This window comes from Alteromonas sp. 4NH20-0104 (assembly GCF_057547795.1).
In genome coordinates, this window is sequence record NZ_BAAJLP010000022.1 from 1 (window position 1) to 91,134 (window position 91,134).

The 91,134-nt window shown below is 48.6% G+C and carries 73 protein-coding genes, 1 tRNA gene, 1 other RNA gene, 3 pseudogenes and 2 riboswitches; of the genes and pseudogenes, 56 read left to right on the plus strand and 22 right to left on the minus strand.

The genetic code is table 11. The annotated features are described in order from the left end of the window. Positions 1-31 precede the first annotated feature (31 nt). Positions 32-2,914, minus strand: a complete 2,883-nt coding sequence (locus tag AC27IB_RS15485; protein WP_487122025.1) for a M16 family metallopeptidase — start codon at positions 2,912-2,914, stop codon at positions 32-34. Between the two features lie 202 nt (positions 2,915-3,116). Here AC27IB_RS15485 and phhA point away from each other — a divergent pair, with 202 nt between their 5' ends. The 6 genes from phhA (at position 3,117) to maiA (ending at position 9,749) form a co-directional block, all read left to right on the plus strand. Next, a complete protein-coding gene (gene phhA / locus AC27IB_RS15490) occupies positions 3,117-3,914 on the plus strand; it encodes a phenylalanine 4-monooxygenase (RefSeq protein ID WP_296051382.1) in 798 nt (265 codons plus the stop codon). A gap of 142 nt (positions 3,915-4,056) precedes the next feature. Further along, positions 4,057-5,613 carry a transcriptional regulator TyrR gene (tyrR, locus tag AC27IB_RS15495; protein ID WP_296051384.1) on the plus strand — a complete coding sequence of 519 codons (1,557 nt, stop codon included), beginning with the start codon at positions 4,057-4,059 and terminating at the stop codon, positions 5,611-5,613. Between the two features lie 203 nt (positions 5,614-5,816). Then, complete coding sequence (gene hppD, locus AC27IB_RS15500; RefSeq protein WP_296051387.1) at positions 5,817-6,908, plus strand: 4-hydroxyphenylpyruvate dioxygenase; 1,092 nt, start codon at positions 5,817-5,819, stop codon at positions 6,906-6,908. Further along, entirely contained in the window at positions 6,901-8,031 is a 1,131-nt protein-coding gene (locus tag AC27IB_RS15505; protein ID WP_487122102.1) for a homogentisate 1,2-dioxygenase, read from the plus strand. The genes hppD and AC27IB_RS15505 overlap by 8 nt, the downstream gene beginning before the upstream one ends. A gap of 12 nt (positions 8,032-8,043) precedes the next feature. Beyond that, on the plus strand, positions 8,044-9,054 hold the full coding sequence (locus AC27IB_RS15510) for a fumarylacetoacetate hydrolase family protein (protein WP_487122028.1): 1,011 nt from the start codon (positions 8,044-8,046) through the stop codon (positions 9,052-9,054). 41 nt (positions 9,055-9,095) lie between these two features. Further along, positions 9,096-9,749, plus strand: a complete 654-nt coding sequence (maiA, locus tag AC27IB_RS15515; protein ID WP_296051392.1) for a maleylacetoacetate isomerase — start codon at positions 9,096-9,098, stop codon at positions 9,747-9,749. 24 nt (positions 9,750-9,773) lie between these two features. On the opposite strand, the gene AC27IB_RS15520 is transcribed toward maiA, so the two are convergent. Further along, the gene (locus AC27IB_RS15520) at positions 9,774-10,241 is read right to left on the minus strand and encodes an Lrp/AsnC family transcriptional regulator (RefSeq protein ID WP_296051395.1); all 468 of its coding nucleotides are present in this window, start codon (positions 10,239-10,241) and stop codon (positions 9,774-9,776) included. 202 nt (positions 10,242-10,443) lie between these two features. Here AC27IB_RS15520 and AC27IB_RS15525 point away from each other — a divergent pair, with 202 nt between their 5' ends. After that, a complete protein-coding gene (locus AC27IB_RS15525; protein WP_487122031.1) occupies positions 10,444-11,502 on the plus strand; it encodes a Glu/Leu/Phe/Val dehydrogenase dimerization domain-containing protein in 1,059 nt (352 codons plus the stop codon). 80 nt (positions 11,503-11,582) lie between these two features. Then, positions 11,583-11,679, plus strand: an RNA gene (gene ffs, locus AC27IB_RS15530) — signal recognition particle sRNA small type. Positions 11,680-11,698: 19 nt separating this feature from the next. Here the strand turns inward: ffs and AC27IB_RS15535 are convergent. Next, positions 11,699-11,971 carry a late competence development ComFB family protein gene (locus AC27IB_RS15535; RefSeq protein ID WP_487122033.1) on the minus strand — a complete coding sequence of 91 codons (273 nt, stop codon included), beginning with the start codon at positions 11,969-11,971 and terminating at the stop codon, positions 11,699-11,701. A 581-nt stretch (positions 11,972-12,552) separates the two neighbouring features. Between AC27IB_RS15535 and AC27IB_RS15540 the strand changes: the two genes are divergently transcribed. The 11 genes from AC27IB_RS15540 (at position 12,553) to AC27IB_RS15590 (ending at position 29,110) form a co-directional block, all read left to right on the plus strand. After that, a complete protein-coding gene (locus AC27IB_RS15540) occupies positions 12,553-15,546 on the plus strand; it encodes a TonB-dependent receptor (RefSeq protein ID WP_487122035.1) in 2,994 nt (997 codons plus the stop codon). Positions 15,547-15,961: 415 nt separating this feature from the next. Then, a complete protein-coding gene (locus AC27IB_RS15545) occupies positions 15,962-18,850 on the plus strand; it encodes a TonB-dependent receptor plug domain-containing protein (RefSeq protein ID WP_487122037.1) in 2,889 nt (962 codons plus the stop codon). Positions 18,851-18,997: 147 nt separating this feature from the next. After that, positions 18,998-20,572 (plus strand): tetratricopeptide repeat-containing sulfotransferase family protein, encoded by a 1,575-nt coding sequence (locus AC27IB_RS15550; RefSeq protein WP_487122039.1) that lies wholly within the window; start codon positions 18,998-19,000, stop codon positions 20,570-20,572. A 17-nt stretch (positions 20,573-20,589) separates the two neighbouring features. After that, positions 20,590-22,173, plus strand: a complete 1,584-nt coding sequence (locus AC27IB_RS15555) for a tetratricopeptide repeat-containing sulfotransferase family protein (protein WP_487122041.1) — start codon at positions 20,590-20,592, stop codon at positions 22,171-22,173. Positions 22,174-22,305: 132 nt separating this feature from the next. After that, complete coding sequence (locus tag AC27IB_RS15560; RefSeq protein ID WP_487122043.1) at positions 22,306-23,292, plus strand: class I SAM-dependent methyltransferase; 987 nt, start codon at positions 22,306-22,308, stop codon at positions 23,290-23,292. Between the two features lie 868 nt (positions 23,293-24,160). Further along, positions 24,161-24,925, plus strand: a complete 765-nt coding sequence (locus tag AC27IB_RS15565; RefSeq protein WP_487122045.1) for a DUF3450 domain-containing protein — start codon at positions 24,161-24,163, stop codon at positions 24,923-24,925. Positions 24,926-24,931: 6 nt separating this feature from the next. Beyond that, positions 24,932-26,290, plus strand: coding sequence for a MotA/TolQ/ExbB proton channel family protein (locus AC27IB_RS15570; protein WP_487122047.1), 1,359 nt, complete (start codon positions 24,932-24,934; stop codon positions 26,288-26,290). 1 nt (position 26,291) lies between these two features. Beyond that, positions 26,292-26,816: a MotA/TolQ/ExbB proton channel family protein gene (locus AC27IB_RS15575; RefSeq protein WP_105934498.1), complete on the plus strand. Its 525-nt coding sequence runs from the start codon at positions 26,292-26,294 to the stop codon at positions 26,814-26,816. A gap of 11 nt (positions 26,817-26,827) precedes the next feature. Then, positions 26,828-27,226: an ExbD/TolR family protein gene (locus tag AC27IB_RS15580; RefSeq protein ID WP_296052855.1), complete on the plus strand. Its 399-nt coding sequence runs from the start codon at positions 26,828-26,830 to the stop codon at positions 27,224-27,226. 1 nt (position 27,227) lies between these two features. Continuing rightward, entirely contained in the window at positions 27,228-27,839 is a 612-nt protein-coding gene (locus tag AC27IB_RS15585; RefSeq protein ID WP_296052853.1) for an energy transducer TonB, read from the plus strand. Positions 27,840-27,841: 2 nt separating this feature from the next. After that, a complete protein-coding gene (locus tag AC27IB_RS15590; protein ID WP_296052850.1) occupies positions 27,842-29,110 on the plus strand; it encodes a tetratricopeptide repeat protein in 1,269 nt (422 codons plus the stop codon). Positions 29,111-29,166: 56 nt separating this feature from the next. On the opposite strand, the gene AC27IB_RS15595 is transcribed toward AC27IB_RS15590, so the two are convergent. Together AC27IB_RS15595 and AC27IB_RS15600 are read right to left on the minus strand one after the other, a co-directional pair. After that, positions 29,167-31,278 carry a GNAT family N-acetyltransferase gene (locus AC27IB_RS15595; RefSeq protein ID WP_487122050.1) on the minus strand — a complete coding sequence of 704 codons (2,112 nt, stop codon included), beginning with the start codon at positions 31,276-31,278 and terminating at the stop codon, positions 29,167-29,169. 83 nt (positions 31,279-31,361) lie between these two features. Then, a complete protein-coding gene (locus tag AC27IB_RS15600) occupies positions 31,362-33,125 on the minus strand; it encodes a helix-turn-helix domain-containing protein (RefSeq protein WP_296052845.1) in 1,764 nt (587 codons plus the stop codon). 150 nt (positions 33,126-33,275) lie between these two features. After that, positions 33,276-33,356, plus strand: a riboswitch (cyclic di-GMP riboswitch). Positions 33,357-33,402: 46 nt separating this feature from the next. Between AC27IB_RS15600 and AC27IB_RS15605 the strand changes: the two genes are divergently transcribed. The 8 genes from AC27IB_RS15605 (at position 33,403) to rimI (ending at position 39,233) form a co-directional block, all read left to right on the plus strand. Next, positions 33,403-34,077 (plus strand): hypothetical protein, encoded by a 675-nt coding sequence (locus AC27IB_RS15605; protein ID WP_296052843.1) that lies wholly within the window; start codon positions 33,403-33,405, stop codon positions 34,075-34,077. A gap of 145 nt (positions 34,078-34,222) precedes the next feature. Beyond that, positions 34,223-34,323, plus strand: a riboswitch (TPP riboswitch). Positions 34,324-34,379: 56 nt separating this feature from the next. After that, complete coding sequence (locus tag AC27IB_RS15610) at positions 34,380-36,443, plus strand: TonB-dependent receptor (RefSeq protein ID WP_296052841.1); 2,064 nt, start codon at positions 34,380-34,382, stop codon at positions 36,441-36,443. An 11-nt stretch (positions 36,444-36,454) separates the two neighbouring features. Beyond that, on the plus strand, positions 36,455-36,709 hold the full coding sequence (locus AC27IB_RS15615; protein ID WP_296052839.1) for a hypothetical protein: 255 nt from the start codon (positions 36,455-36,457) through the stop codon (positions 36,707-36,709). Between the two features lie 6 nt (positions 36,710-36,715). Next, entirely contained in the window at positions 36,716-37,327 is a 612-nt protein-coding gene (gene pnuC, locus AC27IB_RS15620; RefSeq protein WP_296052838.1) for a nicotinamide riboside transporter PnuC, read from the plus strand. Continuing rightward, a complete protein-coding gene (locus AC27IB_RS15625; protein ID WP_487122054.1) occupies positions 37,297-38,079 on the plus strand; it encodes a phosphotransferase in 783 nt (260 codons plus the stop codon). The genes pnuC and AC27IB_RS15625 overlap by 31 nt, the downstream gene beginning before the upstream one ends. A 106-nt stretch (positions 38,080-38,185) precedes the next feature. After that, a tRNA-Trp gene (locus tag AC27IB_RS15630) sits at positions 38,186-38,262 on the plus strand. A 66-nt stretch (positions 38,263-38,328) separates the two neighbouring features. Beyond that, positions 38,329-38,769, plus strand: coding sequence for a hypothetical protein (locus tag AC27IB_RS15635; RefSeq protein WP_487122056.1), 441 nt, complete (start codon positions 38,329-38,331; stop codon positions 38,767-38,769). Continuing rightward, positions 38,742-39,233 (plus strand): ribosomal protein S18-alanine N-acetyltransferase, encoded by a 492-nt coding sequence (gene rimI, locus AC27IB_RS15640; protein ID WP_296049580.1) that lies wholly within the window; start codon positions 38,742-38,744, stop codon positions 39,231-39,233. The genes AC27IB_RS15635 and rimI overlap by 28 nt, the downstream gene beginning before the upstream one ends. Positions 39,234-39,245: 12 nt before the next feature. On the opposite strand, the gene AC27IB_RS15645 is transcribed toward rimI, so the two are convergent. After that, on the minus strand, positions 39,246-40,586 hold the full coding sequence (locus AC27IB_RS15645) for an OmpP1/FadL family transporter (protein WP_487122058.1): 1,341 nt from the start codon (positions 40,584-40,586) through the stop codon (positions 39,246-39,248). Between the two features lie 262 nt (positions 40,587-40,848). Here AC27IB_RS15645 and AC27IB_RS15650 point away from each other — a divergent pair, with 262 nt between their 5' ends. The 10 genes from AC27IB_RS15650 to lysS all read left to right on the plus strand — a co-directional run bounded on the left by AC27IB_RS15650 (position 40,849) and on the right by lysS (position 54,194). Next, a complete protein-coding gene (locus AC27IB_RS15650; protein ID WP_487122060.1) occupies positions 40,849-41,880 on the plus strand; it encodes an AraC family transcriptional regulator in 1,032 nt (343 codons plus the stop codon). 227 nt (positions 41,881-42,107) lie between these two features. Next, on the plus strand, positions 42,108-43,460 hold the full coding sequence (locus tag AC27IB_RS15655; protein WP_296049587.1) for an MFS transporter: 1,353 nt from the start codon (positions 42,108-42,110) through the stop codon (positions 43,458-43,460). A gap of 12 nt (positions 43,461-43,472) precedes the next feature. After that, the gene (locus AC27IB_RS15660; RefSeq protein ID WP_487122062.1) at positions 43,473-44,870 is read left to right on the plus strand and encodes an aldehyde dehydrogenase; all 1,398 of its coding nucleotides are present in this window, start codon (positions 43,473-43,475) and stop codon (positions 44,868-44,870) included. A gap of 75 nt (positions 44,871-44,945) precedes the next feature. After that, a complete protein-coding gene (locus AC27IB_RS15665) occupies positions 44,946-45,785 on the plus strand; it encodes a p-hydroxycinnamoyl CoA hydratase/lyase (protein WP_296049591.1) in 840 nt (279 codons plus the stop codon). Positions 45,786-45,796: 11 nt separating this feature from the next. Next, the gene (locus AC27IB_RS15670) at positions 45,797-47,278 is read left to right on the plus strand and encodes an AMP-binding protein (protein WP_487122064.1); all 1,482 of its coding nucleotides are present in this window, start codon (positions 45,797-45,799) and stop codon (positions 47,276-47,278) included. Positions 47,279-47,469: 191 nt separating this feature from the next. Beyond that, complete coding sequence (prfC, locus tag AC27IB_RS15675; RefSeq protein WP_296049595.1) at positions 47,470-49,053, plus strand: peptide chain release factor 3; 1,584 nt, start codon at positions 47,470-47,472, stop codon at positions 49,051-49,053. A gap of 8 nt (positions 49,054-49,061) precedes the next feature. Next, positions 49,062-50,795 (plus strand): arginine--tRNA ligase, encoded by a 1,734-nt coding sequence (gene argS, locus AC27IB_RS15680; protein ID WP_487122066.1) that lies wholly within the window; start codon positions 49,062-49,064, stop codon positions 50,793-50,795. Between the two features lie 47 nt (positions 50,796-50,842). Beyond that, on the plus strand, positions 50,843-51,415 hold the full coding sequence (locus tag AC27IB_RS15685) for an NADPH-dependent FMN reductase (protein ID WP_296049600.1): 573 nt from the start codon (positions 50,843-50,845) through the stop codon (positions 51,413-51,415). Between the two features lie 101 nt (positions 51,416-51,516). Continuing rightward, positions 51,517-52,615, plus strand: a protein-coding gene (gene prfB, locus AC27IB_RS15690) for a peptide chain release factor 2 (protein ID WP_296049601.1) whose coding sequence is annotated in 2 segments (ribosomal slippage) — positions 51,517-51,591 and positions 51,593-52,615 — 1,098 coding nt in all. Because the reading frame shifts where the segments join, the coding sequence is not laid out codon by codon here. A 25-nt stretch (positions 52,616-52,640) separates the two neighbouring features. Beyond that, positions 52,641-54,194, plus strand: a complete 1,554-nt coding sequence (gene lysS / locus AC27IB_RS15695) for a lysine--tRNA ligase (protein ID WP_296049602.1) — start codon at positions 52,641-52,643, stop codon at positions 54,192-54,194. A 3-nt stretch (positions 54,195-54,197) separates the two neighbouring features. On the opposite strand, the gene AC27IB_RS15700 is transcribed toward lysS, so the two are convergent. From AC27IB_RS15700 to AC27IB_RS15710, 3 genes are read right to left on the minus strand one after another with little or no spacing between them, the layout of a single operon-like run. Beyond that, the gene (locus AC27IB_RS15700; protein WP_487122069.1) at positions 54,198-55,091 is read right to left on the minus strand and encodes a ketopantoate reductase family protein; all 894 of its coding nucleotides are present in this window, start codon (positions 55,089-55,091) and stop codon (positions 54,198-54,200) included. Position 55,092: 1 nt separating this feature from the next. Continuing rightward, positions 55,093-55,788 carry a TIGR01621 family pseudouridine synthase gene (locus AC27IB_RS15705; protein WP_487122071.1) on the minus strand — a complete coding sequence of 232 codons (696 nt, stop codon included), beginning with the start codon at positions 55,786-55,788 and terminating at the stop codon, positions 55,093-55,095. Further along, positions 55,788-56,357, minus strand: a complete 570-nt coding sequence (locus tag AC27IB_RS15710) for an Hpt domain-containing protein (RefSeq protein WP_296049609.1) — start codon at positions 56,355-56,357, stop codon at positions 55,788-55,790. The genes AC27IB_RS15705 and AC27IB_RS15710 overlap by 1 nt, the downstream gene beginning before the upstream one ends. Before the next feature lie 154 nt (positions 56,358-56,511). On the opposite strand from AC27IB_RS15710, the gene AC27IB_RS15715 reads away from it, so the two are divergent. From AC27IB_RS15715 to AC27IB_RS15730, 4 genes are all read left to right on the plus strand, one after another. Further along, positions 56,512-59,340, plus strand: coding sequence for a M16 family metallopeptidase (locus AC27IB_RS15715; protein WP_487122073.1), 2,829 nt, complete (start codon positions 56,512-56,514; stop codon positions 59,338-59,340). Between the two features lie 144 nt (positions 59,341-59,484). After that, positions 59,485-61,092, plus strand: coding sequence for a glutamate--cysteine ligase (gshA, locus tag AC27IB_RS15720; RefSeq protein ID WP_487122075.1), 1,608 nt, complete (start codon positions 59,485-59,487; stop codon positions 61,090-61,092). Positions 61,093-61,157: 65 nt separating this feature from the next. Next, positions 61,158-61,796: a transglycosylase SLT domain-containing protein gene (locus AC27IB_RS15725; protein ID WP_296049619.1), complete on the plus strand. Its 639-nt coding sequence runs from the start codon at positions 61,158-61,160 to the stop codon at positions 61,794-61,796. A gap of 322 nt (positions 61,797-62,118) precedes the next feature. After that, positions 62,119-62,235 (plus strand): DUF3149 domain-containing protein, encoded by a 117-nt coding sequence (locus AC27IB_RS15730; RefSeq protein ID WP_487122104.1) that lies wholly within the window; start codon positions 62,119-62,121, stop codon positions 62,233-62,235. 33 nt (positions 62,236-62,268) lie between these two features. On the opposite strand, the gene smrB is transcribed toward AC27IB_RS15730, so the two are convergent. Beyond that, on the minus strand, positions 62,269-62,844 hold the full coding sequence (smrB, locus tag AC27IB_RS15735) for an endonuclease SmrB (RefSeq protein WP_296053605.1): 576 nt from the start codon (positions 62,842-62,844) through the stop codon (positions 62,269-62,271). 113 nt (positions 62,845-62,957) lie between these two features. Between smrB and prmB the strand changes: the two genes are divergently transcribed. The 5 genes from prmB to AC27IB_RS15760 all read left to right on the plus strand — a co-directional run bounded on the left by prmB (position 62,958) and on the right by AC27IB_RS15760 (position 68,227). Then, a complete protein-coding gene (gene prmB / locus AC27IB_RS15740) occupies positions 62,958-63,893 on the plus strand; it encodes a 50S ribosomal protein L3 N(5)-glutamine methyltransferase (RefSeq protein ID WP_296053607.1) in 936 nt (311 codons plus the stop codon). Between the two features lie 4 nt (positions 63,894-63,897). Next, a complete protein-coding gene (aroC, locus tag AC27IB_RS15745; protein ID WP_296053609.1) occupies positions 63,898-64,998 on the plus strand; it encodes a chorismate synthase in 1,101 nt (366 codons plus the stop codon). A gap of 24 nt (positions 64,999-65,022) precedes the next feature. Further along, a complete protein-coding gene (locus AC27IB_RS15750) occupies positions 65,023-66,201 on the plus strand; it encodes an MFS transporter (protein ID WP_296053611.1) in 1,179 nt (392 codons plus the stop codon). 128 nt (positions 66,202-66,329) lie between these two features. Next, positions 66,330-67,418 carry a hypothetical protein gene (locus AC27IB_RS15755; protein WP_487122079.1) on the plus strand — a complete coding sequence of 363 codons (1,089 nt, stop codon included), beginning with the start codon at positions 66,330-66,332 and terminating at the stop codon, positions 67,416-67,418. Between the two features lie 41 nt (positions 67,419-67,459). Then, entirely contained in the window at positions 67,460-68,227 is a 768-nt protein-coding gene (locus AC27IB_RS15760; protein ID WP_296049742.1) for a transposase, read from the plus strand. 11 nt (positions 68,228-68,238) lie between these two features. Here AC27IB_RS15760 and AC27IB_RS15765 read toward each other — a convergent pair whose 3' ends face one another. The 4 genes from AC27IB_RS15765 to AC27IB_RS15780 form a co-directional block, all read right to left on the minus strand. Next, positions 68,239-69,750: a SpoVR family protein gene (locus AC27IB_RS15765; protein WP_296049745.1), complete on the minus strand. Its 1,512-nt coding sequence runs from the start codon at positions 69,748-69,750 to the stop codon at positions 68,239-68,241. Next, positions 69,750-71,033: a YeaH/YhbH family protein gene (locus AC27IB_RS15770; RefSeq protein ID WP_296049747.1), complete on the minus strand. Its 1,284-nt coding sequence runs from the start codon at positions 71,031-71,033 to the stop codon at positions 69,750-69,752. The genes AC27IB_RS15765 and AC27IB_RS15770 overlap by 1 nt, the downstream gene beginning before the upstream one ends. A gap of 26 nt (positions 71,034-71,059) precedes the next feature. Further along, entirely contained in the window at positions 71,060-72,982 is a 1,923-nt protein-coding gene (locus AC27IB_RS15775; protein ID WP_296049749.1) for a PrkA family serine protein kinase, read from the minus strand. Positions 72,983-73,217: 235 nt separating this feature from the next. Further along, positions 73,218-73,802: a Fe-Mn family superoxide dismutase gene (locus tag AC27IB_RS15780; protein ID WP_296049751.1), complete on the minus strand. Its 585-nt coding sequence runs from the start codon at positions 73,800-73,802 to the stop codon at positions 73,218-73,220. 455 nt (positions 73,803-74,257) lie between these two features. On the opposite strand from AC27IB_RS15780, the gene AC27IB_RS15785 reads away from it, so the two are divergent. From AC27IB_RS15785 to AC27IB_RS15805, 5 genes are all read left to right on the plus strand, one after another. Continuing rightward, complete coding sequence (locus AC27IB_RS15785) at positions 74,258-74,605, plus strand: Grx4 family monothiol glutaredoxin (RefSeq protein ID WP_296049754.1); 348 nt, start codon at positions 74,258-74,260, stop codon at positions 74,603-74,605. A gap of 334 nt (positions 74,606-74,939) precedes the next feature. Then, positions 74,940-77,591: a TonB-dependent receptor plug domain-containing protein gene (locus AC27IB_RS15790; RefSeq protein ID WP_487122083.1), complete on the plus strand. Its 2,652-nt coding sequence runs from the start codon at positions 74,940-74,942 to the stop codon at positions 77,589-77,591. An 88-nt stretch (positions 77,592-77,679) separates the two neighbouring features. Continuing rightward, on the plus strand, positions 77,680-78,222 hold the full coding sequence (locus tag AC27IB_RS15795; RefSeq protein WP_296049760.1) for an RNA polymerase sigma factor: 543 nt from the start codon (positions 77,680-77,682) through the stop codon (positions 78,220-78,222). Between the two features lie 13 nt (positions 78,223-78,235). Next, positions 78,236-79,270: a FecR domain-containing protein gene (locus tag AC27IB_RS15800; RefSeq protein ID WP_296049763.1), complete on the plus strand. Its 1,035-nt coding sequence runs from the start codon at positions 78,236-78,238 to the stop codon at positions 79,268-79,270. Positions 79,271-79,438: 168 nt separating this feature from the next. Next, the gene (locus AC27IB_RS15805; RefSeq protein WP_487122085.1) at positions 79,439-82,234 is read left to right on the plus strand and encodes a TonB-dependent receptor domain-containing protein; all 2,796 of its coding nucleotides are present in this window, start codon (positions 79,439-79,441) and stop codon (positions 82,232-82,234) included. 24 nt (positions 82,235-82,258) lie between these two features. Here AC27IB_RS15805 and AC27IB_RS15810 read toward each other — a convergent pair whose 3' ends face one another. Beyond that, complete coding sequence (locus tag AC27IB_RS15810) at positions 82,259-82,453, minus strand: (2Fe-2S)-binding protein (protein ID WP_105936733.1); 195 nt, start codon at positions 82,451-82,453, stop codon at positions 82,259-82,261. Positions 82,454-82,709: 256 nt separating this feature from the next. Here AC27IB_RS15810 and AC27IB_RS15815 point away from each other — a divergent pair, with 256 nt between their 5' ends. Continuing rightward, positions 82,710-83,315, plus strand: coding sequence for a peroxiredoxin (locus tag AC27IB_RS15815; protein WP_296049770.1), 606 nt, complete (start codon positions 82,710-82,712; stop codon positions 83,313-83,315). 103 nt (positions 83,316-83,418) lie between these two features. On the opposite strand, the gene rnt is transcribed toward AC27IB_RS15815, so the two are convergent. Next, a complete protein-coding gene (gene rnt, locus AC27IB_RS15820; RefSeq protein WP_487122088.1) occupies positions 83,419-84,060 on the minus strand; it encodes a ribonuclease T in 642 nt (213 codons plus the stop codon). A 206-nt stretch (positions 84,061-84,266) separates the two neighbouring features. Between rnt and AC27IB_RS15825 the strand changes: the two genes are divergently transcribed. After that, complete coding sequence (locus AC27IB_RS15825) at positions 84,267-85,148, plus strand: flagellar protein MotY (RefSeq protein ID WP_487122090.1); 882 nt, start codon at positions 84,267-84,269, stop codon at positions 85,146-85,148. A 60-nt stretch (positions 85,149-85,208) separates the two neighbouring features. Here the strand turns inward: AC27IB_RS15825 and glpQ are convergent, their stop codons facing one another. Together glpQ and gloA are read right to left on the minus strand one after the other, a co-directional pair. After that, positions 85,209-86,210, minus strand: a complete 1,002-nt coding sequence (gene glpQ / locus AC27IB_RS15830; RefSeq protein WP_487122092.1) for a glycerophosphodiester phosphodiesterase — start codon at positions 86,208-86,210, stop codon at positions 85,209-85,211. Between the two features lie 6 nt (positions 86,211-86,216). Then, on the minus strand, positions 86,217-86,600 hold the full coding sequence (gene gloA / locus AC27IB_RS15835; RefSeq protein WP_487122094.1) for a lactoylglutathione lyase: 384 nt from the start codon (positions 86,598-86,600) through the stop codon (positions 86,217-86,219). Between the two features lie 249 nt (positions 86,601-86,849). Between gloA and AC27IB_RS15840 the strand changes: the two genes are divergently transcribed. Both AC27IB_RS15840 and AC27IB_RS15845 read left to right on the plus strand, forming a co-directional pair. Further along, positions 86,850-87,011 carry a hypothetical protein gene (locus tag AC27IB_RS15840; RefSeq protein ID WP_487122096.1) on the plus strand — a complete coding sequence of 54 codons (162 nt, stop codon included), beginning with the start codon at positions 86,850-86,852 and terminating at the stop codon, positions 87,009-87,011. Then, a complete protein-coding gene (locus tag AC27IB_RS15845; protein ID WP_487122098.1) occupies positions 87,008-88,126 on the plus strand; it encodes an RNA polymerase sigma factor in 1,119 nt (372 codons plus the stop codon). Before AC27IB_RS15840 ends, AC27IB_RS15845 begins: the two co-directional genes overlap by 4 nt. Before the next feature lie 15 nt (positions 88,127-88,141). Here the strand turns inward: AC27IB_RS15845 and AC27IB_RS15850 are convergent, their stop codons facing one another. The 3 genes and pseudogenes from AC27IB_RS15850 to AC27IB_RS15860 form a co-directional block, all read right to left on the minus strand. Continuing rightward, entirely contained in the window at positions 88,142-89,125 is a 984-nt protein-coding gene (locus AC27IB_RS15850) for an aromatic ring-hydroxylating oxygenase subunit alpha (protein WP_296049787.1), read from the minus strand. A 206-nt stretch (positions 89,126-89,331) separates the two neighbouring features. Next, positions 89,332-89,415 (minus strand): annotated as a pseudogene (locus AC27IB_RS15855) (endonuclease III); the annotation flags it as partial. A gap of 219 nt (positions 89,416-89,634) precedes the next feature. After that, a complete protein-coding gene (locus AC27IB_RS15860) occupies positions 89,635-90,231 on the minus strand; it encodes a chromate transporter (protein WP_487122100.1) in 597 nt (198 codons plus the stop codon). A 441-nt stretch (positions 90,232-90,672) separates the two neighbouring features. On the opposite strand from AC27IB_RS15860, the pseudogene AC27IB_RS15865 reads away from it, so the two are divergent. Further along, positions 90,673-90,771 (plus strand): annotated as a pseudogene (locus AC27IB_RS15865) (helix-turn-helix transcriptional regulator); the annotation flags it as partial. 65 nt (positions 90,772-90,836) lie between these two features. On the opposite strand, the pseudogene AC27IB_RS15870 reads toward AC27IB_RS15865, so the two are convergent. Beyond that, a pseudogene (locus tag AC27IB_RS15870) lies at positions 90,837-91,134 on the minus strand (hypothetical protein); the annotation flags it as partial.

Below are 91,134 nucleotides of genomic sequence, written 5' to 3' on the forward strand. Positions count from 1 at the left end.
TTTATTTTTTGTTGTTTTGGTTTCGAACCTTTTAGGTTGGGTTGATAGGATTCCCGTAAATATCCAGTACAACCGGCTCGCCGTAGCCAAGCGCTTTAATGCGCTCCAGTTGCGTAGCGGCATCACCTACCACCAGATAAATCATTTGTTGTTCATTTAGGTGTTGCTTAATCACCTGATGGATATCTTCCAATGTAGCGTTCTGCACAAATGCCTGTTGGTGAGCAATGTAATTGTCTGATAATCCCAGTGTGCTGATCTCTTCCAGCATATTAAGCTGACTACCCAACGTTTCAAAGCGTCTGGAGTTAGCCTTAATTACCATGTTTTTAGCGGTTGCCAAATCTTCTTCGCTGTAAGTGGGCTGGTACTGGCCAATTAGCTCTCTGAAGATCTCCAAAGATTCCAGGGTCACATTGGTTCTTACCTGGGAAGCGGCAATAAAGGGCACCTGGTACTGCGCTGCGGGCAAATAAGAATAGGCGCCATAGGTGTAGCCTTTCTGGATCCGCAGGGTTTGGCCTAACCGGGCACTCATGCCGCCACCGAGGCGCTCATTGGCAAAATCAATTGCAAAGAAATCGGCATTTGAAGCAGGTAAAACCGGTTTCCCAACATAAATAACGGATTGTTTGGCATCGGGTACATCCACAAAATACACCACGGGTTTTTCTACCGGCGTTACCGTGGGTTGTTCGGGCAGTGTCATTGCCTCGCCCTGCCAGCCTTTAATGGGAGCGGCTGCCATTACGGCTTCTTCCGGGCTTAGTGCACCAACTACATGCAAGGTGGCTTGCCTGGGCGACATGACTTTTTCGTAATACGCCTTAACATCAGCCAGGGTAATGTTTTCCACACTGGCCTGAGTTCCGCCCATCGGCTGGCCGGCAACATGATCTTCACCATACAGAAGATGCGCAAACACATTGCTGGCAATACGTGCTGCATTGCCTTCGTCACGCTTAATGCGGGTTAAGCTGGCGGATTTAAGACGTGCAAACTCATTTTCGTCCCACCGGGGCGACAGTAACATTTCGCCTGCCAGTGCCATCAGCGCCGGGTAGTGTTTGGCCAGCACGCGACCAGATAGCTGAATACTCTCCCGATCTGCAGACACCGAAAGTTGTGCACCTAACTGGCCAATCGCCTGCTCCAGTTCCTGGGGTGTTTTACTGGCGGTCCCTTCGTTGAGAAGCTGTGCCATTAGCGCCGCGGTGCCCGCTTTACCTTTTGGATCGAGCCATTGTCCACCCTCTACAGTGAGGGAGAAGTTAACGACGGGCAGTTCGTTACTGGTAATGCCAATCAGGTCTACACCGTTATCGAGTGACTGATGCCAGATATCGGGCGTAGTGAGGGTGGGTAACTCTGATAGCGGTGGTTCTGAACGGTCGTGAACCGTAAGAGTTTTGGTAAACTCGACCGGCTTTTCTTCAAACTCTGGCTCGCTGCCAGCCACAATGGCTTCTTCTTCTACCGGGGCTTTGGTTGAACCGCTTAATACCAGTTCGGGCTGATCCTTGGGTACAAACGAAGCCACTATTGCGGGTTGGTTATACACATACTGATTAAATACCCGCATGATGTCTTCACGACTGACTGCCTGAATATTGGCAATATCCTGTTCGATAAAGTCCGGTGAACCGGCGTATTCATTGTAGATCCCCAGTTGCAGGGCTTTATCCAGAATACTCTCAATATTGTAATAAAAGGCCGTTTCCTGCTCGGCTTTGATGCGTTGTAGCTGTGCGTCGGTAAAGCCATTTTCAGCAAACTCATCCAGCGCAGTGCGGATACCGGCATAAACGTTGTCGAGTGGCACATCGGCATTCGCCTGAACGTTAATGGCAAAACTACCGGCAACTTCATTGGTATCTGACCAGGCGTTCGGGCGAGGCGCCAGTTTCAGCTCTTCTACCAGTGTTTTATATAACACTGCATTTTTGCCGTCACTTAATAAGCGGCCCAGTGCATCCAGTGCATAAGCGTCTTTGGTATATTGCGCCACCGTCGGGTAAGTCAGGCGTAACAGAGGCAATTTGGCAAAATTGTCCAGATGATAAAGTTTTTTGTCGGCCTCCAGGCTAACCGGTTGCGGCGCAAGGGCAGGGCTTGGCTCGCCGGATTTAATTTCACCAAACCATTTAGCCACTTTTTCCTTTGTCTCAGTAATATTTATGTCACCGGCAATTACCAGCGTGGCATTGGCCGGCATGTAAAACTGGTTATAAAACTCCCTGACATCGTTCAGTGTAGCGGCCTGTAAGTCTTCTAAATCGCCAATTACGGTCCAGTTATAGGGGTGATCTGCAGGATACAGGGCTTTTCTCACAACATGGCCCATGTGGCCATAAGGGCGATTATCCACCCGTTGTCGTTTTTCGTTTTTTACCACCTGTTTTTCCCGCTCCAGGGTACCCTGATCAACGGTATTGATCATGTATCCCAGTCGGTCGGAGTCGATCCATAATAATTTATCAAAGGCGTCTTTGGGGACCACTTCATAATAAATGGTACCATCGCTCCAGGTGCCGCCGTTACGGGTCCCACCAAGCTCGGGGATCATTTTACGGTTTGCCCCTTTAGGCACGTTTTCTGAATCGTTAAATGACATGTGTTCAAAAAAGTGAGCAAAGCCGGTACGGCCTGGCTTTTCACGGTTCGACCCTACATGAACCACAGTGGCCATGGCCACAATCGGATCGGATTTATCTACGTGCAAAACAACCGTCAGGCCGTTGTCCAGCTCATAACTCTCATAGTCCACACTCAGCGAGGCAGAGTCATTGTTGACAGACTGAGTGGCAGCTTGTTCAGGGGCGGTAACGGTTTGCTGGGTAGTTACAGAATTGTCGCTACAACCCAGTACGCCCATGATGCTCATGGCCAGTAAAGTGGTTTTTATCTTTATCATGGTTTTTTTATTTTTTCCGTCGTTAAAGTTACGCCAGCATAAACAACCTGTTGGGACGTTTCAAATGCCTTTGTTGGCGCGCTATTAACGGTGAATTGTAAAATTAATGTTACATAACGGTGGCGTGTATCCTCATCCTAAAGGTTTAGTGTGACGATTAAAGGGGTAAACTTGGCCTGTCTTTAATAACCATATTTGGTCTATGTCTAAACAATCAAAATATAATTCAAAAAAACCAGACATTAACGGAATCATTCAATGGAGTGATGAGGAAAATGCCATTTGGAGCGAGCTGTATCATCAACAGATGGCACTGCTGCCCGGACGGGCCTGCAGCGAGTACTTTGAAGGGCTGGACCTGCTGGGTCTTTCACCCCGGGCGATTCCCCAGTTGCCGGATATCGACAAGGTTCTGCAAGCCACTACCGGGTGGCAGACCGCTGCCGTGCCAGCATTAATCAGCTTTGGAGAGTTTTTTGAACTGCTGGCCAATAAACGCTTTCCGGTGGCAACGTTTATTCGCAGCCGGGAAGAGTTTCATTATTTGCAGGAGCCCGATATCTTTCACGAAGTCATGGGCCATTGCCCGCTGCTCACTAATCCATCCTTTGCCGCTTTTACCGAAACCTACGGTAAACTCGGCCTTAACGCCAGCAAAGAGGAAAGGGTGTTTCTGGCTCGCTTGTACTGGTTTACCGTTGAGTTTGGCCTGGTTAAGGAAAACGGGGAATTAAGAATTGTCGGCGGCGGTATTTTAAGTTCACCTAAAGAAACCTGCTATGCACTGGAAAGCGATGTGGCTGTTCGCCATCCACTGCAGGTTCTTGATGCCTTAAGAACGCCTTATCGCATTGATATTTTGCAGCCCCTTTATTACGTACTGGACAATTTCAGCCAATTAATGGAAATCTCGAAAATGGACATGATGCCAATGGTGCATCAGGCCCGGCAAATGGGTTTATTTGAACCGCTATTCACGCCTAAACAGCGCGCAGGTTAAACGCCTGGGTGACTGCCAGTTCTTTTGTTTTGCGCTATTTGTTGAGGAATTGAACAATTAGCGCAGCTTTCGCGTATTAGACTTTAAAAGTAATGATATTGTGATATCTTGTAAAATATAGTTTACAGTTATTGAGTGTTCAATGCGTTTAGAAATCAGCTGTCAGGACCGTCTTGGTATTACCCAGGATGTGTTGGATATTTTGGTCACCCATAACATCGATCTGAGAGGTATCGAGATTGATGAAGGCGGCAAAATATTCCTTAATTTCCCAAATATAAAATTTGAAGATTTTCAGCATTTAATGCCAAAAATACGGCGTATCGAGGGCATCGAAGACGTTAAAACCACTTTGTTTATGCCTGGTGAGCGGGAACGTAACCAGCTCTCTGCCATCGTGCAGACCTTACCCGACCCTGTTTTCTCAATCGATAACAAAGGCAAATTGTTGTTGTGTAACGATGCCGTATCCAGCGGGCTGGAAATGGATGTAGCCGAATTGCTGAACACAGAAATCAGTGAATACGTGAAAGGCTTCAACTTTAGCCGGTGGCTGGAAGGGAAATCGCCCGGCCATAAAAGCACCAAGGTGAAGTTTATTCAGCAGGATTTTGTTGCCGATATTCTGCCGATTACCGTGCCTGATGCCTCAGATACCACCATCCTGGCCGGCGCAGTCGTCATGCTAAAATCCGAAGTCCGTCTGGGCCAACAAATAAACGTATTCCATCAGCATGGCACCGATAGCTTCGATAAACTGGTCACGCAGTCTCCGGTAATGCAGCAAACGATCAGCGAAGCCAAACGAATTGCCGACCTTGATGCCCCTATACTGATATTTGGTGAAACGGGCACCGGCAAAGAAATGCTGGCCAAAGCCTGTCATCAGAGTAGTCGCCGGGCCGATAAAGCCTTTCTGGCACTCAACTGCGGTGCCTTACCAGACAATGTCGCTGAAACAGAGCTGTTTGGTTACGCTGCCGGGACTTTTAATCAGACCGAAGGCAAAGCCGGTTTGTTGGAACTGGCCGCAGGCGGCACTTTGTTACTGGATGAAATTGCTGACATGTCTGTGCACCTGCAGGCTAAATTGTTGCGGGTGCTCGAAGACGGTGAGTTTCGTCGGGTAGGGGATGTTAATCCGGTGGCCGTGGACGTCCGGTTTATTTGTACAACCTGCCAGGACCTCGGCCAGCTGGTGGACGAAGGTAAGTTTCGTAAAGAATTGTATTACCGGCTTAACGTGCTGGGGCTGGTAGTGCCGGCGCTGCGTGAACGCCGCTCCGACATTGTTCCCTTATCAGAATCCTTCATTTTACAGCACAGCGCTAAGCTTGGTCGCCGCCCTGCTAAACTGAGCAAGTCATGTGTGGAGTTTCTGCAGCAATATCCGTGGCCGGGCAATGTCCGTCAGTTGCAAAATGCTTTATTCAGAGCGTTATCATTACTCGATGGTAATGAAATCACCAAAGAAGACATTCAGCTTCCCAGCTGCACGCCGAGCATGACCTACGTGGATGAAAACTTCGAAGGAACGCTCGATGAAGAGGTTAAGAAGTTTGAGCGGGATTTGCTGCGCAAGCTTTATCCTTCCTACCCAAGTACCCGCCAACTGGCGAAAAAACTGGGCTTAAGTCACACCGCCATTGCTAACAAGCTACGCGAATATGGCATAAACAAAGCCACTGTAAAGCTTTAGTTACATATTTTTCGCATCATGACGGGCTGCCTGAGGCGGCCCGTCTGCGTTTCTGCCTGCAGAAATCTTCTTCCTACCTAGCGTCATGTTTTATTTACAAAAAGTGTAAACGCCACCGCTTTAGTGTTGGTCTGGCATAGCTATCCGCAAGACCGTTTCTCTGATTATATATGTTGCATAATTGTTAAATGGAGAGAGTGAACATGGCGAATAGCAAAAATTATAATCCTTTAGGTACCGACGGCTTTGAGTTTGTTGAATACACGGCAGCCGATGAAGAAGGTATCGAGGCGCTTAAACACTTATTCAGCTCGTTAGGCTTTGCTGAAGTTGCTGAACATAAATCAAAACGCGTTTGGCTTTATCGCCAGGGCGACATCAATTTTATTGTGAATGCGGAGCCGGCCTCACAGGCTGAAGAATTCGCCCGCTTACGCGGCCCCAGTGTGTGTGGTATGGCATTTCGCGTAAAGGATGCCAAGGCGGCTATTGAGCATGCCAGGCAGCATGGCGGCAAACAGTTTCACGGTAACCTGGGGCCCATGGAGTTAAACATTCCGGCTATTTACGGTATTGGTGAAAGTACCCTGTATTTTGTTGATTTATACGGTAAGCAAAGTATTTATGATGTCGACTTCCGGTTTTACGCAGACTGGCAGGAACGGATGGCCAGCGCCGGTGCCGGCCTCCAGTTGGTGGATCACCTGACCCACAACGTAAAACGCGGCAATATGGCTGTATGGGCGGAGTTTTACGAGAACATTGGTAACTTCCGCGAAATTCGCTACTTCGATATTGAAGGCAAGCTTACCGGCCTGGTCAGTAAAGCCATGACCTCGCCGTGCGGCAAAATTCGTATTCCGATCAATGAGTCGGTTGACGACCATTCGCAAATTGAAGAATTTATCAAAGCGTACAACGGCGAAGGGATCCAACATATTGCACTGGCAACCGATGATATCTACCAAACCGTCTCTGACCTGAAAAGCCGCGGCCTGGCGTTTATGGATACGCCTGATACTTACTATGAAGCAGTTAATGACAGAGTCAAAGGGCACGGCGAGTCCATTGAGCAATTAAAAGAGTTGAAAATCCTGATTGATGGCGCGCCGGAAAAAGATGGCATTCTGCTGCAAATATTCACCGATACCGTTATAGGCCCGGTCTTTTTTGAAATTATTCAGCGCAAAGGCAACGAAGGCTTTGGCGAAGGTAACTTTAAAGCGCTGTTTGAAAGTATCGAACAAGACCAAATCCGCCGTGGCGTGCTGAATGTTGAGGACGGCAATGCGTAACCCGGCGCGTTTTCCGCTTAAAGAAGGCCTGCATTCACGGCAGGCCCATGCTGACTTACCCGAACAGGCACTGTACGAACGGGAAGTGGGCCGGGAAGGTTTCTTTGGCCCGGCATCGCATATCCATCATAAGCATCCGCCTACCGGTTGGGTTGAGTGGGAAGGCGATCTGCGCCCCAGGGCCATGGATCTTAATCAGCTCAACGAGTTGGCGCTGGCGCGCTCACCGTTCTGTTCACCGGTGATCCTGCACAATGCCCATTGCCAGTACCGTTTCTGGCACTGTGAGGCACCCATGACCGAATTGGCACGTAACGCCGATGGCGATGACTTGCTGTTTGTGCATCGCGGCCAGGGGGAGCTGTTTTGTGATTACGGCCACATGCCGGTGAGCGAGGGCGATTATATCGTGATACCGCGTTCAACAATGTGGCGGCTAACGCCGCAAACCCCAATGCAGTTGCTGATGATTGAAGCCACTGACGACAGCTATCAGCTGCCTGAAAAAGGCATGGTAGGGCAGCACGCGGTATTCGATCCGGCGATGCTGGAATACCCGCGGATTAATGAAACGTTTCTGGCCCAGCAGGATGAAAATACCTGGAGGGTAGATGTTAAACGCCATCAGCGCTTATCGCGCATTACTTACCCGTTTAATCCTCTCGACGCGCAGGGGTGGCACGGTGATTTAACTGTGATGAAAATTAACTGGCGCGATATCCGCCCGTTAATGAGTCATCGCTATCATTTACCACCTTCAGCGCACACAACTTTCGTGGCAAAACGCTTTGTGATTTGTACTTTTGTACCACGCCCTATTGAGAGCGATCCGGGCGCACTTAAGGTGCCGTTTTACCACAGTAATGATGATTTCGATGAGGTGCTTTTTTACCATGCGGGCGATTTTTTCAGTCGCGACAACATTGAGGCGGGTATGGTGACTTTTCATCCGGCTGGCTTCACCCACGGTCCGCACCCTAAGGCATTTGCCGCCGGTCAGGCGCATGCTAAAACCTTTACCGACGAAGTGGCAGTAATGCTGGATACCCGTGATGCGCTGCAGGTGACTGCCGCCGCTCAAGCGGTGGAAAACCCCGAGTATGTATATAGCTGGCGGGGCTAAGAGGAGAATAAAATGAAACTAGCAACCTATAAAAACGATTCCCGGGACGGGCAGTTGATGCTGGTCAGCCGGGATTTAACCCTCACGTGCAGCGCGGCACCGGTTGCACAAACCATGCAGCAGTTACTCGATAACTGGGATGCCCTGGCCGAGCCGCTCAATGCGCGTTATCAGGCTTTATGTAAGGGCGAACTGCTGGGCGAAAAATTTGATCCACAGAAGTGTCATTCACCGCTGCCCAGAGCCTATCACTGGGCTGATGGCAGTGCGTATGTTAATCACGTCGAACTTGTCAGACGGGCCCGGGGGGCCGAAGTGCCTGAAAGTTTCTGGCATGATCCTCTGATGTATCAGGGCGGCAGCGACGACTTTATTGGCCCCTACGACGATATTAACGTGCCGGATGAAAGCATGGGCATTGATTTTGAGGCTGAAATAGCAGTGGTCACTTCGGATGTGCCGATGGGCACGGATGATGAGCACGCCGGCAGTTTCATAAAACTGCTGATGCTGGTTAATGATGTCTCGCTAAGGGGCCTTATTCCGGGCGAACTGGCCAAAGGCTTTGGGTTTTATCAGTCAAAACCATCCAGCAGCTTTGCACCGGTAGCGGTAACGCCTGACGAGTTGGGCGATAGCTGGTTTGACAACAAGGTGCATCTGCCTCTGCTAACGAAGTATAACAACGAGTTGTTTGGTAAACCCAATGCGGGCGTTGATATGACCTTTAACTTTAGTGAGCTGGTTGCTCATGCCGCGCGCACCCGCAACCTCGGCGCGGGCACCATCATTGGCTCCGGCACGGTTTCCAATAAACAGGGCACCGATCATGGTTCGGCCATTGTGCATGGCGGTGTGGGTTATTCCTGTATTGCGGAAGTCAGAATGATAGAAACCATCCGTGATGGTCAGCCTTCGACAGCCTTTATGAGTCACGGTGACAAGGTAAGAATCGAAATGACAGATGTTGCCGGCGTGAGTATTTTTGGTGCCATAGAACAGCGCGTAAATATTGAAAAATGAGTTATGCTTAGACTAACAACAACGACAATAAGGTTGCGCAAATGAGCTTAAAACTTTATGGCTACTGGCGTTCGTCGGCAACTTACCGGGTCCGCATTGCTTTAAATTTGAAGGGACTGGAATACGAGTATGTCCCGGTCCATCTGGTAATGGAGGGCGGGCAGCAACATCAGGAAGGGTATGACCGGCTTAACCCGGCGCACCTGGTCCCCACATTTGTTGATGACGATGAGGATATTATTCTCAACCAATCGCTGAGCATTATTGAATATCTCGATGAGCGTTATCGAGAGCCATGCCCTTTATTGCCAGCTCACGCGGTTGAAAAAGCCAGAGTCCGAGCGCTGGCGCAGGATATCGCCTGTGATATTCAGCCTCTGGCGAATCTGCGGGTACTCAATAAATTGCAGGATGACTGTGGTTTATCAACTGAACAATCGGCCGACTGGGCCAAACAGTGGATCACCCGTGGGCTGACCGCCATTGAAAGACGTTTGCAAACTCAGGCCGGCCGATATTGTTTCGACTTTGATGTGACCCTGGCAGATGTCTGTCTTATTCCTCAGGTCTTTAACGGCAAGCGGTTTAATGTGGATATGGCTCAGTTTCCTTTGATCAGCAAAATTTATGATCAGTGCTTATCGCTGGAGGCGTTTCAAAAGGCGCAGCCGGAAAATCAGCCGGATGCCCCTTAAATGAAGGTCAGTGAAGCGTCTGCTTCACTGATTTTTAATAGGTAACGAAGTCGTATTTTTCACCTGCTTCAAGGCAAATGTTGAACTCAGATGATCAACGCAGGGCAGGTGAGTCAATTTGGTTTTCAGTAAATATTCGTATTCTTCAATACTCTCTACAATCACTTTCAGCAAGTAATCTTTTTCACCACTGGTGGTGTGGCATTCAACAATTTCTTCAATCGACTGCACGGCATTTTCGAAGTCGGTCAGCGAGTCGCCATCATGATTTTTGAGTGACACATAAATGAACACTGATACGCCTAAGTTGAGCTTTTTACCATTCAGTAACGTGACTTTGCGAAGAATGATGTCTTCAGCTTCGAGGCGCTTTACGCGTCGCCAGCAGGGCGTGTGAGACAGCCCCACCTGCTGACTCAGATCAGCCATGGAAATCGTCGCGTTTTGTTGTAAAACCCGCAGAATTTCGCGGTCAAATTTATCCAGTTTCATCGAGGGTGCCTGCGCCGGAAGTGATTCCGGTAATTATGATAGTTATTGTGCTTACATTATAATACTAGGATAACCATCCTAGAAAGCGGTGCAGTAAAAAAAAGCCCTTGCGGGGTGTAAATTTAATGCCCTAAAGACGCAACGCTTGTCCTCACCCGGCTGCGCTACTATACACTTTTACACTTAAGGAACTGTGAAGATAATGTCTGTGTTTGAACATTCAGAATTTGATGCCCATGAGCATGTTGCGTTTTACTCGGATCCGGTAACCGGATTGAAAGCGATTATTGCAATTCACAATACCAATCTCGGGCCATCGCTGGGCGGGTGTCGGATGTGGCCTTATCTGAACAGCAGTGAAGCGCTCACTGATGTGTTGCGTTTATCAAAAGGCATGACCTACAAAGCCGCTATGGCGAATCTGCAACAAGGCGGCGGCAAAGCTGTGATTATCGGCGATCCGCGCAAAGATAAGAGCGCAGCCTTTATGCAATCCATGGGACGGTTTGTAGATAGTTTGAGTGGTCAGTACATTACAGCAGAAGATTCGGGGATCACCGTTGATGATCTGAAAGCAGTGGCTAGTCAGACTCGTCATGTGGCCGGTACCTCTGCGCAATATAATGCATTAGGTGAAACGCCTACCGGCAATCCCGCACCGTCGACGGCTTACGGTGTATTTGTCGGACTCAGACAAACGGTAAAACACGTGCTTGGCAGTGACCTGAAAGGCGTTAAAGTGGCTATTCAGGGCATGGGGCATGTGGGCTATCGGCTGGCTAAACAGTTACATGCGGAAGGGGCCGAGCTTTACGTTGCGGATATTTTCCCGGAAGGACTGGAACGGGCGCAGAAAGAACTCGGTGCCACGGTCGTCGCGCCAGAAGAAATATTAACCCTGCCGGTAGATGTGCTCGCTCCCTGTGCCATGGGGTCATCAATTAACGATGAGTCCGTGCCGGATATTCGCGCCAGAATCATTGCCGGAGCAGCCAATAATCAGCTAGCCCGGGAAGAACTGGGGACGGTTTTACATAAGAAAGGCATTTGCTACGCTCCCGATTATGTTATCAATGCCGGTGGGATTATTGATATTTATCATCAAAAGCAGGCCGATAGCTCAGACCAGGCGCTGCGGGAGCATCTGGGCAGGATAGGCGACACTCTGACGGAAGTGTATAAGCGTGCAGAGGCCGAAAATGCGCCTACCAATTTGGTGGCTAACCGTATTGCGGAAGAACGATTTGCAAAGCGGGGTTGAACTTTAGCTAACAAGTCGTCATAATGCGCCGCGCTCGTGACTTGTAACAAAAGCACGGCGCGCAAGTTTCTATGGTGGGCTTTTGGTCCTCCCGCAATGATACTCTGTGAACCCGGTCAGGCCTGGAAGGGAGCAGCCGCAGCAGACGACTCATGTGCCGGGATGTGGCTGGAAGCCTGCCACCCAATATCCTGTTTTATTCCTGGCGTGTTTTTGGCTGATCCAAAAATTTAATTGCCTTGTCGATAGCATATTCCACATTCATTTCCATTTGCTGACGTTCGCTCTGTGGCAGGTAAAAAGCCATATCTACTTCGTAGCGAATATAGCGCGGTGGCACCTGGTTTAAAGCCAGGCAACACAAGTCGGCGAGATAATCGACAGACTTATTTTGATCTAACCCCAGTCGCGCTATGCGTTCTAACACCAGATGTTCATAGTAATTATGGATATCGTCATCTAATTTCACTGCATTTTCCTATTTTCAACAACCTAACAGTATTCAGTTATAGCCATTATGCCTGAGTTGTCGAGCCGGTTTATGACAAAAAGCAGATTTTGACGGCGAATGAGTAGAGGGGACACCTGGTTCCGTGAATCACCCTTTGGGTAAAATGTAGCACTCACCGACACCGTGAACCTCATCAGAAAATCGTTTTACCGTATTTTATTTTGGTTAAAAAATAGTCAGTTTTACAAAAGTTTCATCATACAATTGAGATATTTGCTGTATTGCGATTAATGACTTGTTTGTGAGGGTAAATAGCATGAGTTTGTTTCCCTGCCTGATCATTCTGTTGTCAGCGTAAAATAGAAACTCCCGCAATGTAACAAAACTGTAAAGTTGTGGAATAAATATAATACAAATTATACTTTTTGATGGTTTGTTGCTCAGATTCTGCGCCTTCAGAACCCCCGCAAAATTGTCTGCACCTTGGTTTGCTGCTTAGTATGACTTCGGGAAAATTCCCAATCTAATGTCATAAGTCGTTATAAAAGCGACAGATCTTCCAACCGCTTTGATAAGCCGGTTGGTCCAGGGAGATAGAAATGTTCAATATGAAGAAAAGCATAGCTGCAGTAGCAGTGGCGGCATCACTCGGCATGGGCGCCAACGCTTATGCAGGGAACAATGATGGTGGTATCGTGGTAAGTGTTAGCGATGGCAGTGAATCACCACTTTCTAACGTATCCATCGTTATTCGCAACACCAACACCGGCTTTCGTCGCTCGGTAACGACCGACAGTGATGGCAACCTCCGAGTGGGTCTGTTACCCGTTGGTACTTATGAAGTGGTCGCTGAAAAAGACGGCTACGATACTGTATCGCTCGGTGAAGTAACGGTTAAGATTGGTCAGAACACGAATGTTAATTTTACACTTTACCCGGACAACGTTGAAACGATCTCGGTAACCGGTTCAGCCATCGCCAGTATCGATTTTACCTCTACAGAATCCGCGCTTAACATCAGCGCCGTTGAGCTTGACCGCTTGCCAGTGCCACGGAGCGTAACCTCTGTAGCCCTGTTGGCACCGGGTACCACTCAGGGTGATAACCGCTTCGGTGGTGTGTCTTTCGGTGGTTCATCGGTAGCAGAAAACCAGGTATATATTAACGGTCTTAACGTTACTAACTTCCGTAACGGTCTGGGATTCAGTAATCCTCCGTACGAATTTTACGACCAGTTCCAGGTTAAGACCGGTGGCTACTCGGCCGAATTTGGTCGCTCGACTGGTGGTGTGATCAACGCCGTAGTTAAATCAGGTACTAATGAATTCCACGCCGGTGCGAGTGCTTACGTAGTGCCTTCTGACCTGCGTGAACAAGCGCCATCCGTCTTTGAGGAAGATGGTTCTTACTACACCTATCGTGACAACGATAAAAGCAGCACCATTAATTACAACGTCTGGGCGTCTGGTGCGCTGATTGAAGATACGTTGTTTTTCTACGCGCTGTATAACCCACGTGATGTTGAATCACGCAGCGACCGTACGTTATCAGACGGTAACCTGAATGAAAGCAGCGATGACAATGCGTTCTGGGGTGTGAAGCTTGACTGGAACATCACCGATAATCATCGCCTGGAATTACTGACTTTCTCGGATGACTCAGAAAACGTTACCGATATTTACAACGTGCCTGAAGAAGGGGAGAGAACACAGATTGGTTCTTCAACTTCATACAGTGGTGGTACCAACTGGTCATTGAAATACATTGGTTACCTGACAGACGATATCACGATGTCTGCCATGTACGGTGAGAATAAATACGACCTGACCACAGCGACTAACTCTTCAGCGGATTGTGCACTCGCTCTGGATTACCGTTATTACTATGGCTTTGCCACAGACATTCCGGGTACCGGTGTGGTAAGTAATGGTTGTGCAACAACCAGCAACTACTTCCTGGAAGAAGGCGAGGATACCCGTGAAGCTATGCGTCTCGACTTCGACTGGGCAGTAAGCGATGATCATTTACTGCGTTTTGGTATGGATAACGAAACCAACACGTCTTTCAGTAACCAGTTTTATTCTGGTCCTACAGGTGCTTACTACTTAGTTTACGGTGGTTTTGACGGTGAGACGGTTAACAATGTTGTGCTGGATGCTAATACCGATTATGTGATGGCCCGTACCCGTACCGTTGGTGGTAACTTTGAAACAGAAGCGTCTGCTTTCTACATTGAAGATACCTGGACGGTCACTGATGAGATTACGCTGACCTTAGGTTTACGTAACGAACAGTTCGATAACAAAAACGCATCGGGTGAAACCTTTGCGAAAATCGATAACATGTGGGCACCTCGTTTAGGTTTTGCCTGGGATATCGGCGGTGTAGGCGAGCATAAAGTGTTTGCCAGTGTCGGTCGTTACTTCCTGCCTGTGGCAAATAATACCAACGTTCGTCTGGCTGGTAACGAAGCCGACCAGCGTAACTACTATGAGTTTACCGGTTGGGAAGAGTTTAGCTATAACGGCGGCACTTACTACACCCCAGGACTGGGCGATCAAATCGGTAGTACCCGCGTAACTTCGACCGGCGAAGTACCTGATACCCGTTCAATCGTTTCGAATAATCTTGACGCCATGTACCAGGACGAAATCATCATTGGTTACCAGGGCATGATTAACGAAGACTGGAGATGGGGTATCAAGGGTACGCAGCGTCAGTTAAACGGTGCTATTGACGATATGATCATCGACCATGCTATCGCCGAACGTTTTGGTTGTGGCGATGGCTATCACCCGAACCAGTACGTACTGGGTAACCCGGGTGAAAGCATGGAAGTGTACACCGATACCGACTGTGACGGCAGTGTGGATGACTGGGCAACCTTCACCGCAGAAGAACTGGTTTATCCTGAAGCGGAACGGACTTACTACGCTGTTGACCTGAACATCGCTAAAGCGTGGGATGGTGTGTGGAGCCTGGATGCAACTTACACCTGGTCACACAGCTATGGTAACTCTGAAGGTCTGGTTAAATCAGATAATGGTCAGGGCGATGCGGGTCTGACTACCGATTTCGACTTCCCTGAATTGATGGACGGTGCCTATGGTAACCTGCCAAATGATCGTCGTCATATGCTTAAGGTGTTTGGATCTTACTCTATTACCGAAGAGCTGACAGTGGGTGTGAACTACTCTCTGCAATCTGGCCGCCCGGTTAACGCCTTTGGTGTTGCTCACCCTGGTCCGGATGGTGAAGTGGATTACGGCTATACGTATTATCTGTCTACCGACAGTGGTGCCTTGAATGATGATGGTTCTATCATTTACGACTATGAACAGGTAACTCGCGGTTCACAAGGTCGTACGCCATGGGTTTCCCGTGTCGACGTCAACCTGGCATACACCACAGAGATTGCCGGATTGGATACGCGTTTCAAAATCGACGTATTTAATTTGCTCGACGCAGATAATGTGACTCGTATAAACGAAGTTGCCGAAAGTGCTCAGGGTCAGGCGAGCCCGCGCTATGGTCTGGCGCAGGCATTCCAAACCCCTCGTTACGTACAAATTAGTGCTAACGTTACTTTCTAATAAAAACCAAGCCCCTGATTTATCAGGGGCTTTTTGTTTATGTTGAAGCTATTCGAAATCACCGTTTGTGATCACGTTTAGCAGCAAAAAGCAAACAACTGTTTAAAATTAGCGTAATTAAAAGCATAAGATATTGTGAATATTTATTAACACTATGTAAGGATTTGTTTACGATAAGAATTATTTATTAGCAAACTGGCGGAACTTTTTGGAATAGAAGTTCACCGCCTAGTTGATTCTTCCTGCGCTATCTGGTTATTATCGCCTGAGACGCGTTGCGTTTGTCGATAAAAATCGGCAAGTCGTCTGCTTTTTTAAAGTAGCGTAGCGTCTGTAAAAAGGTGCCGCGTCTATTAAAAAAAGTCGTTATCAAGCGACAACCATAAAAGTAAATAGTGGTCCAGGGAGACAATTAATGTTTACAAATACTAAACTGGCTAAGTCAGTGAAGCTGGCTTGCGCCTTCGGTTTGGCCTCGTCGGCCGTAATCGTACCTAACGCAGTTTTAGCGCAGGAAGCCGATGAAGCCGAAGCTAAAGCAGTAGAGAAAATCTCAGTTACCGGTTCTCGTATTCGCAGAGCCGACCTCGAATCAGCCAGCCCGGTTACCGTAATCAGCAGAGAAGAACTTGAATTAACAGGTCTTACTGACGTAGGTGACTTTATCCAGAGCTTACCTTCAATGTCTGGTTCACCAATCGGTACTACTACCAACAACGGTGGTAACGGTTCCGTTCAAATCAACTTACGTGGTTTAGGCGCAGTTCGTACTCTGACGCTGGTAAACGGTAAGCGTGTAGTTGACGGCGGTGACTATCAGGCGATTCCTTCTGCCATGATTGAGCGTGTTGAAATCCTGAAAGATGGTTCATCAGCGGTATATGGTGCCGACGCGGTAGCGGGTGTTGTAAACATCATTACCCGTAAAGATTTCGAAGGTGTTGACGTAACGCTGCAAACTGCAGACTGGTTCGACACTGACGGCGCTGGTCAGGATTCTCTGTCTTTATTATTTGGTCAGACCTTCGACAAAGGTAACTTCGTATTCGGGATCGAACGTGTAGATCAGGACGAAGCTTTCCAGGCTGATACGCCTTGGGACTTCATGCAGAACTCTTACTACATCTATCCTGCAGGCTGTGAATCTCAGGTAACTGCAGCTTATGACGGTACACCAGAAGGTGGTTGTTATCCGGTAGGTTCTTCGCGTATTCCTGAATCTCGCCTGCCTTTCTACAGCCAGGGTACTTTCCTGATTGGCGATCCGGCTTCTTCACCTAACGAAGTAGGTTTAATGACGCCGCATGACGGCCGTACTTATAACTACGCGCCGGTTAACTACATTCAAACGCCATTTAAGCGTACTAACATCTTTGCTGAAGCAAACTATGAAGTAAGCGACTCAGTTCAGTTTAAAGCTGAGTTCCGCGCTAACCAACGTACTTCTGCACAGCAATTAGCGCCACTGCCATTCACTGGCGGTGACCCAATGTACGAAGGATTCTATGACGATCCAGCTACCGGTAACACCGTTGCGTTCACTGGTGTTTCTCAGGATAACTATTACCTGAGAAGAGCTGTTGATGCGTACAACACGGCAAACGGTACTTCTTTAGCCTACGAGCCAGTGGTTAACCCACGTCGTCGTATGATTGAAACCAATCGTCGTTTTGAGCAAGACATCACTCAGTATCAATGGAATGCAGAGCTGACAGGTGAGCTGGATAACGATATGTACTGGGAAGTGTATATCGGTGAAGGTCACAGAGCCAACGTAAGCCGTGACTTCGGTCAGTTTGCGGGTTCACGCCTGTTTAATGCCCTTGGCCCATCAGCTGACTTAGATGGCGACGGCATTCCTGAGTGTTACGCCGATGTCAATAATCCTGGTACCTTAATCCAGGGCTGTGTGCCATTAAACCTGTTTGGTGGTGGTGCAGTTGATGCCGCTGGTAACCCAACCGTTACTACTCTGACGCAGGACATGCTGGATTACGTATCTCTGGATACAGTTGATACTATCACTCAGAAACAGCGCCTTGCCGGTGCTAACTTATCTGGCGTAGCGTTTGACCTGCCAGGCGGTGAGCTGGGTTGGTCTGTGGGTTGGGCTTACTGGAGACAGAGCCTCGACAGCATCCTTGATTCAGCGAAAACTATCGGTGCAGTCACCGGTAACGTTGGTGCAAGCACCACAGGTTCACTGGTAAACAACTCTGCATTTGGTGAGATTTACGCACCTCTGTTTGACAACGGTGAACAAACTCTGAGCATGACTGTTGGTCTGCGCTACGATGACTGGGACGCGTTTGATTCTGGTACTACCTACCAGGTTGGTCTTGAAGGTACTGTAGTTGAAAACTTAAAACTGCGTGCTACCTACGGTACGGTATTCCGTGCACCAACTATCAGCGACTTGTTCGGTGGTGTGGTTGATTCATTCCCACAATATGTTGACCCTTGTATTCCTGCTGCTGGTGAGCCTCTGCCTCCAGGTTGTGCCCAGGTTGGTGTTCAGTTAGATACTCAGGTTAACGCGAAAGTTGGTGGTAACCCTGACATCAAGCCAGAAGAAGGTAATACCTTTACTGCTGGTATCGTTTACTCTCCATCAATCGGCGAACATGACCTGACGTTCATCGCTGACTACTGGAAAGTTGAACTGGAAGACGGTATCACTTCACTGGGTGTAAACCGTATTCTGAGCGATTGTTATGAGAACCAAAACGACGCAGCTTGTGCGCTGATTACCCGTAACCCTGATTACTCAATCAACAACATTGTTGATACGCAACTTAACCTGGCAGAATTCACTGCTGAAGGTGTTGACGTAGAAGTACGCTGGGCCTACGAATCAGACCTGGGTCAGTTAAATGCCGCCGTTATCTATACGCACCTGTTAGAGCGTACTTCACAGCAAACAGCTGAAAGTGAAGTTGTTGATTTCGCAGGTATGTTTGTTGGCTCTAGCTTCCCACAAGACAAAGCTAACGTACAACTGCGCTGGACTAAAGACGACCTGTCTGTTGCGTTACTGGGTGAGTACATTGGTGAGTTAGATAACGATAACTCTCCGTTTGCTGCGTACTTCCCTGAAGGTTACATGCAGAAAATCGACTCTCAGTTCTACACTGACGTAACTGTGAACTACGCCTTTGAGTCTGTTCGCATTACTGCTGGTGTAAGCAACCTGACTGACGAAGCTCCTCCATACATTGATGGTGGTTTCAACGCTTCAACCGATCCTTCTACTTACAGAATGTTCGGTCGTGGTTACTTCTTAAGACTGAACTGGTCTTACTAAGAGAACTTTTACTTACTGCGAGGTAAGTAATTAAGAAAAGCCAGTGACTTTGCTCACTGGCTTTTTTATTTTCTGGTGTTTGCTTCTTCTTCTAATAATGATTAGATAGACCTAACGAAATAAATAACGATAAAAAGTAGTGTGCGTGTGGTGAATGTAAATATCGAACAGCTTAGTCAAATAGCCCGACTGGCCATCCAACAACAGGACTGGGCCCGGGTTAGTGAGTCGGCAACAGCCATCTTAAAGCAGCAGCCTGATAATGCTGAAGGGTTATTCCTGGCGGGTGTGGTAGAGCGGGTCTCGAATAGACCGGCGACTGCGTTGCAGTATTTCAAGGCCGCATTGGAGCAGGATGACAGTCGCTATGATGCGGCGATTGAACTGGCAAACCAGTATTCTGTAGCGCGGCGCAATGGCGAAGCCGCCAGCTTATTGAGTCAGTATCAGGATAAACTGGCAAATAGTTCCGTTTACTCTGATTTAGCCGGGACTATTTATACCGACATCGGTATGGCCGAAGAAGCCTACCCGCTTTTCCAGCAAGCCGTGAGTTTGCAGCCAAAAGTTGATCTATTCCAGGCGAACCTTGCATCATGCGGCGTTTTTCTTGGCAAAATTGCCGAAGCCAAAGCTATCTATCAGGGGTTGTTACAGCGTTTTCCAAACCATCAGCGCAATCATTATCAGTTAGCCCGATTGGAAAAGGCGAAGGACGAATCGCACTTATCTCAGATGCTTGATGTGCTGGAAAAAACGAATAATCCACCAGACAGAAACATCTTTATTTATTTCGCTATAGCGAAAGAATATGAAGATCTTGGCCGTTGGGCTGAGGCGTTTGAGTACTACAAAAAGGGCGGCGATGCGGTTTGCTCTGTCGCCCGCTATGATGTTAACGAAGACATCGGGTTAATCGATACGATTATTCGCTGTTGTAATAAAGAATGGCTGGACGAACCCGTAAGTGCTGCTGAGAATCAGAGTGAACCGGTATTTATAGTCGGTTTGCCAAGAACCGGTACCACACTGTGTGAACGGATTATTTCCAGCCATTCCCAGGTCGAATCACTGGGTGAAACGTTATTCTTTCAAATGATCCTGCGCCGTGAAAGTGGTGTGCAAAGTATGCAGCCAATTTCCAATGAAATGATCGAAGCGCTGGTTACAAAAGATCCAACGGCTCTTGCCAATGGCTACATGGAGCAGGTGGCCTATCGCCTGCACGATAACGCTTATTTTATTGATAAATTGCCTTTTAACATTCTTTATCTGGGCTTTTTTGCCAAAGCCTTTCCGCAAGGCAAAATAGTGTATTTGCATCGAAACCCCATGGATGCCTGCTTTGCCATGTATAAGCAAATTTTTACCTGGGCTTATAAATTTTCTTATTCGCTGGAAGATTTGGCCACGTATTATGTGGCCTTCGACCGGTTAATGACTCACTGGAAAACGGTATTGGGCGATCGGATTGTCGAAGTGAAATACGAAGATTTGGTTGACGATACTGAAGGCCAAACCCGGCAATTGCTGGCCAGCCTGGACATGCCTTTTGAACAGGCCTGTGTTGATTTTGACCAGAACGATGCACCAAGTGCAACGGCAAGTTCGGTGCAAATCAGAGAAAAAGCACATAAAAATTCGGTGGATAAATGGCGTCGTTTCGAGCAGCAACTGACACCATTAAAAGACCGTCTGGAAAATGCCGGCATTAACGTTTAGCCCGTTACCTTATTATTATGACTCAGCAATCCTTACATGAATTCAGCCAGTATGCGCGGATGCTCATCGGGCAGAAAAACTGGCAGGGCGCCGCCAGTATCGCCGGCCAGATGCAACAGCAGTTCAGCGAATCGGCGGAAGGCTTCTTTATTGGCGGTATGGTGGCCAAAAACACCCGGCGACTCACAGCGGCCATTCAACAGTTTACAACGGCGCTGGAAAAAGACGAGGCTCGCCATGATGCAGCCATTGAACTGGCAGAACTGTATACTTCACAAAGCCGCTTTAGTGACGCCCTCAAATTGCTGGATAAATACCAGGCCAAGCTGACTGACAGTTCTTATTACTTGCTGCTGGCAGCCAAAGTATTTACCTGGCTGGGGTTACATGAAAGAGCCTGGCAGGCATTAAACCAGGCCAATAAGGTGCAACCCGAAACCGACTCGATATTGGCCCGGCTTGCTGAATGCGCGGTATTGTTGGGCCGGATTGACGTAGCAGAGCCTATTTATCAACGGTTAATTAAAAAGTACCCTCATTTCCAGAAGCACCATTATGACTATTCAAAACTGAAGCGCGCTGAAAACGACGAGCACGTTAAGCAGATGAGGCAGATGTTGCAGCAAAACGGACAGCCACCGCAAAATAATATCTACCTTTATTATGCCCTCGGTAAAGAGCTCGAGGACTTACAGCAATGGCAGGAAGCTTTTAGTTATTATGAACAAGCTGGCAGCGCCATTTTAAGTAATGCGAAGTACACCGTTGATAATGACATTAACCCCATTGATGACGTTATCAGGCTGTGTAATCGGGAATGGGTGAACAGTGCCGTGCCAGCAACTAAATCTGCCAGCGATAATCACGCTACGCCAGTGTTTATTGTTGGATTGCCCAGAACGGGAACCACCCTGATAGAGCGTGTGCTGGCTTCCCACGCAGAGATAGAATCGGCCGATGAGACGTTCTTTTTTCCCACTGCCATAAACCATGAAGCCGGTATTGAGCGATTTAATGAAATTGATAGCGCTTTGATCACCCGGGCAGCAGACAGCGACCTGCATTCAGTAGCTCAACGTTATCTTGAAATGGTTAAATACCGGTTATCAGGCAAATCGCATTTTATCGATAAGTATCCGTTTAACTTTTTATTGTTGGGATTTATTGCCAAAGCATTCCCCAATGCCAAACTGATATATTTGCACCGCCAGCCGCTGGATGCTTGCTTCGCTATGTTCAAGCAGTCCTATTTCAAATTTTCTTATTCACTGGACGACTTGGGAAAATATTATGCTGCGCATGACAGACTAAGAAAGCACTGGTTTGAAATACTCGGCGATCGGTTGATTGAAGTGTCGTATGAGGAATTCGTTACCTCACCAGAATCGTCCACCCGCCAATTGCTCGACCGCTTGGGAATGAATTTTGATCCCGCGTGTCTGGAGTTTTATAACAATCCTGCTGCCAGTGCGACGGCCAGTACCTTACAGGTAAGGGAAAAAGTTCACACCCGCTCGGTTGGCAAGTGGCAGCATTTTGCTAACGAATTGGCACCATTGGCAAGTTTTTTAGAACAAAAAGGAATATTATCAATTAGTTGAATTTCATCGCTGGCAGATTGTTTTCTGTGCTGGCTCCTGCCTAGTATTGTGGCTTGCCTGAATAAAGGTAAACCAGAATACCTGCAATGGAACTGAAAACCAGAAAAGTAAAACAATAAAAAGGTACAGCGAATGACTAGACTTACTGAGTCCTCCAGGGAAAACACTGACGACTGGGATAAGTACTGGAGTGGAGTAGGGGGCGTAGGTGCTTTCTCTGATGGTGGCGTTAGTCACCCGGCTATCACCGCTTACTGGCAACACTTTTTTCGCAAACTTCCCGGCCGTCCTGCTAAAGAGGCTCTCCATATTATCGATATCGCTGGCGGTAACGGGGCGCTTATAGAAACCGCTGGTCAGGTTTATTCAGAAGAACAACTGGCGATAACCTCGCTTGATTTGTCTCCCGCCGCTATTCAACAACTCACTGCCCGGTTTCCACATGTTACCGGGTTGGTTGCTGATGCCAACGCCATTCCTGTTCAGGATAACAGTACCGACCTTGTTGTCAGTCAGTTCGGTATTGAATATGCGGGTATAACTGCTATCGATGAAGCCATAAGGGTGGTCAACCCTACCGGCAACATCGCTTTAATTATGCACTGCGACAATGGCGTCATTTTTCACGAAAGCAAGGCCAATCTGACCGTAATAAGAAGCATTCTGGATGCGGATATTTTACCGATGGCTAAACAGTTTTTTGCCGCCCGTGCTGAACTGCACAGGGGCGGAGACAAGCAGAGACAGGTTTATCAGGCTCAGGCGCAGCAATTCGGTGTGGCGTTGAGCGTTCTTGAGAACATCATGTCTGAATTTGGTACCGGCGCAGCCGGAGGGTTTGTATATAAACTGTATAATGATTTGGCTAATGTGCATGAAGAGTTCGGTCAGTATTCGTTAAAAGAAGTGCTCGACTGGATATCGAATGTGGCAATCGAACTGGGAGCTTATCAGGGCCGGATGATGGCAATGCTTGATGCAGCCCTGGCTGAGGACGAGTTTGACGAGGTCATTGAAAAATTCAGGCGCAGTACTTTCACTCTTAGTGTCGCTGATAAACTTTACAGTCCTGGCAATCCACAGCCACTGGCATGGGTTATTTCTGCTAGCGGTCAGTAGTGTACCTTTAGCTCGCGCTATGGTTTGCAGGCGGATAACTTTTGCTGCGCTACGCCTGCGAATAACGATAAGTCGTACTCACTAAAAACAGAGATAAACAGCATCCCCAACGGCATCAAGCTGTGTAACGATAAATACAGATGTGAATGGAAATCAATAAATGAAGGTATCCGGGCCTGCCGGCCAGAGATACGACCAGCGCATCAGAGCATTTTCATTGTCGGCGTTTGAATAAACATTGCGCCGTGTAGTAGCACCACTAGAACGATTTCACTGTTAGTGTTTCGCTTTTCACACGCCATCACCTCGATCATCTAAGCCTAAAGTATTGTAAAGATACAACGTAAGTATGCTTAGAATAAGATGTTCGGGTTGAACGATGTTTATCAAATTGCTAAATAATGATGCAGCAATAATAATGATAAGACAGGAATAATGTCGTTCAGGACGCAACACAGGGCGTTTTTAATGCCAAATTCAGTTGGTTAACAGATCATGGTAAGTATTGTCAGCAATCCGCCACAGAGGTATCTGGTCGGACTTTGTCGTCAGTATTTAATAATCGATTAACTGTTGTTGTGAAATTTTTGTAATTTATTTACACTTTCGAAAGTTTTATAACATATGTTGAGCAGCAGATTTGTTTAATCACTGAGCAAACGCAACGCGATATCAAGGGTGTAAAGAGCTTGTTACTTGACTCCCTTATTGATCTCGTGTGACTATAAGACGTTCGTAGTATTGGTGTCAGTCTGGCAAATACTACCTTCCTAAATATAGATAAATTTTATACGCCCCTTGCGAAGCAGTATTTTTATTACAAGTCGCAAGGATTCAAATAAGAAAATGGTTGGGAACTATGTCCAAAATGAGCAAGAGAACTCTTATTGCTTCTACTATGATGGGTGCATTCGCACTGACTGGTAGCGCAGTCGTCTCTGCAACGAATCTGAGCGATCTTCACAGCGAAGAAGCGAAGATTCACGCGGCTGCAGCGAAATCTCAAGAAAAGATCAACGCGCTTTTCGAACAGTCACAAGAACTGTTAGTAGAATACCGTGGTGTTGTTGATGAAACTGAAAACCTGAAGATCTACAACGATTACCTGGCAAGCTTAGTCGCTGACCAGCAGCGTGGTATTGATTCTCTACAGAAACAGATCGACAGCATCGAAGATACCAAACAAGGTATCGTTCCTCTGATGTTCCGTATGATCGACAGCCTCGAGAAATTCATCGAGCTGGACGTTCCAATTCGTCTTGAAGAGCGTAAAGAGCGTATCGAAAGATTACGTGACCTGATGGCTAACTCGAATGTAACCGTTTCCGAGCAGTTCCGTCAGGTGCTTGATGCATACCTAATCGAAACTGAATACGGCACGCGTATCGCGTCTTACCAGGGAACTCTGGATGACAACGGCACGGCTGTGACTGTTGACTTCTTTAACCTTGGCCGTACTGCAATGCTTGCTCTGTCTTTGGACCAAAAGCATGCTTGGGTTTGGAACAATGACACCCGTTCTTGGGAAGCACTTGGTGACGAGTACCTGGGCTCTGTAAACGAAGCTGTGAAAATGGCTAACGGTTTGGTCCCAGCAGAACTTATCAAACTTCCAATTAAAGCAGCGGAGTAAGCGTTAATGAAACCAGTATTTAAATCTCTACTCGCCGCTGCGACGGTAGCGGTTATGTCTTCAACTGCGGTAGCTCAGGAGCCGGCATCTCTGCAAGACCTGCTGAACTCTGTAAAATCTAACCGCGCGTCTGAAGCAAAAATCAACGCACAGCGTGAAGCAGAATTCCAATCTGCCCGTGCTGATAAGCAAGCCTTACTGCGTAAAGCTCAGTCTGAATTAAAAGCTGAAGAAGACCGTGGTAATCGTCTGCAACAGCAATTTTCTGACAACGAAGTAACGTTGAACGATAAAGCTGCTGAACTGGAACAGGCTACCGGTACTTTAGGTGAGATGTTTGGTGTGGTACGTCAGGCATCTTCTGAAGCCTACGGCCGTATCGCAACGTCAATCGTAAGTGCTCAGTATCCTGGCCGTGACGACTTCCTGGCTCGCATGTCTGAAGAATCTAAAGGTCTTCCTAACATTGACGAACTGGAAGAACTGTGGATTTCACTGCAAACTGAAATGACTGAACAGGGTTCAGTAGTTAAATTTACTACTGACGTAATTAACCTGGACGGTGGTACTAACTCTCAGGAAGTTCTGCGTGTTGGTACATTTAACCTGGTAGGTGACGAAGGTTACCTGACTTACGACGACGAGAACGACATCGTTCAGCCTCTTGGTCGTCAACCAGACGGTTATCTGGTTTCTGCAGCGAAAGATGCACGTGAAGCTAGCTCTGGTTTCGTTCCTTTTTATGCTGACCCTTCACGTGGCCAAATCTTAGGTCTGTTGAAGCAAAAAGCAACTATGTCTGAGCGTTATCACGCGGGTGGCGTAGTAGGTTACGTAATCACTGGTATGCTGGCTATTGGCCTGTTAATCGGTCTGTACAAACTGATCACCCTGACTCTGGTTGGTGGTAAGATTCGTTCACAGCTGAAAAATCCTTCTGCTCCTTCAGAGAAAAACCCACTGGGTCGTATCCTGAAAGTGTATAGCGATAACAAAAATGTTGACGCTGAAAACCTTGAACTGAAACTTGACGAAGCCATTTTGCGTGAACTGCCAAGCATTGATTCAGGTATCAACGTAATCAAAATCTTTGCGGCAATCGCACCGTTACTGGGTCTGTTAGGTACAGTACTGGGTATGATCGCTACCTTCCAAACCATCACTCTGTTCGGTACTGGTGACCCACGTATGATGGCAGGAAGTATCTCTATGGCACTTGTAACTACCGCTCAAGGTATTATTGCAGCACTGCCATTAATCCTGACGCACAGCATCGTTGCCTCTAAGAGCAAGCAGATCGTTCATATCCTGGACGAGCAGACTGCAGGCATCATTGCTGCTCACGCAGAGTCGGAGAAAGCATAATATGGTTTACCTGATTGGATTATGGGAATCGGTCAGGGACTTTATCGCTACCGGCGGTGACGTGTTATACGCTGTTGCTGCCGCGCTCTTTCTCATGTGGGTATTAATGATTGAGCGCTACTGGTATTTGACGTCAGTGTTTCCAAAAATGAAGAAGCAAATCATTCAGGATTGGAACGCTCGTGCAGATACTAAGTCATGGTATGCGCATAGAATCCGTGAAGCGTGGATCTCCGAGGCTTCAGATAACCTGAACGCCAGAATGCTTATCATTCGAACCTTGGTAGCTATGTGTCCGTTAATCGGTCTGCTGGGTACTGTAACTGGGATGATCAGCGTGTTTGAGACTATGGCAACGCAAGGAACGAGTAACGCACGTCTTATGGCGGGTGGTATCTCGATGGCAACTATCCCGACAATGGCGGGTATGGTCGCGGCGCTGTCAGGGCTGTTTATCAGTACTCGTCTCGAAGCGAAGGTTAAGATTGCGCGGGAAAAGCTAGTTGATAGCTTGCCGTATCATTAGAGAGAGAGATTATGGCTCGAAAAGTCAGAACCGAAGAGGAAGATGCAGCGATTGATATGACGCCCATGCTGGACATCGTATTCATCATGCTGATCTTCTTTATCGTGACAACGGTTTTCGTTAAGGAAGCCGGTATAGAAGTTAACAAGCCCGATGCGAGCCGAGCGTTCTTACATAAAAATGCTAACATTTTCATTGCGATCACCGAAGATGGCAATGTTTGGTTAGATAAACGCGAGGTGTCTGTTGACAGCGTCAGGGCAAACTTAGAGCGATTACTTACGGAGCAACCAACTGATTACGTGTTTATACAGGCTGATATTAAGGCTAAACACGGGGTGGTTGTTGAAGTTATGGACCAGGTCAAAGCCGCAGGCATTGACCGTATTGCAGTAGCTGCGAGGAACTAGTATGGGTAGAATTATCGCCTCTATTGTTATCGGTGCAGCCGTCGCTTTTGGTCTGTTCGTAATAATGGCTAAACTTATTGAGAACTCAGCGCGTCCGGTTGATGAAATTCCGGATGCACCGGTTATCGATATCGTTATGCAGCCGCCAGAAGAGGATACGCAAACACGGACTCGTGTTCCGCCACCTCCTCCTCCTCCGCCACAACAGCCGCCAAAAATGGAGCCTGTTGAGCCGGAAGAAGCTGAACCGGATGCTGACGGATTCAGCCTGGATATTCCAGGTGTTGATACCGGTGGTGTTGGTGTAAACATTGGTGGTGTTGGTGCGATGCAGAGTGATGGTGATGCTACACCTATCGTTCGTATCGATCCTAAATACCCGCCGCAGGCTGCACGTGATGGTAAAGAAGGTTGGGTTAAACTCCAGTTTACTATCATGGAAGATGGCTCGGTTGACGATATCGATGTAATCGATGCGGATCCGAAGCGTATCTTTGACCGTGAAGCCCGTCGTGCTCTGGCGAAGTGGAAATACAAGCCTAAGATCGTAGACGGTAAGCCTGTTCAGCAACCAAATATGTTTGTACAACTAGACTTTAAACTGGAGCAATAATCATGTTGAAATCCACAATGTTTAAAAAGTCACTGGTAGTAGCGGCATTCACTTTAAGCTCAGCTATTGCGTTGCCAGCCGCAGCGCAAAGCTCAGCCCCTGTGGTGTGCCCGGGCTACGAGAAAGGTACAACCAATCTGGTTGGTGAGCGTGTAGGTAAAAAAGTACAAAAAGCTTTCGAGGCTTATAACGAAGATTTGATTGATGAAGCAATTACAATCCTGTCTGAGATAGAAGCAAAGGAAGACTTTGACGAAGCTTATGTTAACCGTTTCCTCGGTAACATCATGGCCACTAAAGACGGCATGGGGCCAAAAGCCCTGGCCCTTCTGGTGTCCTCAGTTGAAACTAAGGTGTTAAACGACCTTGAGCATTCACAAACGCTCAAACTGGTTGCTGACCTTAGTCTGCAGGAAAAGGAATACGAACAGGCGGTTAAGTACTATCAGGCTTATTTAGACTTTACGTGTAAAGAAGATCCTGAAGTGTACACCCGTATGGCGAACGCTTTTTACGAGCTGAAGCAATACGACAAGCTGATCGATCCGGCTAACAAAGCTATCGCATTGTATGAAGAGCCAAACAAGAACCCATATGTACTGAAGTTATCTTCTTACTATGAGCGTAAGATGTACAAAGAGACCGTTGGCGTCGCGGAAGACATCGTTAATACGTTCCCAGAAGAAGGGAAGTGGTGGGTTCAGTTAGGCCAGTTTTATCTGATGATCGAAGACTATAAAAAGTCACTATCGACATTAGAAATTGCCTACAGCCAAGGGTTTTTAGAAAAACCAAACCTGATAAAAATGTTGTCTCAATTGTATGCAACAAACAATATGCCTTATCGTTCAGCCAAAGTGCTGGCGGAGAATATTGCGAATGGCAAAATTGAGAAAACAGCAGAGAATCTGGCGTCTGTAGCGAACAGCTATCACCAGGCAATGGAATATGAAACTGCTGCACAGTATTATCAGCAAGCGGCTGAGATGTCGTCTGATCCAGAATTTTACCGTAAGCAGGGCGTACTGCTGCTGGTTGCAGAGAACTACAAAGGTGCAATTACTGCCCTTTCAAAAGCTCTGGAACGTGGCGTGGAAGACCCGGGCAAAGTTCACTTTAGTTTAATGGAAGCTAACTTCTATGCCGGAGACTTCAAGCAAGCCTACGAGCATATTAAAGAAGCTAAGAAGGACAAGACATTACGTAGAAATGCGAATGCCTGGGAACCTTACATTAAGCAAAAAGCGAAGAACCGCGGTATAAATATCTAATTGAAAAAGCGCCTTAACGGCGCTTTTTTTATCCCTGATATCTTTCAATAACCCCGCTAGTAAGCTTCCAGTAAACGGCTCAGGTGCTTCGTCACCCATGCTTCCGTTTCACGTTTACCACTTAATTTATAACGCCGGGCTAATGCATCCGTTGCGTTAACTTCAGAAATAAAGTCTGTGACTACCGCTATGCTCTCTGCGTTCATGTGACTAGTGGTTTGGGTCTTAACAAACCAAGCAACACTGCCTCGGGCATGCTGAAGGCTTCGGCTGCCATTTACCACTTGGTGCAGGATGTTCACAGAACAGGTCTTGATTTTATCATTGAGGTTAAAGGCGGTGTCAGCACTGCCACAACCAAAGGTATCCGCAGCCGGGTGAAGTAATAACTCCTGACTAAATCGCTGTGTTATCAATGCCTGTTCAACACCAATGCGCTCACTCAGAGGTAATACCATTAGTAAACTGTATTCACCGCTCGAAGCGTCTCGTTTTAAACCAGGTTTGGCTGGCAGAAACCGGTTAGTTTGCCAAAAGCGGGTTAACTCGGGTGTCGCACCGTATGATGTGGTCAGGGCATCAATGCCAGCCTGCCGGGCCTGCTCTGCCAGTAGATGGATTAGCCTGCTGGCCACGCCCTGGCGTCTGTATCGGGGGAGGACTGCAATGCGATTAATTCGCAAGAAAGTGGCAGTTGCGATACTGGCTGAAGCAAGTAATACACTTAAGCCTTGTGCTGACATGTGGCCATTGACCCGTCGGGCGCCGCTGGCTATTCCAGTGGCTACGTCCTGCAACAGCGCGCCGCCTTCCTGTTGATAATTGATTACGCCGACGACTTCTTTATCTGCCATGGCCAACAGGGTATTGTTGGTTGGTGCGTCGTAAAGTCGAACCAACTCATCTGCGGTGGTCTGATAATGAGCCTGCATAAGCAGTGGTAATAACTGACGGCCCGTTGCGTCATGATATTGCTGTTTAACCAGTGGCTGATAATGGCTGACTTGATTGATTGGTTCGTTGCCCTTTTCAGCGGCTGCCGGTCGGGCGTCTTCAAGGCACAGTGCTTGATACCAGAATCGTTCCACGGGGTCGCCTTCATACCAACGAATAGGGCTGAGCAATTCGTGGTGTTCAATATCCGGGCGATGCTGACGTAGCCAGGGTATAAAACGGGTAATAAAGCCTCTTCCTGAGCCCTCATAACCTCTCATGGTTGAACTGAGCAATACAGAGCCCGCCTGACTGCAAAGCGCGGTAAGTTGTGGAACAGGAATGCTGGCCGCTTCATCAATCAGCAGGACGTCAGTATCATCTAAAGTCGTCAGCGCGGGATGGTCCAGCGGCAGCCACTGACAGGACGTATCCTGATAAACCATTCTGTGCCGGTCGGTGCGGATGGCTTTGGGGCAGGTTAATAATAATCCCGCAAACACCTGACTAACCGATTCAGCATACCGGCTGGTAAGCATGACAGACTTATTCTGGATGGCCAGACAGTGCCCGGCAATCATACCAAGTAAGGTCGACTTGCCTCTGCCCCGGTCAGCAGTCAGCAAGGCATTGTGGACGGGTTTATCCGCGGTAAGGCGCGTAAACAGTGTCTGTTGCTCCGTAGTCTTAAATGGGAGCGTCGTTTCTGGTCTTGCACTGGCAAGCCTGATTTGGGGTAAAATTAGGGGGTGGTGTTCCCGCGCTATGGCCACGCTCGGATCAGTTTTGAACTGCTCAATCATGGCAGTGCGAAGAACACTGCACTGAAGTTGTTCTCCATAGCTTAAATAATGGCTGGTACTGACTTCCTGATAAGCAGGCCAATGGGCAAAGTCAGGGCAGCACAGTACCAGTAATCCGCCTTGGGTGACCGTGCCGGCAACAGCCAGAATGGCATTGGGACGAAAAGCTTCAAAACTATCAACCACCGCCAGGGCGTACTCAGTGCCGAGTATGGTGCGATAGGCCCCCATACCCCGGGACGTATTTTCAGGAAATAGCGTTTTTCCCAGCAGCAGCGTATCGTCGTGGCACAGACTGAACAGGTGCTTTACTACGTTTTTACAATACTGAGCGGTGCCACTGACTACCAGCAACTGTCGGTGAGCAAGCTGAGTATGCTGATGGGAAGCACGCCATTCAGATAGCGCGGCTAACGTCTTGTCGGTGGGCATGAAAACATGAGTGATTAAATAAAAACGCTATTGTACCTGTTTGACGCCGGCTGACCAATGGCGCCACAACCACTAGCGCCGGATTACCACTTTGCGAGAACGTCTTTGGCCTCAGTTAACTGCTGCTCTGTAAGGGCAGCGGCCAGCTGTTCATTGTGAATGTCTGTGTGGTTAAAGCATAAGCTGTTAAATGCCAGTTCATGACAGCAACGGATCCGCTGGTTAAGCTTAGCATCGGGCTCCTGACACAAACGCCATAACGTCTGATTCACTTTACTGGTGAACCCCCATCTGACCAGCAAAAGCGATGAAGCGCCATACAGGCAAAGGTTATGCTCGGCCGCCAGACCCGACTGGAATTCGTCAAACCCCGAGGCCTTTTGCCATTGTTCGAAAAACAGCGACGCATCGAGATGTTCGGTATGAAATATTAATAACAGTGCCAGCGGGCCAAACAGAATGAGTTGGGCGACCAGGGCTTTATCGTCGTTGCTGTATTCAGCTGCATATAAGCGCTCAAACAAGGCGTTACTTAACAGCATGGCATCTATCAATCGCTCGATATTCGGATGAACGCTTTGTACTGTCAGGTATTGCTGGGCGGCAAATAAAACGGCGAGATTTCTGACATTGTTAACGCCCAGGTTACGACCGATAGCCTGTTCAAGGGACTGCGGTACTGAACCGTATAAGGCTTTGCTGGCTTTGCCGATAATATGTGCCAGAAATACCGGATCCGGTTCTATTAATGTTACCAGCCGGCTAACTGTAAGCTGCTCATCCGTTAGATTTACAATATGACTGATGGTTTCCGGCAGCGGAGGGAGGTTTTCGGTCACTTCAATGAGTGCCTGGTTTCCGCGCTGAAAACGTAACCGACTGCCCACCTGGCGTAACTGACCGGGACTGATTCCGGTGAATTCTTTGAAACTGCGATCGAATGAGCGGCGGTCGGAAAAGCCGAGCCGTTCGGCCAGCACATCAACCTTTTCACCGCTTAGCAGGCCGTTTATGCTGCGTTCGTGAATATGCGATTTTAGCAGGGCGCTGAAAGACAGCTTCTCCTGTTTGAGTTTGCGTCGAAACACCGACTCAGACATGCCCAACAGTTCACCAACCGCTTCAGAGCGAATTCTGGCCGGGGTATCAAACTGTTTAAACGCATCGACTAAATCCTGTTTAAATCCGCCTTCACCGGCAGGTTGCAAGTTTTTAACCAGTACCAGTTGCAGTTTCGGGCTGTAAAAAAAAGACGGGGTGGATAACCACTGAGCATCGAAGGTAACCTGCAATGCAGGTTGCTGATCGCTGTAACGAGCCTGGCTGACTGACTCTAAAAACCACACCGGATGGTTGTGCACCAGTGCAATGTGATCGAAATCGAAATTTCGGCCGGCAAGGTGGCGGAACAACGCTAATAAGAACGCAATAACAAAAGGTTCCATTTCGGGCAGTATCCCGGCTTTAAGGGTCAGAGTTACCCGGGTGTCGGTTTTACTGATTTGGATCTGTTCAGAGGCTTCAAATAAAGGGGTGTCAAAGGTATGCAATGCATCCAGTGCGGCGTTTATATCGCGGGCCATCGACAAAAAACAATGGAAGGTGCCCATTTTGTTAAAATCGAGATAGCCCAGTAAAGATTGCCCAATCCGTTCTGGTGAATCGGTTTTACACAGAAGCGCGAGTTTGTCGCTTAGGGCTGAAACCGGGTATTCACCGCTTTCAATATCGCCGAGGGCAGAGAGTGCTGTAGCTTCTTCTTCTGTGGTCAGTGCTTTATCCCGGCGCAGTGATAATAACGCCCGCGTAACGGCTGACCAAAACGTTCCTGTGTAGGTAACAGACATAACAGTTATTGTATCCCTTTCAATTCTTTCACCATAATAACGACTTTTGCCCGGCTGTTAAGTCGGCTCGGACAAAATTGTCCTATAGTTCGATAAAATGTGTCCTATTTTGATTTTTCTGCTGCGTTACCATTAATCCCGAAGTTTGATGATGCACAAAGCCAAACTTGTTGTGAAGCAAGGACGGAAAGCCACGGGCCTTTGAGTTCCAAAGGTGGCCGGGTTACTCAGAGTCAGTACAGTTTTTACGTATTGATTAGTAGTTAAGGATTAAAACATGAAGTTGGCCAGAAAATTATGTTCAGTAATCGTCGCCTGCGGTATGGCAGCCTCTGCCAACGCTGGTGTTATCAATTACGATGTGGACTTTGATGCGGCAACCTTTGAAGGGATGAGCCGTCAGAACAACGTCGACAGTGATTATTTCGTACAAAACAATGGGGCGATTCGAATCTATTCAGATTCCTGGTTTGCTATTGATTTGGAAGATACGTTCGGCATTGATTCAGTTAATCTGGACGACTCGCTGACAAACTATACGCTGGATTTCAAATTCCGGTTGTTCCAGCGCAGAGGTGATGGTGGTCTAGACCGAGGTGAGCCAACGTCACTACCTGAAATCGGCGGTTTGTTCTTTGCTGATTTCTCCGGTGGTCAGACTGATGCGGTTTCCAGCCAGTCGTTTAATCTGATTGGTACACAGAACTGGGGTCTGGATGACTTTTCTTACACCAACGATCGCTGGCAGCGTTTCTCGATCGATCTGGATAACTACCTGAGTGGTAGCTTTACCCACATCGTGCTGGTTAACGACTGTGATAATGAGTGTGGCAACACGCAAGTACGTTTTAGAGATATGACGTTGTCTGAGGTTAGCGCGCCAACCGCTTTGTCGCTGGCAGTACTCGGACTCGGCATAACAGGCTGGCGTCGTCACCGCCGGTCTGTATAAAGCTCTTTATCCGGGAGCAATTAAGTAACGCCCACCACGTCACGGTGGGCGTTCTTATTTCTGCTGCTAAATACCTTGCTGCAACAATCAGTTAAACAGTTGCAAATCTTTTAAGTCTTGGTAGACTCCATCGCGCATTAACAATGCATTCGCCAAGGGGTGCCGGAAACGGCTGAGATCCACCGCGTGGGAACCCTTAAACCTGATCCGGATAATACCGGCGTAGGGATGGTTACAATCAAGCCTGATCACCTGCCGTTAAAAGCCGGATCTTTTGGACATCATTGCACAAGAGATCCAGTATGAGTTTACCTAAAGCATTATTTTCTTTATCTCTATTGAGTTTATCCGCCAGCGCCTTAGCCGCTGAGCAAAGTGACATCGAAAAAGTTACCGTATACGGTGATTTTCATCAGCGAGCGCTCGCTCAGCTGAGCGCCAGTGCCTCCATTATTGATAATGCACGTATTCAAAGCCGCCAGGCTGTGCACATTGAAGACTTACTGCGCATTGCGCCTAACGTCAATTTTTCCACCGGAGCCTCACGTGGCCGCTTCGTGCAAATTCGAGGCATTGGTGAGCGCAGTCAGTATGCCGAGCCAATCAATCCGTCCGTCAGTATTATGGTTGATGATTTTGACTTTACCGGACTTGGCGCTGCGGCATTGTTATTTGACACCCAGCAAGTTGAAATCTTCCGAGGCCCCCAGGCCACGGTATTCGGCACCGGTGCACTGGCTGGTGCCGTGTTAATTAAATCGACCCCGGCCGATGACCACAATGCTGATTATGTGCAGTTTACTGCCGCCACTAAGAGCAGCTATGGTGTGGAAGCCGGCAAGAGCGTTGCCGTGTCTGATAACCTGGCCATTCGCGGCGCGTTGGTGCACAACCAGAGCGACGGCTTTGTGCGCAATACCTTCCTGAACCGCGACGATACCAACAATATTGACGAAAGTGCTATTCGGTTAGCGGCGAGCTACGACTACAGCGATGAAGTATCGTTAACCGTTAATTATCGCTGGTACGATATCGACAATGGCTTTGATGCTTTTTCACTGGATAACACCCGGGAAACATTGTCTGACGAGCCCGGTTTCGACCGTCAGCAAACTCATGCTATCAGTGCCAATTTACTTACCAGACTGGAAGGCGGCGACCTGCACTTTATAGTCACTCACGCCAGCCATAATATTGGTTATGCGTATGACGAAGACTGGACCTATGATGGTTTTCATCCGTGGGGTTACACTTCTTTCGATGCTTATTACCGCGATGTAGAGACTAACACCGTGGAGTTACGCTTCGTCAGCGGCGATCAATGGCGTTTGTTTAACGACACGACCTCCTGGGTTGTCGGCACGCGGGTTAAGAATAATAAGGAAGATTTACTTCGTCAGTACACTTATGCCGATGGCGATTTTGTCAGTCAGTATCAGCCCATTACTCAGGCTGTTTACGGTCAGCTGGAAAGCCAGTTAACCAATGACTTATTGCTGACCTTTGCTTTACGTGCGGAAAATTACGATTTCTCTTATGGTGACAATGCCGGTCTTAATGGTGATCACGACTCGACCATGCTAGGCGGCAAGCTGGCACTGAGTTACCAGCTTGGCCAGCAGCTTGTTTATGCCAGTATCTCGCGAGGGTATAAAGGGGCGGGGATTAACCCCGACCAGAACGTGACTATCGACAACCGTTTTTATGACGAAGAGTACAACTGGAACTACGAAATTGGCATGAAAGGCCGGCTGACCGACCAGTTAACGTCCCGGGTAGCCGTGTTTGTAATGAAACGGCAAGACACGCAGGTCAGTGATTATGAACTGCAATACCGGGATGACGGCTCTGCAGAGTTTATTGATATTATCAGTAACGCCGATTTAGGTACTAACCAGGGCGTTGAGGTAGAGCTTAGCTACCAGGCAACTGACAACTGGAGCGTGAGTTTCTCGGGGGGATATCTGGATGCCTATTTTGAAGATTATACCCGCGCTGACGGGACCACTGTGACAGAACAGCAGCAGGCTCAGGCACCTGATTTCACCGCCAATTTACTCAGCCAACTGGATTTCAACGAGTCACTGCGCTGGAATGTTGAAGTGGATTTTGCCGATCGTTATCGCTTTTCTGATGGTCATGATGTGACCGCACCTTCGCGCACCTTAGTGCATACCCAGCTAAGCTGGCGAATGGAGAACTGGGAAACACAGCTGTGGATCAACAACGCGTTTGATGAAACCTACTATACCCGCGGATTTGGCGGATTCAGTAACGATCCCCGCGATTTTTACGAATTTGACGAGCCGTACTTTCAATTAGGTAATGGTCGTCAAACCGGTGTCACGGTTCGGTATCAGTTTTAGGAGAGCAGACTATGCAAGTGATGGTTGAGTTATCGCTGTACCCATTGGTGAATGAGTACCTGACGCCGATAAAAGCTTTTATCGCACGTCTTAACAGTTACCAAAACCTGACAGTGACCACCTGTTCTACCAGCACCCAGGTGCAGGGAGATTACACTGAGGTCCTGCAAATTCTGGGCGTTGAAATGCAGCGAACCCATGAAGAAGTGGGTCAGGCCGTGTTTGTGGCTAAATTTCTGAACTTTGATGCCATGAGCAGTAAGTAGGACCGTATGGAGCAGACCGTTTCTCAATTAGTTGAACAAATTGCTGCGACGTCTCTGGCGGAATGGCTGGCCGTTGTGCTGGCCATTGCCTATGTGCTGCTTGCTGCTCGCCAGAGTGCCTGGTGTTGGTTGGCAGCCCTCACCAGTACGGCCATTTATACCTGGTTGTTCTGGCAGGTGGCGCTGCCATTTCAGTCGGCGCTTAACCTGTTTTATATGGTGATGGCAGTATATGGCTACTGGCAATGGCATCATAAACCCGGCGAAGAGAGGTCAGTTCAATCCTGGCCTGTGAGCTGGCATGTGCTAGCGGTGTTCGGTTTAACGGCGGTGGCAGTGGGACTAGGCAAGCTAGCGGCTACTCAGTTTAACAGCGAATACCTATGGCTTGATGCGGCGATAAATGTGTTTAGTGTGGCGACTACCTTTATGGTGGCTCACAAAATATTGCAGAACTGGATCTATTGGTTTGTGATTAATACAGCCGCTGTGTTCCTGTACTGGCAAAGTGGATTAATTCTGTCTGCCGGCCTGTTTTTAGGGTATGTTGGCTTTTCGGTTTATGGGTATAACCAATGGAAACAGGAATGGTCAGACAGGTATCTGACAAACAGCTAAGCGACTTTATTGCCAGTCAGTGTGGATCGTCGCAACTCACTTACGAGCCGGTTCGCCAGGGATTAGCCAATAGCGTATACCGCGTCAGTAGTCACTCGCAAAGTTGGGCGGTAAAGTTGTTAGGGCCGGCCACCTTTAGTGCGGTTAATTACACCGTGGTGAATAAAATCCAACAGCAACTGGCCGTTTGCGGGCTGGCTCCGGTAGTTACCGCCTATAATCCCGACCTGCGCATTTGGATTGAGGAGTGGGTAGATACTCCTAAACAACAATCCACTGATACAGAACAGCTGGCGCAAGTGCTGGCCACGATACACCACAGCGATATTAGCGCGCCAACGTTAGCGCTGTTACCTTGCTGGCAACATTATCTGGAGCAATTGCCTGGCAGGGCAGGACGCGCCTTTTCGGTGGAAAGGGATAAGTTGGTGCCGGTGATCTCTCAGTTCAGTCATTATCAGGACTTTTGTTTTTGTCACAACGATTTATCGTTTGCACACCTGGTTGGGGCATCACGCAGTAAGGTTGTTGACTGGGAATATGCCGCAACCGGTAACCGGTATTTTGATATGGCCGCCTGCGTCCTCATAAACGAACTCAGTCCTCAGCAACGAAGCCAGTTGTGTCATGTGTATGCGCAACAAACAGGCAAGTCAGTGAGCAGGGTTGAAGAGGGGGTTGAAGCCTTCTTACCGGTAGTCGATTTCACTAACCGCTTATGGACTGCGGCGGCGGCCCGAAATCCGGCTTAATATTTCGCCGTTGCGATTAATATTTGTGCGCTTAAACGCGAATTTAGCCATTTATTGTAAAAACACTTTACCTTTGATCCGGCATACGTATAATTCACAGCGCGCTAGGGGTGTAGTTCGAATTGGTAGAACAGCGGTCTCCAAAACCGATGGTTGGGGGTTCGAGTCCCTCCACCCCTGCCACTTTCCTCTTTGTTCTGATAGACTCCTGATACGCTTCTCACTCACACAGAAAGACCATAAACACTCATGGCATTCGCGTTAACTGATTATCAAATTGCTGCATTACAAGAGATGCAAATTCCCGTTTGGCAGTTGCAAAGCGAGCTGGCAAAACAGCCTGCGGATACGCCGGTGGCCGAAGCAAAGGTAAACTCAGAACCTGTGTCACAGGATACGGCGCGCTCTCATTTACAGCGCATGAAAGACAGTGTGTCGGGCAAACCTGCGGCCACGCAACCGGCCGATGTACCACCACCACTGCAGGACGTTACAGCGCAGCAAGCCCCACAATTTTTCGCCGATCTGAAAGTTGCCCTGCAAGGATTGGACATAGCGAAGGTACCGCCGGTAAAAATAGGCGCGCCTGTTGCCGCATCTACGACCGCAATCACGTTGCCGGTAGCGCCGGATAAACTGACATCTCAACATAAGATTCAGCTTTGGCAGGCATTGTGTGCGCTAAGTTGAACCTGCAGGCCACAACATTCTGCCAGGCGGATGAAGCGCTTGCTTTAGCCGCCTATGCCATTCACCAGGAAGCCCAGTATGCGCCCTGGTCAGAGGCCACCTTTGTCGATTGTATCTCTTCGCCCTATGAATGCTGGGTCTTGTTGCATGACGGCCAGGTGGTTGGTTTCGCCATATTGCTGGTGGTGCTGGACGAAATTACCCTGATGGACATAGCTATCAGCGCCGGCTTGCGCGGGCAGGGGGCAGGTAAACATATGCTGGATTTTGTCATTCGCCGCTGTGAGCAACTGAACGGCTCAAACTGCTTTCTGGAAGTGCGAGAGTCTAACCTGGTGGCCAGAAAGCTGTACCTGAACAGCGGATTTGAATTACTGGAAAGGCGCAAAGGGTATTATCCGCTCGCTAATGGCCGGGAAGACGCGCTAATGATGGTCCGGCCAATAAGCGCTGTTGCGCCTTAGCGCCAGAGCGGGTTAAAAGTCCATACTGGCAAAAATCACCATTGACGACTTTTCTGCAGACTGCACGTCATTGGAATCATTCTCCGGGTAAAGGTTCACACCGGTTATTGCTTCAACATACCGCACATCAGCATAACGCACCTTGCCATCGCCTTGCTTTGCGTAAAGCCCCACGGTTAGAGGGTAGCCCATTAATTTTGTTTCGTAAGCCACACTGATGCCCCGGGTGTCGATAGCCTCGACGCGCTGAAAAGGGATGTCAAAGTCAATAACGCCATTGCTGTTATCGGTAAAAAGGCCGATTTGCAGTGCAGTATCGGATGACAGTGGGATGCGCAGACCCAGTGAATAATTGGTGACTTGTTTTAGCTCACGGGTTAAGTCGATGTCATCGAGTACCACGTCATCCTTTTCAACATGGCTGTAATAATCTATCTGACTTGAGACTACCCAGCCCCGGTGTTTATAAGCTGCGCCGAAAGAGAGCAGGGATGGCTGATCCTGTTCTGTATCCGTGCGGATAAAGTCCGGGAAAGTCGTGTCCGGGGAGCCGTTTAACAGGGTAATGATTGGCGCCACAATAAGGTTATTAGAACGATAGTTACGGTTAATCGATTCACTGTGCACATAGTGAGCCCCCACGCTTAAGGCATCATCCTTGTACAACACACTCAAAGAAGGTTCGATTAAATACTGTTTTTCGTTGATTCGTCGGCGGGCGTCAAAGCCGGAGGTAAATGACCCCGTTGGTGTATACATAGTAATGGCCGCACCGGAGGTTTGCGATAAAACCTGTTCAATGTATTTCAGCGACAAGGAAAAGCCCAGCGCCCACTGCTCGTTGAGCCGGTAAGACAGGGCGCCACCAAACTTGTAAGCGGCATTATCGAAATCATAGGTCACCGTCTCAATCACACTCTGCGGTGGCGTGGTCATAGTGGCCGGCAACTCGTAGGCAGAGCTACTGTCGGTGCGTTCCTGAGAGTAATCGGTTACCGTAAAATAACTGCCGTAGCTCCACTGTCCGGAACTGGCGCTAATGCCCAGAAAACCGGGGACCACAGAAAATGAGGTGCGGGCAAAATCAGAACCATCGGTATACACATTTTTAAACTCGGTATCTTCAAAAGCCAGGGTATTTACAGACGCTGATTTGGCATTGCTCTGAAACGATAAACCGGCCGGATTGTAGTGCATCGCTGACTGGTCGTCCGCCAGTGCTACATAAGCGCCACCGTAGCCAATGGCTTTACCGCCCACAAGCAGGTTACCGTAATGGTACTGGTCTGCGCTAACCGTGAAAGAAGTCGCTACCAGAGCACTTACTATTCCAACTGACGAACATAACTTCATAGATTACTTCCCTGAAACCAAACAATGCCAACCAAAGGTGTTGCAGTGTGCCTAGATTATAAAATGACCGGCCAGCTGGCTAGCTTTATGTCCTAATTTGTCAGTAAGTTAGCAGTTTAGCGAAGACTGAAAGCATCGCCGGAAACGACCATAAATTCAGTAAAACGGCATTCTAAAACCATTGGAACCATGTTATTAATAAAAAATAAACACGGTGTTAACCTCAGGTGATTCGCTATTTATGCCAAAGGCGGCAGTCGCAATGCGAATAGATAAAAACAAGTACGGCAGTGCATCAAATCATTATTTGACGGCACTCTTTGAGGTCGCAGAACAAAACCATCTGGATGCCTTACGCCTGCTTAAACACTGTCAGATTGAGCCGGCAGCCATTAATAAACCGGGACGGCGGGTGAAAACAGAACGGCTGTCTAAATTCCAAAGCCTGGTGTGGCGATTATTACGGGATGAGTCTGCCGGCTTGTGTGGCCGGCCGTTAAAACCGGGCACCTATGAAATGATGGGCCAGGTGACGGTGTTTCAGCCAACATTAAAACTGGCCATGCTTAAAGGCATCGCATTTTATAATTTAATGCTGACAGATAATTTTGCTGAGCTGAGTGTCGATGGTGATGAGGTCACTCTGACGATTCGCTTGCCCCACCCTGAGCGGGACCATAAATATCTGTTTGCGGAACTCACGCTTTTGGCCTGGCACCGATATTTTTCGTGGTTAATTGCCAGCCGCATTCCATTGTCAAAAGTTCGGTTTAACTATCCACCACCGCCCCATGTTCATGAATATCATTATTTGTTTCCCGGAGAGCACGAGTTTCATTGCGATACTTTGTCTATCTCGTTTTCGACTCAGTATCTGTCTAAACCGGTGAAACAAAGCGAAGGCTCGCTGAACGCCTTTATGCAACGCTGCCCACTGGAATTATTCCGGCAGTATAAAGCTGATTACACCCTGACCTCTGATGTCCGACACCTGCTAAGTAACGATATTGAGAGTGGTTTGCTCACTATCGACGCCGTCGCCGCCAGGTTACATATGACCAGTCGCACGCTGATGCGCAGATTGAAAGACGAGGGAACCTGTTTCCAGCAAATCAAGGATATCGTCAGAAGAGACCGGGCCGTAATGTTGCTAACCCAGCGAGCAACCCCTATCAACCTAATTGCCGAGTCTGTTGGGTTTGCCGATCCGGCGGCGTTTACCCGTGCATTCAGAGCCTGGACGGGTGAAACGCCAAGGCAATTCAGAGCCCTTCATAAAGAAGCACTTAGCTAAATCTTTCAACGATACTGGCTGGGATCTTCCGTTAGGTTATCTGCCTTTTTTTCATTGGTTAGCAACCGCTTATTATGCAAAAAGTACTCGTTGTCATTATTTGACAATTATTTCGTCACTTTCTGCTATTTTACAATCCGGTACATAATATTAACATCTGGTAAAAGTTTGGGTTGCCGCGTTAACACTAACCTGGCAGTGCCACAAAAAAACACAGAGTGAATGTTATGAATCAACACCCGTCTGAAATCCTCGACAACAGCAAAATGAGCAGGCAACAAATCATGGCTGTCATTTTGTGCATTGCGCTCAATGCTCTGGATGGATTTGATGTGCTGGCGATCAGTTTTGCCTCACCCGGCATCGCTGCTGAATGGGCAATCAATCGAACCGAACTGGGTGTGGTACTGGCCATGGAACTGCTCGGCATGGCCTTTGGCTCAATCTTTTTGGGCGGTTTCGCCGACCGGATAGGCCGTAAACCCACGATTCAAACCTGTCTGGTCGTCATGACCGCAGGCATGTGCTTTTCTGCCTTTGCCAATTCGGTAGTCACTTTGTTGGTGGTGCGTTTTATCACCGGCCTGGGCATTGGCGGTATGCTGGCCTCAACCAATGCCATGGTGGCCGAGTACTCCAACAAAAAGTTTCGCCACCTGTGCGTTATTTTAATGGCTACCGGCTATCCGGTGGGGGCGATTATCGGGGGGTCTATCAGTTCGGTGCTGCTGGAAACCTACAGCTGGCGTTCGGTCTTTATTTTTGGTGGGCTGGTGACCGGTGCTTTCCTGATTATCGTACAACTATTCCTCGCTGAGTCGGTGGTCTACCTGGCCTCAAAACAGCCGGCTGATGCCCTGGCGCGGATAAACCGTTCTTTACAGGCCATGCAAAAGCCGGTGTTAGACGCATTGCCACCGCTATCTCCTAATGCCGGTAAAAGCTCATTTGTTGAATTGTTTACGCCGCAACTGCGCGCCACTACGTTACTGCTCTTAGTGGCCTACTTCGCCCAGATAATGACCTTTTACTTCATTTTGAAATGGATCCCCAAAATCGTGGTCGACATGGGGTTTCATCCTTCTCAGGCGGGACAGGTACTGGTGTGGGCAAACGTGGGCGGTGCCATCGGTGCCACCTTGCTGGGCTTATTCGCCTCAAAACTGCCGCTACGACACCTGCTGATTGGCGTTCTGCTTCTCGGCTTTGTGATGGTCTCAGTGTTTGGTATTGGCTATGAGTCACTTGGCCAGCTGGCCCTGATATCGGCGGCTACCGGCTTTTTCACCAACTCCGGTGTGGTGGGGTTGTACGCCCTGATGGCACAAGCCTTTCCGCCACAGGTACGGGCTTCCGGTACCGGTATTGTTATCGGCGTAGGGCGCGGCGGCGCGGCGCTGAGTCCGGTGGTGGCTGGCGTTTTATTTACCCAGGGCGTGTCGTTGCAGGGCGTCGCCTTTGTCATGGGCGCGGGGGCCGTGGTTGCCGCTATCACTGTATTTTTGCTTGGTCGGGTGCAGAAGGGAAAATCTGCGCTGGATGCAAGTCCAATATTAACAAAGCAAACTTGCGATAACTAAGGGGATTGAGGAATGAAATTCACCCGATTAAATCCAATTACTGGTGAAGTTGCCAGCGAAGCCGAAGCAATGCAAGCCGCAGACATGGCGGCAATTGCGGCAAAGGCTCAGCTAGGTTTCGAGACCTGGTCTAAAGTCGGTCCCAACGCCCGCCGCGCGGTGCTGCAAAAAGCGGCAACGGCGCTGGAGAGTAAACAGGAGGCCTTTGTTGCCGCCATGATGGGCGAAACCGGTGCTACGGCCGGCTGGGCCATGTTTAACCTGATGCTGGCGGCCTCTATGTTGCGTGAAGCAAGTGCCCTGACTACGCAAATCAGTGGCGAAGTGATCCCCTCTGATAAGCCGGGCTGCATGGCAATGGCTTTGCGTGAGCCAGTGGGGGTTATTCTGGGGATAGCACCGTGGAATGCGCCAATCATTCTGGGCACCAGGGCGGTTTCTACCGCACTGGCGTGTGGTAATGCGGTTATTTTAAAAGCCTCTGAGATTTGTCCGCTCACCCACGCTTTGATTATTGAAGCATTGGCGGAAGCCGGTTTCCCGGAAGGGACCGTTAATATCGTTACCAACACTCAGGACGATGCCGCCGACGTAGTAGGCGCGTTGATTGATGCCAAACCGGTTAAACGCATTAATTTTACCGGTTCAACCGCCGTGGGACGCATTATCGCCCGCCGTGCGGCAGACAATCTGAAGCCCTGTTTACTCGAATTGGGTGGCAAAGCGCCACTCCTGATACTTCAGGACGCCAATCTTAATGAGGCGGTGAAAGCCGCGGCTTTTGGTGCCTACATGAATCAGGGGCAAATATGCATGTCGACGGAGCGCCTGATAGTGGTCGACAGTATTGCCGATGAGTTTGTTGCTGCCTTTAAAGCCAAAGTGTCCACCATGGAAACCGGCGATCCTCGCGAGGGGAAAACCCCGCTGGGTGCCGTTATCGACATGAAAACCGTTGAAAAAGTGAATGCCCTGATTGATGACGCGGTGAGTAAAGGCGCTAAAGTAATCACCGGTGGAAAGGCCGATTCTGTGCTAATGGCCGCAACGGTGATTGATGGCGTTACCGAAGAGATGGCTATCTATGCCGACGAAAGCTTTGGTCCGGTAGTCGCGGTGATCCGCGCCAAAGATGAAGCCGACGCTATCCGTATTGCTAATGACAGTGAGTACGGATTGAGCGCCGCCGTATTTACCCGCGATATTGCCAATGGATTAAAAGTGGCTAAACAAATCAAATCCGGTATTTGTCATGTGAATGGCCCAACGGTGCATGATGAAGCACAAATGCCTTTTGGTGGTGTGGGGGATTCCGGTTACGGGCGCTTTGGGGGCCAGGCTGGCATTGACCAGTTTACTGAACTGCGCTGGATCACCGTGGAAACCGAACCAGGCCATTATCCTATTTAATTACCCTGATGCATTGCCTTCTGCGGTGCAGAGCATCGAATGCATTTCATTAATATTTTGCAAGAGGAAACGAACGTGTCAGTAGAAAGAAGTGAAGAAGAAACGGTAAAGGTAGTTGTTGAGAATAAGATTGCCTGGGTGTCCTACAACCGTCCGGAAAAACGCAATTGCATGAGTCCTAAGCTTAATCGTCAGATGATGCGAGTGCTGGAAGACCTTGAGTACCGAGATAACGTTGGTGTACTGGTGTTAAGCGGCGAAGGGACAGCCTGGACGGCCGGTATGGACTTAAAAGAATATTTCCGCGAGAACGAGGCAAAGGGCCTGGGGGCAACGCGCAAAGCCCAGCGTGAAGCCTATGGCTGGTGGCGAGCCTTGCGCTGGTACCATAAGCCAACCATCGCGATGATTAATGGCTGGTGCTTTGGCGGCGGTTATGGACCCTTGTTTAGTTGCGATCTGGCGGTGTCTGCTGAAGATGCCACCTTCGGGCTCAGCGAAATTAACTGGGGGATTTTACCCGGTGGAGGAGCAAGTAAAGTAGTGGCCGACCTGATGCCCCTGCGTAAGGCCATGTATCATGCCATGATGGGCGAAAATATCGATGGCAAAACGGCGGTAGAGTGGGGACTGATTAATGAAGCGGTGCCAGCCGATCAACTGAAAGCCCGCGTGACTGAAATGTGTAACGTGTTGCTGGAGAAAAATCCGGTTGCACTGAAAGCCACTAAGGATGCCATTCGTCGCGTAAAAGAAATGACCTACGACAATGCGGAAGATTACCTGGTCCGTGCTCAGGAAGCGGCAAACAGCTTCGACAACGATGGGCGCAAAGAGGGGATTAAGCAGTTTATCGACGATAAAACCTATAAGCCGGGTTTAGGGGCTTATGATAAATCCAAGCAACAAAACTAAACGGGGCTGACATGGATTTTGTGACCCTGCAGGCGCGATTACGGCCACGAAGTATCGCTGTTAACGATGTCACTCATCACCGGACCTGGACTTATGCCGGGTTCGATAACACCATTAATCAACTGGTCAGCTGGTATCAGATTAACGGGTTGAAGCAGGGTGACAGAGTGGCTTGTTTGTCTAAAAACCGGGCCGAACTGGTGGCATTGCACCTGGCTTGCTCCCGGGCAGGCCTGGTGTTTGTGCCACTAAACTGGCGGCTGGCTAAAGAAGAGCTGCAAGCGCTAATGAGCGATTGTTCGCCAGCCCTGCTGATAGGCGACGAATCGGCCGCGGCGATGCATTTCAGCCATTATGATATTAATTTGTTACTGAGCGATTGCAGTGAATTAAGCGCTACACAGCCTGAGTTTGATGAACACACGCCTTCACTTATCCTGTATACCTCAGGGACTACCGGTAAGCCAAAAGGCATCGTTCATAGTGAAGCGACCCTAATGGAAACTACCCTGAATATGACGCAGCTCGGACAGGTTAATGAACACAGTGTATTCCTTTGCGAAACGCCGATGTTTCATGTTATTGGCCTGGTATCCTGTGTGCGTCCGGCGCTCTATTGTGGTGGCAGTCTGGTGATTTCTGATGCGTTTGAACCCGCTCGGACGCTGAATCGACTGGCAGACGAGACGCTGCGGATCAGTCATTATTTTTGCGTGCCGCAAATGGCTAATATGTTGCGCCAGCATGCGCAATTTGATGCCCGCAAGCTTAAAAATCTCAAAGGGTTGTTAACTGGCGGCGCACCGCATCCTGAAGTGCAAATCCGGGCCTGGCTCAACGACGGAATACCGATTGTAGATGGTTACGGTATGAGTGAGGCCGGCACGGTCTTTGGTATGCCGTTTGATTTACAGATCCTCGATGAAAATGCTGGCTGTGTCGGACTGGCAACACCGCGAGTGAAAGTGAGGCTAACCGACGACCACGGTCATGAAGTCCCCCCGGGTAAGGCGGGTGAAGTGGAGATCCGAGGCGGCAATCTGTTTGTTGGGATCTGGCAGCAGGACACCTTGTACCAAAAGAGCTTTACCGCAGATGGCTGGTTTAAAACCGGCGATATGGCGGTGTGCAATCAAGCCGGGTTTTACCGCATTGTCGATCGCAAAAAGGACATGTTTATCTCCGGTGGTGAGAACGTGTATCCGGTCGAGGTAGAAGGGGTGGTACTTAAACATCCTGCGGTCAAGGACTGCGCCTTAATTGGCGTACCTGATGAACGCTGGGGCGAGGTCGGGCATTTGTTTGTGGTGCCCTTTAATGAGCAGTCACTGGCGAATAGCGAGCAGTTTTTCACCGAGCTTGGAGAACATCTTGCCCGTTATAAAATCCCCAGGCACCTGACGCTGACCGACAGTATTCCCCGCAATGGTGCCGGTAAAATTCTGCGTACTGTGCTTCGCGAACAGGTGGTGCACTTACTGGAGCAACACTAACCCATCATTCTTACCGTTCAGCACCGGCATTGCCGCTAAATCCGGTGCTGACCCCCTTGCTTTACTACCATTAAAAACCAAAAGTCCGTATAATCCCGCGAAAACGTAAGGCCTGAGTCATGCCGGTAAGGCAAGGATTAATGCAATCATACTCAGGGCCAGCACTCCCGAATAAAAATCAGGTTTATTGAATGACCCAGCTGTTAGAAGAAATTAAACGTCGACGCACGTTTGCGATAATCTCGCACCCGGACGCCGGTAAGACCACTATCACCGAAAAAGTGCTGTTATACGGACAAGCGCTGCAGACCGCCGGTACCGTTAAAGGTAAGAAATCCGGCCAGCATGCCAAATCCGACTGGATGGAAATGGAAAAAGAGCGTGGGATCTCAGTGACCACCTCGGTGATGCAGTTTCCTTACGGTGATAACCTGGTCAATCTGCTTGATACGCCGGGACACGAAGATTTCTCTGAAGACACCTACCGAACACTGACCGCTGTGGATTCTTGCCTGATGGTTATCGATGCGGCCAAAGGGGTTGAGGATCGGACCCGTAAACTCATGGAAGTAACGCGTCTGCGAGATACCCCGATCATCACGTTTATGAATAAGCTGGACCGCGATATTCGTGACCCTATGGAATTGCTGGATGAAGTGGAAACCGAGCTGAACATCGCCTGTGCGCCGGTCACCTGGCCGATTGGCTGTGGGAAGCAGTTTAAAGGTGTGTACCACATTCATCGTGATGAAACGATTTTATATAAGACCGGTCACGGCCACACCATTCAGGATGTGCAGATCATCAAAGGGCTGGATAACCCGGAGCTGGAAGCCGCGGTAGGTGAGGGGCTGGCGGCAGAATTCCGTGACGAACTTGAGCTGGTCATGGGCGCCTCTAATGAATTTGATCAGGAACTGTTCCTGGCCGGCGAAATTACCCCGGTCTTTTTTGGTACCGCACTGGGTAACTTTGGTGTGGATCATATGCTCGATGGTCTGGTCGCCTGGGCTCCACAGCCACAAGGGCGCGAAACCGACAACGGCAGCGTGGATTCGCTGGATCCTAAATTCAGCGGTTTCGTGTTTAAGATTCAGGCCAATATGGATCCTAAACACCGAGACCGTATCGCCTTTTGCCGGATAGTGTCGGGCAAATATGAAAAAGGCATGAAAATGCGTCATACCCGAATCGGCAAGGATATTCGGATTTCTGATGCGTTAACCTTCTTAGCCGGTGACCGATCGTTACTGGAAGAAGCCTATGCCGGCGATATTATCGGCTTGCATAACCACGGTTCTATTCGTATAGGTGATACCTTCTCATCTGGCGAAGACTACCGCTTTACCGGTATTCCCAACTTTGCGCCGGAGCTGTTTAAGCGCATTCGCCTGCGCGATCCGCTGAAGATGAAACAACTGCAAAAAGGCCTGATCCAGCTTTCTGAAGAAGGGGCGGTGCAGGTATTCAGACCGCTGGCCAATAACGACCTGATTGTTGGCGCTGTGGGGGTACTGCAGTTTGACGTGGTGGTGGCGCGCCTTAAAGCCGAATACAACGTCGACGCGCTATATGAACATGTCAGTGTGGCCACTGCACGCTGGGTCTATTCCGATAGTGATAAAAAGCTGGACGAATTCCGCCGTAAAGCCGAGCAAAACCTGGCGTTGGATGGCGGCGATAACCTGGCTTATGTAGCGCCCACCATGGTGAACCTGTCGTTAGCACAGGAACGCTACCCCGATATTGATTTTAGAACTACTCGCGAGCACTAGGCACAACAATGAATATTCACGCACTTCTTATTTCCCGTTTTTCTCAGGCCTTAAGCGACATGGGCATTACCGACGCCCCGATTCCGGTGGCGCGCAGTGGCCGACCTGAATTTGGTGAATATCAGTTTAACGGCGCCATGGCACTGGCCAAAAAGTTAAAGCAAAAGCCTCGCGATATTGCTGAGCAAATTCTGGCGCAGGTCAAACTGGACGATGTGGCCAGCAAACTCGAAATTGCCGGCCCCGGTTTTATCAACATTCATCTGGCTGACAGCTGGCTAGCAAGTCAGTGCCAGCAAGCTCTGGATGACACCCGTTCAGGTATCCCTGCGCAGCATGCACAAACGGTTGTGGTGGATTACTCCTCGCCCAATCTGGCCAAAGAGATGCACGTTGGGCACCTGCGCACCACCATTATTGGTGATGCAGTGGTTAAACTGCTGGAATTTTTAGGCCATAAGGTTATTCGTCAGAACCACATGGGCGACTGGGGTACTCAGTTTGGTATGTTGCTCGCTCATCTAAGCGACAAGCTAAGCGCTAATGCCGTGGCGGAAACCGCGTTGTCCGATTTGGAAAACTTTTATCGTGAAGCCAAAATCCGCTTTGACGAAGAAGATGGCTTTGCCGACCGTGCCCGGGAATATGTGGTTAAGCTGCAAAGCGGCGATCAGCAATGTGCTGAGTTATGGCATTTGTTTATCGATGTGTCCATCTCGCACAGCGAAGAGGTTTACGAAAAGCTGAATGTCAGCCTGACCCGCCAGGATATTATGGGCGAGTCTGCCTACAATGAAGACCTTTCTCATGTGGTGGCGGAACTGAAAGAAAAGGGCATTGCGGTGGAAGATCAGGGCGCACAGGTGGTGTTTATCCCTGAACTGGCCGATAAAGAAGGTAATCCGGCAGTGTATATTGTGCAAAAATCCGGTGGCGGTTATCTGTATGCAACCACCGATTTGGCCGCGATGCGCTATCGCAGCGGCAAACTGGGCGCTGATCGCACATTAATTCTTACCGATGCCCGTCAGGCTTTGCACTTTAAGCAAACTGAAATTGTCGGTCGTAAAGCCGGCTTTATGCAGCCTGAGCAAACTTACGAACACTGTCCGTTTGGCATGATGCTGGGCAGTGACGGCAAACCTTTCAAAACCCGCAGTGGTGGCACGGTGAAGCTGGTAGAACTGCTTGATGAAGCTGTCGATCGTGCCCGAAAGCTACTGGCTGAAAGAGATACCGGTTTAACCGCCGATGAGCTGAATGATGTGGCCCGTAAAGTGGGTATTGGCGCCGTTAAATACGCCGATTTGAGCAAAAACCGGACGACGGATTACGTGTTCAACTGGGACTCCATGCTGAGCTTTGAAGGCAATACTGCGCCTTATTTGCAGTATGCCTATACGCGGGTGCAAAGCCTGTTCCGCAAAGCAGAGGTCAGTCCCACCGCTCTGGATGCCACTATTACTCTGGAACATGCTCAGGAGCATGCACTGGCGGTGCAATTGCTACAACTCGAAGAGCAGCTCAATGTGGTAGCCCGTGATGCAACGCCGCATGTACTGTGTAGCTACCTGTATGATTTGGCCAGCCACTTTATGAGCTTTTATGAAGCCTGCCCGGTACTCAAAAGTGACGTGCCAGAAGCGACCCGTAACAGTCGGTTAGCGTTATCTGCACTGGTCGCCAAGCAGTTAAAGCTGGGGCTTGAATTGCTCGGCATCGAAACTCTGGAAAAAATGTAGGGGGGTGATTACACCTCTTACTCGACGTTAAGAAGAAGGAAGGCATCATGGTTAAAGTACTGGCTTTTTCAGGCAGCACCCGCAACGGGTCGTTAAATCAGGCACTGGCAGAAAATGCAGCAGCGGCTGCGCGCGAGGCTGGCGCTGAAGTTACGGTAATTAACCTGGCGGATTATGCCATGCCTATGTTTAATCAGGATGAGGAAGACCAGTACGGTATTCCTGAACGGGCGCAGGCATTTAAACAGTTGCTTATCGACCACGATGCTTTTTTAATTGCCAGCCCCGAATATAACAGCAGTTATCCGGCGGTGCTTAAAAATGCTATTGACTGGGCATCACGCAAAGCCGGTGATGAAGCCGTGCTGGCCGCGTACAAAAACAAAGTGGTTGGCCTGATGGCGGCTTCCCCTGGTGCACTTGGCGGTATGCGGGTGCTGGTGGTGCTGCGCATGCTGATGCAAAATCTGATGTGTGTGGTGACGCCATTACAGGTGTCGGTTGCCAAAGCGGCCGATAAGCTGGATGAGGCAGGCAAGCTCACTGACGAGACGGCCAACAAGCAGTTGGCAAATTTAGCCTCACAAGTGGTCTCCATGGCTGAAAAGCTTAAGGATTAACAGCGGCCTGTCTGCTTATTTTGCAGACAAAACGACTGTTAAAAGCAGGCCAAATCCGGTACTATCCGTGCCCTTAAAAATGAATCAATAAAAAGGTCATTATGTTTGAAGTAAACCCTGTGCTAAATGCGATTCGGGATATCCGTGAGCGCACCGAAGCGCTTCGGGGGTATCTTTGACTTTGATGTAAAGTCAGAGCGCTTAGAAGAAGTTAACCGCGAACTCGAAAGTCCCGATGTGTGGAACGAGCCAGAGCGAGCCCAGGCCCTCGGGAAAGAAAAAGTTGCCCTTGAGCAAGTGGTAGAAACCATTGTTAACCTGGAGCAGGGTGCCGAAGACGTGGATGGGCTGGTGGAACTGGCGGTTGAAGCAGAAGACGAAGAAACGTTCGATGAGGCACAAGCCGAACTGAATGGTCTGATAGCGCAACTGGAAACCCTTGAGTTTCGCCGCATGTTTTCCGGGCCTAATGATACCTGTCACTGCTATCTGGATATCCAGTCGGGATCCGGTGGAACAGAAGCGCAGGACTGGGCCAATATGCTGCTGAGAATGTACCTGCGTTGGGGTGAAGAGCACGGTTTAAAAACCGAGCTTATCGAAGTCTCTGACGGCGATGTGGCTGGCATTAAAAGTGCCACTATTCGTTTTGAGGGCGAGTACGCCTTTGGCTGGTTACGCACAGAAACCGGCGTTCATCGTCTGGTGCGTAAGTCACCGTTTGATTCCGGAAACCGTCGCCATACGTCATTTGCTTCGGCTTTTGTTTATCCTGAAATCGATGATGATATTGAAATCGATATTAATCCATCGGATTTACGCATAGACACTTACCGGGCATCGGGTGCGGGTGGTCAGCACGTTAACCGAACCGATTCAGCGGTGCGTATCACGCACGAACCTACCGGGATTGTAGTGCAGTGTCAGAATGACCGTTCACAGCATAAGAATAAAGACCAGGCGATGAAGCAGTTGAAAGCCAAACTCTATGAGTATGAACTGCAGAAGCAAAACGCCGAGAAGCAAGTGATGGAAGACAACAAGTCGGATATCGGCTGGGGCAGTCAGATCCGCTCCTACGTGCTGGATGACTCACGCATTAAGGATTTGCGTACCGGTGTTGAAACCCGTAATACCCAGGCCGTACTGGACGGTGGGTTAGATAAATTCATTGAAGCCAGCCTGAAATCGGGGCTGTAGTAACTCAACTTAAAGTGAACAGACTATGAGCGAACAACAAGTCGACGAAAATAAACTGATTGCCGAGCGCCGTGCCAAGTTAAGCGCTATTCGCGAGAACTGCCGCGCTAACGGTTTCCCGAATGGCTTCCGTCGCGAAAACTATGCCGAAGAACTGCAGGGCCAGTTCGGCGAACTGGATAAAGAAACCCTTGAAGCGCAGGATAATCAGGTCAGCATTGCTGGTCGGGTAATGGCTAAGCGCGGTCCTTTCCTGTTATTGCAGGACATGACGGGTCGTATCCAGGCTTATGCCGATAAAACCACGCAAAAAGACTTAAAAGCCCGCTATGGCTCGCTGGATATCGGCGACATTATCGGCGTGGCCGGTGCCTTGCACAAATCCGGAAAGGGTGATTTGTACGTGAATATGGCCAGCTATGAACTGCTGACCAAGTCACTGCGTCCGTTACCGGAGAAGTTCCATGGTTTAACCGATCAGGAAACCAAGTACCGTCAGCGCTATGTGGATCTGATCACCAGTGAAAAAACCCGCGAAACCTTTGTGGTACGCAGTAAAATTGTTAACGGTATTCGCAACTACCTGACGACCCGCAATTATATCGAAGTGGAAACGCCGATGTTGCAGGTTATTCCGGGCGGCGCTACCGCTAAGCCATTTGTGACGCACCACAACTCGCTGGATATCGAAATGTTCCTGCGTATTGCCCCCGAACTGTATTTAAAACGTTTGGTAGTAGGCGGTTTTGAGCGCGTATTCGAAATTAACCGTAACTTCCGTAATGAGGGGTTATCAACCCGTCATAACCCGGAATTTACTATGCTGGAATTCTACCAGGCTTACGCAGATTATAACGATCTGATGAATCTGACCGAAGACATGCTGCGTACCCTGGCCGAAGATATTCTGGGGACCACAGAGCTGGTAAACACTGTGCGTGATACCGAAGGTAACGTAGTTGAAGAAAAACACTATGATTTCGGTAAGCCTTTCGACCGCCTGAGCATGGGCGAGGCTATCTTAAAGTACTGGCCTGAAGCGAATGAAGCGGCCATCCGCGATCCGGAAGCGCATCTTGATGAGCTAAAAGCCATGGCCAAACAGCTACACATTAAAGAGCCTGAAGTGGATGGTATCTGGGGCGCCGGTAAGTACCTGTGCGAAATTTTTGAGGCCACAGCCGAAGAAAAACTTGAACAGCCGACCTTTATTACCGAGTATCCCTGGGAAGTGTCGCCGCTGGCCCGTCGAAATGATGGCAATCCGTTTATTACCGACCGTTTCGAATTTTTCGTCGGTGGTCGTGAATTAGCCAATGGCTTTAGTGAGCTTAACGATCCGGAAGATCAGGCTGAACGCTTCCGCAAACAGGTAGAAGAAAAAGATGCCGGTGATGATGAAGCCATGCATTTCGATGAAGACTACATTCGCGCGCTGGAGTTTGGTTTGCCGCCAACAGCAGGTGAAGGTATTGGTATCGACCGTCTGACCATGCTGTTTACCGACAGCCCGACGATTAAAGACGTTATTTTGTTCCCGCACATGAAACCAGAAGTGCAGGCGCAGGACGCCGAATAAAGGTTAAAGGTTTTTAACCGCGTTATACAAAAGGGTATTGATGGGCACATCAATACCCTTTTTCTTTGCCCGCTTCACAATATAGCCGTTAATCCCTTCTATCTCGGTAGTGCGTTTATGTCTAACGTCCTGATGCATACTGGAGAAGTTTTCTGCGGTACGCTCAATTACATTGAATACCAGTTCGGTGAGCGCGGTGAGATTGAGATCTACCTTACAGGCACCGGCTACTGCACAGACTTCCTCACAAACCGTCGTAATGGTGGCGAGGTACTGGGTGGCCCGCAGCTCGCCGTTAGGGATATTGTTGAGTGCGGTTAACGGATTAATGGCGCAGTTAACCGCCAGTTTTTGCCATAGCGCCGTTTCGATATCATCGCGCCAGGTGACCGGACCAATACACCGGTTCATGATTTCTGCAATGTGGGTATTGAGTGGCATTTGTGTTGGATGGCGGGGTGAGCTGCCCAGCATGGTCTCACCTTTACCGGTATGACGTATGCAGGTGGTGGAGGTCTTGAACGCGCCATGACTGGTGGTCGCCAAAAAGACCGGGTTATCCGGCAGATATTTTTCGGCCAGCTCCATGCCACCCATGCCATTGTGTAAAAGAACCACCGGTGATTCTGAGGGGAGTGAATATCGCCAGGCTTTCAGAGCATCTTTAAGCTGGGTGACTTTAAGCGGCACTATCAGCAAATCTGTTGCGGTAAGTGGTTTGTCCCGGGCGCTTTCTGGTGCAAGATTTAGCAACTCACCGTTGATTAACTCAACGGTGGTGAGCATGGCGCTGCCTGGCCTTGGCCACAGCCGAAAGGGGGTTGCCGATAACTGCGCTCCAGCAGCGCACAGGCCGCCAATAGCACCACTGCCAAGGATGTTTACCCTGACCGACATATCAGGCGTCCTCGCGTGGGGCTTTACGAGCCGATTTTGGCCAGTTTAGGGTTGCCGGGTGAGGCGCTGTATTAAGCCAGTTTACGATATCGGGGTGAGTAAAGTAGTGCCCTGCAGGAGGCGTACAAAACACACTGACGGGCTCACCGTCATAGTCAAATTCGAGCCCCCAGGCATGCAGATAAAGCCGGTCTGAGGGGGCCGCGCCGTACAGCGTATCGCCTGTAATGGGACTGCCTAAACTTTTCAGGGCAACCCGAATCTGGTGGGTTTTTCCGCTTAAGGGTTTTACCAGCATCAGTCTTGGCGCATCGCTAAAGCCATAACTAAAAAATTGAGTAACGGCGGGATTTTGCTGGGATTTGAGTAAGATATGCTGGCCATTGCGACGATTCTTCATGTCGCCGGCAATGGTTCCCTGTTTCTTTTTGGGTTTCTTGTCAACCAGTGCCAGGTAGTACTTTTGCACCTGTCGGGTCCGAAACATCGCTTCAAAGCGAGCCGCCGCCCGGGGCGTACGGGCCAGGAGCAGGCAGCCGGAGGTGCCGTCGTCCAGCCGGTGAGCCAGGTGCAGATCTGTTTCTCCCAACTCATCACGAAGGCGCGACACAACACCTTGCTCGGCGTCGTGCATGGTAACACCGGTCGCTTTATTTATGATGATAAACTCAGGGTGACTGAAAATGACTTCAGTCATCAGGCATTAGTATCTTCTAATATGGCCAGGGCTTTGTCATATTCCAGTGACGAAACCGCATCGACTAATTCCTGCTGATGGCTGCTATTCAGGTTAAGTGTGGCAAGCCATTGGTTGAGCTTTTCATCATTAATATATTCGTGATGCTGAAGCGCCTGACTTAATGCCCGGTAGGTTTGCTGTTTTTCATCTGAGGGCGCTGCAGGGGGGGCAGGATTAATTTCGGAGTCATCCGGCAGTTCATCAATAACCCGAATGGTTTCAGCCAGACGATGAATTAATTCTTTTAATGACGCTTGCTCAGGCTTACCCAGTTTGAGTTCTTCATTGACCAGTCGGCTCGATTGATAGACTGCGGTGCAACCAAGGTTACCCGACACGCCTTTTAAGGTGTGTACCAAATTTTCGGCTTCTGTTATCTCTTGTTGTGCCAACATGGTTTGCAGGCGGGTATCCAAAGACTGATACTCAGCAGCAAACTTGCGCAACAGGCGATATAACAGGCTACGGTTACCATTGAGTTGCCGTAATCCGAAGTCAAAATCTATTACCATTGGCTGTTCTTGCATAAGTTCCTGTAATCTCGATATATCTGTAAATACGAAAAAATGCCTTCAAGGCTTTAACAGTACACCTTTACGTGTAATTATTGTTAAAGTTGTCACGTAAACGTAACGTACCTTCGCAGACGGATGCCCTATCCACTAATTTCCGGAATCTTTAATGTTGTTTAGATTTATCCTTTTGGGTTTGATTTCCCAATTACTTAATGGTTGCTCTCAGACATCCGATCTCTCACCGGCTGATACAAAAAGTGTAGCACAACCTGTTGCTATTGCTTATGAGAAATACCAACTAAAAAATGGACTTACCGTTATTTTACACGAGGATCACTCTGATCCTCTGGTGCACGTAGATGTTACTTATCATGTGGGATCGGCAAGAGAGGAGCCGGGTAAAACAGGCTTTGCGCATTTTTTTGAGCACATGATGTTTCAGGGATCCGCCAATGTGGCGGACGAACAACACTTTAAACTCATTACTGATGCGGGCGGCACATTAAACGGCTCCACCAATCGCGACCGAACCAATTATTATCAGACCGTGCCAGCCAATCAACTGGAAAAAGTCTTGTGGCTGGAGTCTGACCGTATGGGCTTTTTATTGCCAGCGGTAACTCAGGAAAAGTTTGAAATCCAGCGTGAAACGGTAAAAAACGAACGGGCTGAACGGATTGATAATCAGCCTTATGCCCGGCGTCATGAAAAAATTGGTGAGGTGCTGTACCCCGAAGGTCACCCTTATTCCTGGTTAACTATCGGTTATACCGAGGATTTGGATCGGGTAAACGTTAACGATCTAAAAGCCTTTTTCAAACGCTGGTATGGGCCTAACAATGCCGTCTTATCAATTGGTGGCGATATCAGTATTGCCCGAACGAAAGCCTGGATTGAGAAATATTTTGGTGCTTTACCCAGTGGACCTGAGGTTACCGGCCAGGCCCCGGCGCCAGCTACGCTTAATGACGATAAATTTATCACCATGGAAGATAATGTGCATCTGCCATTGGTACAAATTGTCTTTCCAACGGTGTATGCAAGACACGAAGATGAAGCCGCGCTGGATGTGCTGGCCAGCATTCTGGGCAGTGGCAAAACGTCGGTGTTTTACGAAAGGCTGGTGAAAACCGGGAAGGTGGTGCAGGCCGGAGTCTCGCACCCCTGCAGCGAACTGGCCTGCGAATTTAATCTGGTGGCGTTGGTTTCGCCAGAGTCGGATAACTCACTGGCCGCTATTTACAGCGAAATTGAAGCGATTCTGGCAGACTTTGAAAGCCGCCCTTTCGATGAAGACGCGCTGATCAGAGTGAAAGCCAATATTAAAGCGTCGACTATTTACGGCTTGCAGAGTGTCAGCGGCAAGGTGTCGACCCTGGCGTATAATGAAACGTTTTTTGGTAAACCGGATCTGATGAACGAAGACGTTAAACGGTATACCGAGGTCACCAAAGACGATGTTTATCGTGTGTTCAACCGCTATATCAAGGGTCAGGCGGCGGTGATTCTTAGTGTGGTACCGCACGGGCAACCTGAACTGGCAGTAAAGCCTGCTACCGCAGAGCAACCTGAGCGTCAGGTTGCTAAGGTGAATACAATATCGCCAACGTTGACCAGTCAGTTGCCAGAGTCAGATTTTGATCGTAGTCAGATGCCGGCGGCTGGTGAACCACCGGTGGTGACTATACCAAGCTTCTGGCAATTAAAGTTACGTAATGGCATTCAGGTGCTTGGAGTCACTAACGATGAAACGCCAACTGTAACCATCACTCTGGACCTGGATGGCGGTATGTTATTGGATCCGGCAGACAAAGCCGGTTTATCGACATTTACCGCCCTGATGATGAATGAGTCAACGCTGCATTTTACCAATGAAGAAATGTCTAATGCGCTGGCTAAAATGGGCTCATCTATCAGTTTTGCCAGTAACGGTCGTTACACCCAGGTGTTTATTTCCAGTCTAACTGAACATTTAACCGATACGCTTGCCTTGCTTAAAGAGAAGTTGTTTAGCCCGGCGTTTAAAGCTGAAGACTTTGCGCGTATCAAGCAACAGTTACTGGATAATATTAATGCTCAGACCAAAGAACCCGGCGCCATTATGGAACAGGTGAAAACCGCGGTGTTGTGGGGTGAGCAGAACCGCGTAGGCTTGCCGCCTGGTGGCACGGCAGAAACGGTATCACGCATTACCCTGGACGATATTAAAGGGTTTTATGAGCAGTACTATGTGCCAGCTAAAGGCACTATTGTGGTGGTAGGGGATATGACGCCCGGCCAAATCACCACCTATTTTGATTTTATTAATACCTGGCAGGGCAAGGATTATCAAATTGCCGATTACGGCGACTTTCCGGAATATGACGGTCAACAAATTTTGCTGGTTGACGTGCCTGGCGCGGCGCAAAGCCTGGTCAGAATGGTCAGACGTGCAATGCCCTATGATGCTACTGGCGACTACTTTTACGCGCAACTGATGAACTTTCCTCTTGGCGATGATTTTAACAGCCGTATCAATCTCAATCTGCGTGAGGACAAAGGGTATACCTATGGAGCGTTCTCAGCGTTTAATGGCGGTAAAACCCTGGGTTGGTTTGAAGCCGGTGCCGATCTCAAACAGGAGTACACGGCGGCGGGTATTATGGAGCTGCTGGCTGAAATTAATCATTACCAGCAGCGGGGGATCACCGATGCTGAGCTCAGTTATATGCAAAATGCCTTTACGTTAAGCGAGGCGCTGGAGTATGAAACACCGCTGGATAAGGCCTCGTTTTTACGGCGCTTACTGGCGTACGACCTGCCGGTAAATTATAAAAAAGCACAAAAAGCTATATTGCTGAATATCGGCAAAGCAGAAATTGATGCGGTGGCGGCTAAAGCGTTACATCCTGAATCACTGCAAATTATTGTTGTGGGTGATAAAAATGTGATTTTGCCGCAGCTTGAAAGTCTGGGTATACCGATCAAAGAAGTCAGTCCGACGACCACCCCTTAGCTCCGGTAATTAGCGGTTTCACAGACCAGGCGCTATCAATTAACGACATTGTGCTGTGAATTATGCTTGGGTCGATATAAATATTTGATATTATACGGCCCATAGCTAACCGTCTTGCAACCAATGTAAGTCGCAACCGACATTATGGAATCGACATTGCGCCCACTGACTCACGATCTTTCTTATGATTTTGACGCCCTTAAATCAGCCTCTGCGTTTTGTGCACTCAGCGATATTAAACGTGGGGTTGAACGCGAATGTTTGCGGATAAATCCAACCGGGATGCTGGCCCTGACACCGCATCCGAAGGCTCTGGGAGCGGCTTTGACGCACGAGAGTATTACCACGGATTACTCTGAATCATTGCTCGAGTTTATTACTCCCCCTGAATCCGACGTCAATACTACGCAGGCGCAGTTAGAAGACGTGCATAAATTTACTATCGATAACATTGGTGAGGAGCGCTTATGGCCGCTCAGTATGCCGTGTTTTATTGAGAATGCTCAGGACATTCCAATTGCTTATTTTGGCGAGTCCAATGTGGGTAAAATGAAGAAAGCCTATCGTATGGGGTTACGCAACCGTTACGGCAGCATGATGCAGGTGATCTCAGGTGTTCATTTCAACTTTTCCGTCCCCGATGCATTCTGGCAACATCTGGCCACACAGAAAGGCGTTGAAGCAACCCAGGATTGGGTGTCGGAACAGTATTTCAGTCTGATTAGGAATTATCGTCGCAGTTGTTGGTTGATCCCGTATTTGTTTGGGGCGTCGCCAGCCTTATGCAGCTCCTTTGTGGCCGGTCGTGAACACGGGCTGGATTTTAAAAAGCTCGGCCGCGGCACCTTGTATCTGCCCTATGCGACGTCATTACGTATGAGTGGATTAGGCTATACCAGTAATGAGCAGTCGTCGCTGCGCATTTGTTATAACTCTATCGATACTTATGTGCGTTTATTGCGGGAAGCCATGTATACGCCTTCCAAAAATTACAGCGGTTTTGCGGCCGGTGAAGGCGGTAATTATCAGCAGCTCAGTAAAAATGTGCTGCAGATTGAAAACGAGTTTTATTCGCCAATACGGCCAAAACAGCCTACCGCGTCAGGTGAAAAACCAACCGACGCACTGGCCCTTCGCGGTGTCAGCTACATCGAAGTGAGAGCGCTGGATGTCAATCCATTCAGTCCGGTTGGTATCGACAAAGAGCAAATGCACTTTTTAGACGTATTTTTAATGGCGTGTCTGCTTACCGAAAGCCCCAAGTTTGATGCAGAGCGATATAAGGAAACAGAAGTGAACCTTAATCGTGTCGTTGTGGAAGGGCGTAAGCCGGGCCTGACTTTGTTGCAAAACGAGCAGGAGGTTGCCATGCGCGACTGGGCAGAAGCGTTGTTCTCACGGTATGCTGAAGTCGCCGCTATTATGGATGAAAATTACGCTGACCATCGTTACAGTGAGGCGGTTAAACGGGAATGGCAAAAAGTTGAAGATCCTGAGTTAACGTTCTCAGGGCGCTGGCTTAACAAATTACTGGCAGAGGGTGACAATGCCGTAGTAGGGCGTGAGCTGGCGGAAACGTACCGTCAACAAATCGGTGACTTTAATTATCATTTTAAATCGGCCGAAGACTTTGTCGCCGAAGCTCAGCGCTCTGTTGCAGCCCAGCAGGAGATTGAAGCGGCTGATACTGATTCTTTCAGTGAGTTTATTACCGATTACTTTGCCCGGGAGCCGGCCAAAAAAAATGCCTGACAAGGGTCAGGCATAAGAATTTGTTCCAGGGAAACACACATTCGGAACAGTAATTTGGACAGCGTATGTACAAAAAGTTCAAACAAATTTGCATCTTTTTTTCCGGCTGGGTGATTTTATTGCCGATCGTGATCAGTGGCTGTGCCACTACGCCGCCAAAAGATACCAGTAATCTGTGTGAAATCTTTTACGAGAAAGAAGACTGGTATGATGCCGCGGCGGACATGCAGGATAAATGGGGGGTGCCTATTCATGTCCCCATGGCCATGATGTATCAGGAAAGTTCGTTTCGCCACGACGCGCTGCCGCCCAGAGATTACATTCTGTTTGGTTTGATTCCCTGGGGCAGGGTGAGCTCTGCCTATGGTTATTCTCAGGCAAAAACACCCACCTGGAGTGATTATATTCGTGAAACCGGCAATTCCGGCGCCGATCGGGATGACTTTGAAGACGCCATGGATTTCATGGGCTGGTTTATCAGCAAAACCCATAAGATCAATGGCGTATCGAAATGGGACGCCTATGCACAATACCTTAATTACCACGAAGGCTGGGGCGGTTACCGGCGCAAAACCTACCTGAAAAAATCCTGGCTGGTTAAAGTCTCACAACGTGTAAAAGCACGTTCGTTACGGTATGCCACGCAACTGAAAACCTGCGAAGAAGATCTGCAAAAAAGTTGGTTCTGGAAATTGTTTGATTAGCGGGTGGTGAGGGAGCGACTGGCTGATTTTACTCTAAAAAACAGGCGGGCATTAAGCCCGCCTGTAAGAAGTGGGATTCCGTCCAAGACCGTAAAATTTCCGGAAACCCAACAGGCATTTATAATCTAATCTAAATGATAATTATTATCAACTATAGTTTTTAAATTACTGTATATAAGCTTTGCCGCATTCTTTTGATCCAGGTCATGCTTTGCCAAAAGCGGGCCATTTCCTATTGATTTGGATCAGCGTTTTTTCCGCTCTACCGGCGCACACTATCACCATAGAAACAGCAAATAGAAAGGTGATTATTATGTGGTCAATGTTATTAAAAGATCCGGTTGTCTGGGGTTCATTACTTGGTATTTTTATCGTCTGTGTAATGATGGCTTATTACACTTATATGTTCATACACAATAGTGGTGATGATCATAAATAAGCCGCGGGGCTGATGGAATAAACAAAATGGCCTTTAGCGTTTTTTGCTAAACGGTGATTCCACTTCCAGTAGCACCAGCAGGGCGCCCTGGCCACCGTATTCCAGTGGAGCCTGGTGAAATGCCATGACTCTGGGGTGTTGGATAAGATAGTGGGGCAGGGCCTGCTTCAGTACACCTGATCCCACCCCATGCACTATACAAACACAATCGATGTGTTCCTGCCACGCAGTATGCAGCAGGGCAGCTAGTTCGTGTTTCGCCTGAGCCTTTGTCAGGCCGTGCAGATCGAGGATATAGTCCGGGCTGTAATCGCCCCGGCGTAGTTGTTTTAGCTCGTATGCCGGCACGTCCTGGCGGCAATAGCGAAGTGCCCCTTGTGGCTGGATAAATCCTTCAAAAGCATCGGAAAACTCAAAACTGGCCTGTGCCTGCCTGGTGGTTTTCTGGCGTCCTCGGATTTTAATTTCCGGACGGGCGGTCTCCGGCACATAAGTATCCTGTTTTAAAGGCGCGACGCCTTTTATCTCCCGTCTGAACAACGCCATATCATCACTGTCGTTAGTTTCCTGCTGCCTGGTGATGCGGGGAAATTGCGACTTAAATTTCACAGACGGGTTTCCTATTAGTCTTGCTGGGTGATTTTGAGCTAAATTAAGCGTGTCCGAATCGGACAACATTATGTATCATACCAGCTTTATGATTTCAGGACATTGTAGCCCGTATGACCGATAAGTTTTACCTCGACGAAGCCATTGCTGATCTGCACTCCATTTTAGACATGGTGCGCTGGACCGTCAGCCGGTTTAATGACGCAGAACTGTTTTACGGTCACGGTACTGACAATGCCTGGGATGAAGCGGTGAGTCTGGTATTTTATGCCCTGCATTTACCGCATACACTCACTGCCCAAACCGGCGACGGATTATTCGCCGCACGGTTAACCAAAAGCGAGCGTAGCAAGGTGGCGGAGCTGGTATTGCAACGGGTTCAAACCCGTTTACCATTGCCTTATATCACTCACGAAGCCTGGTTCTGCGATTTACCGTTTTATGTGGATGAGCGGGTACTTATTCCTCGTTCACCCTTTGCGGAACTGATCCAGGGTAAATTTGAATCACACCTGCAAAACAGTCCGCTCAGAATTCTGGACATGTGTACCGGCGGGGGCTGTATTGCTATCGCATTGGCCTATGCCTTTGATGAAGCACAAGTGGATGCGGTGGATATCAGCGCCGACGCATTAGCCGTTGCGGAACTGAATATTGAAGAACACGGCCTGAGTGAGCGGGTTTTTCCCTTATACTCCGACTTGTTTAGTCAGCTGGAAGGACAACAATACGATTTGATCGTGTCTAATCCGCCTTATGTAGATGCTGAGGATATGGCTGACTTACCGGTTGAGTTTCAGCACGAACCTGAGCTGGCCCTGGCTGCCGGTGAAGATGGTCTCGATTTAGTGGAAACTATGATTGCCCATGCAGGGCGGTATCTGACCGAGCAGGGCGTAATGTTTGTTGAAGTGGGGAACAGTCTGGTTCATATGGAAGCAAGGTTTCCGGGGCTCGACATTGAATGGGTAGAACTGGCACAAGGCGGCCATGGTATTTTCGCTGTAACCAAAGCAGCATTAGACAGTTACAACCAACAGGATAAATAGAAAGATGGCGGGTAATACTTTCGGTAAAATATTTACGGTATCAACCTTTGGTGAGAGTCACGGCATTGCTCTGGGCGGTGTGGTAGACGGTTGTCCTCCGGGACTGGCACTGACCGAAGAAGACTTACAGGTAGATTTAGACCGTCGTAAACCGGGTACATCACGCTATACCACTGCACGACGCGAAGACGACGAAGTGCAAATCTTATCTGGCGTGTTTGAAGGCAAAACTACCGGCACCAGTATTGGCTTGTTGATTAAAAATAAAGATCAGCGCAGCCAGGATTATTCCAATATTGCTAATCGGTTTCGTCCCGGCCATGCCGATTATACTTACCAGCAAAAATACGGTCTGCGCGATTATCGCGGTGGTGGCCGATCTTCTGCTCGTGAAACCGCAATTCGTGTAGCAGCCGGCGGTATTGCCAAAAAGTACCTCGAGCAGGTTCATGGTATTAAAATCCACGGCTTTATTTCACAATTAGGGCCGGTAGCAATCGACACCGTTGACTACAGTATTATTAACGACAATCCGTTTTTCTGCCCGGATGCCTCAAAGTTAGATGCGCTGGATGAATATATGCGTGATCTGAAAAAGTCCGGGGATTCAATTGGTGCAAAAGTGTCCGTGGTCGCCACCAACATGCCCGTAGGGTTAGGTGAACCGGTCTTCGACCGTCTTGATGCCGATATCGCCGGTGCCATGATGGGCATTAACGCCGTGAAGGGCGTTGAAGTGGGTGACGGCTTTGATGTGGTAAATCAGAAAGGCAGCGAACACCGTGACAGCTTAACCCCTGATGGTTTTACTTCTAATCACTCAGGTGGTGTATTGGGCGGTATTTCAACCGGCCAGGATCTGGTAGTGCACATGGCGCTCAAGCCTACTTCCAGTATTTCGGTGCCGGGAGACACCATCGATACCGATGGCAACGCCATTGAAATTGTTACCAAGGGTCGTCACGATCCCTGCGTTGGCATTCGTGCCGTGCCCATTGCCGAAGCCATGCTGGCTCTGGTGTTAATGGATCACTGTTTACGTCATCGTGCTCAGAATGCAGCCGTGCATTGTACAACACCTGTTATTCCGGGTTCAGCCAAGTAAGATGCTGAACCTGATTTCCCGGTAATGGCGGCGTCCTCAAGCCGCTTTGCTATCGTAGCGCTCAGCCTTACCTACGCACTGTATTTTGGTCAGTTAGGGGTAATCACCCCTTATCTCGGCGTCTTTCTTGATGGGCGCGGCTTTTCCTCAGTCGAAATTGGTGAGTTGTTTGCGGTTATCACCCTGGCGCGCATTATCGGTCCTTCATTGTGGGCGGGTGTAGCCGATCGTAGCGGTAAAATACTGTTTATTCTGCGCCTCGGCAGTGGTTTAACCGTGCTGAGTTTTATTGGCGTGTTCTGGGCGTATTCATTCTGGTATCTGACCCTGGTTATGGGCCTGATGATGATGTTCTGGACCGCAGTGCTACCGCAACTCGAAGTACTCACGCTGCAAACTATTGAAGGAGACTCCAAACGATACGGCCGCATTCGTCTGTGGGGTAGTATTGGCTTTATCGTACTGACGGTATTAGTTGGTAAAGCATTGGATTTCTTCTCTACAGATGCGCCAATTTATGCTTCGATGCTGGTGTTAATCGGGCTTTTTATTAGCAGCCTCACGCTTACTCAGCCGCAAAACCTTAAACCCAAAGCGGCTGTAGCAGTGCGGATCATGCCTTTTCTGCGGGATAAAGTGGCGTTGCTGTTTTTGCTGTCTAATGCCTTATTACAATTGAGTTTTGGGGCGTACTACGGCTTTTTTGCCTTGTACATGCGGGATTTGGGATATTCCGGCATGCAAACCGGTTTGTTAATAGCCCTGGGGGTAACGGTTGAGGTTGGTATCTTTTTAGTGGCTCAGCGGTTAATTTCTCGCTTTGGCGTGTGGCGTTTAATGGTATTTTGCCTGCTGGCAACAGGCCTGCGCTGGCTGGTTCTGGGGACCTTAGCAGATATGTTCTGGCTGGTTTTCTTCAGCCAGTTTATTCATGCCTTAAGTTTTGGCTTAAATCACTCTACCTCGATGCACTTTATCCATCACTATTTCCCAACCCAGATCCACGGTCGGATCCAGGCAGCCTATATCAGCCTGGCGTTTGGTCTTGGCGGCGCGGTCGGTAATTATGCCGCAGGGTTATTGTGGCAACAGGGCGCCGGCTCAATGTTAACCTTCTCGGCTGCCGGTGCCTGTGCCGCGATGGGGGGCTTGGTACTGCTGCTCATTTCACCACAGCAGATGGATAAACATCGAAGTCACTAGTACCGGATTCATCCGCCTGAACTCACTTGATACCGGTCTTTCTAAGGCCACAAGCTTTTCTTGTGCGGCATTTTGTGATTACTATAAGTCAGAACCGGACGTCGAGTGTATCTAGTCACCATAAAAATATGGACTTACCTAATTTGCAAGCCGCCCCCAGAGGGTTAAAAAAACTCAACATTTTTCTGCTCAAAGGGCGGCGTTACCTCAGCTCATTTCGCTTTAATAAAGTGAAATCAGTATGGAAGAATTTAAATTTTGCTCAGCGTTGCTATGTTGGCGCAACTATCCTGCTATTGCTGTTTGATGTGCTCGACGCGGACAATGCCATTGGATTTGGTATTCCGGTGACGTTTGCAATAATGGGGCTGTGCTACGAATTCTGGCCACGCTTTAGTCGTTTTTGGGAGCATCTGCTCGGCAAGGCGGCCGTCCTGTTTTTCTATGCGATCATTGCTAATTTTGCGCTGGCGCATTCCTCCGGACTGGTTAACGGGCTAACCGGCGTGTCGGCCTCTGTTACCCCTTACAGCCATAACTTTGCACTAATTTTAGTGCTACCCACCTGGTTCTTTATTGTTAGCCTGATCACTCTGGTGATGTTACAGGCGCTGTTGCCTTTTTACCTGATACTACTGGTCATCCTTAAACCATTCGGTGTGCATGGGCTGTGGCATAAGCCAGAGCATCAGTATGTATTGTCAACGGCTTTTCTGCGTTATCTCTGGCTACTGATATTATTCGTAAATTTATCTGCGTTGGCCGCTAAAGTGGGGGTAATTACCAGCGATACGCCTTTGCTTGGCCCTAGCTACACTGCAGCTTCGCAAGGTTTCTTTGAGTCACATGAAGAGGATGATCCGGCAAGAGCTGCAACTGTTGATGCGTCTCATCAGGCGCTGCAGCAAGAAATTCAGCGCAACACTAATAGCTTTCGCAGCGCGCAAAAACGCTTGTTGGCCGAGTTTATCTATAACAATGAAGCCGACTCGCGCTCCCGGTGCGTTCATCCGGATGATGCCCGGATCATCGAAATTAATGATTTTGAAATACTCACTATTACGCCTGTAACCATTGCTGAAAGTGAACAGCAAAAGATGAAAGAGCAGGGCAGTGTGCCCATCCCTTATCGGTTTGAAGTTATAGCCTGCGAGTCTGCCGCGATCAAGGGGTCAGGTTCTTTGAAAATACTTTCTCATAGTGAGGTAAAACCTTAGCTCACCGCAAAAAAAACTGACCTGTTGACCAGTATAATTTGGTGGATTTTCAAATAAGAATTAAGCCAGTTTGTTTTCAGGGAGAATTTAAATTGGCTCGCCGTCCAAGGATATTGGTTCCAAATATGCCCGTACATGTTGTTCAACGCGGGAATAATAAACAAGCATGCTTTTTTCAGGGTAAAGATTATGCGGTTTACCTTAAAAAGCTTAAAGCGTGTGCAGAAAAATTTAATGTGCAGATACATTGTTTTGTCTTAATGACAAACCATGTTCATTTACTATTGCAAGCATCAGACTATGAGGGCATTAGTCATGTTATGCAGAGTTTAGGGCGTTATTATGTTCGCTATTTCAATACCACTTACAATCGAACTGGCACGCTTTGGGAAGGCAGATTTAAATCAAGTTTGGTGGACTCTGATGAGTACCTGCTGCAGGTTTACCAATATATAGAATTAAATCCGGTCAGAGCAAAAATGGTAGATCATCCAAAAGATTACGTATGGAGTAGCTATCATGCAAACGGAGGTAATAAAAATATTGCTATGATAGAGCCTCATCCTCTCTATTTATCCCTCGGCATTGACGCCGAGAGTCGAAAATTGGCCTATAACCGTCTTCTCGACAACTCGTTATCAAATGAGATATTGAACAAGATTAGATTATCAATAAATAAGTCCAGGGTGCTGGGCGATGATAAATTTGTAAAGCAGATATCCGCAAAGCTTGAACGCTTTGCCGGATATCTTGAACACGGAGGAGATAGACGCTCTGAAGAGTTTAAGGAATGGTTTCAAAGAATCTGACCCCTTGATCGCTATTGCCTGATACAGCGGGCTATAACACCAGGTTCACCATCATCATGAATTTGTTCGAGTTTCACGTCGAATTTCCATAGCCTATGCAGATGACGCATCACTTCATCTTTACTATCAGCCAGTGGAATGCCATTTTGTGGTACATACCGTAAAGTGAGAGACCGATCGCCGCGCACATCCACGTTATACACCTGAATATTCGGCTCTAAGTTACTCAGGTTGTACTGAGCGGAGAGCTTTTCTCTGATGGCGCGGTAGCCACGTTCATCATGAATAGCAGACACGCTCACGTAGGGCTTATCAGAATCATCCTCTACCGCGAACAGTTTAAAGTCACGCATGACCTTGGGCGATAAAAACTGACTGATAAAGCTTTCATCCTTAAAGTTATGCATGGCGAAATGCACGGTTTCCAGCCAGTCTTTGCCGGCAATGTCCGGAAACCAGTAGCGGTCTTCTTCGGTGGGTTCCTGACATATCCGTTTTATGTCCATAAACATATTAAAGCCCAGCGCATAAGGGTTGATGCCACTGTAGTAGGGGCTGTTATAGTCAGGCTGGCTGACTACGCTGGTGTGACTGTGTAAAAACTCCAGCATAAAGCGATCGGTTACCAGGCCTTCATCATAGAGCTTGTTTAAAATATGGTAATGCCAGAAGCACGCCCAGCCTTCGTTCATTACCTGGGTTTGTTTCTGCGGGTAAAAGTACTGGGAAACCTTCCGTACTATTCGCACAATTTCACGCTGCCAGGGTTCCAGTAGCGGTGCATTCTTTTCGATAAAGTACAGTAGGTTTTCCTGCGGATCAGCCGGAAAACGCGCCGCTTGGGGCTGGTTTTTTTCTTTGCTGTCGGGCAGGGTGCGCCACAGCTCATTAACCTGAGACTGAAGGTACTTTGCGCGTTGTTTCTGACGGCTCTTTTCCTCCTGCAAGGATAATTTTTGCGGACGTTTATAGCGGTCTACGCCAAAATTCATCAGGGCGTGACAGGAGTCCAGCGTTTGCTCGACTTCTTCATAACCATACTTTTGCTCGCACTTGGCAATGTAGTTTTTGGCGAACACCAGATAATCAATAATCGAGCTGGCATCGGTCCAGGTTTGAAACAGGTAGTTGCCTTTAAAGAATGAGTTGTGCCCGTAACAGGCATGAGCCATTACCAGGGCCTGCATGGTGATGGTGTTCTCTTCCATCAGATAAGCAATACAAGGATTGGAGTTAATTACTATTTCATAGGCAAGACCCATCTGCCCACGCCGGTATTGCTGTTCATTTTGAATAAATTTTTTGCCAAAAGACCAGTGAGTATAATTAATGGGCATGCCAATGCTGGCATAGGCGTCCATCATTTGCTCGGCGGTGATTACTTCTATCTGATTAGGGTAAATGTCGAGTTTGTACTCTTTGGCAATACGGTCTATTTCGGTTTCGTACTGGGCCAGCATGTCGAAAGTCCAGTCTGGCCCGTCGCTGAGCGTTTTTCTAGCTTCTGCTAATTCAGCCGTCATTAGCTACCTCCGCTGGTTTCACTGGTTTTTTCAAACAGTTCACGGAACACAGGATAAATATCACTGACCGAGATAATGTGTTTACAAACAAAGTTGCTGCAGGCTTCCTCCACACTCTGGTATTCGCGCCATAAACTCTGATGCTGGCGCTCAGTGATTTCGATATACGCAAAGTAACGAGTTACCGGCAGCAGTTTTTTCATTAATAGTTCACGACACTGCGGCGAGTCATCGGCCCAGTTATCACCGTCTGAAGCCTGAGCCGCATAGATGTTCCAGTCACTGTCCTGATAGCGCTCAGTAATGATTTCATCCATTAACTTTAAGGCACTCGATACAATGGTGCCGCCGGTTTCCTGAGAGTAAAAGAACTCTTGCTCATCCACCTCTTTGGCCTGGGTATGATGGCGAATATAGACGACTTCGACGTTTTTATAGGTTCGGCTTAAGAACAAATAAAGCAGGATATAAAACCGTTTAGCCATGTCTTTGGTGGCCTGATCCATTGAACCGGACACGTCCATCAGGCAAAACATGACGGCCTTGCTGGTGGGCACCGGTTTTTTGGCGTAGTTTTTAAAGCGCAGGTCGAACGTGTCGATAAACGGCACGCCGGCAATTTTCGCTTTCAAAGCACCAATGGTCTTTTCCAGTTCGATAATCGCTACCGTGTTGTCATGCTTATCGGCTTTCAGTTTTTCGAGTTCTTCCTCAGCCTCGCGTAGTTTGCGCCGATCAGCTGCGGTCAACGCTACCCGTCTGGCCATCGAGCCTTTCAAGGAGCGCACAATGTCGAGATTGGTGGGGACACCATCGGTTTGATAACCCGCCCGGTAGGTTTCGTACTGAACAACCTGATCAAACTGACTGTTTTTTAAATTTGGCAGCGCCAAATCTTCAAATAACAGATCGAGGTATTCGTCTTTAGAAATTGAAAAGGTAAAGTCATCTTCGCCTTCACCACTGTTACCGGCATCGCCCTGGCCTGAGCCCTGCCCACCCTGAGAGGGGGGCCGGTCGATGCGATCGCCCGCCGTAAACTGATCGTTGCCCGGATGAACAACGGTGCGCTTACCCCCTTTGCCGGTGTGAAATAATGGTTCGGAGATATCTTGTTTAGGGATGCTGATGCTTTCGCCAGACTCGACGTCGGTCACCGAACGCTGACCGACGGCATCTGACACAGCGCGTTTAATTTGTTGCTTGTATCGTTTTAAAAACCGCTGACGGTTAAGGGTGCTTTTCCCTTTGCTATTTAACCGGCGGTCTATGAAATGTGCCATACAACCCCTTCACGCTAAAGTGCACCCTAAGATGCTTTGCGGACACGCAGGTACCATTCGCACAGTAACCGTACTTGTTTTTGTGTATACCCTTTTTCCACCATACGGTTCACAAAGTCGTCATGTTTCTTACGATCTTCGGCTGAGCCTTTGGTGTTAAACGAAATCACCGGCAATAAATCTTCCGTGTTGGAGAACATTTTCTTCTCAATCACGGTGCGCAGTTTTTCGTAGCTGGTCCAGTTTGGATTTTTGCCACTGTTATTGGCTCGGGCACGCAACACAAAATTGACGATTTCATTGCGGAAATCTTTCGGATTACTGATACCAGCCGGCTTTTCGGTTTTTTCCAGCTCAGCATTCAATGAAGCCCTGTCAAACAACTGACCGGTCTCCGGATCGCGGTATTCCTGATCCTGGATCCAAAAATCGGCATAGGTAACATAACGGTCAAACAGGTTCTGACCATACTCAGAGTAAGACTCCAGGTAGGCCGTTTGAATTTCCTTACCGATAAATTCCACATAGTGGGGGATAAGAAACCCTTTCAAGAATTCTTTGTAACGGTCTGCGGTTTCCTGTGGGAACTGCTCACGCTCAATCTGCCGTTCCAGCACATAAAACAGATGCACCGGATTAGCCGCTACTTCGGCGTGGTCGAAATTAAACACGCGCGACAGAATTTTAAAGGCGAAACGGGTAGAGAGACCTTCCATGCCTTCGTCTACACCAGCGTAGTCACGATACTCCTGATAAGACTTTGCTTTCGGGTCGGTATCTTTAAGACTCTCACCGTCGTATACCCGCATTTTAGAGTACAGACTGGAGTTCTCAGGATCTTTAAGCCGTGATAACACAATAAACTGAGCCAGACTTTTGAGCGTATCTGGTGCACAAGGCGCGCCATGAAGCTCACTGTTTTGCAGCAGTTTGTCGTAAATCCGCATTTCTTCTGACACACGCAGACAATAAGGGACTTTTACAATATATACGCGGTCGAGAAAGGCCTCATTGTTTTTATTGTTGCGAAATGACTGCCACTCGGATTCGTTGGAGTGGGCCAGAATGAGCCCGTCAAAAGGCAGTGCAGAGAACCCTTCTGTGGGGTTGTAGTTGCCTTCCTGTGTAGCCGTTAACAACGGGTGAAGCACCTTAATAGGCGCTTTAAACATTTCAACAAACTCCATCAGCCCCTGGTTGGCTTTACACAGTGAACCGGAATAACTGTACGCATCGGGATCGTTCTGAGCAAAGGTTTCCAGCCGACGAATATCCACTTTACCGACCAGCGAAGAAATATCCTGGTTGTTTTCATCACCGGGTTCGGTTTTGGCAATGCCCATCTGGTCGAGGATAGAAGGGTAAACCTTTACCACTTTAAACTTACTGATATCCCCATTAAATTCATGCAGACGTTTTCTGGCCCAGGGGGACATGATGGTTTTTAAGTACCGCTTTGGAATGCCATACTCTTTCTCCAGAATATGGCCATCTTCATTCACATCGAACAGGCAGAATGGATGATCATTAACCGGTGAGTCCTTGATCATATAGATTGGCACTTTTTGCATCAGCTCTTTGAGCCGTTCTGCCAATGATGATTTACCGCCGCCAACCGGCCCCAGTAAATACAGAATTTGTTTTTTCTCTTCCAGACCCTGAGCGGCATGGCGCAGATAGGATACAATTTGCTCGATGGCTTCTTCCATACCAAAAAATTCATGGAAGGCTGGATAACGCGCAATAATTCGGTTAGAGAAAATGCGGCTGAGTGCCGGATCGTTTGATGTGTCTATCATTTCAGGCTCGCCAATGGCCTGCAATAATCTTTCAGCGGAATTTGCATAGGCCATCGGGTCGTTTTTACAGATGTCTAAGAATTCCTGAATGGTAAACTCTTCTTGCTTATGTTTTTCATAGCGCTCTTGGTAATGCTCGAAAATACCCATAAATACCCCTGTATAAAAAACGGTCTCCCGTACTTCCAGCATAGTCCTATAATTTCAGAAAACAATGGGGTGAGGCTGTTATTCGTCGTTTATTTTTGCAACAAAAATGTTAATAAAATCATGAGGCCCAAGTGAAATAAGGGCTGGCAAAGGGCGGTGCGAAGGGGAAAAAAGTGAAAATAATCAGTGGGGGAGTGAAGGATCGTACCCGCTGGACGCGGGTACGAAAATAGTCTTACGCGCCGAAGTTTGCCGCCGCGAATTCCCAGTTAACCAGGGCCCAGAAGCCGCCTAAATACTTAGGACGCAGGTTACGGTAATCAATGTAGTAAGCGTGTTCCCACAGGTCAACGGTCAGCACTGGCGTCAGGCTGTCGTCTGTCAGTGGGGTGCCAGCATTGCTGGTGTTAACGATATCCAGGCTACCGTCAGCAGTTTTAACCAACCAGGTCCAGCTTGAACCAAAGTTGTTAACCGCTTTGTCGTTGAATGCTGCCTGAAAGTCTTCAAATGAACCCCATTTTGCAACAATGGCGTCTGCCAGAGCACCGCTTGGCTCACCGCCGCCATTCGGGCTTAAGCTGTGCCAGTAGAAGGTGTGGTTCCAAATTTGCGCCGCGTTGTTAAATACGCCGCCTTCAGAAGTTTTAACGATCTCTTCCAGGCTCTTCGATTCCAGATCAGTACCTTCTACCAGACCATTCAGTTTGGTTACATAAGTAGCGTGGTGCTTACCATAGTGGTAATCAAGCGTCTCAGCAGAAATGTGTGGCTCCAGAGCATCTTTTTCATAAGGTAACGCTGGTAGTTCAAAAGCCATATGAGTCTCCATTTTCTTGGTTAGTTGTACGTAGTCTGTTATCAGAATAAGTCTTTTTATCTAACGGTCATTTATCCCGACACCGTATGATATAGGGACGGATTTATTTAACCCAATGACAATTAGATGAAATTTTTCTTTTTTGAGTTAGTTGGCGGCGGGAACCTGATACGTCGCAGTCACAAAACCGATAACCAATCCAAATGCTGTTGCGTGTCGTAACAAGCTGACTGACTATTTGTATTACAGATTAGCCCAAGCGCTTGTGAAACTCCAACACCAGCTTGGTATATCATAGGCATAAATGCACTTATCGGATCACTTCGACCAGGGCAAACTGTGAAATCCGGATTTATGCACGGTAGATATTAATGGTACAATCGTAGCTACCCGCCCTTGAAAAAAGGCGTACATGCATACATATCCCTGCAAAGGTAAATATTTAAGAGGCATCCATGGAAAACAACGGTGAACAAACCACACTAGAGCGCATTCAGCAGCAAATCTCAGAAAATCCGATTCTGCTGTATATGAAAGGCTCTCCTAAATTACCCAGCTGCGGCTTCTCAGCTCAGGCATCTCAGGCACTGATGTCCTGTGGTGAACAGTTTGCTTATGTTGATATTCTGCAAAATCCCGACATTCGCGCTGAGCTGCCAGCCTACGCTAACTGGCCAACGTTCCCACAATTATGGGTCGACGGTGAACTGGTTGGAGGTTGCGATATCATTCTGGAAATGTTCCAGCAAGGTGAATTACAGCCATTAATTAAAGACACTGCGGCAAAAACCAAAGCTGAGTAGTCATCTATATGCTCAAAAACCGGCTCAACTGAGCCGGTTTTTTTATGCCTGAAAATTACCCGGATCAGCCTGGAAATACAGCTAAAATTGGTGTTTTTTTACCTGGCCAAATATCTATAGACAAGTCACCAAACTCAATCCTCCATCACTTCAAAATATATTTTTAATTTGGCATTTTTTGTTTGTTTATTAGCTGGTTAGCGTCTATAAACCCTTTGCTGTCACGGCTCGCCGAGGCAGTGTTGAAGGTAAAAATAAACAGATAAAAAGGCCGGTATTTTGTGCAACCAGAAACGTGTGGCAGTACCGACCAACAATAATCCGGGAAACCATTATGAAAACAAGTTTGACGAGAATTTCAGCGCAACTTCGTTTGGTGCTTGCTGCGTCGGTTGCGGCTACCAGTGTTGTTGCTACCCCTGCGCTTGCTCAGGACGACGCAGAAGCCAAATCGGTTGAGAAGATCGCCGTTGTCGGTACTCGCGCTGCACCGCGCTCAATTGGCGATTCTGCCGTCCCTATCGATATTATCTCAGAAGAAGAGTTTGTTAATCAGGGCTCTACCGATATGGTGTCCATGATGCAAACCGTGGTGCCGTCGTTTAATGTTAACGATCAGCCGATTAACGATGCCTCCACACTGGTGCGCCCGGCCAACCTACGCGGTATGGCTTCAGATCATACCCTGGTGCTGGTTAACGGTAAGCGCCGTCACCGTTCTGCCGTAATTACTTTCCTTGGCGGCGGTTTGTCTGACGGTGCCCAGGGCCCCGATATTTCAACTATTCCTGCCGCGGCATTAAAGCAGGTTGAAGTATTACGGGACGGTGCCGCCGCTCAGTACGGTTCAGATGCTATTGCCGGTGTGGTCAACTTCGTGCTCAAAGACAGTGCTGAAGGCGGTATGTTTGAAGCCCGCTACGGTTCACACTATGAAGGCGACGGCGACATGATGCAGTTAAGCGGTAACATCGGTTTACCGTTGGGTGACGATGGTTTCGCTAACTTCACCGGTGAATATCGTACCGCTAATCCAACCTCGCGCAGTGTACAGCGTGATGATGCGGCTGCAATAGCCGATGCTGGCAATATGGCGATTGCCAACCCTGCGCAGATTTGGGGGAGTCCGGAGATAAAGGATGATCTAAAATTATTTGCTAACCTTGGTATGGACTTGTCGGCTGATTCCAAGGTTTACCTATTTGGTAATTACGCCGAACGTGAAGTGGAAGGCGGATTCTATTACCGTAATCCGCATACTCGTGGAGGTGTAAACGACGGTGGCTTTGAAGCTGCGGATATTAATGGTGATGGCGTTCTAACAGTTAACGAAGATGGTGATATTAACGAAGGCTATCAATTGCTACTGGTCGGTGATCTAACTGGTGATATGTCGGGGAACTGTCCAACCGGCATTCGTGCGGGTCAATTCATTGATGGTTCTTTAGATTTGACTGGCTATAACGTGTTGACAGACTCGACTTATCTTGATCAAGTAGCCAATAACCCTAACTGTTTCGCCTTTAACGAAATGTTTCCGGGCGGTTTTACCCCGCGTTTTGGCGGCACTGTGGAAGACATGTCACTGGTGTTTGGTACCAGCGGTGAACTGGGCAATGAAATCGGATATGACGTAAGCCTGAACTTTGGTCAGAACTCGGTTGACTTTGCTATCAGCAATACCATTAACCCATCTTTGGGGCCGGATACGCCAACCTCATTTAAACCGGGTACTTACACCCAAACCGAAAAATCACTGGATATCGACTTAACCAAGCCGATTGAAATGGGTTTATCTGAGCCGGTCTACCTTGCTGGTGGCTTCCAGTACCGTCATGAAACTTACGAAAGTGAGGCAGGCGATCCGGCGTCTTTTGCCATTGGTCCGTTAGCCTCTCAGGGGTTCGGCATTGGCTCTAATGGTTTCCCGGGCCTGTCTACCCGTAGTGCCGGTGAAGCCTCGCGCCACAATATTGCATTGTACCTGGACGCCGAAGCGTATCTGACTGATAACCTGTTACTAACGGCGGCCGTGCGCTATGAAGACTTTTCTGACTTTGGTGATACCACCAAAGGCAAAGTGTCACTGCGCTATCAGGCTACCGACGATATAGCTTTCCGTGGAGCGTACAGCACAGGCTTTAAAGCGCCGACTATTGGCCAGAGTAATGTACGTAACGTAACCACCGCGTTTGGTACAGACGGACGCCTTATCGACCGTGCAACGTTGCCGCCTACCGATCCTATTTCAGTACAAAAAGGCGGTACACAGTTAACGCCGGAAGAATCAGAAAGCATGAGCGTTGGTATGGTAGCTGAGTTTGACAACGGCTTGTTCCTGACTGTGGATTACTACCACATTGAAGTGACCGATCGGATCAGCACCACATCGGGGATCCGCTTAACGGAAGAAGACATTGAAGCCTTGCTTGCTCTGGGGGTAGAGGATGCCTCAAGCTTCTCGGAAGTGAGCTTCTTTACCAATGACTTTGATACCACCACAGAAGGTGTGGATATCGTCGCCAACTATTCTTTCGACATGTACGGCGGTGAAACCAAGCTTGCTCTTGCTTATAACTGGACATCGACTACCGTCGATGATGCGTCGGATAACATCTCAGCCGAACGGATTCATATGCTGGAAGATAACCTGCCGGCCATTCGTTACAGCCTGACAGCGAATCATACTAATGGTGACTGGCGTATCCTGGGCCGCATGAATTATGCTGGCAGTATCTATGAAGATCACCTGGATTCAGGGCTGCCTATCGATAATGTCAGTGCAGAGTTTACCTTTGATATGGAAGTGGGCTATCACTTCACCGACGATCTGCAACTGGTTGTCGGCGCGAAGAACCTGTTTGATGAGCGCCCTGATCGTAACGTGATGTGGGATAACGAAATTGCCGGTTCTAAATATCCGACGACATCGCCTATCGGGATCAATGGTGGCTTCTATTATGTAAGAGGTATTTATACTTTTTAAGGTAAAATAATGCCATTGGCTGGTCGGGATTGCCCGGCCAGCCCTTTGATTTCAACTAACAATAAGCCATGTTGCCAGATACTGACCAATGAGCGGACACTCTAAAATTGCTGCGAGCTATTTAAAATACCGCAACCGTCTGATGCGAGCGGTAGCCAGTATTGTTGACGATAACGACATTGAAGATATCGTGCAGGACGCTTTTGTTAAAAGTTATGAAGCTGAGTTAAAACAGGACATTCAGTACGAACGGACTTACATGTTGAAAACAGTGCGTAACCTTGCACTCAATCATGTATCCCGGGCGGCGCATAAGCTGAATGACCAGGTCGATAATATGGATCTGCTGTCACACAGCAACATGGACTCGTCGCTGGAAAAACAGTTTGAAAGTAAACAACGATTTATTCACTTTTGCCAGGCAACGGAAAATTTGTCAGCGGAAGTAAAGCGCGTCTTTTTGTTGAAGAAAGTGTACGATATGAGTCAGCGCGATATCGCCGAACTTCTGCAACTTAGTGAAAGTACAGTGGAAAAACACGTTGCCAAAGGGCTTATGCAATGCGCCCAGTTTCTGGCACGACAACAGCAACCTCAGCGTGCTGACGATAGTCAGTCAAATCTGGGGTAGGTCAATAGTAGTTATGAGTAATGTAAGTCAGTTCAACAGCAAAGAAACCATACAGGCTAGCGCATGCGACTGGATAGCCGCTATTGATCGTGGGCTCACCGGGCAGGAAACGGAAGCACTCAAAGCCTGGGTTGCCAGCAACCCCTCCCATCAGAAAGTGTTGGCCGAAATGGCTGCACTGTGGGATGACATGAGTGTAATGAACACCGTGCGGGAACTGACACCCTTACCGGGCCGGTCTGCGCCGAATCAAGTGAAGCGCTGGTGGGGGGCTGCGGCCGCCGCTATTATGCTTACCGGACTAATCAGCTGGCAATGGCTGGCCAGTTCGTCAGTATCGCCGCAACAGGTCATGCTGACTCAACACAGCCAAACGCTGGTGGGCGAGCAAAAAACCATTACCCTGGCCGACGGTTCCACCGTGTTTTTAAACACCGATACGGAGATACATGTCAGCTTTTATGCTGACGCCCGTCAGGTAGTGCTTTTGCAAGGCGAAGCGCATTTTGAGGTGGCAAAAGATCCGTCTAAACCTTTTACCGTGTCGGCTGGCGATAATGCGGTCACCGCCGTTGGCACCGCATTCAATATGCAGTTTACACAGGACAAGGCGTTTGAGCTGACCGTTACGGAAGGTAAAGTGAGGGTATCCAGCCAGTCCTTTGGGGCTGATAAAGAACAGCATGCTGAACCGGTCATTGCTCAGGAAGGAGTCATGGTGTTCGCCGGAGAAAAAGTACTGGTTGATGAAACTGTCTCGTCGCGGGTGTCGCTGACCCAGTCAGAAATCGCTCAGAGTCTTGCCTGGCAGGACGGGCAGATTGTGTTTACCGGTGAACAATTGCCACAGGCGTTGCAGGAAATCAGTCGCTACACACAGGTGCGGTTTGTGATAGATGATGCTGCCCTCAACACCACAAGGGTGGCCGGCTATTTCAGAGTGGGTGACATCAAAGGATTGCTGGTGGCGCTGGAGAATAGCTTTGCTATCAGCTCTTATGAAGCGGCCGACAAGACCATTCATCTGCATACCGCGAAAGACTCGTGATAAAAAAGTGCACGACTTGCAGGTTTGTGTAACTATTAGCGGAATTTAACCTAACCTTAACAAGTAACATTGCGTAACCGTTACACTATCAGTTGGCTTTTCACTGTTTTACTGGTCGCTGTCAGCCCGGCTCTACCGGCGTTTAGTGCTGTTGAGGAAGGGGCGCCAATGGCGACCTATGATTTTTCAGTCAGGACGCAAACCGCAGACAAATCCCTCATTGAGCTGGCCGGTCAGGCCAGAACCACTCTGCTGTTTCCATTTGAGATTGCCGAGCAAATCGTGTTGCCTGCTCTCCACGGTCGATACACATTGGAAGAAGCGCTTAGCCTGCTGTTAAAAAACTCCCCGCTTACTATACGTCGTGACAACAAAGGCTACCTGACGATAGTGCAAAGGCCTGAAGCGCCGGAGCTGAGCGACCCATCGCCAACGATAGAGACAGCCAAAACGGAAGAAGGGCCGGTGTTTGAGCGTATTTCGGTATTAGGTAACAGGGCTTCGGCAAGAGGGGCCTACGATTCCACGGTGCCGTTAGATATCATTGCCACGGATAATCCGTTTTTTGCTGGCAGTCAGACCATGCTTGATGGCTTAACGCAGTTGATCCCTTCTTTTAATGTCAGCGCACAAACTACCAATGATGCCGCCATGCTGGTGCGCCCGGCGAATCTTCGAGGGCTGGCATCTGATCACACGTTAACCCTGATTAACGGTAAGCGCAGACATCGCTCTGCGGTGATAACGTTTCTTGGCGGCGGGCTGTCAGATGGTGCCCAGGGGCCGGATATTTCGGTATTGCCGGTGAGTGCTATTGAGCAGGCCGAAGTTCTGCGCGACGGTGCGGCGGCACAGTACGGCTCAGATGCAATTGCCGGCGTAATGAATTTTAAAATGAAAAGTACCCCGGGCCAGGGGACTGTAACGGTGAGTGGCGGGCAGTATTCCGCCGGTGACGGTGAGCAGGTAGCAGTGCAACTCACCCAGGGATTTGCTCTGGGTAATAACGGCTCGCTGCAGCTCAGCGCTGAATATCAGCAACAACGCCCCACGGATCGCAGTGTTCAGCGCCAGGATGCTCAGCAACTGCTGGACGCTGGTAATGATGCCATCAAATTGCCGGCGCAGATGTGGGGGAGTGCAGCCATGGATCGGGATAGTAAACTGGCGGCGAATCTGGCATTGCCGGTCACCGATTCCCATGAGTTGTATGCTTTTATTCTGGGGACCAGCCGAGATATGGAAGGCGAGTTTTATTTTCGTAACCCACAGCGACGCCAGGGCGTATTTGTTACGGGCACCCAACAACCATCGCAGTTGCTAATTGCCGATCTGGACGGTCTCGGCGAAGGTATTGAATGTCCGGTTGTTCCGGTCGATTCCGGCAACGTGCTCACTACCGTGCCCTATCAGCAAATTGCTGATGAGCAAACCCCGACAGGGCGAAATTGCTTTGCTTTTAATGAACGGTTTCCCGGCGGCTTTACGCCCCGGTTTGGTGGCAGGGTAAAAGACGGCACCTTTTACGCGGGCAGTCGTGGTGAGCTTGCAGATGCCTGGCAGTACGATGTGAGCATAGGGGCCGGCTATTCGGGGATCCGCTATTACATAGACGATACCGTCAACCCGTCATTAGGACCTCAGTCTCCAACTTCCTTTCTTCCTGGCGGTGCGGCACAAATTGAACGTAATGCCAGTCTTGGGTTACTAAAAAGTCTGCCGGTCGGTTATTACCAACCCGTTACACTGGCGTTGGGGATGGAATGGCGAAGTGAGCGCTACCGTCAAATTGAAGGTGAGCTGGCGTCTTATCAGGTAGGACCCTATGCACAAAACCGACTGGGTCTGGATAGCGGATTCTCGGTTGGTGCAAACGGGTTTCCGGGATACCGACCAGAGACCTCTGGTGAGTGGCAGCGTGAAACCCGGGCGGTCTATGTTGACCTGACCGTGCCTGTGAATGAAGAATGGTTAACGACCGCCGCGTTCAGAGCGGAAGATTTTTCTGATTTTGGGACCCATGTTGACGGTAAATTGAGTGTCCGCTGGCAAGCGACTCAGGCCATAGCCTACCGCTCGTCACTTAGCACGGGGTTTAAAGCGCCTACCGTAGGCCAGAGCAATATCATTAATATCAGTACTAAGTTTGGTTTAAATGGGCTGGAAGATCAGGTGACCCTGCCGCCAACTAATATCGTAGCTACCGAATTGGGGGCTACGCCATTACTGCCTGAAGAGTCGGTGAATGTAAGCGTTGGTGTGGTCGCCAACCTTTCTTCTGACGCGCAGTTAACCATGGATTTTTATCAGATATATTTAGCGGATCGCATCAGCACAACGTCAGCCATTGCACTGAATGAAGCGAGCGTACAATTATTGCTTGAACAAGGGTTTGAAGAGGCCGCAACCTACCGTAGCGCTAAATTCTTTACCAATGATTTTGACACTCGCACCAGAGGACTGGACTTAGTATTCAACTGGCAGTTTGACGTTTACGGCTGGCAGCATCAGTTACTGGCAACGCTGAATTGGACAGACACTCAGGTGACCAGAGTGAGTGCCAGGGACTTCGAGCAAACAGAGGGCTCGATAAACCTGACCGCCCAGCGCATACGTATGCTGGAAGACAACTTACCGGCTTACCGGGCGAATGTGAGTCTGATCCAGCAACTTGGTGCACATCAGCTGGCCTGGCAACTGCATTATTATGGCGCCTTTTACGAAGATCATCTGGACGCTTCGGCCGGTTACGATATTGAGACGGCAGGACGGTTTACTCTGGATGCGCGGTGGTCGTACACCCTAACGCCTGAGTGGCAGCTAACAGTGGGCATGAATAATGTGTTTAATACTCAGCCTGAACTCAATCCGCACCGGTTTGTCGCGGGGGCAAAGTATCCGTCAACGAGTCCGGGTGGGTTTGATGGGCGTTATGGGTTTGTTGCGTTAAAAGCAGGGTGGTAAGCCGGGAGGCAATAAAAAAGGACGTTAACCAACGTCCTTAAACAAGCTTTCATTAATAATGGTGGAATCGATAACCTGTTGGGCCATTTGTATGCACTTACCACATTGCGAACCCAACTGCAGTTGTTCGCGCAGATCACGTATATTGCCAACGCCGCTGTCAGTCACAGCTTTGCGTATCGCGGTATCAGTTACACCGTAACACATGCAAACGTACATAGAACCTTAACTCCAATATCAATATGCAAATGATAATAATTGCTATTTGAGGTTATTGCAAATATTTTGTGCAGCTTTATGACGAATCCGTCATCTGGCAGGTCAATATCGGCTTATCTGGTCTGATGAGTTTAAAAAAGTCCGCAACGTCAATTGTATTTTCATTTAATGCACTCACTATATCAGGCAGCAGCAGATACTGATGTGATATAGATCACAACTACTGCTATTCACATAATGAAAATGGAGAATAGATATGAGCGTACTAGTTGGACGTCCAGCCCCGGATTTTACTGCAGCAGCCGTCTTAGGCAGTGGTGAAATTGTTGACAGCTTTACTCTGAGCGAAGCCATCAAAGGCAAAAAAGCCGTCGTCTTTTTCTATCCACTGGACTTTACCTTTGTATGTCCGTCAGAACTGATTGCTTTTGATAAGCGTTACGAAGAATTCACTAAGCGTGGTGTTGAGGTTATCGGTGTGTCTATCGATTCTCAGTTCTCGCACAACGCATGGCGTAATACACCTGTAAACCAAGGTGGTATTGGTCCGGTAAAATACACCCTGGTTGCTGATACCAAGCATGAAATTTGTCAGGCCTACGACGTTGAGCATCCTGAAGCGGGTGTGGCTTTCCGTGGTTCTTTCCTGATCGACAAAGAAGGTCAGGTTCGCCATCAGGTAGTTAACGATCTGCCTTTAGGTCGTAATATCGACGAAATGCTGCGCATGGTTGACGCACTGGATTTCCACGAAGAGCACGGTGAAGTATGTCCGGCTGGCTGGACTGAAGGTAAAGCCGGTATGGACGCAAGCCCTGAAGGTGTTGCTAAGTACCTGGCTGAGAAATCAGAAGAGCTTTAATCGCGTTTTTGAAATGAAAAGAGGCACTTCGGTGCCTCTTTTTTTTGCTTTAATTTTTACGCCCAGGGGGGGCCTGACCAGGTTATAGCGTTAATTGTTAAACTTAGTTTTCGTTAGGTGCGGACAATGGCCAACCGCCCAGACTGGCGTAGCGATTAACGATATAGCAGAACAATTCGGCGGTTCTTTCGGCATCATAAAGGGCGGAATGAGCTTCATTCTGATCAAAGCTTATACCAGCGGCCTGACAGGCTTTTACCAGAACAGTCTGACCTAAGGCGAGCCCGGCAAGGGTAGTGGTATCAAACGATACAAACGGGTGAAACGGCGTGCGTTTTATATTACAACGCTCAATTGCGGCATTCACAAAGCTCTGATCAAAGGTGGCGTTGTGTGCCACTATCACACTGCGCTGACAGTCCGCTTCCTTTTGCAGTTTACGTACGTGTTTACACAGCCCTTTCATGGCTTCATCTTCACTGATGGCACCACGTAAGGCACAGTCCGGGTCGATACCATTAAAATCAAGCGCTGCCTGTTCTAAATTGGCCCCTTCAAAAGGGGTCACGTGTGCATGGTAGGTAGCAGCAGGGGCTAACATGCCCTCACTGTCCATGCTTAGAGTGACTGCGGCAATTTCTAACAGCGCGTCGGTGGTTGCATTAAAGCCTGCTGTTTCGACATCAATGATGACCGGGAAATAGCCTCTGAAGCGTTGTGACAGTGGGGGAATAGTTTGTGGCATATCACTCTGTATCTGGTGGTTGAATAGTAAACCTGACGGTTAGTGGTGAGCAGACTCGTTGATGGATAAATCAAAGAGTGTTCTCATCAGGGGGAGAATTATGTCAATATTAGCGCTGAGTATCTACCCGGTGCTAAACTTTTATTGTTCGTTGACGATAAGATAGAGACGAAGGTTTACAGGTTTATCGATTACTGAGGCTATACATGTTGAAATCGGTTTCGCTAATTTCATTTTCCATTGCTTTGCTGGGGATGGGCGCCAGCTCGGCTCAGGCATCATTGCGTCAGTACCATTCAACGGTAGAAAGCTCACAGTGGCAGCTCAGCAGGAGTTCTAGACTCAGCTGTACGCTTAGCCATACTTTGCCCGGTTATGGGGAAGCGCAGTTCACCAGTGAAGCGTCCAAACAACTCAATATGGAATTTGTGCTGGATATGAATCTGTTGCCCAAGAAGTTTGGCACGGCAGCGGTTTATGCCGTCCCGCCGAAATGGATGCCCGGTGTCAGGGCGCGACAAATTGCCGACATGACATTGCGTACTCAGTACGATGGTGATTTACCCGAAGAGACCGCCTGGACCATGCTCAGTGAGCTGGAAAAAGGCTTTTGGCCAACCATTTATTATCAGGACTGGTACAACCCGAATGACGAAGTTGCAGTGGGGTTAAATGCGAGTAATTTTGCTCCGGTGTATCAGGACTTTGTTAGTTGTGTGTCAAACCTGCTGCCGTACAGCTTTGATGATATCAGCTACACGGTACTGAGCTACGAGAAGAACAGTACCGAGCTATCACGGTATTCGAAGCGCAGGTTGGCGATGATTGGCGACTACTTGCGAGAAGATAACGAACTTGAACTGGTGCTTCTCGACGGTTACACCGACAGTTACGGTGGCTCATGGAATAACCAGCAGTTGTCGGTAAAACGAGCAAACGAAGTCAAGAAATACCTTACCGACCTCGGTGTAGGAGAGGATCGCATTGAAATCACCGGGCACGGTGAAAAACGCCATATTGCGCCCAATACTACCAGCCAGTCAAGAGCAACAAACCGTAGGGTGGTGGTCAGGATGGCAAAGTCCTGAGTCTGACGACGATTGTGAAAAGCCGCGACTGACTCTCGCGGCTTTTTTGTGTGGGTGGATTCACTGGCCTTGCAAAAAACGTTTAACCGGCGGGACCTGATCGGTAAACACACCATCGAACTGCCATTTTTTCACCATCAGCATCAACAGTTGCTCAGCGGAAATCCCTGGCGGCAAAGCATCGAGTCGAAAGGTGTATGGGTGAATCAGCAGCCCAGCCTGTTGAGCAGCCATCATCCAGTCGGTGAGCTCTGTGGTTGGCTGCCCTTGCTCGTATCGCGTGACATGACCCAGCCATGGCCCTATGCCCTGTACATATTGGGTTAACTCCTGCATGCCAGCAACTGTTTTGAGGGCATCGTAGTTGGTAGGGGTTTCATTCCAGCTGTTTTCGGCAATAAGCTGAATGAGTTTGACTCTGGCACCGAGCTCCTGACGAAGTCGTTTAATTTCTTCAAAGTCAAAACACTGGATATAGATGTTGGCAGCGGCATCATCGAGATTATGCGCACGCAATACCTTCAGCACTGCTTTACTGATATCAATTCCCTGCTCGCGGTGCCAGGCCGGCGACTTGATTTCACTGTACAAACCGACTGATTCACCGGTAGTCGTATTGAGAGAGCGAATGGTGCTGAGATGTTCAGTAAAGGTGGCAACCTTAAATTGCCCCTCACCCTGATAGCGGTTTGCATAGACTTGCTTGCCCTGGGAGTCGGTACGTTCATGTACCGTTAATAACCTGAGTTCGGCCAGAGTAAAGTCCAGCGCATAGAAACGCCCGTCTTCGCGATGACGGTCAGGGAACACGTTTGCTACATTGGTGACCGTTTCAAGATGGATATCGTGTAGCACAACCAGCTCGCCATCGCTGGTTATCACCAAATCCTGCTCGATGTAATCAGGTTGCTGAGCAAAGGCCATGGTGGTGGCTGCCAGAGTGTGTTCCGGCAGATAACCCGAAGCACCGCGGTGGGCAATAATATCAAATGCCAGGCATTGAAATGACACCAGCGTCGCCAACGATAGCAGGGCTATCGGTTTTATATCAATTTTTAACACAAACACTTACTCAGGTTGGATTAACTCAATGGCATAACCGTCGGGATCGCGCACAAAGGCAATGACGGTTTTGCCGCCTTTTACCGGACCGGGTTTACGGTAAACATCGGCACCTTGTGCCTCAAGTTGCTCGCAAAAGGCATAGATGTCTTCTACAGCGAAGGCAACGTGACCGTAAGCATTACCCAGATCATATTCGTTATCACCCCAGTTGTAGGTCAGTTCCAGTACGCCCTGTTCAGACTCATCGGCATAACCTACAAATGCCAGAGTGTATTCATATTCTGTGTTGTCACTTTTACGCAGCAATTTCATGCCCATGGTGTCAACGTAAAACGCCAGGGAAGCGTCCAGGTCTTTTACCCGTAACATGGTGTGTAACATTCGCATCAAAAGCTCCTTCAAAAGACATTGTGCTGCCACTCTTTTTCAACAGTATGACAGCAAGGGATTTTATGTTCGCACTGTAATTAATCTGCAAAGCAGATTAAAGTAAATTGTGACCAGTGTGCCAAATAGGCGGTTTGAGCGCCAATAGCCGGTGTCAGGCCTGGCGTAAATTTTTTTCACAGCGGGTGTCACACTTTGCTGGTTAGCGGTTTCTTTATTGCACATGGATAATGAAAGGAAGATACCGTTATGAAAATTTCTCTGCCTGCGGCCTGTAAAAACACCCGCACCCGTTCTTTTGGCGTAATAGTGGCTATTGTCATTGCAATTTGGTCGGCGAATAGTCAGGGTAATGACCTGAGCTCATCTTTACTCACAGAACAGGTGCAACAGCAAGGAGCTAAACAATGAGCGTGCAAGCCTTAATATCAAATGATGATGTCTGCGCTGCTCAGCATGGCGATGAGCAGGCATTCAACCGGCTGGTGGCTGCCAGCCGTAATACGATAGCCAGCATAGCACTGGCGATTACCCGGGATCGTGATGCCAGCGAGGAAATCACCCAGCAAGTGTTTATCAGTTGCTGGCAAAAACTGGATACGCTGAAAAACTCGGCCAGTTTTTTACCCTGGGTCCGTCAGTCGGCGCGTTACGCCGCTTACAATTATCTGCGCGATAACCGCCTGGCAGACCGCGTGGGCGGAGATGAAGCCGATGCCTTGTTCGCCGCTTATTGCGATGGAGAATTACCACCAGAAACCAGCCTGAGCCGTACGCAAACCAATCAGTTATTGAACCATGTGGTGGATGAGCTGCCAGAGGAAAGCCGCGAAATAGTGCTGCTGTATTACCGTGAAGAGCAATCAGCCAGTCAGGTGGCTGAGTTGCTGTCTGTTTCGCCAGAGTTGGTGCGCCAACGGCTGAGCAGGGCAAGAAAAGTCCTCAAGGCCAACTTACTGGAACGTTATGGACAGCTTATTTTAACCACTGCTCCTACATTGACGATTACGTCAATATTGTTAGCTGGCGCCAGCGTCAGTGCACCGGCCCAGGCCTCCGGCGGCGCCTTTATAGCGAAGTCTGGTAGTGCTGGCATACTCAAAGTCCTGTTCAGCGGTGCCTTTTTTGCCGCCTTACTGGGCGCCTTAAGTGTGTTCTGGAGTACCCGGTTACCCTTAAAACATATGACCATCGAAAGTCAGAAAGCGCGCCTGAAACAGCTGCGTAAAATCACTGTTATCTGGGTACTTGCCACTGGCGTATTGCTGGCTGCCGCTTACGAGTTAACCACTGGTTGGGTAATGCCTGTACTGGCTTATACTTTATTTGCCGGCGGGTTAAGTGTACAGGTTAAGAAAATGCAGCGGGTGATAATGTACGACCTGTTCGACAGTAAAACCTTATCCACGACATTACAACGTCAGGCCTTCTGGCAAAAATGCTGGGGCAACATCGGGCTTTACGGGGCGCTAATCGTAGGGTTCGCCAGTATGATTGCGGGACTCATTGGCAGCGGCCGTTTATAACAAAGCAGGGGCCACTTATTGCGCTAAAAAGCGATAAAACTCAGCCACGCCGGCTTCCAGGAATGGCTCAACCGGCCCATGCTCTTCTTCGCCATTGAAGTACAACGCTTCTCTGCCTTGCTCGAGCAGAGCACAGGCAACCTCATCTTCGGCAGCCGTTTCCATGTAGGCCTGTTTTTCGGCGGCAAAGTAGTCCGGGTTCTGGATGAACAAGGATTCGGGATAATAAAACTCAACATGATTGGTGCATTGCCGCGGGCCATCAGGGTACACCGTACTCACTATAAGCACATCCGGATACCATTCAATCATAATGTTCGGGTAGAGATAACACCATATAGCACCATAGCGTGGCAGCTCGCCGTTGAACCGGGCCAAAAGGTGGTCCTGATACTCGCGGTAATGAGGTGTGGTTGCACCAGACAGGTCACTACCTATAGCTACTTTTTGTACCGAATAGTCATCCCCGAACTGCCAGTTAAGTGCAGTAGGCTTTACATACTGCCTTAGCCCCGGATGCATGGAAAATACATGATAGTTTTCCAGGTAAATTTCGGCAAAGGTTTTCCAGTTACACCGGTATGTGGTGCTATCCAGACCGGCGAAGCGGTATTCATCAAAGTTGATGTAATCTACCAGGCCCAATTCGTTAAGATCCATATCAGGTACCCGGCCATTAAAAAGCAGGCCATGCCATGAACTAAGCGATACTTTTTTCAACTGGCCGTCGGGTTTTTGCAAAAAGTGAGGAGCGCCTTTTAAGTTGCCCTGATGGTCGTAACCCCAGCAATGTAGCGGGCAAACAATATTCCTTGTTTTGCCGCTGCCCTGAAGTAACCTTGCCTGGCGGTGTAAGCAGACATTAGAGATTAAATTGTAGTCTGAGCCCTGATTAAACAGTACGTAGCGATTATGGTGATGGGGTAACACCTGATAACTGTATTTCGCTGGCACCATAAGGCTGTGCCCGGCGTAGTTGAGCCCCTTATTTGAATGCAAAATCCACTTCGGCCTGACTGATGTCAGGGGCAAAGTAACTTTTAATGGATGGGTGTTTAACCACTACCCGCTGCTCCAACTGATTGACCAACAGAGGTTACGCCGCTCGTATTTCCGATGTGGGCGCAGCCGGATAATAATGGGTATGGGGGGGAGAGTCGATCAATCACTTTTTGTGCCAGCGACAAAAATAATTGATTGTATTAGTCGACGTTTTTGCCCAGGGCAAATTTAGCGCGGTTAGATACGCGATATATATGCGTGTCCACGGCGATAGTGGGCCAGCTGAAGTATAAGGAAGGTAGATTTTTGGTTTTACATTTTATCTTTAAGTAGAATTCGGTTCTCAGTGAAAACACGCAGCGTTGAGCACAAAAAGTGTAAAAAATCTTAGCTACTTCCTTTATTATCAACGTTTAAACAAAGAATAAATTCACATCGAAAACTGTCTCGTATCGCTGCCATAATTATGCAGTTGCCCCTTTAATCCCTCTATGAATCCAGCACTATTATTTGGTAAAAACTATCAAGCAGGACATATGAGGATACTCCTGAAAAAGCCAAGGGCTTCCCGGAGAAAACGTACTCTCAGGGAGCGAAAATACATCAGCTGATAGCTTTGGCATAAAATACATCTGATGAGGAGGAAACGAAATCAACTCGTTGGTATCTTCTAGGTAAGCCTGATTATTTTTCGACATCATATACACCAAAGCCCCGACTTTTGCCGTGGGTAATTCACCCATCTCAAACTTTTTGGCGATTTCACCCATCACTTGCTTCGTGCTGGCTCCAGCGTAAAGACGAGCTGTGTGATATTCTAATGTAGGTAATACTGTTTCAGTTGCAGGTTTATTCAAACATGCTGGTTCAAACCGTCCATGTGGGTTACGCACAACTAAACAGGTAAAATCATTACGTCCCTTTTTTATGGTCTGAAACTTTCCGTCGCGGAACATAACGAATGACGCAGAATCAGTTATGTGATTTGGCGCTGCTTCACTGGCAAAAACAACCTCTTGCTTTTCTTCACCCGTCATCGCAGCCACCTCAGCGGTGACGAAAACGAAACCAATTACTGATACTATTTGAAAAACTTTTTTCATTTTACGATCCATTGTAAATTCAATTCATTATATTGATGTATGCAAAAAGCGCACATCCTGTCCCATACCAATCTGTAACCCATTTATCCCTAGGATGAATGCTAATTCACTAGTCTGCGTTTGACACACAACGAAATTCACTTTGGATGAATATGGTTCAATTCAGAAGTGTTGGCATGCAAACATGACAAGCAGGCTGATTTGGAAGCTTAACGTGGGTACTTAATAAGAATAGTCCACAACCTAGTTCTTCACAATTGAGAACAGGACTTATTAACACTATAGGCTGCCTAACGGCAGTTGTGGTGCAATCGCTATAATAGCTAATTTGCGAAAAGCGTCATGAACAAACGTCTGAAAGCTTTCAGAGCCGAACGAGATTAGCTTAAGGTGACTTAGCAGAAGGATTAGATGTATCTCGCTAAACCGTGAAAGGACTGAAAAGGCAAATACGATCCGAGTTTACCATTAGCTTTTAAAATAGCTCGACTGTTTGAATTGACAATAGAAGATGTTTTTCAGGACAACAATGATAATTAAACAAAAAACCGAATTCACTAAAAGCCAAACTGAACTTCTGGTTATCACCAAAAACAGATCTAGGGCTATTCTGCTTTATCCTTAAACTCACACAAGTCTTCAATGATACAAGATTCACACCGAGGCTTGCGGGCAATACAGGTATAACGCCCGTGGAGAATAAGCCAGTGGTGAACGTCGACTTTGAACTCTTTGGGCACAACCTTAAGGAGCTTTTCCTCGACCTTGTCGACATTTTTGCCCATGGCAAACTTGGTGCGATTGGAAACGCGATAAATGTGGGTGTCTACCGCGATAGTGATCCAACCAAAAGACAAATAATCTGGCTCAAACGGTGATGTGTCTTTAGTTTGTTGAATACAA

Excerpts from the sequence above, each read along its gene's own strand:
- AC27IB_RS15790 (WP_487122083.1), top strand. The coding sequence starts at position 74,940 with ATGAAAACAAGTTTGACGAGAATTTCAGCGCAACTTCGTTTGGTGCTT.
- aroC (WP_296053609.1), top strand. The coding sequence starts at position 63,898 with ATGGCGGGTAATACTTTCGGTAAAATATTTACGGTATCAACCTTTGGT.
- AC27IB_RS15800 (WP_296049763.1), top strand. The coding sequence starts at position 78,236 with ATGAGTAATGTAAGTCAGTTCAACAGCAAAGAAACCATACAGGCTAGC.
- phhA (WP_296051382.1), top strand. The coding sequence starts at position 3,117 with ATGTCTAAACAATCAAAATATAATTCAAAAAAACCAGACATTAACGGA.
- AC27IB_RS15605 (WP_296052843.1), top strand. The coding sequence starts at position 33,403 with ATGAAGTTGGCCAGAAAATTATGTTCAGTAATCGTCGCCTGCGGTATG.
- AC27IB_RS15730 (WP_487122104.1), top strand. The coding sequence starts at position 62,119 with ATGTTATTAAAAGATCCGGTTGTCTGGGGTTCATTACTTGGTATTTTT.
- AC27IB_RS15660 (WP_487122062.1), top strand. The coding sequence starts at position 43,473 with ATGAAATTCACCCGATTAAATCCAATTACTGGTGAAGTTGCCAGCGAA.
- AC27IB_RS15520 (WP_296051395.1), bottom strand. The coding sequence starts at position 10,241 with ATGAAACTGGATAAATTTGACCGCGAAATTCTGCGGGTTTTACAACAA.
- rnt (WP_487122088.1), bottom strand. The coding sequence starts at position 84,060 with ATGCCACAAACTATTCCCCCACTGTCACAACGCTTCAGAGGCTATTTC.
- AC27IB_RS15655 (WP_296049587.1), top strand. The coding sequence starts at position 42,108 with ATGAATCAACACCCGTCTGAAATCCTCGACAACAGCAAAATGAGCAGG.
- AC27IB_RS15485 (WP_487122025.1), bottom strand. The coding sequence starts at position 2,914 with ATGATAAAGATAAAAACCACTTTACTGGCCATGAGCATCATGGGCGTA.
- AC27IB_RS15775 (WP_296049749.1), bottom strand. The coding sequence starts at position 72,982 with ATGGGTATTTTCGAGCATTACCAAGAGCGCTATGAAAAACATAAGCAA.
- lysS (WP_296049602.1), top strand. The coding sequence starts at position 52,641 with ATGAGCGAACAACAAGTCGACGAAAATAAACTGATTGCCGAGCGCCGT.
- AC27IB_RS15750 (WP_296053611.1), top strand. The coding sequence starts at position 65,023 with ATGGCGGCGTCCTCAAGCCGCTTTGCTATCGTAGCGCTCAGCCTTACC.
- AC27IB_RS15645 (WP_487122058.1), bottom strand. The coding sequence starts at position 40,586 with ATGAAGTTATGTTCGTCAGTTGGAATAGTAAGTGCTCTGGTAGCGACT.
- pnuC (WP_296052838.1), top strand. The coding sequence starts at position 36,716 with ATGGAGCAGACCGTTTCTCAATTAGTTGAACAAATTGCTGCGACGTCT.
- AC27IB_RS15590 (WP_296052850.1), top strand. The coding sequence starts at position 27,842 with ATGTTGAAATCCACAATGTTTAAAAAGTCACTGGTAGTAGCGGCATTC.
- AC27IB_RS15860 (WP_487122100.1), bottom strand. The coding sequence starts at position 90,231 with ATGAAAAAAGTTTTTCAAATAGTATCAGTAATTGGTTTCGTTTTCGTC.
- AC27IB_RS15765 (WP_296049745.1), bottom strand. The coding sequence starts at position 69,750 with ATGACGGCTGAATTAGCAGAAGCTAGAAAAACGCTCAGCGACGGGCCA.
- AC27IB_RS15755 (WP_487122079.1), top strand. The coding sequence starts at position 66,330 with ATGGACTTACCTAATTTGCAAGCCGCCCCCAGAGGGTTAAAAAAACTC.
- prmB (WP_296053607.1), top strand. The coding sequence starts at position 62,958 with ATGACCGATAAGTTTTACCTCGACGAAGCCATTGCTGATCTGCACTCC.
- AC27IB_RS15615 (WP_296052839.1), top strand. The coding sequence starts at position 36,455 with ATGCAAGTGATGGTTGAGTTATCGCTGTACCCATTGGTGAATGAGTAC.
- AC27IB_RS15840 (WP_487122096.1), top strand. The coding sequence starts at position 86,850 with ATGAAAATTTCTCTGCCTGCGGCCTGTAAAAACACCCGCACCCGTTCT.
- AC27IB_RS15780 (WP_296049751.1), bottom strand. The coding sequence starts at position 73,802 with ATGGCTTTTGAACTACCAGCGTTACCTTATGAAAAAGATGCTCTGGAG.
- AC27IB_RS15595 (WP_487122050.1), bottom strand. The coding sequence starts at position 31,278 with ATGCCCACCGACAAGACGTTAGCCGCGCTATCTGAATGGCGTGCTTCC.
- AC27IB_RS15725 (WP_296049619.1), top strand. The coding sequence starts at position 61,158 with ATGTACAAAAAGTTCAAACAAATTTGCATCTTTTTTTCCGGCTGGGTG.
- AC27IB_RS15770 (WP_296049747.1), bottom strand. The coding sequence starts at position 71,033 with ATGGCACATTTCATAGACCGCCGGTTAAATAGCAAAGGGAAAAGCACC.
- AC27IB_RS15650 (WP_487122060.1), top strand. The coding sequence starts at position 40,849 with ATGCGAATAGATAAAAACAAGTACGGCAGTGCATCAAATCATTATTTG.
- AC27IB_RS15570 (WP_487122047.1), top strand. The coding sequence starts at position 24,932 with ATGAAACCAGTATTTAAATCTCTACTCGCCGCTGCGACGGTAGCGGTT.
- gloA (WP_487122094.1), bottom strand. The coding sequence starts at position 86,600 with ATGCGAATGTTACACACCATGTTACGGGTAAAAGACCTGGACGCTTCC.
- tyrR (WP_296051384.1), top strand. The coding sequence starts at position 4,057 with ATGCGTTTAGAAATCAGCTGTCAGGACCGTCTTGGTATTACCCAGGAT.
- AC27IB_RS15825 (WP_487122090.1), top strand. The coding sequence starts at position 84,267 with ATGTTGAAATCGGTTTCGCTAATTTCATTTTCCATTGCTTTGCTGGGG.
- AC27IB_RS15705 (WP_487122071.1), bottom strand. The coding sequence starts at position 55,788 with ATGACTGAAGTCATTTTCAGTCACCCTGAGTTTATCATCATAAATAAA.
- prfC (WP_296049595.1), top strand. The coding sequence starts at position 47,470 with ATGACCCAGCTGTTAGAAGAAATTAAACGTCGACGCACGTTTGCGATA.
- AC27IB_RS15845 (WP_487122098.1), top strand. The coding sequence starts at position 87,008 with ATGAGCGTGCAAGCCTTAATATCAAATGATGATGTCTGCGCTGCTCAG.
- AC27IB_RS15505 (WP_487122102.1), top strand. The coding sequence starts at position 6,901 with ATGCGTAACCCGGCGCGTTTTCCGCTTAAAGAAGGCCTGCATTCACGG.
- AC27IB_RS15785 (WP_296049754.1), top strand. The coding sequence starts at position 74,258 with ATGGAAAACAACGGTGAACAAACCACACTAGAGCGCATTCAGCAGCAA.
- AC27IB_RS15585 (WP_296052853.1), top strand. The coding sequence starts at position 27,228 with ATGGGTAGAATTATCGCCTCTATTGTTATCGGTGCAGCCGTCGCTTTT.
- AC27IB_RS15525 (WP_487122031.1), top strand. The coding sequence starts at position 10,444 with ATGTCTGTGTTTGAACATTCAGAATTTGATGCCCATGAGCATGTTGCG.
- AC27IB_RS15700 (WP_487122069.1), bottom strand. The coding sequence starts at position 55,091 with ATGTCGGTCAGGGTAAACATCCTTGGCAGTGGTGCTATTGGCGGCCTG.
- AC27IB_RS15600 (WP_296052845.1), bottom strand. The coding sequence starts at position 33,125 with ATGTCTGTTACCTACACAGGAACGTTTTGGTCAGCCGTTACGCGGGCG.
- gshA (WP_487122075.1), top strand. The coding sequence starts at position 59,485 with ATGGAATCGACATTGCGCCCACTGACTCACGATCTTTCTTATGATTTT.
- hppD (WP_296051387.1), top strand. The coding sequence starts at position 5,817 with ATGGCGAATAGCAAAAATTATAATCCTTTAGGTACCGACGGCTTTGAG.
- AC27IB_RS15565 (WP_487122045.1), top strand. The coding sequence starts at position 24,161 with ATGAGCAAGAGAACTCTTATTGCTTCTACTATGATGGGTGCATTCGCA.
- AC27IB_RS15635 (WP_487122056.1), top strand. The coding sequence starts at position 38,329 with ATGGCATTCGCGTTAACTGATTATCAAATTGCTGCATTACAAGAGATG.
- argS (WP_487122066.1), top strand. The coding sequence starts at position 49,062 with ATGAATATTCACGCACTTCTTATTTCCCGTTTTTCTCAGGCCTTAAGC.
- AC27IB_RS15575 (WP_105934498.1), top strand. The coding sequence starts at position 26,292 with ATGGTTTACCTGATTGGATTATGGGAATCGGTCAGGGACTTTATCGCT.
- AC27IB_RS15540 (WP_487122035.1), top strand. The coding sequence starts at position 12,553 with ATGTTCAATATGAAGAAAAGCATAGCTGCAGTAGCAGTGGCGGCATCA.
- AC27IB_RS15580 (WP_296052855.1), top strand. The coding sequence starts at position 26,828 with ATGGCTCGAAAAGTCAGAACCGAAGAGGAAGATGCAGCGATTGATATG.
- AC27IB_RS15625 (WP_487122054.1), top strand. The coding sequence starts at position 37,297 with ATGGTCAGACAGGTATCTGACAAACAGCTAAGCGACTTTATTGCCAGT.
- AC27IB_RS15560 (WP_487122043.1), top strand. The coding sequence starts at position 22,306 with ATGACTAGACTTACTGAGTCCTCCAGGGAAAACACTGACGACTGGGAT.
- AC27IB_RS15545 (WP_487122037.1), top strand. The coding sequence starts at position 15,962 with ATGTTTACAAATACTAAACTGGCTAAGTCAGTGAAGCTGGCTTGCGCC.
- AC27IB_RS15670 (WP_487122064.1), top strand. The coding sequence starts at position 45,797 with ATGGATTTTGTGACCCTGCAGGCGCGATTACGGCCACGAAGTATCGCT.
- AC27IB_RS15685 (WP_296049600.1), top strand. The coding sequence starts at position 50,843 with ATGGTTAAAGTACTGGCTTTTTCAGGCAGCACCCGCAACGGGTCGTTA.
- AC27IB_RS15555 (WP_487122041.1), top strand. The coding sequence starts at position 20,590 with ATGACTCAGCAATCCTTACATGAATTCAGCCAGTATGCGCGGATGCTC.
- AC27IB_RS15710 (WP_296049609.1), bottom strand. The coding sequence starts at position 56,357 with ATGCAAGAACAGCCAATGGTAATAGATTTTGACTTCGGATTACGGCAA.
- AC27IB_RS15715 (WP_487122073.1), top strand. The coding sequence starts at position 56,512 with ATGTTGTTTAGATTTATCCTTTTGGGTTTGATTTCCCAATTACTTAAT.
- AC27IB_RS15805 (WP_487122085.1), top strand. The coding sequence starts at position 79,439 with ATGGCGACCTATGATTTTTCAGTCAGGACGCAAACCGCAGACAAATCC.
- AC27IB_RS15795 (WP_296049760.1), top strand. The coding sequence starts at position 77,680 with ATGAGCGGACACTCTAAAATTGCTGCGAGCTATTTAAAATACCGCAAC.
- AC27IB_RS15510 (WP_487122028.1), top strand. The coding sequence starts at position 8,044 with ATGAAACTAGCAACCTATAAAAACGATTCCCGGGACGGGCAGTTGATG.
- AC27IB_RS15815 (WP_296049770.1), top strand. The coding sequence starts at position 82,710 with ATGAGCGTACTAGTTGGACGTCCAGCCCCGGATTTTACTGCAGCAGCC.
- maiA (WP_296051392.1), top strand. The coding sequence starts at position 9,096 with ATGAGCTTAAAACTTTATGGCTACTGGCGTTCGTCGGCAACTTACCGG.
- AC27IB_RS15810 (WP_105936733.1), bottom strand. The coding sequence starts at position 82,453 with ATGTACGTTTGCATGTGTTACGGTGTAACTGATACCGCGATACGCAAA.
- AC27IB_RS15610 (WP_296052841.1), top strand. The coding sequence starts at position 34,380 with ATGAGTTTACCTAAAGCATTATTTTCTTTATCTCTATTGAGTTTATCC.